The organism is Pseudoclavibacter sp. RFBJ3 (genome assembly GCF_002931375.1).
In the GTDB taxonomy this organism is placed as follows: domain Bacteria; phylum Actinomycetota; class Actinomycetes; order Actinomycetales; family Microbacteriaceae; genus Pseudoclavibacter.
Genome location: NZ_PSXZ01000003.1, coordinates 227,062 through 327,879, shown reverse-complemented (window position 1 = coordinate 327,879; position 100,818 = coordinate 227,062). Strand labels below are relative to the sequence as shown.

The 100,818-nt window shown below is 70.2% G+C and carries 86 protein-coding genes and 1 tRNA gene (1 of these 87 only partly in view); 34 read left to right on the top strand and 53 right to left on the bottom strand.

Features of this window, described 5'->3' with window-relative positions; genetic code table 11:
- Nucleotides 1–193 precede the first annotated feature (193 nt).
- From iolB to C5E07_RS03815, 8 genes are all read left to right on the top strand, one after another.
- Nucleotides 194–1,123: a 5-deoxy-glucuronate isomerase gene (gene iolB, locus C5E07_RS03850; protein ID WP_104298502.1), complete on the top strand. Its 930-nt coding sequence runs from the start codon at nt 194–196 to the stop codon at nt 1,121–1,123.
- A 50-nt stretch (nt 1,124–1,173) separates the two neighbouring features.
- Entirely contained in the window at nt 1,174–3,072 is a 1,899-nt protein-coding gene (iolD, locus tag C5E07_RS03845; protein WP_374953183.1) for a 3D-(3,5/4)-trihydroxycyclohexane-1,2-dione acylhydrolase (decyclizing), read from the top strand.
- Nucleotides 3,073–3,135: 63 nt separating this feature from the next.
- A complete protein-coding gene (locus C5E07_RS03840; protein WP_104240651.1) occupies nt 3,136–4,047 on the top strand; it encodes a sugar phosphate isomerase/epimerase in 912 nt (303 codons plus the stop codon).
- Nucleotides 4,048–4,072: 25 nt separating this feature from the next.
- Nucleotides 4,073–5,095 carry a Gfo/Idh/MocA family protein gene (locus C5E07_RS03835; RefSeq protein ID WP_104298500.1) on the top strand — a complete coding sequence of 341 codons (1,023 nt, stop codon included), beginning with the start codon at nt 4,073–4,075 and terminating at the stop codon, nt 5,093–5,095.
- A 9-nt stretch (nt 5,096–5,104) separates the two neighbouring features.
- Entirely contained in the window at nt 5,105–5,977 is an 873-nt protein-coding gene (locus C5E07_RS03830) for a sugar phosphate isomerase/epimerase (RefSeq protein ID WP_104298499.1), read from the top strand.
- Nucleotides 5,978–6,140: 163 nt separating this feature from the next.
- A complete protein-coding gene (locus C5E07_RS03825) occupies nt 6,141–7,613 on the top strand; it encodes a sugar porter family MFS transporter (protein ID WP_160071522.1) in 1,473 nt (490 codons plus the stop codon).
- Nucleotides 7,614–7,718: 105 nt separating this feature from the next.
- A complete protein-coding gene (locus tag C5E07_RS03820; protein WP_104298497.1) occupies nt 7,719–8,714 on the top strand; it encodes a DMT family transporter in 996 nt (331 codons plus the stop codon).
- On the top strand, nt 8,711–9,394 hold the full coding sequence (locus tag C5E07_RS03815) for a GntR family transcriptional regulator (protein WP_104298496.1): 684 nt from the start codon (nt 8,711–8,713) through the stop codon (nt 9,392–9,394). Before C5E07_RS03820 ends, C5E07_RS03815 begins: the two co-directional genes overlap by 4 nt.
- A 131-nt stretch (nt 9,395–9,525) precedes the next feature.
- On the opposite strand, the gene C5E07_RS03810 is transcribed toward C5E07_RS03815, so the two are convergent.
- Nucleotides 9,526–11,061 carry a DEAD/DEAH box helicase gene (locus tag C5E07_RS03810; RefSeq protein ID WP_104298495.1) on the bottom strand — a complete coding sequence of 512 codons (1,536 nt, stop codon included), beginning with the start codon at nt 11,059–11,061 and terminating at the stop codon, nt 9,526–9,528.
- 332 nt (nt 11,062–11,393) lie between these two features.
- Here C5E07_RS03810 and C5E07_RS03805 point away from each other — a divergent pair, with 332 nt between their 5' ends.
- On the top strand, nt 11,394–12,620 hold the full coding sequence (locus tag C5E07_RS03805) for a galactokinase family protein (protein ID WP_104298494.1): 1,227 nt from the start codon (nt 11,394–11,396) through the stop codon (nt 12,618–12,620).
- A gap of 54 nt (nt 12,621–12,674) precedes the next feature.
- Here the strand turns inward: C5E07_RS03805 and C5E07_RS03800 are convergent, their stop codons facing one another.
- Complete coding sequence (locus tag C5E07_RS03800; protein ID WP_104298493.1) at nt 12,675–13,730, bottom strand: LacI family DNA-binding transcriptional regulator; 1,056 nt, start codon at nt 13,728–13,730, stop codon at nt 12,675–12,677.
- Between the two features lie 130 nt (nt 13,731–13,860).
- Here C5E07_RS03800 and C5E07_RS03795 point away from each other — a divergent pair, with 130 nt between their 5' ends.
- The 3 genes from C5E07_RS03795 (at nt 13,861) to C5E07_RS03785 (ending at nt 16,692) form a co-directional block, all read left to right on the top strand.
- Nucleotides 13,861–15,069: a Gfo/Idh/MocA family protein gene (locus tag C5E07_RS03795; RefSeq protein WP_104240642.1), complete on the top strand. Its 1,209-nt coding sequence runs from the start codon at nt 13,861–13,863 to the stop codon at nt 15,067–15,069.
- A 1-nt stretch (nt 15,070) separates the two neighbouring features.
- The gene (locus tag C5E07_RS03790) at nt 15,071–16,075 is read left to right on the top strand and encodes a sugar phosphate isomerase/epimerase (protein ID WP_104298492.1); all 1,005 of its coding nucleotides are present in this window, start codon (nt 15,071–15,073) and stop codon (nt 16,073–16,075) included.
- Between the two features lie 209 nt (nt 16,076–16,284).
- Complete coding sequence (locus tag C5E07_RS03785; RefSeq protein WP_104298491.1) at nt 16,285–16,692, top strand: tautomerase family protein; 408 nt, start codon at nt 16,285–16,287, stop codon at nt 16,690–16,692.
- 72 nt (nt 16,693–16,764) lie between these two features.
- Here the strand turns inward: C5E07_RS03785 and C5E07_RS03780 are convergent, their stop codons facing one another.
- Nucleotides 16,765–17,541 (bottom strand): GntR family transcriptional regulator, encoded by a 777-nt coding sequence (locus C5E07_RS03780; protein ID WP_104240639.1) that lies wholly within the window; start codon nt 17,539–17,541, stop codon nt 16,765–16,767.
- Between the two features lie 107 nt (nt 17,542–17,648).
- The gene (ffh, locus tag C5E07_RS03775; RefSeq protein ID WP_104240638.1) at nt 17,649–19,220 is read right to left on the bottom strand and encodes a signal recognition particle protein; all 1,572 of its coding nucleotides are present in this window, start codon (nt 19,218–19,220) and stop codon (nt 17,649–17,651) included.
- Between the two features lie 79 nt (nt 19,221–19,299).
- On the opposite strand from ffh, the gene C5E07_RS03770 reads away from it, so the two are divergent.
- From C5E07_RS03770 to C5E07_RS03760, 3 genes are all read left to right on the top strand, one after another.
- On the top strand, nt 19,300–19,884 hold the full coding sequence (locus tag C5E07_RS03770; protein WP_104298490.1) for a gamma carbonic anhydrase family protein: 585 nt from the start codon (nt 19,300–19,302) through the stop codon (nt 19,882–19,884).
- 9 nt (nt 19,885–19,893) lie between these two features.
- Nucleotides 19,894–20,109 carry an SCO4848 family membrane protein gene (locus tag C5E07_RS03765; protein WP_104240636.1) on the top strand — a complete coding sequence of 72 codons (216 nt, stop codon included), beginning with the start codon at nt 19,894–19,896 and terminating at the stop codon, nt 20,107–20,109.
- A 140-nt stretch (nt 20,110–20,249) separates the two neighbouring features.
- Entirely contained in the window at nt 20,250–21,422 is a 1,173-nt protein-coding gene (locus tag C5E07_RS03760; protein WP_104298517.1) for a sorbosone dehydrogenase family protein, read from the top strand.
- A 23-nt stretch (nt 21,423–21,445) separates the two neighbouring features.
- Here C5E07_RS03760 and C5E07_RS03755 read toward each other — a convergent pair whose 3' ends face one another.
- The 4 genes from C5E07_RS03755 to ftsY form a co-directional block, all read right to left on the bottom strand.
- Nucleotides 21,446–22,813 (bottom strand): MFS transporter, encoded by a 1,368-nt coding sequence (locus C5E07_RS03755; RefSeq protein ID WP_104298489.1) that lies wholly within the window; start codon nt 22,811–22,813, stop codon nt 21,446–21,448.
- Between the two features lie 87 nt (nt 22,814–22,900).
- Nucleotides 22,901–23,296, bottom strand: a complete 396-nt coding sequence (locus tag C5E07_RS03750; RefSeq protein WP_104298488.1) for a hypothetical protein — start codon at nt 23,294–23,296, stop codon at nt 22,901–22,903.
- Nucleotides 23,297–23,406: 110 nt separating this feature from the next.
- Complete coding sequence (locus tag C5E07_RS03745; protein WP_146080498.1) at nt 23,407–23,838, bottom strand: hypothetical protein; 432 nt, start codon at nt 23,836–23,838, stop codon at nt 23,407–23,409.
- 68 nt (nt 23,839–23,906) lie between these two features.
- On the bottom strand, nt 23,907–24,782 hold the full coding sequence (ftsY, locus tag C5E07_RS03740) for a signal recognition particle-docking protein FtsY (RefSeq protein ID WP_104240632.1): 876 nt from the start codon (nt 24,780–24,782) through the stop codon (nt 23,907–23,909).
- A gap of 100 nt (nt 24,783–24,882) precedes the next feature.
- On the opposite strand from ftsY, the gene C5E07_RS03735 reads away from it, so the two are divergent.
- Together C5E07_RS03735 and C5E07_RS03730 are read left to right on the top strand one after the other, a co-directional pair.
- Entirely contained in the window at nt 24,883–25,449 is a 567-nt protein-coding gene (locus C5E07_RS03735; RefSeq protein WP_104240631.1) for a histidine phosphatase family protein, read from the top strand.
- 209 nt (nt 25,450–25,658) lie between these two features.
- Nucleotides 25,659–26,762 carry a TerC/Alx family metal homeostasis membrane protein gene (locus C5E07_RS03730; protein WP_104240630.1) on the top strand — a complete coding sequence of 368 codons (1,104 nt, stop codon included), beginning with the start codon at nt 25,659–25,661 and terminating at the stop codon, nt 26,760–26,762.
- Between the two features lie 873 nt (nt 26,763–27,635).
- Here C5E07_RS03730 and C5E07_RS03725 read toward each other — a convergent pair.
- Complete coding sequence (locus C5E07_RS03725) at nt 27,636–30,257, bottom strand: RNA helicase (protein WP_104298486.1); 2,622 nt, start codon at nt 30,255–30,257, stop codon at nt 27,636–27,638.
- Nucleotides 30,258–30,372: 115 nt separating this feature from the next.
- The gene (locus tag C5E07_RS03720; RefSeq protein ID WP_104298485.1) at nt 30,373–34,284 is read right to left on the bottom strand and encodes an AAA family ATPase; all 3,912 of its coding nucleotides are present in this window, start codon (nt 34,282–34,284) and stop codon (nt 30,373–30,375) included.
- 200 nt (nt 34,285–34,484) lie between these two features.
- Here C5E07_RS03720 and C5E07_RS03715 point away from each other — a divergent pair, with 200 nt between their 5' ends.
- The 3 genes from C5E07_RS03715 (at nt 34,485) to rnhA (ending at nt 36,890) form a co-directional block, all read left to right on the top strand.
- Nucleotides 34,485–35,588, top strand: coding sequence for a GNAT family N-acetyltransferase (locus C5E07_RS03715; protein WP_104298484.1), 1,104 nt, complete (start codon nt 34,485–34,487; stop codon nt 35,586–35,588).
- 106 nt (nt 35,589–35,694) lie between these two features.
- A complete protein-coding gene (locus tag C5E07_RS03710) occupies nt 35,695–36,387 on the top strand; it encodes a bifunctional 2-polyprenyl-6-hydroxyphenol methylase/3-demethylubiquinol 3-O-methyltransferase UbiG (RefSeq protein ID WP_104298483.1) in 693 nt (230 codons plus the stop codon).
- Nucleotides 36,388–36,455: 68 nt separating this feature from the next.
- On the top strand, nt 36,456–36,890 hold the full coding sequence (gene rnhA, locus C5E07_RS03705; protein ID WP_219820120.1) for a ribonuclease HI: 435 nt from the start codon (nt 36,456–36,458) through the stop codon (nt 36,888–36,890).
- 22 nt (nt 36,891–36,912) lie between these two features.
- On the opposite strand, the gene C5E07_RS19625 is transcribed toward rnhA, so the two are convergent.
- Both C5E07_RS19625 and C5E07_RS03695 read right to left on the bottom strand, forming a co-directional pair.
- Complete coding sequence (locus C5E07_RS19625) at nt 36,913–38,868, bottom strand: hypothetical protein (protein WP_219820119.1); 1,956 nt, start codon at nt 38,866–38,868, stop codon at nt 36,913–36,915.
- A 10-nt stretch (nt 38,869–38,878) separates the two neighbouring features.
- Nucleotides 38,879–39,421 (bottom strand): TetR/AcrR family transcriptional regulator, encoded by a 543-nt coding sequence (locus tag C5E07_RS03695; protein ID WP_104298481.1) that lies wholly within the window; start codon nt 39,419–39,421, stop codon nt 38,879–38,881.
- 53 nt (nt 39,422–39,474) lie between these two features.
- On the opposite strand from C5E07_RS03695, the gene C5E07_RS03690 reads away from it, so the two are divergent.
- Nucleotides 39,475–40,197: an MBL fold metallo-hydrolase gene (locus C5E07_RS03690; protein WP_104298480.1), complete on the top strand. Its 723-nt coding sequence runs from the start codon at nt 39,475–39,477 to the stop codon at nt 40,195–40,197.
- 53 nt (nt 40,198–40,250) lie between these two features.
- Here the strand turns inward: C5E07_RS03690 and mutM are convergent, their stop codons facing one another.
- The 10 genes from mutM to C5E07_RS03640 form a co-directional block, all read right to left on the bottom strand.
- Nucleotides 40,251–41,120 carry a bifunctional DNA-formamidopyrimidine glycosylase/DNA-(apurinic or apyrimidinic site) lyase gene (mutM, locus tag C5E07_RS03685; protein ID WP_104298479.1) on the bottom strand — a complete coding sequence of 290 codons (870 nt, stop codon included), beginning with the start codon at nt 41,118–41,120 and terminating at the stop codon, nt 40,251–40,253.
- 2 nt (nt 41,121–41,122) lie between these two features.
- On the bottom strand, nt 41,123–41,869 hold the full coding sequence (rnc, locus tag C5E07_RS03680) for a ribonuclease III (RefSeq protein WP_104240621.1): 747 nt from the start codon (nt 41,867–41,869) through the stop codon (nt 41,123–41,125).
- A gap of 10 nt (nt 41,870–41,879) precedes the next feature.
- The gene (gene rpmF / locus C5E07_RS03675; RefSeq protein ID WP_068484295.1) at nt 41,880–42,083 is read right to left on the bottom strand and encodes a 50S ribosomal protein L32; all 204 of its coding nucleotides are present in this window, start codon (nt 42,081–42,083) and stop codon (nt 41,880–41,882) included.
- A gap of 41 nt (nt 42,084–42,124) precedes the next feature.
- Complete coding sequence (locus C5E07_RS03670; RefSeq protein WP_258063767.1) at nt 42,125–42,745, bottom strand: DUF177 domain-containing protein; 621 nt, start codon at nt 42,743–42,745, stop codon at nt 42,125–42,127.
- Between the two features lie 43 nt (nt 42,746–42,788).
- Nucleotides 42,789–43,289, bottom strand: a complete 501-nt coding sequence (gene coaD, locus C5E07_RS03665) for a pantetheine-phosphate adenylyltransferase (RefSeq protein ID WP_104240619.1) — start codon at nt 43,287–43,289, stop codon at nt 42,789–42,791.
- A gap of 99 nt (nt 43,290–43,388) precedes the next feature.
- Nucleotides 43,389–44,120: a copper resistance CopC family protein gene (locus tag C5E07_RS03660; protein ID WP_104298477.1), complete on the bottom strand. Its 732-nt coding sequence runs from the start codon at nt 44,118–44,120 to the stop codon at nt 43,389–43,391.
- A 49-nt stretch (nt 44,121–44,169) separates the two neighbouring features.
- Complete coding sequence (locus C5E07_RS03655; protein ID WP_104298476.1) at nt 44,170–46,320, bottom strand: ATP-dependent DNA helicase RecG; 2,151 nt, start codon at nt 46,318–46,320, stop codon at nt 44,170–44,172.
- On the bottom strand, nt 46,320–48,764 hold the full coding sequence (locus C5E07_RS03650) for a DUF3488 and transglutaminase-like domain-containing protein (protein ID WP_104298475.1): 2,445 nt from the start codon (nt 48,762–48,764) through the stop codon (nt 46,320–46,322). Before C5E07_RS03650 ends, C5E07_RS03655 begins: the two co-directional genes overlap by 1 nt.
- Entirely contained in the window at nt 48,761–50,014 is a 1,254-nt protein-coding gene (locus tag C5E07_RS03645) for a DUF58 domain-containing protein (RefSeq protein WP_146081436.1), read from the bottom strand. Before C5E07_RS03645 ends, C5E07_RS03650 begins: the two co-directional genes overlap by 4 nt.
- Before the next feature lie 72 nt (nt 50,015–50,086).
- Nucleotides 50,087–51,130: a MoxR family ATPase gene (locus tag C5E07_RS03640; protein ID WP_104240614.1), complete on the bottom strand. Its 1,044-nt coding sequence runs from the start codon at nt 51,128–51,130 to the stop codon at nt 50,087–50,089.
- Between the two features lie 106 nt (nt 51,131–51,236).
- On the opposite strand from C5E07_RS03640, the gene rsmD reads away from it, so the two are divergent.
- Entirely contained in the window at nt 51,237–51,848 is a 612-nt protein-coding gene (gene rsmD / locus C5E07_RS03635) for a 16S rRNA (guanine(966)-N(2))-methyltransferase RsmD (RefSeq protein WP_181057774.1), read from the top strand.
- On the opposite strand, the gene thiL is transcribed toward rsmD, so the two are convergent.
- Nucleotides 51,797–52,930 carry a thiamine-phosphate kinase gene (gene thiL, locus C5E07_RS03630; RefSeq protein WP_258063766.1) on the bottom strand — a complete coding sequence of 378 codons (1,134 nt, stop codon included), beginning with the start codon at nt 52,928–52,930 and terminating at the stop codon, nt 51,797–51,799. The two genes, rsmD and thiL, sit on opposite strands and share 52 nt — an antisense overlap.
- A gap of 24 nt (nt 52,931–52,954) precedes the next feature.
- Between thiL and C5E07_RS03625 the strand changes: the two genes are divergently transcribed.
- On the top strand, nt 52,955–53,446 hold the full coding sequence (locus C5E07_RS03625; RefSeq protein ID WP_104240612.1) for a DUF3515 domain-containing protein: 492 nt from the start codon (nt 52,955–52,957) through the stop codon (nt 53,444–53,446).
- 79 nt (nt 53,447–53,525) lie between these two features.
- Here the strand turns inward: C5E07_RS03625 and C5E07_RS03620 are convergent, their stop codons facing one another.
- The 17 genes from C5E07_RS03620 to C5E07_RS03540 form a co-directional block, all read right to left on the bottom strand.
- A complete protein-coding gene (locus C5E07_RS03620; RefSeq protein ID WP_104240611.1) occupies nt 53,526–54,728 on the bottom strand; it encodes a D-alanine--D-alanine ligase family protein in 1,203 nt (400 codons plus the stop codon).
- A gap of 71 nt (nt 54,729–54,799) precedes the next feature.
- Nucleotides 54,800–55,807, bottom strand: coding sequence for an NAD(P)H-dependent glycerol-3-phosphate dehydrogenase (locus C5E07_RS03615; protein WP_104240610.1), 1,008 nt, complete (start codon nt 55,805–55,807; stop codon nt 54,800–54,802).
- On the bottom strand, nt 55,804–56,592 hold the full coding sequence (locus C5E07_RS03610) for a 1-acyl-sn-glycerol-3-phosphate acyltransferase (RefSeq protein ID WP_258063059.1): 789 nt from the start codon (nt 56,590–56,592) through the stop codon (nt 55,804–55,806). The genes C5E07_RS03615 and C5E07_RS03610 overlap by 4 nt, the downstream gene beginning before the upstream one ends.
- A 2-nt stretch (nt 56,593–56,594) precedes the next feature.
- The gene (murA, locus tag C5E07_RS03605; protein ID WP_104240609.1) at nt 56,595–57,965 is read right to left on the bottom strand and encodes a UDP-N-acetylglucosamine 1-carboxyvinyltransferase; all 1,371 of its coding nucleotides are present in this window, start codon (nt 57,963–57,965) and stop codon (nt 56,595–56,597) included.
- Nucleotides 57,962–58,591: a 3-isopropylmalate dehydratase small subunit gene (gene leuD, locus C5E07_RS03600; protein WP_104240608.1), complete on the bottom strand. Its 630-nt coding sequence runs from the start codon at nt 58,589–58,591 to the stop codon at nt 57,962–57,964. The genes murA and leuD overlap by 4 nt, the downstream gene beginning before the upstream one ends.
- Complete coding sequence (gene leuC / locus C5E07_RS03595; RefSeq protein WP_104298472.1) at nt 58,591–60,087, bottom strand: 3-isopropylmalate dehydratase large subunit; 1,497 nt, start codon at nt 60,085–60,087, stop codon at nt 58,591–58,593. The genes leuD and leuC overlap by 1 nt, the downstream gene beginning before the upstream one ends.
- Nucleotides 60,088–60,295: 208 nt before the next feature.
- Nucleotides 60,296–61,084, bottom strand: a complete 789-nt coding sequence (locus C5E07_RS03590) for an FHA domain-containing protein (protein WP_146080497.1) — start codon at nt 61,082–61,084, stop codon at nt 60,296–60,298.
- A complete protein-coding gene (locus C5E07_RS03585) occupies nt 61,020–63,317 on the bottom strand; it encodes a transglutaminaseTgpA domain-containing protein (protein ID WP_104298470.1) in 2,298 nt (765 codons plus the stop codon). The genes C5E07_RS03590 and C5E07_RS03585 overlap by 65 nt, the downstream gene beginning before the upstream one ends.
- A 179-nt stretch (nt 63,318–63,496) precedes the next feature.
- On the bottom strand, nt 63,497–64,726 hold the full coding sequence (locus tag C5E07_RS03580) for a DUF58 domain-containing protein (RefSeq protein WP_104240604.1): 1,230 nt from the start codon (nt 64,724–64,726) through the stop codon (nt 63,497–63,499).
- A complete protein-coding gene (locus C5E07_RS03575) occupies nt 64,726–65,694 on the bottom strand; it encodes a MoxR family ATPase (protein ID WP_181057772.1) in 969 nt (322 codons plus the stop codon). The genes C5E07_RS03580 and C5E07_RS03575 overlap by 1 nt, the downstream gene beginning before the upstream one ends.
- 70 nt (nt 65,695–65,764) lie before the next feature.
- Nucleotides 65,765–71,110 carry an Ig-like domain-containing protein gene (locus C5E07_RS03570; protein WP_146080496.1) on the bottom strand — a complete coding sequence of 1,782 codons (5,346 nt, stop codon included), beginning with the start codon at nt 71,108–71,110 and terminating at the stop codon, nt 65,765–65,767.
- A gap of 147 nt (nt 71,111–71,257) precedes the next feature.
- On the bottom strand, nt 71,258–72,049 hold the full coding sequence (locus C5E07_RS03565) for a hypothetical protein (RefSeq protein ID WP_228497128.1): 792 nt from the start codon (nt 72,047–72,049) through the stop codon (nt 71,258–71,260).
- Between the two features lie 26 nt (nt 72,050–72,075).
- Nucleotides 72,076–73,827 (bottom strand): serine/threonine-protein kinase, encoded by a 1,752-nt coding sequence (locus tag C5E07_RS03560; RefSeq protein ID WP_104298468.1) that lies wholly within the window; start codon nt 73,825–73,827, stop codon nt 72,076–72,078.
- A 2-nt stretch (nt 73,828–73,829) separates the two neighbouring features.
- On the bottom strand, nt 73,830–75,620 hold the full coding sequence (locus C5E07_RS19705) for an FHA domain-containing protein (RefSeq protein WP_258063765.1): 1,791 nt from the start codon (nt 75,618–75,620) through the stop codon (nt 73,830–73,832).
- Between the two features lie 2 nt (nt 75,621–75,622).
- Nucleotides 75,623–76,513: a PP2C family serine/threonine-protein phosphatase gene (locus C5E07_RS03550; RefSeq protein WP_258063054.1), complete on the bottom strand. Its 891-nt coding sequence runs from the start codon at nt 76,511–76,513 to the stop codon at nt 75,623–75,625.
- A 132-nt stretch (nt 76,514–76,645) separates the two neighbouring features.
- Nucleotides 76,646–78,412, bottom strand: a complete 1,767-nt coding sequence (locus C5E07_RS03545) for an ABC-F family ATP-binding cassette domain-containing protein (protein ID WP_104298467.1) — start codon at nt 78,410–78,412, stop codon at nt 76,646–76,648.
- Nucleotides 78,413–78,725: 313 nt separating this feature from the next.
- Nucleotides 78,726–78,801, bottom strand: a tRNA-Glu gene (locus C5E07_RS03540).
- A gap of 241 nt (nt 78,802–79,042) precedes the next feature.
- On the opposite strand from C5E07_RS03540, the gene C5E07_RS03535 reads away from it, so the two are divergent.
- On the top strand, nt 79,043–79,705 hold the full coding sequence (locus C5E07_RS03535) for an MBL fold metallo-hydrolase (protein WP_104298466.1): 663 nt from the start codon (nt 79,043–79,045) through the stop codon (nt 79,703–79,705).
- A gap of 52 nt (nt 79,706–79,757) precedes the next feature.
- On the opposite strand, the gene C5E07_RS03530 is transcribed toward C5E07_RS03535, so the two are convergent.
- The 4 genes from C5E07_RS03530 to C5E07_RS03515 form a co-directional block, all read right to left on the bottom strand.
- Nucleotides 79,758–80,039: a Rho termination factor N-terminal domain-containing protein gene (locus C5E07_RS03530; protein ID WP_104298465.1), complete on the bottom strand. Its 282-nt coding sequence runs from the start codon at nt 80,037–80,039 to the stop codon at nt 79,758–79,760.
- Between the two features lie 68 nt (nt 80,040–80,107).
- Nucleotides 80,108–80,989 (bottom strand): SDR family oxidoreductase, encoded by an 882-nt coding sequence (locus C5E07_RS03525; RefSeq protein ID WP_104298464.1) that lies wholly within the window; start codon nt 80,987–80,989, stop codon nt 80,108–80,110.
- A 175-nt stretch (nt 80,990–81,164) separates the two neighbouring features.
- Entirely contained in the window at nt 81,165–82,385 is a 1,221-nt protein-coding gene (locus tag C5E07_RS03520; protein ID WP_104298463.1) for an MFS transporter, read from the bottom strand.
- Nucleotides 82,382–82,816 (bottom strand): Lrp/AsnC family transcriptional regulator, encoded by a 435-nt coding sequence (locus C5E07_RS03515; protein WP_104298462.1) that lies wholly within the window; start codon nt 82,814–82,816, stop codon nt 82,382–82,384. Before C5E07_RS03515 ends, C5E07_RS03520 begins: the two co-directional genes overlap by 4 nt.
- Nucleotides 82,817–82,895: 79 nt before the next feature.
- Here C5E07_RS03515 and C5E07_RS03510 point away from each other — a divergent pair, with 79 nt between their 5' ends.
- Together C5E07_RS03510 and C5E07_RS03505 are read left to right on the top strand one after the other, a co-directional pair.
- Complete coding sequence (locus C5E07_RS03510; RefSeq protein WP_104298461.1) at nt 82,896–83,723, top strand: AzlC family ABC transporter permease; 828 nt, start codon at nt 82,896–82,898, stop codon at nt 83,721–83,723.
- Nucleotides 83,716–84,039 carry a branched-chain amino acid transporter permease gene (locus C5E07_RS03505; protein WP_104298460.1) on the top strand — a complete coding sequence of 108 codons (324 nt, stop codon included), beginning with the start codon at nt 83,716–83,718 and terminating at the stop codon, nt 84,037–84,039. Before C5E07_RS03510 ends, C5E07_RS03505 begins: the two co-directional genes overlap by 8 nt.
- 91 nt (nt 84,040–84,130) lie before the next feature.
- Here the strand turns inward: C5E07_RS03505 and C5E07_RS19400 are convergent, their stop codons facing one another.
- Nucleotides 84,131–84,277 (bottom strand): hypothetical protein, encoded by a 147-nt coding sequence (locus C5E07_RS19400; protein WP_181057770.1) that lies wholly within the window; start codon nt 84,275–84,277, stop codon nt 84,131–84,133.
- 98 nt (nt 84,278–84,375) lie between these two features.
- Here C5E07_RS19400 and C5E07_RS03500 point away from each other — a divergent pair, with 98 nt between their 5' ends.
- From C5E07_RS03500 to C5E07_RS19395, 3 genes are all read left to right on the top strand, one after another.
- On the top strand, nt 84,376–85,842 hold the full coding sequence (locus tag C5E07_RS03500) for a PLP-dependent aminotransferase family protein (RefSeq protein ID WP_104240593.1): 1,467 nt from the start codon (nt 84,376–84,378) through the stop codon (nt 85,840–85,842).
- Between the two features lie 3 nt (nt 85,843–85,845).
- The gene (locus tag C5E07_RS03495; RefSeq protein ID WP_104298459.1) at nt 85,846–86,655 is read left to right on the top strand and encodes a Cof-type HAD-IIB family hydrolase; all 810 of its coding nucleotides are present in this window, start codon (nt 85,846–85,848) and stop codon (nt 86,653–86,655) included.
- 107 nt (nt 86,656–86,762) lie between these two features.
- On the top strand, nt 86,763–86,900 hold the full coding sequence (locus C5E07_RS19395) for a hypothetical protein (RefSeq protein WP_160072589.1): 138 nt from the start codon (nt 86,763–86,765) through the stop codon (nt 86,898–86,900).
- A gap of 321 nt (nt 86,901–87,221) precedes the next feature.
- On the opposite strand, the gene C5E07_RS03490 is transcribed toward C5E07_RS19395, so the two are convergent.
- Nucleotides 87,222–88,820, bottom strand: coding sequence for an HNH endonuclease signature motif containing protein (locus C5E07_RS03490; protein ID WP_181057768.1), 1,599 nt, complete (start codon nt 88,818–88,820; stop codon nt 87,222–87,224).
- A 354-nt stretch (nt 88,821–89,174) separates the two neighbouring features.
- Between C5E07_RS03490 and C5E07_RS03485 the strand changes: the two genes are divergently transcribed.
- The gene (locus tag C5E07_RS03485) at nt 89,175–89,780 is read left to right on the top strand and encodes a GNAT family N-acetyltransferase (protein ID WP_104298457.1); all 606 of its coding nucleotides are present in this window, start codon (nt 89,175–89,177) and stop codon (nt 89,778–89,780) included.
- A 115-nt stretch (nt 89,781–89,895) separates the two neighbouring features.
- Here C5E07_RS03485 and C5E07_RS19390 read toward each other — a convergent pair whose 3' ends face one another.
- Both C5E07_RS19390 and C5E07_RS03480 read right to left on the bottom strand, forming a co-directional pair.
- Nucleotides 89,896–90,060 (bottom strand): hypothetical protein, encoded by a 165-nt coding sequence (locus C5E07_RS19390; protein ID WP_181057766.1) that lies wholly within the window; start codon nt 90,058–90,060, stop codon nt 89,896–89,898.
- 157 nt (nt 90,061–90,217) lie between these two features.
- Nucleotides 90,218–90,505, bottom strand: coding sequence for a hypothetical protein (locus tag C5E07_RS03480; protein WP_104240589.1), 288 nt, complete (start codon nt 90,503–90,505; stop codon nt 90,218–90,220).
- 106 nt (nt 90,506–90,611) lie between these two features.
- Between C5E07_RS03480 and C5E07_RS03475 the strand changes: the two genes are divergently transcribed.
- Nucleotides 90,612–91,883 (top strand): DUF445 domain-containing protein, encoded by a 1,272-nt coding sequence (locus C5E07_RS03475; protein ID WP_104240588.1) that lies wholly within the window; start codon nt 90,612–90,614, stop codon nt 91,881–91,883.
- A gap of 86 nt (nt 91,884–91,969) precedes the next feature.
- Here the strand turns inward: C5E07_RS03475 and C5E07_RS03470 are convergent, their stop codons facing one another.
- The 3 genes from C5E07_RS03470 to C5E07_RS03460 are packed head-to-tail and all read right to left on the bottom strand — an operon-like array spanning nt 91,970 to nt 95,066.
- Entirely contained in the window at nt 91,970–92,908 is a 939-nt protein-coding gene (locus tag C5E07_RS03470; RefSeq protein ID WP_104298456.1) for a TAXI family TRAP transporter solute-binding subunit, read from the bottom strand.
- Nucleotides 92,902–94,407, bottom strand: coding sequence for a HAMP domain-containing sensor histidine kinase (locus C5E07_RS03465; RefSeq protein ID WP_104298455.1), 1,506 nt, complete (start codon nt 94,405–94,407; stop codon nt 92,902–92,904). The genes C5E07_RS03470 and C5E07_RS03465 overlap by 7 nt, the downstream gene beginning before the upstream one ends.
- Nucleotides 94,404–95,066: a response regulator transcription factor gene (locus C5E07_RS03460; RefSeq protein ID WP_104240585.1), complete on the bottom strand. Its 663-nt coding sequence runs from the start codon at nt 95,064–95,066 to the stop codon at nt 94,404–94,406. The genes C5E07_RS03465 and C5E07_RS03460 overlap by 4 nt, the downstream gene beginning before the upstream one ends.
- Nucleotides 95,067–95,233: 167 nt before the next feature.
- Here C5E07_RS03460 and C5E07_RS03455 point away from each other — a divergent pair, with 167 nt between their 5' ends.
- Entirely contained in the window at nt 95,234–96,610 is a 1,377-nt protein-coding gene (locus C5E07_RS03455) for an MFS transporter (RefSeq protein ID WP_236558539.1), read from the top strand.
- Nucleotides 96,611–96,892: 282 nt separating this feature from the next.
- A complete protein-coding gene (locus C5E07_RS03450) occupies nt 96,893–97,696 on the top strand; it encodes an SDR family oxidoreductase (protein ID WP_258063764.1) in 804 nt (267 codons plus the stop codon).
- A gap of 20 nt (nt 97,697–97,716) precedes the next feature.
- Here the strand turns inward: C5E07_RS03450 and C5E07_RS03445 are convergent, their stop codons facing one another.
- Together C5E07_RS03445 and C5E07_RS03440 are read right to left on the bottom strand one after the other, a co-directional pair.
- Nucleotides 97,717–99,075, bottom strand: coding sequence for a 6-phospho-beta-glucosidase (locus tag C5E07_RS03445; protein WP_104298452.1), 1,359 nt, complete (start codon nt 99,073–99,075; stop codon nt 97,717–97,719).
- Nucleotides 99,072–99,821 (bottom strand): DeoR/GlpR family DNA-binding transcription regulator, encoded by a 750-nt coding sequence (locus tag C5E07_RS03440; protein WP_104240581.1) that lies wholly within the window; start codon nt 99,819–99,821, stop codon nt 99,072–99,074. Before C5E07_RS03440 ends, C5E07_RS03445 begins: the two co-directional genes overlap by 4 nt.
- 123 nt (nt 99,822–99,944) lie before the next feature.
- Between C5E07_RS03440 and C5E07_RS03435 the strand changes: the two genes are divergently transcribed.
- Nucleotides 99,945–100,818 carry the 5' portion of a PfkB family carbohydrate kinase gene (locus C5E07_RS03435; RefSeq protein WP_104298451.1) on the top strand. Its footprint extends 218 nt past the window's final position, so 874 of the gene's 1,092 nt are visible here — the first part of the coding sequence; the start codon lies at nt 99,945–99,947; its stop codon lies off the right edge, out of view.

Here is a 100,818-nt window from a genome sequence, read left to right as displayed (position 1 = left end):
GGCTTCCACTTCTACACTCGCGAGAAAGCCGTCACCAGCCGCTGGCTCGACCCCGCCAAGCACGGCGGCATCAACCTCGGCTTCCCCGAAAACGACTAGCCGACACAGCACCACGAGGCAGCGCAGCACGGCTGCCCGGCTCAGCACGACGAGCCGCCCCACCACGACCATTCACCAGAAAGACTCACGAGCAATGTCCTCACACACATCAGCACCCTCTCGGGACGCTGCGGAGAACACCTGGTTCAGGGCCCGCGGAGCCCTCTCGCGAGACGGCTGGGAGAGCGTTGTCGATGCGACGCTCCCCGGCTGGGAACACACGGGCATCCGAGTCGCAGACCTCTCCGATGGTGTGCGCCTCGAGCTGCCCGCAGGCGACATTGAGCGAATGGTCATCCCCCTCCGCGGAGACGCGTCCCTCGAGCTCGACGGCGCGGATGCGCCCGCGTCCGTCGAGCTCGAGGGCCGTGCCTCGGTCTTCGACGGGCCGGCGGACGTCGCCTACCTCCCCGTCGGCACCAGCGCCGTGGTCACGGGACACGGCAGGGTCGCCGTCGCAGAGGCGCCGACAGCCCAGGTCTTCCCGTTCCAGGTGCTCCGCAAGAGCGACGTGCCGGTGGAGCTGCGCGGTGCCGGTCGTTCGAGCCGTCAGGTGCAGAACTTCGGCATCCCCGGCTCCCTGCAGGCTGCCAAGCTCATCGTGTGCGAGGTCATCACGCCGGCCGAGAACTGGTCGTCGTACCCGCCCCACAAGCATGACGAGCACCACCCTGGCCACGAGAGCCGCCTTGAGGAGATCTACTACTTCGAGAGCGAGCCCACGAAGAACGCCACCGTGCCAGAGGGCGCTGACGCCTTCGGCATGTTCGCGACCTACACGTCGCCGGCCGGCGAGATCTCGATCAACGAGATCGTGCGCACCGGAGACATCGCCCTCGTCCCCTTCGGCTACCACGGCCCCGCCGTCGCGGCCCCCGGGTACGACCTGTACTACCTGAACGTCATGGCGGGCCCCGACGAGGCACGCGAATGGCTCATCAGCGACGACCCCGCCCACGGCTGGGTGCGCGAGCAGTGGGCCTCCCAGGAGTTCGACTCCCGCCTGCCGTACGGCACCGAGTAACCCGCCAGCCTTCTCCAAGCAACCAGCTCCACCAAAAGGAAATGACGCAGATGTCAACCAAGCGAATGACCGTCGGCCAGGCCCTCGTCGAGTTCCTCGGCAAGCAGTACACCGTCGACGGCGACGTGCGCGAGCGCACGATCCCGGGCATGTTCGGAATCTTCGGCCACGGCAATGTCGCCGGCATCGGCCAGGCGCTCAAGCAGGCCAACGTCGAGGACCCGAGCCTCATGCCGTACTTCCAGGCGCGCAACGAGCAGGCGATGGTGCACCAGTCGGTGGGCTACGCGCGCATGCGCCGGCGCCGCGCGACGTACGCGAGCGCAGCATCCGTCGGACCGGGCGCCGCCAACATGCTCACGGGCGCCGCACTCTCCACCGCGAACCGCCTGCCCGCGCTGCTCCTGCCGAGCGACACGTTCGCGACGCGCGTCGCCGACCCCGTCCTGCAGCAGCTCGAGTTCCCGCACGACACGGGCATCCAGGTGACGGATGCGTTCCGTCCCCTCTCCCGCTTCTTCGACCGCGTGCAGCGCCCCGAGCAGCTGTACTCGATCGCGCTCGCCGCCATGCGCGTCCTCACGGACCCCGCCGAGACCGGCGCCGTGACGATCGCGCTGCCCGAGGACGTGCAGGCGGAGCTCATCGACGTGCCGCTCGCCTTCCTCGAGGAGCGCGAGTGGCACATCCGTCGCCCCCTCCCGGAAGCCGGCCCGCTCGCGCGCGCCGTCGAGGCGATCAGGAACGCGAAGAACCCGATCATCGTCGCCGGCGGAGGCGTCATCTACTCGGGCGCCGAGAACGAGCTGCGCGCCTTCGTCGAGGCCACCGGCATCCCCGTCGGCACGAGCCAGGCCGGCGGCGGCGCCCTCGACTGGGACCACCCGCAGTACCTGGGCGGCATCGGCGCGACCGGAACGACCGCCGCGAACCGCCTCGCCGCGCAGGCCGACGTCGTCATCGGCATCGGCACGCGCTACAGCGACTTCACGACGGCCAGCCGCACGGTCTTCCAGAACGACGGCGTTCGCTTCGTCAACATCAACGTCGCCGCGTTCGACGCCTACAAGCACGGCTCGCAGCTGCCCGTCGTCGCGGATGCGCGCGAGACGCTCGTGAAGCTCATCGGGGCGCTCTCCGGCTTCCGCGTGAGCGACGACTACTCGCGTCAGATCGCGGCCCAGAAGACCGAGTGGGACGCGGCCGTCGACCTGGCGTTCGAGCCGAGCGGCCTCGAGCTGCCCGGCCAGTCCGAGATCATCGGCGCCGTGCAGGAGTCCAGCGACCCCCGCGACGTCATCGTCCAGGCGGCAGGATCGCTGCCGGGCGACCTCCACAAGCTGTGGCGTGTGCGCGACCCGCTCGGCTACCACGTCGAATACGCGTTCTCCTGCATGGGATACGAGATCGCGGGAGGCATGGGCGTGCGGCGCGCTGCCCCCGACCGCGACGTCATCGTCATGGTCGGCGACGGCTCGTACCTCATGCTCCACACGGAGCTCGTCACCGCAGTCGCCGAGGGCATCAAGATCATCGTCGTGCTCGTCCAGAACCACGGCTACGCCTCCATCGGACACCTCTCCGAGACGGTCGGCTCCGAGCGCTTCGGCACCTGGTACCGCGCGTTCGACGAGGCGGGGTCCAACTTCCAGGGCGAGCAGATCCTTCCGGTCGACCTCGCGGCGAACGCCCGCAGCTACGGGATCGACACGATCGAGATCGAGCCGAGCACGAACGCCATCGGCGAGCTGCGCGAGGCCATGGCGAAGGCCAAGGCGTCCGACACCTCCACGCTCATCCACATCAACAGCGACCCCCTCCTCTACGCCCCCGACGGCGAGGGATGGTGGGACGTGCCGGTCGCCGAGACCTCCACGCTCGACTCCACGAAGAGCGCGCGTGAGGACTACCTGGAGCAGAAGGCCGCACAGCGGCCGCTGCTCGGCTGACCGACCCGCCGCAAGCACTCCTCCAACCGCACACGAACGACCCTCTACAGAAAGCAGACGACGATGTCGCAGAGCATCCGAATCGGTACCGCACCTGACTCCTGGGGCATCTGGCTCCCCGACCACCCCGGCCAGATCCCGTGGCAGACGTTCCTCGACGAGGTCGTCAAGGCCGGCTACACGTGGATCGAGCTCGGCCCGTACGGCTACCTCCCCACCGACCCCGACCAGCTCTCCGACGAGCTCGAGTCGCGCGGCCTCAAGCTCTCCGCGGGAACCGTCTTCACGGGCTTCCACAACGAGGACGAGAGCCAGTGGCAGCGTGCCTGGGACCAGGCCATCGCCGTCGCGGGCCTCGCGTCGAAGCTCGGCGCAGAGCACCTCGTGACGATCCCCGACATGTGGCGCGACGACATCACGGGCCAGGCCAAGGAGGCACGCACGCTCGACGCCGAGCAGTGGAAGCGCCTCGCGGCCGGGCACGACCGCCTCGGCAAGGCGCTCCTCGAGGAGTACGGCGTCAAGCAGCAGTTCCACTCGCACGCGGACAGCCACGTGGGCACGTACCGCGAGGTCGAGCGGCTCCTGACCGAGACCGACGCCAGGTACACGAACCTCTGCCTCGACACGGGCCACTTCTCCTACTACGGCGGCGACAGCCTCCGCCTCATGAACGCGTACCCCGAGCGCATCGGCTACCTGCACCTCAAGCAGGTCGACCCGGACAAGCTCTTCGACGTGCTCAAGAACGACGTGTCGTGGGCGGAAGCGGCCGCCGACATGATCATGGTCGAGCCCCCGAACGGCATCCCGGAGCTCGGACCCATCGTCGCCCGCGCCGCCGAGATCGACCCGAACATCTTCGGCATCGTCGAGCAGGACATGTTCGGCTGCTCGGCCGACCGCCCGTACCCGATCGCCGAGCGCACGCTCAAGCACATCTGCGGCTCCACGCCCGCGGCCCGCGCCAAGTAGCACCTGAAGAAGAGGAACCATCACCATGACTTCAACTGACCTCCGCGTCGGCGTCGTCGGCGCCGGCCTCATGGGCGCCGACCACATCGCCCGCATCACGAAGCGCATCAGCGGCGCGATCGTCTCCGCCGTCATCGAGCCCGACGAAGGACGCGGCACCGCAGCCCTCGAGAACGCCCCGGGTGCGCAGTGGTTCACGAGCATCGAGGACGCCATCGCGGCGAACGCCGTCGACGCCGTCGTCATCGCGACGCCGGGCAAGTTCCACGAGCCCGTCCTTCTGCCCGCCCTCGCGGCAAAGCTCCCCATCCTCTGCGAGAAGCCCCTGACCGCCGACTCCGCGTCCTCGCTCCGGGTCGTCGAGGCCGAGATGGCCGCATCCGACCGGCCCCTCATCCAGCTCGGCTTCATGCGCCGATTCGACGCCGAGTACGCCCGCCTGCGCGAGATCATCGCCTCTGGCGAGGCCGGCGAGCTCCTCGCCCTCCGCGCGGTGCACCGCAACCCCGACGTGCCCGAGTCGTACACGCAGGACATGCTCATCAACGACTCGGTGGTGCACGAGCTCGACGTCATCCCCTGGCTCGCCGGCAGCGAGATCCGCAGCATCGAGATCAAGTACATGCGCCGCAACCCGAACTCGCCGGAGCGACTGCGGGAGCCGATCCTCGTGCTCCTGGAGCTCGAGAACGGCATCCTCGTCGACGTCGAGATGAACGTGAGCATCAAGTTCGGCTACCAGGTCGCGACCGAGGCCGTCTTCTCGAACGGCCTCGCGCGCATCGGCCAGGCCAACGGCGTGCAGACCTGGTCGGACGGTGCGTTCGCGAAGGAGGAGCACCGCTCGTTCGTGACCCGCTTCGCTGCGGCCTACGACGTGCAGATCCAGCGCTGGGTGGACGCGGTCGCCCGCGGCACCATCGACGGCCCTGACGCGTTCCACGGCTACCGCGTGGCCCTGGCCTGCGAGGCGGGCGTCAAGGCGTTCGGCGGGGGCATCGTCGAGGTCAAGCAGGTCGAGCGCCCCGCGTTCTACGACAAGGCATAAGGAGTCACCATGGTTCGCATCGCCCTGGACCCGACGCCGTTCCACCACGACGCCGGATTCCTCGACTTCCCGGATATCGCGGCCCGCCTGGGCTACGAGTACCTGCAGATCACGCCGCACCCCGACTTCTCGTGGTTCTTCCGCCATCCGTCGGCCGACGACGAGTACGCGCTGAAGTTCAAGAAGCGCGCAGCGGATGCCGGCGTCACGATCCCCGCCATCCTCCCGGTCCAGCGCATCTCGGGCCCAGAAGAGGCGGGTCGCCTCGCCGCGGTGCGCAACTTCACCCGCGTCATCGAGCTCGCCTCGATCCTGGACATCCCCGTGATCAACACGGAGTTCAGCGGTGAGCCTGCCCACTTCACCGAGTCGGAGGACGCCTTCCACCGTTCGATGGAGACGCTCCTGCCGATCCTCGAGCGCGAGGGCATCCAGCTCAACATCGACCCGCACCCCAACGACTTCGTCGAGGACGGGCTCGAGGGGTGGCGCGTCATCCGCGGGCTCAACAGCAAGAACGTGGGCTTCGTGTACGTCGCCTCGCACACCTTCCACTACGGCGACCGCGCGACGACGCTGCTCCCCGAGCTGGGCGAGCGCCTGGGCGCCGTCTACACGGCGGACACGTTCGACCATCACCGCTCGCACGGGCTGCGCTACATCTCGAACCCTCCGGGCAACGAGGCGCGCATCCACCAGCACCTGCGCATCGGCGACGGCGATGTCGACTTCGCGGAGCTGTTCACGACGCTGAAGCAGATCGGCTACCTCGACCGTGAGGACGCGCTCATCGTCTCGAACGTCTTCGCGGAAGACGAACGGGCCGACGAGGTCTCGAAGTTCCAGCTCGAGAAGATCCGGGAGCTTGTCGCCTCCTCCTGACACCGTGTGGCCCCGCAGCTCTGAGCTGCGGGGCCACACGCTCTCCTGGAATATTTGTCAGGACATATTCACATCACGTCATTCTTCGGTTACCATCAAGACACGCGTTCGCAGAAAACGCGCCCCCGCAGTACCCCCGCACAACCCCGCTCCACCTCGCAGCATCCATGACAAGGACGTCCAAATGGCCTCATCGCACCCGGCGGGCCCCACCGCCGAGAAATCACTTCCGCCCCTCACAGCTGGGCCGCACCGTTCGCGGCTCGGGCTGATCTCGATCGTCGCGTGCTTCGGCGGTCTCCTCTTCGGCTACGACACGGGTGTCATCAACGGCGCACTGAACCCGATGACCGAGGAGCTCGGCCTCACGCCACTCACCGAGGGCGTCGTCACCAGCTCCCTGGTCTTCGCAGCCGCCATCGGCGCCATCTTCTGCGGCCGCCTCTCCGATGGCTGGGGCCGCCGCAAGACGATCATCATGCTCGCCGTGCTCTTCTTCCTCGGCACCGTCGTCGTCGTCTTCACCCCGAACTTCGAAGTGCTCGTCGTCGGCCGCATCCTCCTCGGCCTCGCCGTCGGTGGCGCCTCGACGGTCGTGCCGGTCTTCCTCGCCGAGCTCGCCCCGTACGAGATCCGCGGGTCCATCTCGGGTCGCAACGAAGCAGCCATCGTCATCGGCCAGCTCTCCGCGTTCGTCATCAACGCCATCCTCGGCAACACCCTCGGGCACCTCGACGGCGTCTGGCGCATCATGTTCGCCATCTGCGCCATCCCGGCGATCTGCCTGTTCTTCGGCATGCTGCGTATGCCGGAGTCGCCGCGCTGGCTCGTCGAGAAGGGCCGCGACGCCGAGGCCCTCGAGGTCCTCAAGACCGTCCGCTCCCCCGAGCGCGCCGAGGCTGAGCTCGCTCAGGTCGAGAAGGTCGCCCTCGAAGAGGGTCAGGAGAAGCAGGTCGGATTCAAGGCCATCCTCGGCAACAAGTGGCTCCGCCGCATCCTGCTGGTCGGCATCGGGCTCGGTGTCGCGCAGCAGCTCACGGGCATCAACTCGATCATGTACTACGGCCAGATCGTGCTCATCGAGTCGGGCTTCGACTCGAGCGCGGCGCTCATCGCCAACATCGCCCCCGGCATCATCGCCGTCGTCGGTGCCTTCATCGCCCTCTCCTACATGGACAGGTTCGACCGCCGCAAGACGTTCATCATCGGCTTCTCGCTCACGACGGCCTGCCACCTGCTCATCGGCTTCTCGTCCATGATCCTCGAGCCGGGCAACCCGCTGCGCCCCTGGGTCATCCTGTTCCTCGTCGTCGCGTTCGTCGGCTCGATGCAGACGTTCCTCAACGTGGCCGTCTGGGTCTACCTCTCCGAGGTCTTCCCGCTGCACATGCGCGGCATCGGCATGGGTGTCTCGATCTTCGCCCTCTGGGTTGCGAACGGCTTCATCTCGCTGTACTTCCCCTCGGTGGTGGATGCGCTCGGCATCACGGGCACGTTCTTCGTGTTCGCGGGAGTCGGCGTGCTCGCACTCCTCTTCGTCGCGACGCAGATCCCCGAGACTCGTGGACGTACGCTCGAGGCACTGGATGAGGACGTCACGACCGGCGCGATCTTCCTCCCGACCGCCAAGAAGTAGCGTTCCCGCTGCACCAGCGAGCGATGGGCTCGGCCGATTCGGCCGAGCCCATCGCTCGTTCCGTCGCGTGCAACGCGAGGCCGACGATTGTGTAACAATCAGCCCATGACACCGCTCCTACTTGTCCTCTTCGCCGCGGTCTGCTTCGGCACGACCGGGACGGCGCAGGCACTGGGCGCGCCCGAGGTGAGCGCGTTCTCGCTGGGCTCCGCTCGCCTCGCGCTCGGCGGCACGCTCCTCGGCGCCTGGGCGCTGTTCGCCAGGTTGCGCCGCCGAGCTGCCCTCGGAGGCTCCCTGCAGCTCCGGCCCGACTCCGCCCGGATCCACCAAACGAATCGTGCCCAGCTCGGCCTCATCGCCCTTGGCGCGCTCGGCGTGCTCCTCTACCAGCCGCTGTTCTTCGCTGGGACGGCGGGCAGCGGCGTCGCCGTCGGCACCGTCCTCGCGCTCGGATCGGCCCCGGTCATCACCGGCCTCCTGCAGTGGGGGCTCGAGCGCCGCTTCCCCGGCCTGAGCTGGGGCGTCGCGACCGCGATCGCCATCCTCGGCGTCGCCCTCATCGCGGCCGCAGGGACAGGCGATGCCGGCGGCGCGAACCTCGGCGGCATCGCGGCGTCGGTCGGCGCCGGCGCGAGCTACAGCATCTACACCCTCTCGGCGAAGGCCCTCATGAACCGCGGCTGGAGTGCCGACGGCACCATGGGCATCGTCTTCGGCGCCGCTGGCGTGCTGAGCATCCCCCTGCTCCTCGCGAGCGGTGCCGAGTGGATGCTCACGCCGGCCGGCCTCGCGACCGCGGCGTGGCTGGGCGTCATCACCACCACCGTCGCCTACCTGTGCTTCGGCGCCGGGCTCGCGAAGCTGCAGGCCGCGACCGTCTCGACGCTGACGCTCGCGGAACCACTGACCGCGAGCATCCTCGGGCTGGTCGTGCTGCGAGAGCAGCTCGCTGGCCTCGAGGCCCTCGGCCTCATCGTGCTCGCGGCGGGGATCGTGGTCCTCGTTTTCGGCGCGACTCGTGCTCGCACACGCAGCGGCAGGCCGCTCACCGCACGCGCAGCGGACGCGAGCCAGGCCCCGGCGGGCCGAGGCGCGCGATGATCCACCAGAAGCCCCGCCCCGAGCCCGCCGCGCTCACGCCCCGGCCGACCGCGTCGGCGAAGCTCGCGGCGACCCTCCGCGACCGGATCCTCGAGGGGAGCTACGTCCGCGGCCAGTCGCTGCGCGAGGAGCACCTCGCCGCCGAGTTCGGGCTCTCGCGGCACACGGTGCGGACGGCGCTGGCCACCCTCGCGTCCGAGCGCCTCGTCCACGCAGCTCCCTACAAGGGGGTCGAGGTCACGAACCTCGACGACGCCGAGATCCGCGCCATGCAGGATCTGCGCTGCGCGCTCGAATCCGAGGCCGTGCGCATCCTGAACTCCCGGCACCCGGACGGCTGGCCGGACGAGGTGCGGGCGCCGATCCTGGCTCAGATCGCCCAGCTGCGGGAGCTCGAGGTGACCGACGCACATTCGTGGCGGCAGCTTGAAGCAGCTCACGCGGCCGTGCACCAGGCGATCATCGATGCGGCCGGGAGCCCGCGGATCAGCGAGACTGCACGCTCGCTCGAGAGCGAGGTGAGGCTCCTGCTGGCGGGAGCTCACGAGCACTACGGCGCCAAGGGGCTCGCCGAGGACCACGAGCGCTACCTCACCCTGCTCGAGCACGATGGCCCGACGGCGGTGCGCGCCCACCTCGACGCCCTCACGGCACACCTGCTTGCCAGCTCCCCCACCTGAGGCACCCTCCAGCGCCGCATCCCCACGTGAAGGCGCGCGGGATGCACACGAGGGACGCACGCGAGAGACGCCGAACGGGCGGGCCGATTGCTCGGACCGCCCGTTCGGGGATGCTGCGTGTGAGGCGCTGACTACTGGCCGGAGGACCAGCTGGCGCGACGCGAACCGCCGCGCTCGCCACCGCGTGAAGGCGCGGCCGGCGAGGAGGTGCCAGCACGACGCGGACGAGATTCTCCGCGACGCTGGCCCTGAGCTGCGCCTTCGCCCGCCTGTCCGCGCGCCGGACGCGACGCGGACGAGCCCTGCGAGGACGACGAGGCCGCGCGACCGCGGCCGCCGCCGTTGCCGGAGCCGCCACGAGCTGCGCCGCCGCGAGCTGGTGCAGCGTCGCGCTTGCGACGAGCGTTCGCGCCCTGCGACGTGCCACGGCCCTGGCTGACCTCGACGTTGCCGGATCCCGGTCCGCCCGGAACGGGGCGCACGGTCGGGGCGACTTCGCCGATGAGCTCGTTCACGAACGGCGAGTTGACGTTCGCACGCTGCGGGGTGACGCCGATCTTGGCGCGACGCAGCAGCATCTCGGTGTCCTTGCGCTGGCTCGGGAGCATGAGCGTGACGACGTCACCCTCGGAGCCCGCGCGGGCCGTGCGGCCGGAGCGGTGCAGGTATGCCTTGTGCTCGGCGGGCGGGTCGACGTGGACGACGAGCTCGATGGCGTCGACGTGCACACCGCGGGCGGCGACGTCGGTTGCGACGAGCACGTTGACCTCGCCACCGGAGAAGGCCGCGAGGTTGCGGTCGCGGGCGTTCTGCGACAGGTTGCCGTGCAGGTCGACGGCGGGGATGCCGGACGCGGTCAGCTGCTTGGCGAGCTTCTTCGCCTGGTGCTTGGTGCGCATGAACATGATGCGACGGCCCTTGCCGCTCGCCAGCGCGTGGACGAGGGCGGTCTTCGCCTCGGGCGTCTCCGCCTCGTACACGTGGTGCGTCATGGCCGCGACGTGCGAGTTCGACTCGTCGACCGAGTGGAGGATCGGGTCGCTCAGGAACTTCTTCACGAGCTTGTCCACGCCGTTGTCGAGCGTGGCGGAGAAGAGGAGACGCTGGCCGGACTGCGGCGTCGCGTTCATGATGCGGGTGACGACGGGCAGGAAGCCGAGGTCGGCCATGTGGTCGGCCTCGTCGAGCACGGTGACCTCGACGGCGTCGAGGTTCACGATGCGCTGCTTCATGAGGTCGTCGAGGCGGCCGGGGCAGGCCACGACGATGTCGACGCCGTTGCGGAACGCGGTCTCCTGGGGGCGCTGCGAGACGCCACCGAAGACGGTCGTCACGGTGAGGCCGGCAGCCTTCGCGAGCGGCTCGATGACCGCGGCGACCTGGGTTGCGAGCTCGCGGGTCGGGAGCAGCACGAGGCCGAGCGGGCGGCCCGGGCGGCGCTTGCCACCGGAGACGGCACCGGCGAGGCGCGCGACGAGCGGGATGGCGAACGCGAGCGTCTTGCCGGAGCCCGTCTTTCCACGGCCGAGGACGTCGCGACCCGCGAGGGTGCTCGGAAGCGTCGACTGCTGGATGGGGAAGGCTTCGTGCTTGCCGGCTGCGTCGAGCACGGTCACGAGCGACTTGGGGACGCCGAGTTCGGCGAAAGTTGAGGTGGTTTCCGTCATATGGAGGTCATGCCTTTCAATCGGCACGCAGAGAACGCACAACACTCGTGTGCTGCGCTCTTGCGGCGATGATGCGGGCGAATGTGCCCGTTCGCCGCAACTCGTGAAATCGTGCCGAGGCAGAAAGAGTGCCCTCGAACAACAAACGGTACGACGATCGTGGGAAATGGGACCCACAAGCTGTCGACCCTAGCACGCCGAACGCCTCCCGACCAGGGGGACGGCCCACGCACGGGGGTTTCGGCGCTCGTCCAGGACGCATTTATTAGAATCACCGTGCGCATGCACAGGGGCGGACGCCCATTCGCCCATGCCTGAGAAACGGTGACGAGATGAGCAGAGACCTGACGACGATCGTGTGCGACGGCTTCCGAGCCGCGTTCGAGCGAGAGCCCCTCGGAGTCTGGTCGGCACCCGGCCGGGTCAGCATCATGGGCGACCACACCGATCTGCAGGATGGCGTCGGGTACGCCTGCGCGATCCCCCTGCGCTCCAGCGCGGCGATCGCGCCCCGCGACGACGGGCGCATCCGCATCGTCACCGACCTCTCCCCCGACGAGGCGGTGACCGACCTGCGGTCGATCGCCTCGGAGATCCCCGCACGCGACTGGCGTGCCTACCCGCTCGGTGCGGTCGCGAGCATGCTCCGCTTCGCTCGCGAGAACCCGCCGGAGGGCACGCGCGGCGACGGCGACGAGACCGACCCTGGAGTCCCGTTCTTCCTGGGAACGGGCCTCGACATCTTCCTCACGACGGACGTGCCGGTCGGCGCCGGGCTCGCCTCCTCGGCATCCGTCTGCGCGACCATCAGCACGGCGCTCAACGACTTCTGGGGCCTCGGGATGAACGTCGAGGAGCTCGCCGAGATCGGGCGCCAGACGGAGGCGGAGATCGTCGGCGCGCCCAGCGGCCTGAGCGACCACATCGCCGTGCACGCCGCGCGGAGCAACGAGGACGTGTTCTTCGATGCTCGCGGCTCCGACGTCTCGATCCTGCCTGCGCCGAGCTCCGCCGATTCCGGCTTCGTGCGCGTGCTCATCGACACCAAGGAAGCCCACCGCAACTGGTCGGCCGAGTTCGCGCAGCGGGCCGATGACTGTGCACGAGCGGCGGAGACCCTCGGCTTCCAGACGCTTCGCGAGGTGCGGCCGGCGGAGCTGGACGCAGCGGCCGAGCGGCTCGACGACACCGTGTTCCGGCGCGCACGGCACGTGGTCTCCGAGATCGCCCGCACGCTCGAGTTCACGAAGCTCATGCGCACCGGAGAGGCGCCCGAATCCCGGAACCATCTCCTCGCGGAGTCGCAGGTGTCGCTGCGTGAGGACTTCGAGGTCTCGACGGCGCGCATCGACTTCACGGTCGAGCTGGCCACCTACCTGGGCGCGGCGAGCGCCCGCATGACCGGCACGGGCCTCGGCGGCTCGGTGTTCGTCATGCATCCCGCAGACAAGTTCGACGAGCTGCGCGAGAGCGTCTTGGGAGCGTACGCCGAGCAGGGGTGGGAAGAGCCGCTCGTGCTGGCCTTCGAACCCGCTGCTGGGGCGCGGCGCGACCGCTGAGCCGCAGTCGACTGGCACCCGTGCTGGCCTGTCCCTGGAGAACCGGTGGCGGCCTCAGGCGGTCGTGGCGTTCGCCGCGGTCGCCGTCGAGCCGCGCACGGTGAGCGTTGGCTGGATGACCCTCCGCGTCGCTCCGGACGGAACCCCTGCCGCCCCGTCGCGGGCTGCCGCCCGCACCCCCTCGATGCGGGCGAGGAGAAGCTCGGCCGCGGCGCGACCGACCTCGGCGCTTCGGTCATCGACCGAGGTGAGCGAGAGGTGGTCGAAGCCCGCGAGGTGCGAGTCGTCGTAGCCCACGATCGACACGTCCGCGGGAACGCGCAAGCCGAGCTCATCGAGCGTTCCCAGCACGCCGAGCGCCATGACGTCGTTCGCCGCGAAGACGGCGGTCGTGGCCGGCCAACGCTCGAAGAGGTCTCGTGATGCGCGACGCCCCTCGCTCTGGTCGGTCGCTCCCGAGCCGCCGATGACACGCGGCTCGAGCCCCGCGTCGCGCATGGCGCGCTCGTAGGAGCGCCGCCGGAGCTCGGCGGCGCGGCCGGTTCCCGTGACATGGCCGATCTGCGTGTGCCCGAGGTCGCGGAGATGCTCGACCGCGAGCCGCGCGCCGGCCTCGTCGTCGTTCGCGACGAGGTCGGCGCCCGCCGGCACGATCGCACGGTTGCCGGCGACGACCGTCGGCACGGGGAACCCCTCGGCAGGGACCGCGTCGACGTCGCCGCCGATGACGAGCCCCTCGACGCCCGCTGCCAGGAAGCCGCTGATGGGCGACTGCTCGAGGTGCGCGTTGAGATTCGCGTCGGCGACGGTGACGTGGAAGCCCGGCGCGTTGAGCACCGCCTGCATCCCCTCGAGCAGGTCGACGAACCAGGGGTTCCGGAAGTCGTCGATCATGACGCCGATGGCGCGGGTGCGGTTCCCGGCAAGCGCCGTGGCGGCCCGGCTCGGCAGGTACCCGAGCTCCTGGATGGCCGCGCGCACCGCTGCCCGCTTCTCGTCACTGACGCGGGTCGAGTTCTGCAGCACGAGCGAGACGAGGGATTTCGAGACCCCGGCGCGTTCGGCGACGTCGTAGATCGTCGGGCGCTTCTGACGCGGGGAAGGGGGCATTCGACACTCCGGACGACGATTGTTTGACAGGACATTGTTTCATGACCTACCTTCCAGTGTAGCGCTCCAACACCGTCGGCGGTCGCCTGCGCTCACCCAACACAGCTCTCGCAGAAACACAGGAGAACCAATGACAAAGCCACTCGGCGTCGCCGTCATCGGCGCAGGCATGGCCGGCCGCGCGCACGCCGCCGCCTACCGCGTCGCATCCACCCTCTACAGCCCCACGCTGCCCGAGATCCGCCTCGTCTCGATCGGAGACGTCAACCCGGAGTTCGGCGCACTCGCCGCCAAGCGCTTCGGCTATGAGCGCACCGACTCCTCCTGGCAGGCCATCGCGGCGGCCGACGACATCGACGTCGTCAGCGTCGTCATCGCGAACTCGCTGCACCGCGAGGTCGTCGAGGGCCTCCTCGCCGCCGGCAAGCACGTGCTCTGCGAGAAGCCGCTCAGCGACTCGATCGAGGACGCCCACGCCATGGCGGCAGCCGCCGAGCGCGCGGACTCCATCGCCCGCGTCGGCTTCACCTACCGCCGCTCCCCCGGCATCGCGTACATCCGCCAGCTCATCCAGGACGGAACACTCGGCAAGCTCCTGCACTTCAGCGGTCGCTACTGGACCGACTACGCGTGCAGCCCGACGGCCCCCATGAGCTGGCGCTTCAAGGGCGGCCCCGGCAGCGGCGCCCTCGCCGACGTCGGAAGTCACATGACCTACATCGCGGAGTTCCTCGGCGGCGAGATCCAGGAAGTCAGCGGAGGCACCCTCAGCACGGTCATCCACGAGCGGCCACTCCCGCTCGGCGCGGTGCTCGGGCACGACCACGCAGCGGTCAGCGACACGTTCGAACCCGTCGAGAACGACGACTACGCGGCGTTCTCGCTCAAGTTCGCCCAGGGCGCAGGAGCCATCGAGGTCTCCCGAGTCGCCAGAGGCCACGCGAACAGCCTCATCTTCGAGGTGTTCTGCGAGAACGGCGCCGCCCGCTACGACCAGCGCCGCCCCTCCGAGATCGAGCTCTTCCTCAACGACGCCCCATCCGCCCAGAACGGGTACCGCCAGATCATCCTCGGCCCGGAGCACCCCTACATCGCCGGCGGTCTCGCGATGGATGCCCCCAGCGTCGGCTTCGGCCAGAACGAGGCCTTCTCCTACCAGGCACGCTCCTTCCTCGAGGAGGTGGCGGGGATCTCGGAAGAGGACTCGCTCCCCCGCTGCGCGAGCTTCGAGGAGGGAATCCACAACATGGAGCTCCTCCACGCCGTCGCCGAGTCGGCCGCGGCGGACGGCGCAGCCGTCCGCATCTCCCCCACCAGCGCACAGAAGAACGGAGCCTGACATGCGTCTCGGCGTCTACAACGCGATCCTCCACGACCGCTCGCTCCCCGAGGCGATCCAGGTCGTCTCCGAGCTGGGCCTCACCGGCATCGAGCTCAACTCCGGCGGGTTCCTTCCCGCCACGCACATCCCGAACTTCGACGAGATCCTTGAGAGCGACGAGGCCAGGGACGCGTTCCTCGCGCAGTTCGAGGGCACCGGCGTCTCGATCGCCGGCCTCAACTGCAACGGCAACCCGCTGCACCCCGACCGTGCGATCGGCGAGCAGCACGCCGAGGACATCCGACGCTCGATCCGCCTCGCCGCTCGCCTCGGACAGGACCGGGTCGTCACGATGTCGGGACTGCCCGGCGGCGAGCCCAGCGCGACCACCGTGAACTGGGTCGTCAACGCCTGGAACTCGGCGGCGCTCGACGTCATCGACTACCAGCTGGACGTGGCGGCGGAGTTCTGGACTGAGATCGACGAGCTCGCTCGCGAGCACGGCGTGAAGGTCGCGCTTGAGCTGCACCCGCAGAACGTGGTGTTCAACCCCGCGAACTTCCGCGAGCTGATCAAGCGCGCTGGCACGACGAACATCGGCGTCGAGCTCGACGCCTCGCACCTCTTCTGGCAGCAGATGGACCCGGTGGCAGTCGTCCGCGACCTCGGCGAGTGGGTCTTCCATGCGGCAGCGAAGGACGTGCGCGTCAACCCGGCGGCTGCGATCTACGGCGTGCTCGACAACCAGTTCCGCAAACTCTCGGCGGACGAGCCGCGCACCAATCTGGGCGGCGACGAGTGGGCGAACGAGTGGCCGAAGAACTCCGCGTGGGACTTCGTCGCGCTCGGGCGCGGCCACGACACGGCGTTCTGGACGGAGTTCCTTCGCGCGCTGCACGAGGTCGACCCGGAGATGTGGGTCAACATCGAGCACGAGGACACCTCGCTCGGCCGCATCGAGGGCCTCGAGGTCGCCGCGAAGGTGCTCACCGACGCGGATGCAGCTCTCGAGACCTCGCTCTGACCCCACTCTGATCCCGCTCCGACCTCAGACTCGGGTGCGACTCTTCTGCGAGAGCCCCGCGCCTGACCACAAGGGCCGCATCCGCACGGATGTGGCCCTTCGTGGTCTCGGTGCGTTCCGAATTTGTTAGGACATTAGGACTTTTACCACTAGAATCGGAGCGCAGACAACACACGTCACCTCGCCCTCGACCTCAAGGACACCGCACCATGCCTCTCGTACGCATCGACGTCAACGCCGGCCGCAGCCCCGAGCAGATCTCGTCCATCGCCGACGCCATCCACGACGCCATCGTCGCCGAGTACGGGATTCCCGCTCGCGACCGGTTCCAGATCATCACCGAGCACCAGAACGGGCAGATCATCGCCCAGGATGCCGGCCTCGGCTTCGAGCGCTCGTCAGGTGTCGTCATGATCCAGATCTTCACGCAGCGCGGACGCACGCCCGAGGCGAAGCAGTCGCTCTACGCCCGCATCGCCGAGGCGCTCGGCGAGCGCGGCGTCGAAGGCAACGACGTCTTCATCGGCTACGTCGAGAACGGGCCGGAGGACTGGACCTTCGGCTTCGGCCGCGCCCAGTACCTCACGGGCGAGCTCGCGGTGCCCAACCGCGCATAGCGCTCTCCCCCGAGGCTCAACGCAGAACGCCCACGGCTCAGCCGTGGGCGTTCCTCGTGCAGCAGAGTCGGGTCAGCGCTCGACGAGCGTGATCTCGAACGTGTAGAGGTCTGGACGATAGCAGTGGCGGCCGTACTCGACCGCGCGGCCCGTCGCGTCGAAGGCGACGCGCGACATCGTGAGCACCGCGGCACCGCCGGAGAGGTCCAGCAGGCGCTCCTCTTCACGCGAAGCCGTGCGCGCACCGATGCGCTGCTTGGCGATGCGCATCGTCACGCCGCGGGCCCGGAGGAGCTGGTAGAGCCCATGCTGGACGAGCTCGTCCTCCGTCAGCTCGACGAACGGCTCCGGCAGCACGTTGTCGAGGATCGCCAGCGGGACCCCATCCGCGCTCCGAAGGCGCGAGATGTGCAGCGTCGGGCTCCCCACCTCGATGCCGAGGGTCTCGGCGAGCTCTGGGGTCGCGTCCTCCACCCGCCGCGAGAGGAGCGTCGTGGTGGGCTTCTGCGCCGAGCGCTCGAGGTCCTCGAAGAGGCTCGTCAGCTCGACGTTGCGGGTCACCGGGCCGTGCACGACCTGCGTGCCGACGCCCCGGCGGCGGACGAGCAGGCCCTTGTCGACGAGTTCCTGGATGGCGCGCCGGACGGTCGGGCGGGAGAGACCGAGGCGATGTCCGAGCGAGATCTCGTTCTCGAGCTTGGATCCGGCCGGAAGCGTGTCGTCCCTGATGGCCTTCTCGATGCGCTCCGACACCTGGTGGTACAGGGGCACAGGGCTCGAACGGTCGATGCCGACGAACAGCCCGAGTGGGAGTCGGGCCTCGCCTGTTGCTGCAGCTTCATTGCTCAATGGCGCACTCCTCGGACGACTTGATGACGTGACAATGCTACTCGGGCGACGGAGAGTTCTCTCCGTCGCCCGCGGCGAGGCGGACACGCCGCCCCGAGAGCTTGTCGCTAGCCGCGCCCCAGGTACTTCTGGAGCTGCTCGAGCTCGGCCTCGTTCGGCTGACCATCACCGGCCGCCTGGCGCCCGAAGCCCGCTCCACCGAACGCGCCGCCGGGACGCTTCGGAGCCGACGCCTCCTCGATGGCCTGCTGGGCGCGCTTTGCCGGGTTGCCACTGCGCTTGCCCTGCTGCTTCTTCTTCCCGCCCTTCGCGGGAGCCTTGCGTCCGCCGTGCTGGCCCGGGATGGGACCCATGCCCGGGATCTGCGGGGTGCCGCCGCGGGCGACGGTCTTCATCATCTTCGCCGCCTGCTCGAAGCGCTTGACGAGTTCGTTGACGTCGGTGACCGTGCGACCGGAACCGCGGGCGATGCGAGCACGGCGCGAGCCGTTCAGCAGCTTCGGGGTCTGGCGCTCGGCCTTGGTCATCGACTGGATGATCGCCTCGGTGCGGACCAGCTCGCGCTCGTCGAAGTTCTCGAGCGCCTCCTTCATCTGGCCCATGCCCGGGAGCATGCCCATCATCTTCTTGAAGTTGCCGGCCTTGCGCAGCTGCTGCATCTGCTTCAGGAAGTCGTCGAGCGTGAAGTTCTCGGTCGCGAGCTTCCCGGCGATCTCCATCGCCTCGTCCTCGTCGAAGGCCTTCTGCGCCTGCTCGATGAGGCTGAGGATGTCACCCATGTCGAGGATGCGCTTCGCCATGCGGTCGGGGTGGAAGACCTCGAAGTCGTCGAGTCCCTCACCGGTCGACGCGTACATGATGGGGCGCCCGGTGAGCTGCGCAACCGAAAGGGCGGCACCGCCGCGGGCGTCGCCGTCGAGCTTCGAGAGCACGACACCCGTGAAGTCGACGCCCTCCTGGAAGGCCTTGGCCGTGGCGACTGCGTCCTGGCCGATCATGGCGTCGATGACGAAGAGCACCTCGTCGGGGCTCGTGGCGCGGCGGATGTCGGCCGCCTGCTTCATGAGCTCCTGGTCGACGCCGAGGCGTCCGGCCGTGTCGATGATGACGACGTCGTGCAGCTTGTCCTTCGCGAAGCGGACGGCATCCGTCGCGACGCGAACCGGGTCGCCGACGCCGTTGCCCGGCTCGGGGGCGTAGACCTGCACGCCGGCCTGCTGGCCGACGACCTGCAGCTGCGTGACGGCGTTCGGGCGCTGCAGGTCGGCGGCGACGAGCAGCGGCGTGTGCTTCTCGCCCGCGAGTCGCTTCGCGAGCTTGCCCGCGAGCGTCGTCTTGCCCGCACCCTGCAGACCGGCGAGCATGATGACCGTCGGCGGCTGCTTCGCGTACTCGATCTGGCGGGTGTCGCCGCCGAGGATGCGCACGAGCTCCTCGTTGACGATCTGCACGACCTGCTGCGCGGGGTTGAGGGCGCGATTGACCTCGTCGCCGAGGGCGCGCTCGCGCACGTGCGCGGCGAAGTCCTTGACCACGGGAAGCGCGACGTCGGCTTCGAGCAGGGCGCGACGGATCTCGCGCACGGTGCCGTCGACGTCGGCGGGCGTGAGCTTGCCCTTGGAGCGGAGGCCGGCGAGCGTCTGCGTCAGCCGGTCAGAGAGGTTCCCGAAAATGGCCATAGTCCGCCCATTTTAGCTGAGGCCGGGGAGTCTGGTGTGCGGGGTGGCCTGAGAGAAGCACAACTGGGATCATCGGAGCATGACCAGCGCTGCTCCCCTGATCCTCCCCTTCGAGGGCAAGACCCCCCGCATCCACGAGACCGCCTGGATCGCGCCTGGCGCCGTCATCATCGGCGACGTCGAGATCGGCCCCGATTCCTCGGTCTGGTACGGCTGCGTCCTGCGAGCGGATGTGGGCGGCCGCATCGTCATCGGCGCACGCTCGAACCTGCAGGACGGCACGGTGGTGCACGTCGAACACGACGTCGACACGATCATCGGGGACGACGTGACGGCGGGCCACCAAGCGCTCCTCCACGGCACGACGATCGCGAACGGATCCCTCATCGGCATGAGGGCGGCGTGCCTGTCCCGCTCCGTGATCGGCACCGGGGCGCTCGTGGCTGCCGGCGCCGTCGTCCTCGAGGGTGCGAGCATCCCCGACCGCGTGCTCGCCGCCGGCGTGCCCGCGAAGGTGCGACGCGAGCTCACACCGGAGGAGAGCCAGGCGTTCATCCCGCACGCCGCCGGCTATGTCGCCCTCGCGAAGCGCCAGAGTCCCGCGAGCGCGGCCGTGACGCTCGGCGAGGCGCGTGGCGGCGAGGAGACGTCGACGCGCCAATAGGCTGGGGGCATGGTCTTCCTCGCAAGCATCGCGCTGCTCGTCGGCGCCGTCTTCAACGTCGTCGTCTGGCCCTCGTTCTACCGGCGAGTCTCGAATGACCCGCGGGCTCGCGACGAGAACGGACGCCCGACGCGGTTCCTCACGGTCCACGCCGTCCTGGTGCTCGCGGCTCTTGTCATCGGCATCGCCCAGGCACTGCTCGGCATCCTCCTGCTGACGAACTGACGAACTGACGAGGCGAGCGGAGACCGGAGACCGCTGACCCGCCTCGCCGCTCACGGACCGGGGCCCGACGGGCACGGAGCGCCAGTACAGGCTGCTCGGCTTGACTGGTGGCATCCCTCGTCGACCGATTGGCCACCGTCATGACCAAGCGCACCGCTCCCCTGCTCGCCCTCGCCGCCGTCGCAGCGCTGACGCTCGCCGGATGCGCGCCGACGCCGGAGCAAGCCGAGCCGAGCGCCTCCGCGTCGGCGAGCCCGCCGCCAGCGTCCACGACCCAGGCACCCACGACACCCGAGGCGTCCGGCGAAGAAGCCGGCCCCGTCGCCCCCGTCGGCGACCCACGGGTGGTCACGACCGGGCTCCAGGCGCCCTGGTCGGTCGTCGAGCTCGAGACGGGCGACTTCCTCGTGAGCGAACGCGACACGGGGCAGATCGTCGAGGTGTCCGCCGACGGCTCGAACCCCAACCGCGTCGTCACGACCATCGCCGACGTCGAGCCCGGCGGCGAGGGCGGCCTGCTCGGCCTCGCCATCGCCGGCACGAGCGACGACGAGGCGCAGTGGCTCTACGCGTTCTACACGGCGGCCTCGGACAACCGCATCGTGCGCTTCCCCATCACCTGGGAAGGCGGCGTCGGCGTCGGCAGCCCGGAGGTCGTCGTGGACGGCATCGCGAAGGCTGGCAACCACAACGGGGGCAGGCTGGCCATCGGGCCGGACGGCTACCTGTACGCGGCGACCGGCGACGCATCCCAGACGGAGCTGGCGCAGGACCAGAACTCGCTCAACGGCAAGATCCTGCGCATGGAGCTCGACGGCTCCCCCGTCGCCGACAACCCCTTCGGCAACCGCGTCTACTCGATGGGCCACCGCAACCCGCAGGGCCTCGCGTTCGATGGCTCCGGGGCGCTGTGGGCGAGCGAGTTCGGGCAGAACACCTGGGACGAGCTGAACAGGATCACGGCGGGCGGCAACTACGGCTGGCCCGTCGTCGAGGGGCAGGGCGACGACGCCACGTTCGTGAACCCCGTGCTGCAGTGGTCGACGAACGAGGCAAGCCCGAGCGGCCTCGCCTACTCGCGCGACACCCTCTTCATGGCGGGGCTCGGCGGCGAGCGGCTCTGGAAGATCGCCATCCCGGAGGCGTCGGAGGCGAGCGACGAAGCGCTCTACGTCGACGAGTTCGGCCGGCTCCGCGACGCGGTCGTGACCTCCTCCGGAAGCCTGCTCGTGCTCACGAACAACACCGACGGGCGCGGGTCACCGCGCGACGGTGACGACACGCTCCTGGAGTTCACGCTCGACGCATCCTGACCCGCTCCGCGCCGGAGACACGCTCAGTTCGCCGCGGGCGCTGGCCCCGCCTTCGGGTTGCGCACGCCGAGCCACGAACTGAGCGCGCCGGCGAACAGCAGACCCGCCGTGACGAACATGAGCGGCTGGAAGCTGTCCACGTCGATCGTGCCCCCGGCGATGACGCCGATCATGGCGATCGCCACGAGCCCGGCCACGCGGGAGATGGCGTTGTTCGTCGCCGAGCCGATGCCCGACTGCGCCGTCGGCACGGAGCCGAGGATGGCGGACGTGAGCGGCGCAACCGTCATCGAGAGGCCGAGCGAGAAGACGAGCACGCCGGGCAGCACCTGAGTCCAGTAGTTCACCTCGGCGCCGAGCCCCGAGTACAGGAGGGTGCCGACACCCGCCAGGATCGGCCCGACCGTCATGAAGAGGCGCGGCCCGAAGCGCCCGCTCAGCGAGCCGAACCACGACGAGAGGGCAACGTTCGCGATCGAGGTCGGCAGCGTCGCCAGCGCCGCGAAGGTCGCGCTGAACCCGGCGACTTGCTGCAGGAAGATGGCGAGCACGAACCCGCCGAGCGACAGCGCCGCGTAGACGAAGACCGTGGCGATGTTGCCGGCCCAGAAGTTGCGGATGCGGAACAGCCCGAGCGGCAGCATCGGATGGGGCGCGCGGGCCTGCCAGACGAGGAACGCCGCGAAGCTCAGCAGGCCGAGGACCAGCGGCAGGAGCACCACGGGACTCCCCCACCCGTAGTTGCCCTGCTCGATGAGCGCGAACACCGGCCCGCCGAGGCCCAGGAATCCGAGCACCGCGCCGAGCACGTCGATGCGGCCACCCGAAGGCGCGTCGAAGCCGGCGCCGAGGCGGGTGAGCATCCACAGCGTCACGAGGATCGGGATGACGTTGATGCCGAACACGAGCCGCCACGTCAGGTAGTCGGCGGCGAGGCCGCCCAGGAACGGGCCGGCGAGGAAGGCCGCGCCCGTCCACGCCGTCCAGGTGCCGATCGCCTTCGCCTGGGCCGCGTCCCGGAACGCCGAGATGATGAGCGCCAGCGAGCTCGGCACGAGCAGCGCCCCTGCGACCCCCTGCAGCGCCCGCGCGACGATGACGAACTCGGGAGTCGGCGACAGCGCGATGGCGACGCTCGTCACCCCGAAGCCGATGAGCCCGAACCGCAGGACCGAGATGCGCCCGAACACGTCGGACAGCGAGCCCGCGAGCAGGATGAGCGAGCCGAGGGTGATGAGGTACGCGTCCACGATCCACTGCTGCGTGCCGAGACCGCCACCGAGCTCCGAGACCATCGCGGGAAGCGCGACGTTCGTCACCGACCCGTCGAGGAAGGCGACGAAGGACGAGAGGATCGCGATGACGAGGATCTGGCGCTGCTGGCGGGTCACGAGGCAGGCAACCCGTCGCGGCCGCCATTCCTTCCGAGATCCCGCGAATTCGAGGATTTGTCTCGCGGCATGGGAAAACCGAGCGCGTTACACGCTTCGGGCGTCTTCGGGATGCCCCGCACCGTCTGAGTCCCGCTGTGCATCCGCTGCCATGCGGCGCAGGATCGACGGCCGCAGCAGCTCGAAGCGCAGCAGCTCCGGCAACGGCTCGTCGCGGAACACCGGGAGGCTCTTCCACCGCAGCGCGCTGGCGACGGCGTTGGCCGCGACCGCGACGACGACGTAGATGGCGCCAATCCAGGTGAGCGACGGGAAGGCGAAGGACACCAGGAGCCCAGCACCGATGAGACTCGCCATGGCGAAGGCCTTCACCGGCCACGAGGTCACGGGCACCCTCCCGAGCGCGAGGAACACGCCGCCGCCGCCCGCGAGCACCACCGCGAGCGCGTAGGCAAGGAACACGAACAGCCCATCCGTCATCATGAGCGACCTCCTCGGCACGTGGCCTGAAGCGTACTCCGAGACGCCGACAAGCCGGTGAGCGTCTGTGCCGCCCAGCTCGCGGTGAGCCGCGGTGCGGAAGTGGAGCTGCGCTAGCGCCTCGGACCCCGCTGTCGCCTGGCGCCGGGGTCGGTACCGCGCCCGCCCTGCCTGCGGCGCCGGCCCTCCTCCAGCTGCACCGCATCCGCGGCCATCCGCCGCAGGATGTCCGGGCGCAGCAGGACAAGCCGGAACAGCTCAGGCAGCCGGGCCCCGCTGAGCTGCGGGAGCCTCCGCCACCGGAGCGCGCTTGTCACCGCGTTCGCGCCGACGACGACCAGCGCGAAGACCACGCCGATCCACGGCGGCGAACCCAGGTCGGACAAGATCAGCAGCACCCCGCCGAGCAGGCTCGCCATCGCGATCACCGTCACCAGCCACGACCGGACCGGCACCCCGCCGACTCCGAGCAGGACCCCGCCGGCTCCCGCGAGGGCCACCGCGAGCGCGGACGAGAGGACAGCGATCATTCCGTCGGGTTCCACAGCAGGCTCCTCCTTCTCCTCCGCGGAGGGAGTCCACCAGACTCCCTCCCCTCATCGATCAGCGACGGTCAGCCGACGAGCTTCTCCGCGAACACGTGAGGTGTGAAGCCGGCGAGGTCGTTGATGCCCTCACCCTGGCCGATGAGCTTGATGGGCAGGCCCGTGCGCTCCTGCACGGCCAGCACGAAGCCGCCCTTGGCGGATCCGTCGAGCTTCGTCACGACGAGGCCCGTCACGCCGGCATGCTGGATGAACGCCTCGGCCTGCGCGACACCGTTCTGCCCCGTCGTCGCGTCCAGGACGAGCAGGACCTCCGAGATGGGGGCGAGCTTCTCGACCACGCGGCGGATCTTCGACAGCTCGTCCATGAGGCCGCTCTTCGTCTGCAGTCGGCCAGCCGTATCGATGACCACCATCTCGAGCCCCTCGCGCATGGCGATCTCCACCGCCTGATAGGCGACGGAGGCCGGATCCTGGCCGTGCTGCTGCGGGCGCACGATGCCCGCGCCGGCGCGCTGCGCCCACGTCGCGAGCTGGTCCACGGCGGCCGCGCGGAACGTGTCGGCCGCCGCGACGACCACCGTGCGGCCGTTGATGCGCAGGAAGTTCGCGAACTTGCCGATCGTCGTCGTCTTGCCGACGCCGTTCACCCCGACCACGAGCGTCACCGCGGGACGCTCCCGGAGGTTCAGCGTCGTGTCGAACTTCGACAGACGCTCCTCGATGAGCTCGCGGAGCATCCGCTTCAGGTCCTTGGGGTCCTCCGTGTGGAACCGATCGACCTGGTCGCGCAGCTGCTCGACGATCTCGTCGGTGATGTCGGGCCCGAAATCGGCCGTGATCAGCGCCTCCTCGAGGTCGTCCCACGTCGTCTCATCGATCTTCTGCCTGCCGAACATGCCGCGCAGAGCGCCGGACAGTGACCAGGGAGTGCGTTCAGCCATGTGCCAAGCGTAGTCAGCGCTCTGACACCATGGGAGTTCGCCCCTCAGCCAACGGCAGAATCCTGAACAGGCAGCGGGCGGAATCCTCGAACGGAGCACTATGCGCATCGGCCTCATCCGCCACGGCGAAACCGACTGGAACGCGACCGGACTCCTGCAGGGAGCCACCGACATCCCGCTGAACTCCCGGGGCCTCGACCAGGCGAACGACGCGGCTGGGCTGCTCGTCGGCCAGGGCTGGAGCCACCTCTACAGCTCCCCGCTGTCGCGTGCGCGAACCACGGCCGAGATCATCGGCCAGGGCACTGGCCTCGGAGCCCCCACGCTGCTGCCCGGCATCATCGAGCGCAGCTTCGGGGAGCTCGAGGGGCAGAAGTACTGGATGCCGGACGGCACGCGTCGTCCGCTCGATCACCCGAGCATCGAGCCGACCGGCGTCGTCGTCGAGCGGTCGCTGGCCGCCATCGCGCAAGTCGCCGCAGCGCACCCCGACGAGGACTCGCTCATCGTCTGCCACGGCAGCGTCATCCGCCTCGTGCTCACCTCGATCCTGGGCGCCCAGGCTCCCCACATCGGAAACCTGGCCCTCAGCATCCTGCGCCCAGGCGCCGATGGGGCCCTCGTCGTGACCCTCCTGAACGGCTACCCGCTCGTCCCGACCCCGTAGCCGCCCCTCGCCTTCGCTCACAGCTTCGATCCCGCCCCTGGTGCCGCCCCTCTCGCGGTGTACTATGAGCTTCGTTGAAGGGGAGTATTCCTCCTGCGGCGCGCTCGTCATCACGGCGACTGTCATCAGTCACCCGGGCGCGTCGGTCGGTTTCTGCCGACGGAAGAGACCTTCGGCCGATTCGCCGAACTCACCCCTCCGGAGGACCCGTGGACGTTCCCATTTGGATCTGGGCGGTGACCATTGCCGTGGTCATCGGCTTCTTCGTATTCGACTTCTTCACGCACGTGAAGACGCCGCACGAACCGAGCCTCAAGGAAGCCGGCTGGTGGTCGATCTTCTACATCGCGCTCGCCGTCGTCTTCATGGTCGCGCTCGGCTTCGTGTGGGACTGGCAGCACGCGGGCGAGTTCATCGCCGGCTACACCACTGAGAAGGCGCTGTCCGTCGACAACCTCTTTATCTTCCTCATCATCATGACGAGCTTCAAGGTGCCGAAGATCGCGCAGCAGAAGGCGCTGCTCATCGGCATCGCCATCGCGCTCGTCATGCGCTTCGCCTTCATCATCGCGGGCGCCGCGATTCTCGAAGCCTGGGTCTCCGTCTTCTACATCTTCGCCGCCTGGCTGCTCTACATGGCCGTCAAGCAGGCCATCGACTCCTTCAAGGACGAAGAGCCCGAGATGCCCAAGTGGGTCGGCCTCGTGCGCAAGATCATCCCCGCAAGCGAGCACTACGACGGCGACAAGTGGAAGATCCTCGAGAACGGCAAGAAGGTCTGGACGCCGCTCATCCTGGTCATCGTGGCCCTCGGCTTCACCGACCTGCTCTTCGCGCTCGACTCCATCCCCGCCATCTTCGGCATCACGCAGGAGCCGTACCTCGTCTTCATGGCGAACGCGTTCGCGCTCATGGGCCTTCGCCAGCTGTACTTCCTCATCGGCGGACTCCTCGAGCGTCTGGTCTTCCTTGACCTCGGCCTCGCGTTCATCCTCGGCTTCATCGGCGTGAAGCTCATGTTCCACGCCCTCCACGAGAACGAGCTGCCGTTCATCAACGGCGGAGAGCCGCTCCTCTGGATCCCCGAAATTCCGATCTGGCTGTCGCTCACGTTCATCTTCGGCGTGCTCATCGTCGCCACGATCGCGAGCATCATCTACACCCGCGCCAAGGGTGACGACGCACCGAGCACCGTCGGCTCGGCGGCTGGCGGCCCGGAGGCCGCTGCTGCAGGCGTCGAGGGCACCACGCCGGACGCTGCGGAGGCCACGGACGCGGCCCCCGTCGCGAGCAGCGAGCCCGATCGCCGCTAGTCGGGGCCCGACAGACACCAGCAACGCCGAAACCGGATGCACGCGCCAGTCGCGCGCATCCGGTTTCGGCGTCTGTGCTGAGGGGACGTCTGTGCTGATGGGAGCGGTCTGTGCTGATGGGAGCGGTCTGTGCTGAAGGGAGCGAGGGAGCCGCGAGAGCGGGGACCTGTGCGCCCTCCGGTGCCCCGCTGCACACCTGGGTTCCGCGCATGGCTCCCGCGCAGACCTGGGGCACAAGCACCCGAGCTCAGCCAGGCGCGTGCGCAAGCCCCAGGTCTGCAGACGCGCGGGCACAGACCTGTGGCACAAGCACCCGGCCCCGGCCAGGCACGTGCACAAGCCCCAGGTCTGCGGAAGGCAAAAGCACAGACCTGTGGCACAGGCACCTGACGCAGACCGGAAGTCTGCGCAAGCCCCAGGTCTGCAGACGCGCGAGCACAGACCTATGGCACAAGCACCCGGCCTCGGCCAGCCGCCTGCACAAGCCCCAGGTCTACGGACGCACTGGCACAGACCTGTGGCACATGCACCGGGCCCCGGCCAGGCACGTGCGCAAGCCCCAGGTCTACGGACGCGCCGGCACAGACCTGTGGCACACGCACCTGAGCTCAGCCAGCCGCCTGCACAAGCGCCAGGTCTGCAGAAGGCAACAGCACAGACCTGTGGCACACGCACCGGAACTCGGTCAAGCGGGTGCACAAGCCCCAGGTCTGCGGAACGTCCCGGAGGACACCCCTGGCGTGTGGCCGGAGTGCCGCCGCGCTTGGCACGCGGCGCGCAGTAGGCAGCGCCCGGCAGGCAGCGCCCGGCAGTCGGCGCCCAGCAGGCAGCGCCCAGCAGGCAGCGCCCAGCAGGCAGCGCGCGGCGCGCGGCTTAGAGCCGCGTGACCTCGGTGACGCGCACGATGGCATCGCCCGCCTCGTGCGACTCGGTGAGGTCCACCTCGGCGCGGATGCGCCAGTCGTGGTCGCCCGACGGGTCGTCGATGATCTGCTCCACACGCCACACGCCGCTCCAGAGTCCGCCGGACTGGCGCCCCTCGGAGTCGTCGATCGTGAGGAGCTTCGGCGACCTGGCGGCCGCATCCACCCCCATCGTGTCGTGGTCGGCGAAGTAGTCGTCGAGGGCCTTCGACCAGTCGACGTCGGGGTCGAGCTCGCTGAGCGCCTCGTCTCGCTCGAGGGCCGCGAGCTGCACGCGGCGGAACATCTCGTTGCGCACGAGCACCGTGAAGGCGCGGCGGTTGCCGACGACACTGGGGGGCGCGGGAGGCACGACCGGTTCGTCGCTCGCGGCCTGCTGCTCCGGGTCGACGAGGGAGGCCCACTCGTCGATGAGGCTCGAGTCGACCTGGCGGACGAGCTCGCCGAGCCACTCGATGATGTCGAGCAGCTCCTCGGTCTTCGCTTCGTCCGGCACCGTCTGGCGGATCGCCTTGTACGCGTCGCTCAGGTAGCGGAGCACGAGCCCCTCGCTGCGCATGAGCTGGTAGAAGTTCACGTACTCCGCGAAGCTCATGGCCCGCTCGAACATGTCGCGCACCACGGACTTCGGCGAGAGCTCGAAGTCGCGCACCCACGGCTCGTGCTGCGCGAACAGCTCGAACGACTGGGCGAGCAGGCCCTCGAGCGGCTTCGGGTGCGTGATCTCCTCGAGTCGCTCCATGCGCTCGTCGTACTCGATGCCGTCGGCCTTCATCTGCGCGACCGCCTCGCCTCGCGCCTTGAACTGCTGCTGCGAGAGCACGGGTCGCGGGTCGTCGAGCGTCGACTCGATGATGCTGACCACGTCGAGCGCGTAGTGGCCGGATCCGACGGCGCCCTCGCCGCTCGTGTTCTCCTCGGAGCCGCGGTCGCCGGGGGCAGCCTCCGCCTCCGGGTCGAGCAGCTCGATGGCGGCGAGCGCAAACGGCGACAGGGGCTGGTTGAGGGCGAAGTTCGCCTGCAGGTCGACGGTCAGCGTGATGCGACCCTGCCGGCCGATCTCGACGATGCCGGCCGTCACGAGCGTGCGGAAGATGCCGATCGCGCGCAACGCCAGCTCCCGCTGGCGGGCAGGCTTCTCGTGGTTGTCGTAGACGAGTCTCTTGGCGTTGCCGAAGACGTCTCCCCCACGAGCGATGACGTTGATGATCATCGACGCCGTGATGTGCATGTGCGAGGTGAGCGGCTCAGGCTCGGCCGACACGAGCTTCTCGAACGACTTCTCACCCCACGAGACGAAGCCCTGCGGCGCCTTCTTCTTGACGATGCGCTTGCGCTTCTTCTCGTCGTCTCCGGCCTTGCGAACGGCTGCGGCGTTCTCGATCTCGTGCTCGGGCGCCTCGACGACGACCGTGCCTGCCGTGTCGTAGCCCGCGCGTCCGGCACGCCCCGCGATCTGGTGGAACTCACGCGCCGAGAGGTGCCGCATCCGCTGCCCGTCGAACTTCGCGAGCGCTGTGATGAGCACCGTGCGGATGGGCACGTTGATGCCGACACCGAGGGTGTCGGTTCCGCAGATGACCCGGAGGAGCCCCTTCTGCGCGAGCGTCTCGACGAGGCGTCGATAGCGGGGCAGCATGCCGGCGTGATGCACGCCGATACCGGCGCGCACGTACCGGGACAGCACCTTGCCGAACGCGGTCGTGAAGCGGAAACCGCCGATCGCATCGGCGATGGCATCGCGTCCGGCCCGGTCGACGACCTTCAGGCTCGACAGCGCCTGGGCGCGTTCGATGGCAGCCGCCTGCGAGAAGTGCACGATGTAGATGGGCGTCTTGCGCTCCTCCACGAGCTTCTCGACGGTCTCGTGCGTCGGCGCGACCACGTACGAGAAGTCGAGGGGCACGGGGCGCTCGACGCCCGTCACGAGGGACACGTCGCGCTGCGTGCGCCGCTCGAGGTCCTCGACGATCTCGGTGACGTCGCCGAGGGTCGCCGACATGAGCAGGAACTGCACGTCGGGCAGCATGAGCAGCGGCAGCTGCCACGCCCACCCGCGGTCGGGGTCGCCGTAGTAGTGGAACTCGTCCATGACGACCTGGTCGACGTCGGCGTCGGAGCCCTGGCGCAGGGCGAGGTTCGCGAGGATCTCGGCGGTGCAGCAGATGATGGGCGCGTCCGGGTTCACGGAGCTGTCGCCCGTGACCATGCCCACGTTCGCGGCGCCGAAGATCTCGACGAGGGCGAAGAACTTCTCGCTCACGAGCGCCTTGATCGGCGCCGTGTAGTAGCTGCGGCCGCCCTGCGCGAGGCAGGCGGCATGGGCCGCGATCGCGACCAGCGACTTGCCCGTGCCCGTCGGCGTCGAGAGGATCACGTGCGCCTCGGAGACCAGCTCCATCACGGCTTCCTCCTGCGCCGGGTACATCGTGATGCCGCGGCTCGTCGTCCACAGCTCGAACGCCTCGAACATGGAGTCCGCGTCGTACGGGTCGGGCAGGAGCGTCACGAGGCCCAGCTTGGGCTCGGGGATGGCGGGGGCTGGGGCGGAGGTGCCGTCGACGGAAGTCATTGCCTCCATCGTCCCACGCCGGGCGCGCCGCGGGCTGCGGGGGCGCAGGCGCGGGCGCGGGCGGCAAGAGGCAGGCAGACAGGCAGACAGGCAGACCGCGGCCGCGGGGCGGCGCTCAGGCGGCGGGCTGGTCCTCGCTGCGGTGGATGCGCTGGCCCACGACGGCAGACACGCCGTCCTGCCGCATCGAGACGCCGTAGAGGGCGTCGGCGATCTCCATCGTGCGCTTCTGGTGGGTGATGACGATGAGCTGGCTCGACGCGCGGAGCTCCTCGAAGACCGCGAGGAGTCGACCGAGGTTGGCGTCGTCGAGGGCGGCCTCGACCTCATCCATGATGTAGAACGGGCTGGGCCTGGCCTTGAAGATGGACACGAGGATCGCGACCGCCGCGAGCGAGCGCTCGCCGCCGGAGAGCAGCGAGAGGCGCTCGATCTTCTTGCCGGCCGGCCGCACCGAGACCTCGATGCCCGTCGTGAGCATGTCGTCGGGCGCGGTGAGCGTGATGTCGCCGGAGCCGCCGGGGAAGAGGATCGGGAAGACCGTGTGGAACGCGGCCCGGGTGTCTTCGAAGGCGGCCTCGAAGACGGTGCGCATGCGCTCGTCGATGTCGCCCACGATGCGCAGCAGGTCGGCCTTCGTCGCGGCGAGGTCGTCGAGCTGGTCGGCGAGGAACGCGTGCCGCTGCTCGAGCGCCGCGAACTCCTCGAGCGCCAGCGGGTTGATGCGGCCGAGCGTGGACATCTTGCGCTCTGCCGCCGCGAGGCGCGCCTGCTGCTCCGCGCGAACGAACGGCACGCCCACGAACTCCTCCTCGGCGTCCCCCTCGAGGGTTGCGGCGAGGTCGTCGTCGAGCTGCTCGGCGAGCGCGGGGACGGCCCCGGCCGAGATCGCTGCCGCGGCCTGGGCAGCGGTGCTGCTCTCGACCTGCTCGGTGGTGGCGTCGGAGTGCTCGGCGCTGTCGGTTTCTGCGGCGCTGGCGGCCCTGGACGCACTCGGCTGGCCGGCCGCGTCAGCGGCCTCGCCCTCCCCCACGGCCTCGACTACGCCGCTCGCCGCCGCCGAGTCCTCGGCTTCTGCGGCCGCCTCGCCCTCGCCCGCAACCTCGTGCCTGGCTCGCTGCTCGGCGAGCGCGGAGGCGATGCGCTCGGCCTTGGCGCGCAGCGCGTCGTCGTCCGCCGGCACGAGCTGGTCGGGACCGTACTCGGCGACGAGGACCGCCTCGGCGAGGCGCAGCTCGCTCGCTGCCCGCTCGAGGGTGGAGCGCAGGGAGCTCTTCTTCTCGTAGATCTGCAGCTCGATCGAGTGCACGTCCTCGGTGATCTCGCTGAGGCGCGCTCGCAGCTGCTGCTCCGTCTGGCGGAGCTGGCCGAGCTCCTCGTGCTGGGCGGCGCGCTCGCGCTCGGCTTCGGCGAGCTGCTGCTGGGCTTCGGTGAGCGACGCCTGGACGGCTGCGGTGAGGCTCGGGATGGCGGCGAGCACGCGCTCGGTCTGGGCGAGTTCGGCGCGGCGCACGACCGTCTCCCTGGCGGCCTTGTCGGCAGCCTGGCGGTCGGCGTCGAGCTGACGGACGAGGGATTCGGCGCGAAGCCGCTCGCTTCGGGACCGCTCGCGCAGGGTCTCGAGCTGCAGCCGGGCCTCGACCTCGGCTTCGCGCGCACGTTCGACGGCGGCGTTGGCGTCGACGCGCGCCGAGGAGTCGAGCTCGGGGCGCGGGAGGGCTTCGTGCTCGGCGAGCGCCGCCTTCGCCGCGAGCGCCGCCTGCTCTGCGGCTTCGACGCCGCTCGAGGCGAGGTCGAAGGCCTTCGCGGCGCGCGCGAGCTCGGCGCTGCCCGCATCCACTCGCGCGCTGGCCCGGTTGAGCTGCTCTCGCTCGGCGGCGAGGGCGCCGTCGAAGGCGCGGAGGGCGTCGAGCGTGCGCTTCGCCTCGGCCTTCGCCGCCTGCGACGCGGCCCGGTGCTCGGCGAGCGCGAGCGCGGCCTGGTCGAGTTCGTCCGTGACCACGGTGAGACGTGCGGATGCTCGGTCGCGGGCGGCGAGCAGCTCGAGGCGGCTGGTGCCCTCCTCCGCGAACCCGCCGCGGAGCGAGGTGCTCGTGACGACCTCGCCTGCTCTGGTGACGACGGTGAGTCCCGCGCCTGCGGGGGCCGCGGCATCCGAGGACACCAGCGCGGCCATCGCCGCGCGTGCCTCGTCGAGCGTCTCGCTGACGTGCACGTGGGCGAGCAGGGCGGTGATGGCGGGTGGCCCCTGCACCAGAGCTGCCGCGGGGCGGAGGCCCTCCGGCAGCGTCGGGTTCGTGGAACCCGCCTGGATGGGCCCGCCCTCGCCGAGTTCGGCGACGATCTCGACGAGCCCGAGCTTCTCCCCCGTGGCGTGGGCGAGCACTCGGAACGCGGCATCGGCGTCGCTCGCGAGGACCGCATCGGCCGTCGAGCCGAGGGCGGCGGCGATGGCGGCCTCGTAGCCCTCGTCGATGCGGAGGTGCTCGGCGACGGGGCCTTCGACCCCCTCGAGGCGTGCGGCGAGGAGCGCGGCGGTGCCGTCTTTCGCGGCTGTCGCGAGGGTGAGCGCCTGCACGCGCGCCTGGAGGGCGTCGCGCTCTCGCTCGAGCTCGTGCGCGCGGGTGCGTCCGGCGTCGAGAGCCTGCTCTGCTTCACGCTGTGCCGCCTCGGCTCGCTTGTAGGCGGCGTCGAGCTCGCTCGAGTCGGAGGCGCTCTGGACTGCGGTCGCGTCGAGCTCCTCCTTCGCCTTCGTCGCCTGCGCGAGGCGGTCGCTTGCGGCGTCGCGCGCGTTGCGCTGCCTGAGCACCTCGCCCCGCACGGACGCCAGCTTCGAGGCGGCAGTGTCGGCGGCGCCGCGCAGCTCGCTGCGGCTGAGGTCGTAGGCGGAGATCCGGGTCGCCTGGGCCTGGATCTCGACGTCGATGCGGTCGAGGGCGGCACGCGCATCCTGCGTGGCGAGCTTCGTCGCCTCCCAGAGCGCCTCGGCCTCGGCGGCACGCCCCGCGAGCGCCTCCGTCTCCCGGCGCGCTGCGTCCACCGCCTCGAGGGTCACGGTCGGCACGAACGCCGGCGACTCGAGGCGCGAGACGAGGAGCCCCTTGCGCTGCGAGGCGAGCGCGTTGAGGTTCTGGATGCGTTCGCGCACGCTCTCGAGGTCGAACACGACGCGGCGCGCACCGTCGGCAGCGTCTCCGCGATTCTCGGCGGCGAGCAGCTCGGCCCGGTTGAGCGCGGCCGTGAGCTTCTCCTGCAGCACGACCCGCTCCTCGGAGCGCTCCTGCTCGATGCCGGTCGCGAGCCGCAGGGCCGCGCGCAGCTGCACGACGTCGTCGGCGAGCAGGCGAGCCTTCGCGTCGCGGGCGATGGCCTGGATGCCCTGCGCTCGCCTCGCGATGTCGGCCTGCCGGGAGAGGGGCTTCAGCTGTCGGCGGACCTCGTTCGTGAGGTCACGCAGGCGCGTGAGGTTGGCCTCCATGGCCTCGAGCTTGCGCACCGTCTTCTCCTTGCGGCGGCGATGCTTGAGGATCCCGGCTGCCTCCTCGATGAAGCCTCGGCGCTCCTCCGGCGTCGCGCGGAGCACGGCGTCGAGGCGTCCCTGCCCCACGATGACGTGCATCTCCTTGCCGAGACCGGTGTCGCTCAGCAGCTCCTGCACGTCGAGGAGCCGAACGCCGTCGCCGTTGATGGCGTACTCGGAACCGCCGTTGCGGAACAGGGTGCGACGGATCGTCACCTCGCTGTACTCGATGGGGAGCATCCCGTCGGCGTTGTCGATCGTGAGCGTCACCTCGGCGCGGCCCAGCGGCCCGCGGGTCGCGGTTCCGGCGAAGATGACGTCCTCCATCTTGCCGCCGCGGAGGCTCTTCGCGCCCTGCTCGCCCATCACCCAGGCGAGCGCATCCACGACGTTCGACTTGCCTGAGCCGTTCGGCCCGACGACGCACGTGACCCCGGGCTCGAGCGCGAGCGTCGTCGGCTGCGCGAACGACTTGAAGCCCTTCATCGTGAGGCTCTTCAGATGCATGCGCGCTCGCTGGCCTCTCGCTGGTGGTCGGACATCGCTCGTGGGTCGGTCGGGCTGAGTTGGTGGTCGGGGTTGACTGGGTCGGTCGGGATGGGCTGGTCGGGCGGGACGGGCTGGTCGCTCACTCCGGCGCGAGTGCGCCTTTGATCGTCGCGCTGGCGGGGCTGTCGACGCCTTGACCTGACAGCTACGGTACCGGAGTGGACTACTTCATTCGGGAGCTCACGCCTCCAGATCCAGCGTCGGACCGAGACGCTGAGGCCTGGGGCCTGCTCGAGCGCTTCGCCGACATCGTCAACCGCGGCTCTGCGGGCACCTACGGTGAGGGGCGGTTGCTCGAGACGAGCCAGCGGGTCCTCGCCGACTGGACCATGCCAGGACAGGTCACCACGCGCCTCTTCCTCGCGTTCCAGCGCGGCGCGAGCGACCTCGAGGCCGAGCGCCCCGTCGCCGCTGCGAAGCTCATGGTCTCGCCCCGCGACTCCCCCTCGCTGGCCTATCCTCACGTCGTTGTGGATGCACCCCACCGGCGACGCGGTATCGGCACCTTCGTCGCGGCCCACCTCGAGGACCTCGCTCGGGCCGACGGGCGCACCTCCCTGCAGGCCTGGGTGGAGCATCCGACGGGCGGCGGGGAGCGGGTGCTCGCGCCAACGGGACATGGCAGCGTCTCGGCGGCGGACCCGGCGGCGCGCTTCCTCTGGACGCACGGGTGGGAGCTGGGGCAGGTCGAGCGCATCAGCGAGCTGCGCCTGCCCGTGTCGGCGGGACGTCTGCGTGCGCACGTCGAAGCCGCGGCGGCCCGGGCTGGTGCGGCCTACCGTCTGCTGAGCTGGGAGGGCGAGAGCGACCCCGAGTACCTCGACGACCTGGCGCGGCTCAACGGCGACATGTCGATCGACGCACCGGCTGGCGACCTCGAGGCCGATGAGGAGCACTGGGACGCCGAGCGCGTCTCGCAGATGGAGCGCCGAGTGCTCGCCGCCGGCTCCACGTTCCTCAACGCCGCCGTGCTGCATATCCCGAGCGGCACCCTCGTGGCCCAGTCCATGCTGCAGCTCGACCTCGACGACACGACGCGTCCGGCGCAGCAGGACAACACGCTGGTCACGTCGACGCATCGCGGCAGGCGACTCGGGATGCTCGTGAAGGCCGCGAACCTCGTGCAGCTCGCCGAGCGCTACCCGGAGTGCACCGGAGTGTTCACGTGGAATGCTGAAGAGAACGCCCACATGCTGCGGGTCAACGAGGCGCTCGGCTTCGTTCCCCTCGCGCCGGAAGGCGGCTGGCAGAAGCGGCTGTGAGGCTGCGTGGCTGCGTGAGAGACGAAACCCAGGAGCCGAACACCCGGCGCTTGCGGTTCTCGCAAACCAGGTTGCAGATGTTCGATCTGGTGCGCATGCTGAGCGCATGACCTCGCACAACCACCACGCCACCACAAGCTCGAGCCCCGACGAGCCTGGCGCCGGAGCGACGGCCCAGCCGCCGCTCGAGTTCTGGGACGAGCTCTACAAGGCGAAGCCCGCCGTCTGGTCCGGTCGCGTGAACGCGAACCTCGCGAGTGTCGCCGGCACGCTCACACCGGGCCGTGCGCTCGACCTCGGATGCGGCGAGGGTGGCGACGCGATCTGGCTCGCCCAGCAGGGCTGGCGGGTCACCGGCATCGACATCTCGACCGTCGCCATCGAGCGCGCACGCGCCGCAGCCATCGACGCTGGCGTCGACGCCGCGCTGCTCGACTTCGCGACGGGCGACCTCGAGACCTGGTCCCCGGACGATGGGCTCGACCTCATCACGGCGAGCTTCTTCCAGTCGCCCGTCCACCTGCCTCGGGCGGAGATCCTGCGCAAGGCCGCCCTCATGCTCGCACCCGGCGGGCACCTCCTGACCGTCGCGCACGCCGGAGTGCCGTCGTGGGTGCAGGACTCGGAGCATCCCGCGCACCTCTTCGTGCAGCCGGACCGGGAGATCGCCGAGCTGGCGCTGCCCGCCGGGGAGTGGGAGACGGTGATCGCCGAGTCGCGGACCCGCGACGTCGCCTCCCCAGAAGGCGCTCCCGGCACGCTCGAGGACAGCGTGGTGCTCCTGCGCCGAATGGGCTGAGCCTCGGCACCCGACTACTCTTGCGTGGTCGGCGACGGAGATGAGGGACGCACGTGAATGATGTTGTGATGTACACGGATGGCGCCTGCAAGGGCAACCCCGGCCCCGGCGGCTGGGGAGTCTGGCTGCGGTCGGGCGACCACGAGCGGGAGCTGTTCGGCGGCGAGCTGAACACCACCAACAACCGCATGGAGCTCAAAGCCGTCATCGAGGGGCTCAGCGCGCTCAAGAAGCCCTGCAGCGTCGCCCTCTACCTGGACAGCCAGTACGTTCGCAAGGGCATCACGGAGTGGATCACGGGGTGGAAGGCGAAGGGGTGGAAGACCGCCTCGAAGCAGCCCGTCAAGAACGCGGAGCTCTGGAAGGAGCTCGACACGCTCGTCGAGGACAGCGGACACACCATCGAGTGGCGGTGGGTGAAGGGCCACTCGGGTGATGTCGGCAACGAGCGCGCCGACATGCTCGCGAACAAGGGCGTCGACCAGGCGCTGGGTCGCGGCTAGCAGTACAGCGAGCGACGCTCGGTCAGAGGCGATAGGCGACGTCGCCGAGCGGGATGAGCTGCGGGTTCTGCGCCACCCAGGTGACGGCCACTGACCGCATCAGCTCATCCCACGAGGCGTCCTCGAACCCGCGACGCGTGGCGAGATGCTCCTGGATCTCGAGGACGCAGTCCCACCCAGGGCCGCTGATGCCGTTGTCGAGTCCGGTCTCGAGGTAGCCGTGCCAGGCGCGTGCGAGATCGACGTGCGCCTCGGTGAAGTCCAGGCCGTCGTTGCCGCGGATCTCGGCGAGGATGACGTCGACGATGCGGACGACCTCACCCTGCACGGTCGTTGCTCGGCCGACCTCGGGAACCAGCTGGCCACGCAGGTTCGCGAAGCGCTCCGCGTCCGTGTCCCCGATCGCGCGGGCCAGGGAGGCGCTCGGCGCGGTGATCCGCTCGGCTGGCTGGGCGCCCGTGAGCTCGGAGAGGCGTGCAAGCGCGGCATCCTGAGTCGCGGCGTCTTCCTCCGAGAGCAGGATGCGCCTCGCCTCGCCTGAACGCGCCGCGAGCGTGATGTCGGCGCGCACCGCATCGGTGACGGGCGAGCCTGCCGCGACGAGGAGCTCGACGAGCTGCGTGAGGGTGAGGAGATCGTCGAGGCCGTCGCCGACGACGCCTCGGCTCGCGGCCAGCTCGAGCGGCAGCAGCGGCGTCGGCGCCTGGCTCGTGCCGGTGCCCGCCGAACCGGTGCGGGCACCGGGCAGCACGCGTTGCGCGCTCACCTCGGCACCGGCCCGCAGGAGGAGGCGGACGTTCTCGACGTGGAGCCCGTTGGCTGCGTGGTGGAGCGGCCGGTAGCCCTTGCTGTCGGTGCGCTCGGGGTCGGCGCCGAGGCCCAGGATGACGGCGATCGGGTGACCGACGCGGGCGTGGTTGCCGAGCACCGTGAAGCGGCTGGCCGTCTCGGTCTCCTCGAGGTCGAGGCCCGCCGCGACCAGCTGCAGGATCTCCTGCTGCGTGGTCCTGAGCTTGTCGGCGACCGTTCCCTCTGCGGCGCGCGGCAGCACCACCGGTCTCGTCGAGAGGTGAGGCTGCTCGGCGTAGGTCTCGACCAGGCCTCGCAGCCAGGCGGCGTCGAGACTCGCATCGTCGAGCCCACGGTCGAGCACCACCCGAAGCACTCCCCCGTGATCGATCTCGTCGGCTACCTGCTGGAGCGTCGCCGTGACGAAGCGCGGCGCCGGTCCGGGCGTGCCGAGCGAGGCTCGCCTGGACGTCGTGAACGCGAACAGGGTCGGCACTCCGTCGTCCTCGGAGATCTCGAGCCGGGACGTGCTGGGGTCGAGCGCCACCACCCAGGTGCCGCGCACCATGGCTCGTGCCCAGTAGCCGTGGAAGGCGGCGGAGTCCGCCGGATGCTCGCGGTACTGCTGCGCGAGCAGCGACAGGGTTGCGAGCTCCCGCGGGCTGGGCTGCTCAGCACGCTGCCGGCTGCGCTCCCGCGCGGCGAGCGTCTCCGACACCGGGCGCGACAGGACGAGGTCGCGGAACCGGACGAAGTCGGAGAAGCTGCCGGAGAGGGCCTGCCGGAGCTCGGCGGCGTTGCCGACCCAGGCCGTGTCCTCGGGGTCATCGAGCGCCTGTGGCGGGTGGTTCTCCGCGGGGACGATGTACGTCGGGCTTCCCTGCGGGTTGACGATGAGGAAGCCTGCCGCGACGCAGAGCTCGAAGATGAAGCCAAGCTCAGCCTCTGAGAGCGTGGCGTGGAAGATGCCGCCGGCGAGCGGTGCCTCCTGCTCGGGCGGGTCGAGGTAGAGATCGGACCAGTTCCCGTCGAAGGCGAGCGGCTGCCCTCCGGCGTCGAAGAGTGCCCCCGTGCTCTCGTCGGGGACGACGTGCAGCCCCCGGGCGGCGAGGAACGCCGCGAGTTCGTGCCGGTCCGCATCGACGTGCTCGCCACCCTCGATGCGCATGAAGTTCAGCGAGTAGCCCATGACAACGACCCTAGCCGCGCGCGCCGATGGCGCGGACGATGCCCGCGAGTCCGTAGCGCCAGGCCTCGTCGATGTCTCCGCCGAGGTTGAAGCCTCGGTTCAGCTCCATGCTGACGAAGCCGGCAGCCCACGCGGTCAGGGTGCGGGCCGCCTCGAGCGCTCGCTCCTGACCGGCGAGCTCGCCCGCGAGGCGCAGGATGCTCGCGCTCGCGTCCGCACCGAATTCCGGCCGTGCAGCGGGTGTTCCGGCCCCCGGCGTCATCACGAGCTGGAACGCGGCCGGGCGCTCGTGCCCGAAGGCCCGGAACGCATCCGCGAGCTGCTCGAGATCGCCGGCGGCGTCCAGCCGCTCTCCGAGCTCGACGAGGGTCGCCTCGGCAACGAGCTGGATGAGCTCCTCACGATTCGCGACCCGCTTGTAGAGCGAGGGCGCACGGACTCCCACCCGGACGGCGACCGCCTGCATGCTCAGCTTGGGGAGCCCCTCGCTTTCGAGGAGGTCGCGGGCGGCGAGCACGATCGCGTCGAGGGAGGTCCTGTCCGGAGTAGGCATGCCCCCACTATAGCTATTGACAGTAGCCATGATGGCTACGTACCATAGCCTTCATGAGACTCGACGCTTCCCTCCACCGCATCGGCAACGACATCGTCGCGGCCTACCTCGTCACCACCCCGGAGGGCGTGACCGTCATCGACGCCGGCCTCGCCGGCCACTGGCGCGAGCTCATCGCCGAGCTCGCATCCATCGGACGCTCGGTCGACGACATCAAGGGCGTGATCCTCACCCACGGCGACTCCGATCACGTCGGCTTCGCCGAGCGGCTGCGACGCGACCACGGCATTCCCGTCTACGTGCATGCGGATGACGCCGCCCGTGCGAAGGGCGGGTCGAAGCCCTCGAACGCCAAGCAGTCGATGAAGCTCGGGCCCCTCCTCACCTTCGCCGCCTACACGCTGCGCAAGGGCGGAGCGCGAACCACGTGGCTCACCGAGGTCGTCGAGGTGCAGCACGGAGCGACGCTCGACCTCCCGGGCTCGCCGCAGATCATCGGCATGCCTGGCCACTCGCCGGGCAGCATCGCGGTCTTCGTCCCCGCCGCCGACGCCGTCTTCGTCGGGGATGCACTCACGACCCGCCACGTGCTCACCGGGCAGGAGGGCCCACAAGCGGCCCCGTTCACCGACGAGCCAGCACAGGCCATGACGTCGCTCCGCGCCATCATCGACACGAAGGCGAAGTGGGTGCTGCCAGGACACGGAGCGCCCTGGAGCTCAGGAGTGGCTGCGGCGGTCGCGGCGGTCGAGTCGGCCTCCAGCAGCACTCACTGAGCTCACCGCTCGTCGCCACGGAGCACAGCGCAGGGCGACGCTGGCCCTGTGGCCTACCGCTCTCGCTGGCACTTCTCGCAGAAGTGCGAGCCCCGGTTCTGGAACTTCTCGCGAACGATCGGCCGCCCGCATCTCGGGCACGGCTTCCCCTGGCGCCCGTACACGTTGAGCGAATGCGCGAAGTAGCCGGCCTGCCCGTTGACGTTCACGTACTGCGCATCGAAGGAGGTGCCACCCTCGGCGAGCGCCTTCGCGAACACCTCCCGCACGTGCAGCAGCAGCTCCCTCGCCTTCGACGGCGACAGCCCGGAGGTGACGCGCCCGTAGTGCAGCCTCGCCCGCCAGAGCGCTTCGTCGGCGTAGATGTTGCCGATGCCCGAGATGAGCGTCTGGTCGAGGAGTGCGGACTTGACACCCGTCTTGCGGCGCAGCAGCGCCGCCACCCACGCATCGTCGTCGAAGTTCGGATCGAGCGGGTCGCGTGCGATGTGCGCCACCTGCGACGGCACCCGCTCACCCTCGACGTCCGCCGTCGGCACGAGGCGATCGACGGCCAGTGAGCCGAAGACGCGCTGGTCGGCGAAGGCCACGACAAGATCGCCAGCGGGACCATCGACGCGGATGCGCGCTCGCAGGTGCCGGTCGTCGGGCGCGTCCGAGGTGCGGAGCAGCATCTGACCGCTCATACCGAGGTGCGCCGTCAGCGCCTCTTCGCGGCCCGCGAGCGGCAGCCACAGGAACTTCCCGCGCCGCGACACGCTCGAGATCCTCGCCCCTTCGAGCGCACCGACGAACTCGGCCGAGTCGCCAACGTGTCGACGCAGCGAGCGCTCGTCGAGCACCTCGACGGCCGACACGACGGCACCCGTGACCGCGGGTTCAAGGCCGAGGCGCACGACCTCGACTTCAGGCAGCTCCGGCACGACTAGGAGCCCGCAGGGGCGCCGTCGCCGCCGTCGTTCAGCTGATGCCATGCGGCAAGCGCCCCAGCGACCTCCGCCTGCTTCTTGCTCGTGCCGACGCCCTGCGCCTGCGCGAGGATGCGCTTCTTCTTCAGCACCGTGACCGTCGCCGTGAAGCTGCGGTCGTGCTCGAGGCCAGACCCCTCCACCTCGTAGCGCGGCGGCTCGGCGCCCCGCGTGTCCGCAAGCTCCTGCAGTGCGGTCTTCGGGTCCTGCTCGGCCCCGAGACGCCACACCACAGCCAGCTTCGGCTCGACGAGGCGCAGGACGAGCTCCGTCGCGACCTCGACCCCGGCGGAGAGGTACGCGGCGCCGATGACCGCCTCCACCGTGTCCGCCAGGACGGAATCCTTCTTGTTGCCGCCCGTCAGGTGCTCGCCACGACCGAGGTGCAGGTAGGCGCCGAGGCCGAGGCCCCGCGCGATCTCCGCCAACGCCACCGTCGAGACGAGGGATGCGCGCAGACGCGACAGCTGCCCCTCCGAGTAATCGGGGTACGTCCGGTACAGCATGACGGTGACGGCCTGCCCGAGGATCGAGTCGCCGAGGAACTCGAGGCGCTGATTGTCGGGGATGCCACCGTTCTCGACCGCGTACGACCGGTGGGTCAACGCGAGCTCGAGGAGCGAGGGAACGAAGTCGACCCCGAGGCCGCGTGCCAGCTCAGCTGACGGTGCGGCGTCGGGGTCGATGATCTTCACGTCGTGCATGACGCGAGGATCAGACGTCTGCGACCTTGCGGCCCTTGTACTCGAAGAACAGCGGAGTGCCGGCTGCGTCCTCGACAACCTTCGCGCGGTGCGGGAGGCTGTAGGTGACCTTGCCGTTCTCGACGGTCTTGACGAGGGTCGGCACGGAGGCCTTCCACTGCGAACGGCGCGAACGCGTGTTCGAGCGGCTCATCTTGCGCTTGGGGAGAGCCATCGGCGTCTACCTTTCATCTTTCATCGTGCAGGGAGGCGGGCTCAGTACTGGCCCGGCTCCCCCTTGTAATCATGGTTGCGCGCATCCTCAGGAGATTCTGTCTCACGAGGACCCGCGGCTTCCTCGGAACCCGTTGCTGGTTCCTCGGGTGCTTCTGTTGAAGCGCCAAACCCTGCCAACGCCGCCCAACGCGGGTCAACCGCTGGTGCCTGCTCTTCGAGCGGCTCCACCAGCTTCTCGCCGGTTTCAGGATCTAGGCCGAGGCAGTCCGGCCGACAAACCGGCTGGAATGGCAGTGCGAGCACTACCGCATCGCGAACGGGCGGTTCAAGGTCGACAATGTCGTCGTGAACCTCGTACTCGAGGGCTTCGTCGCGAGCATACGCGAAAAGCTCTGCGAAATCGACCCGGAGCGGCTCGTCCAGCGGTGTCAGGCACCTGCTGCACTCCCCGGCCATCCTCGATTCGAGGCCGACCGTCGCGAGGATGCCGTCATGCAGCACCTCGAGACGAACGTCGAGTTCGACCGGCGTGCCCTTCTCGATGTAGCCGAGCCCCTCGCCGATGCGCTCAGGCGCATCGAAGTCGAGTTCGAGCTCGCGCATCGTGCCGGGCTTGCCCACGATGGTCGCAATGTTCACGAAGTACGGAGAGGAAGTCACCGGGAGATTGTACGCCCTCGTCGCGGAGTGCATCCCGAGCCACCTACTCGATGGAGGTGTCGGTGTCGCCCTGCAGGTACTCGTAGACGACACGAGGCACGTACGGCGACACGTCTCCACCGAGCGAGGCGACCTGACGGACCAGCGAGCTCGAGACGTGCGCGTGGCTCGGGTCTGGCAGCATGAACATCGTCTCGACTCGGGCGAGGTTGCGATTCACGATCGCCATCGGAGTCTCGTAGGTCACATCGGCCTGTGACCGGATGCCCTTCACGATGACCTTCGCGCCGACGTCGGTGCAGTAGTCGACGAGCAGGCCCACGCTCCACGACGCGACGCGAACGTTGCCGCGGATGCCGGTCGCCGAGACCGCCTGCTCGATGAGCTCGACGCGGCGCGAGATGGGCAGGAGCGCGTGCTTGTCGGGATTGTGCACAACCACGACGTGCACTTCCTCGAAGACCGTTGCGGCACGCTGGATGACGTCGAGGTGGCCAAGGGTAACCGGATCGAACGAGCCGGGAACGACAGCGATTCTGCTCATGCCCACAAGACTACGGGGCGGTCCCTGCACGTCGCGCCCATGGAGCGCTCATCGCGTGATCGGGACGCATGGAGCAGGCGTGACAGGGTCAGATGCGAGCTAGACGCGGGTGGGCGTGTCGTCGTCCCCATCGGCCAGCGGCTCCTCGGGCTTCGGCGTGCTGCTCGCCTCGAGGTCCGCGGCCTTGCGCCGGAAGAGGATGAACGAGACGAAGACCACGGCCACACCGGCGAGCCCCATGAGCACCCAGGCCCACGGCGGGATCCCGGAGGCCGCGGCCGTCGACTGGGACGCCTCGTCCGACGTTCCCGCGTCGCTGTTCGTGATCGCGGCGCCCTCGGTGTTCTCGGCGGCACCGAAACCGGCGGAGGCGGACGCTGACGGTGCGGCGACCTCGGCGGGCGCCACGCCAACGGACACCGTGAACGGGATCGTGCCGGAGATCGGGTGGCCGTCGGAGGAGACGACCTGCCAGTTCAGGGCGTAGTCCCCCGCAGCGAGCTGCGGGAGCGCCTGCGTCACGACCGAGCCGTCGGCCGTGGCCGCCGACTCCAGCTCGAGGGCCGTCTGCTCCACGGCGGTCACCGCGAACAGCTCGACCTGCGGGCCGAGCGTGCCCTCCGACTGCACCTCAGCGGAGAACGTCAGGGTCGCGCTCTCCGGAGCCACGTCGACCGACTCGTCGGCGGCCGGGCTCGACTCGATCAGCTGGTCGTGCGCGGAAGCGAACTGCGATCCGAGACCGAGCGCGAGGGCCAGGAACGCCAGCATGGCGGCCAGCATGAGGCGGGAGGCGACGCGGAGGGCGTGTGCGGAGGAGGAAGAGGTCACCCGCCCATCGTAGGCCAGGGGACGCTCGCCGACCGAGGGGCTCGAGCCGTCAGGACTTGCCGAGGAACTCACGTTCCTCGAAGCTGTGCCGGCCGATGGCCGCCTTAAGGTCGGGCCACCTCTTGAGGCTCCAGTCGTCGTTGATGAGCAGCGCCGCCTCGTCCCTGGCGGAGCGGATCAGCTCGGTGTCCTCGATGACGCGCAGGAGCTTGAGGGACGTGCGTCCCCCTGACTGCGCCGTGCCGAGCACGTCGCCCTCGCGTCGCAGCTCCAGGTCGCGCTCGGCGAGCTCGAACCCGTCGAGCGTCTCGGCGACCGCGTTGATCCGCTCCCGAGCGGTGGACTCCTCCTCGGTGTTCGAGACGAGCAGGCACAGTCCGGCGTGCTCTCCTCGTCCGACGCGGCCCCGCAGCTGGTGGAGCTGGGACACCCCGAACCGGTCGGCATCCATGACGATCATGACCGAGGCGTTCGGCACGTTCACGCCGACCTCGATGACGGTCGTCGCGACCAGCACATCGATCTTGCCCTCGGCGAAGGCCCGCATGGCGGCATCCTTCTCATCGCTCGGCATCGCCCCGTGCACGGCGGCGACGCGCTTGCCCGCGAAGAGCGGATGCACGGCGAGCGTCGGCGCGAGCTCCATGACGGCGGTCACGGGCTGGGCCGGCTCCTCGCCATCGACCGGCTCTGCGGGTTCGGCTGGCTCGATGGCGGGGCACACGACAAACGCCTGCCGCCCCCGGTCGACTTCCTCCGCGACGCGCTGCCAGGCACGCTCCAGCCAGTGCGGATGCTCGCGGGTGGCGACGACGAACGTCTCGATCTTCTGCCGCCCCTTCGGCATGGTCACGATGCTCGAGATATCGAGGTCGCCGAAGACCGTCATGGCGACCGTGCGCGGAATGGGAGTGGCCGTCAGGACCAGCAGGTGCGGAGGCTGAGCGCCCTTCGCGCGCAGCGACTCGCGCTGCTCCACCCCGAAGCGGTGCTGCTCGTCGACGATGACGAGGCCGAGGTCGTCGAACATCACGTCGTCGCTCAGAAGCGCGTGGGTGCCCACCACGATCTTGGCCTCGCCGGCGACGACGCGCAGCGCTGCGCGCTTGCGCTCCGTCTTCGTCATGCTGCCGGTGATGAGGGTCGGCATGAGCTGCGCGGAAAGCTCCGGACCGAGGGAGTCGATGATCGATCGGTGGTGCTGGGACGCGAGGACCTCGGTCGGCGCGAGCATGGCCGACTGCCCGCCCGCGTCGGCGACCTGCAGCATCGCGCGCAGGGCCACGAGGGTCTTGCCCGAGCCCACCTCGCCCTGGACGAGACGGTGCATGGGCACGCCGCGGGCGAGGTCCTTCGCGATCTGCCGCCCGACCGTCTTCTGGTCGGGCGTGAGCTCGAACGGCACGAGTCGGTCGAAGGCCTCGAGCATCGGCCCGACCGTGTCGGTCCTCGCTCTCGCCGCGACGAGCTCGGAGATCGCCCGGCGTTGGAGGAGCGCCGCCTGGAGCACGTACGCCTCGGTGAAGCGCAGCGATTCCCGCGCCCGCTCGAGCAGCTTGAACGTCTCGGGCTGGTGGATGGCGCGCATCGCCTCGTCGTAGCTGTACATCCCGAACATGGCGCGCGTCTCCACCGGCACGGGGTCGCGGAGGAACGGCACGGCGTCGAGGACCGCCTGGACGGCCGCCGCCACCTTCCAGGTCGGCAGGCTGGCGGTGGCCGGGTAGATCGGGATGGGCTCCTTGAGCCACTGGTCGCGTCGTTCCGAGAGGGCCTCGAGTGGCGCGTTCTCGAAGAGCTCGTACTCGGGGTGGGCGAGCTGGATGGCTCCCCGGTACGCGGAGGCCTTGCCAGAGAAGATGCCGGTCACTCCCGGCTGCAGCTGCTTGGCACGCCAGCTCTGGTTGAAGAACGTCAGCGAGACGATGCCCTTCTCGTCGGTGATCTCCACTTCGACGATCGAGCCTCGTCGTGCGCGCATCTGCCGCTCGTTGACGCGCAGCACCCGCGCGACGAGGGTGACGTGCTCGCCGAGCGGCAGCGACTCGATGGCGGTCATCTCGCCTCGACGCGCGTAGCGTCGCGGGTAATGCTCGAGCATGCCCGCGACGGTGGTCACGTCGAGCTGCTTCGCGAGCTGCTGCGCGTCGCGCTTGCCGAGGACGTCCTCGAGCGGGGTATCGAGACCGATGTCGTCCATCAGCGCCTTCCTGACAGGGATGCGGGCGCGAGCACCGCCCGGCGTCGCGCTGCGGACGAGGCGGATGCGCGAAGCGCGGACCGGACCAGGAGGACGTCGTTCCAGATACCTTCCCGCTCGTGCTGGCTCAGCGCGTGCGACGCGCCGGGGTCCGAGAATGCGGCGTGCTCGTGCTCGATCCGGAGGCGCTCGAGCGCGCTCCGCGCGTCAGCGACGCGCTGGGCGGTGGCGGCTGGGACCCCGGCGCCGTCGCCCGTCGCGCGCTCGGGGGCTTCGAAGCCGGCGGCGATGGCCACGACGACGGCTGCCGGCGTGAGGCCGGTGCCGAGCGGCACCCCGTAGTCGACGGCGCTCTCGGACACCTCCTGCCAGGCGGCGTTGCCGGGACTCGGATGCTGAGGCGGCGAGCCTGCCAGGACCGCGACGCGACGCGCGCGGCGCCTGGCGCCCCGCAGGAAGGCGGGGATGAGCAGGAGCGCGACCAGGGCGAGCACGCCGCCGATGACGGCGAGGGTGATGAAGAGGGCCGTGAGGTCGACGGCTTCGCTCTCGCCAGCCTGCTCGCCTGCTCCTTCGGCGCCCTGCGTGGGCGTCGGCGTCGGCGTCTCGCTCTCAGGCGGCACGGTCGGCGCGGCGGTGCTCTCGGTCTCGACCGGCGCAGGCGAGGCCGATGGGGCGACCTCTGGCGTCATCGTCGGCGCCGTCGTCTCGCCGGGGCCGGGGGCGACGAGGTTGCCGAGCGCGCCGGCCGGCGTCGTCTCGAACATGACCCAGCCGTGGCCGGGCAGGTAGAGCTCGGCCCACGCGTGGAGCTGGTTGCTCGTCACGGTGTAGACGGGCTGGCCCTCCGCGTTCAGCTCGCCGGCGGAGCCGGGAGTGAAGCCGACCCCGATCCGGGACGGGATGCCGATCATGCGCGCCATGACGGCCATCGACGATGCGTAGTGCACGCAGTAGCCGGCCCGCGCTTCCAGGAATTGGGCGATGACGTCGAGGCTCGTGCCGTCGTACCCCTGCTGGACGGGCGCGGTCTCCGAGTAGGCGAACCCGTCGGCGAAGAACGACTGGAGCTGCAGGGCCTGTGTCCCGGCGGGCGCGTCCTCGTCGACGATCTCGCCGACCACGTCGCGGATGCGGTCGGTGCTCGGCCCCTCAGGCACCTCGGTGAGCGCCTCGAGGCCCGCCGGCACCTCGGCGTCGAGCTGCGAGATCGCCTCGAAGCTGGGGGTCGGCACCACGGTCTGGATCTCGTAGTTCTGCGCGAGCGCCTCGTCACCGGCGCTGCGGACGTCGCCCGTCTGCTCGTCGAGGAGGAAGTCTCCCTGCAGGTCGATGATGTTGGCCGCGAACCCCGGGCGCGGGAGGAAGGAGCTGACGCCGTCGTTGAGCACGATGCGCGTCGTGAACTCGCTCGACTCAGCCCCGGCCGAGACGCCGTCGGGCAGCGGCAGGTCGCCGCCGTCGACGCTCAGGTTGCCGTCGAAGTCGCCGGGCATCCAGTCGTCCTCGCCGCTGAGGTCGCTGAGGGTCTGGAGCGTGAGGTACGGGAGCGAGCCCTGGTCGGTGGTCGTGGCGTAGCGCAGCACCTCGACCGGGTTGTTGCGCCGCAGGTCCTCGCCCAGGTCGATGATGGGGTTCGCGCGGTTGGTGGAGAGGCCGGAGGTCGAGGTCTGCCGGATGGCGTCGATGCCGGTCGGCGCTGGAACGACCGTGGAGGCCACGAGCACGGCGACGAGGGACACGGCGGTGACCGCGAGGGCCCCGCCGAGGCCGGCCACGCCTCGACTGTCGACCAGGAACCCCTGATAGGAGAGCTCCTCGTCGTGCACGCGCTGGTGCCAGCTCGAGACGGCGTAGAGGAACACCGCGAGCGCCAGCGCCGCGAAGACGTACGACCAGCCGTTGAAGGCATCGATGCCGAGCGCCATCGGGATGAGGGGGAAGGCGAGCAGGGGCAGCGTCGCAAGCGAGCGGCCCCTGATGCCGAACACGAAGAAGTCGCAGAGCACGACGATGACGGCGACGCCGATGAGCACGAGCATGGTCATCGCCTCGGTCTCGCGAAGCGGGGCGGCGTCCGAGCGGAGCTGCTCGACGAGCTGCTCGGCGAGCACTCCCCACCCTTCGACCGTGGCGCGCGGCGATCCCCGCCCGGTGAATCCGACGAGGACAACAGCGCCGCCCACCATCGAGGCGACGAGCGCCCACAGCTGCGAGCCCGTGAAGGTGCGCACGAGGGCGGCGACCCCGAGCATGATCGTGACGAGCACGATCGCCTTCGCCGACCACGTGTTCGTGTCGAAGATCGGCCACAGGAGGTTCGTCGCGCTGAAGATCAGCACCGCGAGGGAGACGGTGACGACCCAGGAGCCGTTGGCTCCCGGAGTGCCCTTCCAGCCCTGCCGACGACGCATCTGCGCGGTCGTGGTCGCGTGCGAGCTCATGCGGTGGCCTCCAGTTCGAGCAGCGGCGTGAAGGGCTTGGCTCTGGCGGGCGAGTAGACGGCGACGTTCCAGCCCGCATCGGTGAACGATGTCAGGGTGGCGCGCGGCACCGGCTTCGCGGAGACGATGAGTGCGAGGGCCGGGGCGGCCACCGCCGACAGCGAGCGGATCGCGGTCAGTCCGTCGCCGGCCAGGTTCCGATGCACGTACACGACCGGCGTGCGCGCGATACGCGAGATGTCGTCGACGACCTCGGCGCAGGCCTCTCGCCGCTCCCCCGCCGCCGAGTCCGGCTGCGTCAGCATGAGCCTGCGCATGACCGACTCGAGCGCTTCCTCGGAGGGGGTACGTGTGCTCTCCGTGTCGCCGTCGAGGCCCGCGTGCGTCTCGAACAGCTCGGTCTCGTAGCCGAAGCGGTGGAAGCGAGCGAGCACGGAGGCGGCGAGCGAGACGGCGAGCTCGAACTCCGCGTCGATGGCCGTCGCCGGTGCCGACTGCTCGTTCATGAGGTCGACGAGAGTCAGCGGCGCCTTCGGTTCCTCGGCGGCGGCCGTCGCGCTCGTGTCGAGGATGACCACCGAGGTGTCTTCCGCGTGGTGCTCTTCCTGTCGCACGCGCAGCTCGCCCGCGTGCGCCGTCGCACGCCAATGGATGCGCCTGAGCGGGTCGCCGCGACGGTAGTCGCGGGTGAGGACGTCGTCGGAGTCCCCGGATTGCGCGACCCCGGCTTCGACTTCGCCCCCGCTCTTGCCGCTCGGCACGGACATGGCGGGCAGCTCTGCCACTCGAGGCCAGACCTCGACCTCGGTGGCCTCGCCGATCTTGAGGACTCGCCTCGTGAGACCGAGCCCGTCGGCATTGTCGAAGAAGAGCGGGCCGACTTCGTGGACGCCGCGGCGCATCGAGTCGACGCCGTAGGCGACGCGACGTCGCCGCTTGTCCTCGTTGCGGTGGAGTCGCGAGCCGATAGCGGGCAGCACCCCGCCGATGCTGGACGGCTCCGCACCGGGCAGGAGATCGAGGTAGGAGCTCGGCTCGAGCGCGATGAGCGAACGGTTGCGCACCTCGGTGACGACCCGCATCCGGTCGCCGACGGCAAGGGTGGTCGGGTAGATCGTGCGCACCGCGTCGAGCCGTGGTCGCCAGATGAGGCGCAGCACGAAGGCGACGAGCGGCAGGGCGATGAGGAACCCGCCGAGCGCGAGCAGCTCACCCCGGCCGAACACCACGGCGGCTGCGGCCAGCAGCACGCCGACCACCACCAGGCCGATGGCTCGGCTGGTGGGTCGCAGCCGCCTCTCGATGCGCCTCGTCGCCACGCGCTACGCGGTCGCCGCGCTCGTTGGGACGGCGATCTGCTGGCAGATCTGGTCGATGATGCGGGCGGCTGACGCCGACGCCGCCGTTCCCCGAGAGCCGCGGGCGCTGAGCACGAGCCGGTGCGCGAAGACCGGGCCGACGAGCTTCGAGACGTCGTCCGGCACCACGAAGTCGCGACCGGCGACCGCGGCGGCCGCCCTCGAGGCACGCACGAGGTGCAGGGTCGCGCGCGGGCTCACGCCGACACGGACGTCGGCGTGCTCGCGGGTGGCACGGGCGAGGTCGACGATGTACTGCTTGATGGCGGGCGCGACGTAGATGCGCGAGGTCTGCTCGATCATGCTGGAGACGTCGCTCGCGCTGAGCGAGGCGCGGACGCTCGACAAGGGGTCGCTCGAGTCGCGCCGGTCGACCATCGCGAGCTCGTCGTCGCGCTCGGGGTACCCCATCGACATGCGCGCCATGAAGCGGTCGCGCTGCGCCTCCGGCAGCGCGTAGGTGCCCTCCATCTCGGAGGGGTTCTGCGTCGCGAAGACGGTGAAGGGCACTGGCAGTCGGTGCGTGACGCCGTCGACCGTGACCTGCCCCTCCTCCATGCACTCCAGCAGCGCCGACTGCGTCTTCGGGGAGGCGCGGTTGATCTCATCGCCGATGACGACGTTCGCGAACACCGGGCCCTGCTGGAACTCGAAGCGCCGCTCGACCTGGTCGTAGATCGCGACGCCCGTGACATCCGAGGGCAGGAGGTCTGGCGTGAACTGGATGCGGCTCACGCTCGAGTCCATGGCCGCCGCCAGCGTCTTGGCGAGGACCGTCTTGCCGACCCCGGGGACGTCCTCCACAAGGAGGTGACCGCCGGCGAGGAGCACGACGACCGCGAGGTGCACCTGCTCGTCTTTGCCTGAGATGACCGATGCGACGCTCTCGCGGATCTGCCGCGCGCCGTCCTGCAGTGCGACCGCCGTGCTCGATGCGCGCTCGCGCCCAGCCGGCTCTGCGGGCAGAGCCCTCGCCGCCGCGGTTTCCGCGCCGTTGCCGTATTCCATGGCCACCTCCGAATTCAAGTGCCCATCATTCCACGCACCCCCGACAAGTTCGGCCAGCTTCTCCAGGCGGTGGATGGGTCGACGCAGTCGCGGCTACGATCGCAGCGTGACACGCATCATCGCCGGAGCCGCCAAGGGCCACTCGCTCGCCGTCCCGAAGAGCGGCACGCGTCCGACGAGCGACCGAGTCCGCGAGGCCATGTTCTCCTCGCTCGAATCGCTGCTCGACCTCGGCGGCATCGCCGTGCTCGACCTCTACGCGGGCTCCGGTGCGCTCGCGTTCGAGGCGCTCAGCCGGGGCGCATCCAGCGCCGTACTCGTCGAGCAGTCCAAGTCGGCCGCCAACGTGCTGCGCGCGAACGCCGAGCTGCTGGCGCGCGTGACCCGAGAGCAGGGTCGCCGGGCCGTCGCCTCCCGCGTCGCGCAGAACTCCGTCGACAGCTTCCTGCGGACAGCTCCTGGTCAGCCCTTCGAGCTCGTCTTCGTCGACCCGCCATACGAGCTCGGCGAAGCGGAGCTCACCGGGGCGCTCGAGGCCCTGGTGCCGCACCTGGCACCGGAGGCGGTCGTCGTCGTCGAGCGGGGGTCGCGCTCCCCAGCTCCCACGGTGCCAGAGTCCTTCGAGCTGCTGCGCCGGAAGTCCTACGGCGAGACCATCGTCTTCAGCTACGAGGTGAGCCCCGTCGACGAGCCGGGGGCCGAGAAGTCCCAGGCGTAGGGGTCCCACCCGCGGGCGGCCCGGCCAGCGCCGTCGACGAGCACGGGGGGAACCTGTCCGTCCTCATGCGGGTGCACGCGGCCGATCACCCGGAACCCCTCCGGCAGCGGCGTCCCAGCCGGGAAGGTGGCGAGCAGGCCGTGATCCTCCCCGCCGACCACCACGAGGTCCACGGCTCGTGCGTGCAGCTCGGCGGTCCCGACCCCGGGCAGGGCGGCTCGCAGCGCCGCCTCGACCGCGGCGATGTCGACGGCGAGGGACGACGTCTCGACCTCGACGCGGACGCCGCTGGCCCTCGCCAGGCGCGAGGCGTCGAGGAGCAGGCCGTCGGACACATCCATCATGGCCGTCGCCCCGGCAGCTCGCGCGGCGAGGCCGAGGGAGGCGTCGATCGTCGGCGCGAGGTGCCAGTCGACGACTGAGCGCACGGCGTCGCCACTCGACCGCAGGGCCTCGATTCCCTCGGCGAGCGCCTCCCCGCGCGCGTCCCTCGCGAGGGAGTAGAGCAGGGAGAGGCCCGCACCGCTGCGCCCCGCGGGGCCGCTGAGCGCCAGCACGTCGCCCGCCTTGGCACCCGATCGCCGCACCGGGTCGCCCCCGCGCAGGTCGCCGAAGGCGGTGATCGCGATCGTCAGCTGCTCGCTCGTCGACAGGTCGCCGCCGACCACGCCGCAGCCAGGGGCCATGTCGGCGAGGGCCGCCGCGAAGCCGTCCGCGAGCTCCTCGACCCAGGAGACCGGCGTCGAGGACGGCAGCGCGAGCGCCACCGTGATCGCCGTCGGGGCAGCGCCCATCGCGGCGACATCCGCGAGGTTGGATGCGCACGCCTTGCGCGCCACATCGCGCGCCGTCGACCAGGCCGAGCGGAAGTCGGGGCCCTCGATCATGAGATCCGTCGTGATGACGACCCGCCCATCGCCCGCCGTCAGCACCGCGGCGTCATCGCCGGCCCCGAGCACCGCGTCATCGGCTGCCGGGACCCGCGCGAGGATGCGCTGGAGCAGATCGGCCTCGCCGCACGCGCCGACCGTGAGCACGTCAGCGGGGGTTCGGCGGATGGCGTCGTCGGGAAGAGCAGGCACCCGCTCACGATAGCCTGGGAGCAAATGTCTCGAACCTTCCGCTCCGCCTCGCGCATCGGCTCCGCCGTGATCGCGACCGCCGCATCCGTCGTCCTGCTCACCGCCTGCAACAGCGCGAGCGTTCCCATGGAACCGGCTCCCGACGCGGCCGCCCCGGAGTGCGCCGAGGTCTCGGTCCGCCTGCCCTCGACGGTCGACGGGCTCGAGCTGCGCCTCACCAACGCGCAGGCGACGGGAGCCTGGGGCACCCCGGCCGGCGTGCTGCTCCGCTGCGGCGTTCCGACACCGGGGCCGACCTCCGAGCAGTGCGTCAGCCTGAGCGGTATCGACTGGATCGTCGACGACAGCCAGGCGCCCACCTACCGGTTCACGAGCTACGGCCGCACACCCGCCGTCGAGGTCGTCGTCGATTCGGACGTCGCATCGGGCACCACCGTGCTCGTCGACCTCGACGATGCCGTCTCGAGGCTGCCGAAGACCGGTGCCTGCGTCGGCGCCGACGACGTCCTCGGCTAGCACCACCCCGGAGAGCGCCGCCGAGCTGACTGCGGCCCCAGTGCCCCGGAGCACGACCAGCTCCCGCACGGCGGGCCTCCTAGCGCGTGAGGCGCGCCTCGCGGGCTGCGGCGTGCGCGCTCGCGACCTCGATGAGCTCGGTGATGAGCTGCGGGTAGCTCATGCCGCTCGCCTGCCAGCACTTCGGGAACATCGAGATGGGCGTGAAGCCCGGCATCGTGTTGATCTCGTTCACGACGAACCCGTCGTCCGTCAGGAAGAAGTCGACGCGGGCCAGGCCGGAGGCGCCGAGCGCCTCGAAGGCACGCACCCCGAGCTCCGCCATCTCCGCGAGCAGCTCGTCGCTCAGCTCGGCGGGGCACCGCAGCTCCACCCCGGAGTCATCGAGGTACTTCGCCTCGAAGTCGTAGAATTCCGCCTTCGTCATGACGATCTCGCCGGCGACCGAGGCGCGAGCCCGCTCCCCCGGCCGCGACTCGAGCACGGCGATCTCGACCTCGCGGCCCACGACCGCCGCCTCGACGAGCACGTGGTCGTCCTCCGCGAGGGCCGTCGTCATGGCGGCTGCGAACTCGTCGAGCGCGGCGACCTTGCTGACGCCGACGCTCGAGCCAGCGCGGGCGGGCTTGACGAACACCGGCAGCCCGAGCCGGTCGACGGTCTCCGCGGCCAGCGACGCACCCCGCGTGTCCCACTGGTGCTGCGAGATCGTGACGCCGTCGGCGACCTGCAGGCCCGCGTCCCTGAGCACGATCTTCGTGTAGTGCTTGTCCATGCCGACGCTCGCGGCGAGCACCGACGAGCCGACGAACGGCAGGCCGACGAGCTCGAGCATGCCCTGCACGGTGCCGTCCTCGCCGAAGGGGCCGTGGAGGATCGGGAACACCAGGTCGACCTCGCCGAGCGACGTGCGCTCGGTTCGCTCGGCTCCCGCCTCGGCACCGTGAGCGTCGCCCTCGACACGCGAGACCGTCACCTCGCGGTGCTTGGCCGAATCGGGCAGGTGGATGCGCGTGCCGTTGTCGACGACCTCCGGCAGGTTCTCGGGGTCGAGCGCGAACTTGTCGGCGTCGTCGTCCTCGAGCACCCAGGCGCCGTCGCGCGTGATGCCGATGGGCAGCACCCGGTACTTCTCACGGTCGATAGCTCCGAGGACACCGCTCGCCGTCGCGCACGAGATGGCGTGCTCGCTCGAACGGCCGCCGAAGACGACGGCGATGAGCGGCCGCGCATCCCCAGCGGGGGTTGAGCTGGCGGAGGCGTTCAGCTGAGCTGTCGACATGAGGTTTCCTTCCACGAGCGACTCTTCGCTCACCGCACAAGGGTACGGGGTCGCCCAAGCCGCACCGGGCGCTACTCGCCGCTCGGGCCCTCGTCGGTCGCGAGGTGGGGGGCGAGGTCGGCGGGGCTCATCCGGCCGTGGAGCACGTCGTCGATCTGCGTCGCGATGGGCATCTCCACGCCGTGGCGCTCGGCCAGCTCGAGGATCGCGCCGACGGAGCGAAGCCCCTCGGCGGTCTGCTGCATCTGGGCGACGACGTCGTCGTAGACGTAGCCCTGCCCGAGGAGGCGCCCGGCCGTGAAGTTGCGGGACAGGGGCGACTCGCAGGTCGCGATGAGGTCTCCCAGGCCCGCCAAGCCGATCATGGTGGACGCCTGCGCACCCATCGCGACGGCGAAGTCGGAGATCTCGGCGAGCCCGCGCGTCATCACGGACGCCTTCGTGTTCTCGCCGTAGCCGACGCCGTCGACGATGCCGACGGCGATGGCGATGAGGTTCTTGAGGACCCCACCGAACTCGGTGCCGACGACGTCCACGTTGACGAACGACCGGAGGTAGTCGTTGCGCGCGAGCTTCGCGACGCTGACGGCGGTGGCCTCGCTCGCCGATGCCACGACGATCGCCGTTGGCTGCTCCTTCGCGATCTCGAGCGCGATGTTGGGCCCGCTCGCGACAGCCACCCGCTCGGCCGGGATCTGCAGGACGCCCTCGAGCACCTCGCTCATGCGAAGCCCGCTCGCCCGCTCGACGCCCTTCATGAGGCTCACGACGACCGCGTCGCCCTCGATGTGGGGGGCCAGCTGGGCGGAGAGCTCACGGGCGGTCTGCGCCGGCACCGACACGAAGACGAACTGCTGCCCGCGGACCGCCTCGACCAGGTCGGGCGTCGCGTGCAGGTTCCTCGGCAGGTCGATGCCGGGGAGGTAGCCCGTGTTCCGGTGCGACTCGTTGATCTCGTTCGCGACCTCGGTTCGGCGCGCCCAGAGGGTCACGTCGTGGCCCGCATCCGCGAGCACCTTCGCGAAGGTCGTGCCCCAGCTGCCGCTGCCGAGGACGACGGCACGCTGCGCCGAGCTCACGCTCCCCCCGCCTCTCGGGACGAGCCGCCCCGGTCCTGGGGGAACTTGCCGTGCTCGCTCTGGCCGTGCTTCGCGGGGTCGTACAGCTCAGCCGGAGCCTCTTCACCTCTGATGCCCTCGAGGAGACGGGTCACGTCGTGCATGACGAGCTCCGTGGCGCCCTTCATGGCGCTCGCGCTGTGCATACGTCCGGTGAACTCCGTGAGGCTCACCGGTTCGCCGACGTGCACCGTGATCTTCGTCCGCCATCCGAGCGTCGGCTTCTTCGCGTACCGCGGCAGGATGTTCTGCGCACCCCAGATCGCGGTCGGGTAGACGGGGATGTCGGCGCTCAGCGCGACCCTCGCCGCGCCGTTCTTGCCGCGCATCGGCCACAGGTTCGGCTCGCGGGTGAGGGTGCCCTCCGGGTAGATGATGACACCCTGCCCGAGCCTCGCGAGCTGCTGGGCGGACGCGATCGCGGCCTGGTTGGCGCCGCGCGCGTCGCGCGAGACGGGGATCTGCCCGCTCTTGCGGAGGATCCAGCCGAGTCCCTTGACGCGGAAGAGCCGGTCGGCGGCCATGAAGCGCGGCGCGCGGCCGAGCTTCCACACGGCCATCCCCATGAGGAGCGGATCGACCTCGCTGGTGTGGTTCGGGGCGACGATGAACGCGCCCCGCTCCGGCAGCGTGCCCTTGATCTCCCAGCGCATGATCGGCCAGCTCAGCGGAAAGGCGATCGCCGCGAGGAACCAGAAGATCGAGGGCTTGGTCTTCTCAGGCGATCCGCGCTTCCCAGCGGACACTCCTACGCCTCAACCGTGAAGTCGGCTCCGAGGGTCTCGAGCTTCGCGATGAAGTTCTCGTAGCCGCGCGCGATGATGCCGACGTTCGAGACCCGCGAGGTGCCCTCTGCCGCGAGCGCCGCGATGAGGTGGCTGAAGCCGCCGCGGAGGTCGGGGACCTCGATGTCGGCGGCCTTGAGCTTCGTCGGGCCGGAGATCACAGCCGAGTGCTGGAAGTTGCGCTGGCCGAAGCGGCACTCCTGGCTGCCGAGGCACTCGCGGTGCAGCTGGATGTCGCTGCCCATCTCGACGAGCGCGTCGACGAAGCCGAAGCGCTGCTCGTACACCGTCTCGTGCACGATCGAGACGCCGTGCGCCTGCGTCAGGGCGACGACGAGCGGCTGCTGCCAGTCGGTCATGAAGCCGGGGTGCACGTCGGTCTCGATGACGACGGGGCGCAGCTCGCCGCCCGGGTGGTAGAAGCGGATGCCGTCGTCGTGGATCTCGAACGCTCCGCCTGCCTTGCGGAACACGTTGAGGAACGTGAGCATCTCGGGCTGCTTGGCACCGCCGACGAAGATGTCGCCGTGCGTGACGAGTGCCGCGGAGGCCCAGCTGGCTGCCTCGTTGCGGTCGAAGAGCGCCTTGTGGCTGTAGCCGCCGAGACGCTCGACACCCTCGATGCGGATGACGCGGTCGGCATCCACCGAGATGATGGCGCCCATCTTCTGCAGGATGTTGATGAGGTCCATGATCTCGGGCTCGATGGCCGCGTTGCGCAGCTCCGTGCGGCCGTCCGCGCGGACGGCGGTGAGCAGGACCTGCTCGGTGGCGCCCACCGAGGGGTACGGGAGCGTGACCTTGGCACCGTGGAGGCCCTCGGGGGCGCTCATGCGGATGCCGCTCGGGAGCTTCTCGATGACGGCGCCGAAGTTGCGGAGCACCTCGAGGTGGAAGTCGATGGGCCGGTCGCCGATGCGGCAGCCGCCGAGGTCGGGGATGAAGGCCTCGCCGAGGCGGTGCAGCAGCGGGCCGCAGAAGAGGATCGGGATGCGGCTGGAGCCGGCGTGCGCGTTGATCTCGGCCATGTGGGCCGTCTCGACGTTCGTCGGGTCGAGGCGAAGGTCGCCGGAGACCTCGTTGCGGTCGATCTTCACGCCGTGCAGCGTGAGGAGACCGGCGACGACGCGCACGTCGGAGATGTCCGGCACGTCGCGGAGGACGCTGACCTCCTCGCCGAGCAGCGCCGCGACCATGGCCTTGGTGACGAGGTTCTTCGCGCCACGCACCTCGATGCGACCCGAGAGCGGGCGTCCGCCGTTGAAGACGATGGTGTCGCCGGTCAGACCGACTGATGCGCCGGCGCGAGCCGAGTCGTTGGTGATCGTGTTCACTGAGTTGCACTCCCTGCGGTGGTGGACCTGCGGATCGGAAGAGTCCGCGGACGCCACGCCTCTCGGCGTGACTCAAAGGTGGAGATCGCGTGTTCGTCACGCAACGTCAACGAGATGTCGTCGAGCCCCTCGAGCAGACGCCATCTCGTGTAGTCGTCGATCTCGAACGTCGCCGTCATGTCTCCGACAGTAACGGTGTTCGTGGTGAGATCAACGACCGCAGTCGCACCCGGGGCTGCCTCGGCGGCGTCCCAGAGCTGTTCTACGAGGTGCTCGGCCAGCGTGGCGACAAGCAGTCCTTGCTTGCCGGCGTTGCCGAGGAAGATGTCGCCGAAGCGGGATCCGATGACGGCGCGGAAGCCGTAGTCCTTGAGCGCCCACACGGCGTGCTCCCGGGAGGAGCCGGTTCCGAAGTCCGGTCCGACGAGCAGGATGCGCGGGTCGTCCTGGTACTCGGGCCGGTTGAGCACGAAGTCAGGGTCCTGCCGCCAGCCGTTGAACAGCGCGTCCTCGTAGCCCGTCTTCGTGACGCGCTTGAGGTAGACGGCGGGCAGGATCTGGTCGGTGTCGACGTTGGAGCGGCGCAGCGGCACGGCGGCTCCCTCGATGCGGGTGATCTTCTCCATCAGACGGCCACCTCCTGCGGCGTTCGGGTGTCGGTGCTCGCGGCGGGCGCGGTGGGCTCGTCGAGATCAGACGGACTGGAGAGCGTACCCCGAACCGCGGTCGCAGCGGCGACGAGGGGCGACACGAGGTGCGTGCGTCCGCCCTTGCCCTGCCTGCCTTCGAAGTTGCGGTTGGAGGTGGACGCGCAGCGCTGCCCGGGCTCGAGCTGGTCCGGGTTCATGCCGAGGCACATCGAGCAGCCGGCGAAGCGCCATTCTGCGCCGAACTCGGTGATGATCTTGTCGAGGCCCTCGGCTTCCGCCTCGAGGCGCACGCGTGCCGAGCCTGGCACGACCATGACGCGGACGCCGTCGGCCTTCTGGCGGCCGCGGATGACGGAGGTGAAGGCACGGAGGTCTTCGATGCGGCTGTTGGTGCAGGAGCCCATGAAGACGACGTCCACGGGGATGCTCTTCATGGGTCGTCCGGCCTCGAGCGCCATGTACTCGAGCGCGCGCTCGGCGGCCTGGCGGTCGTTGGGGTCCGCGAAGTCGGACGGCTCCGGGACGACCCCGCTGAGGGAGATGCCCTGGCCCGGGTTGGTTCCCCACGTGACGAACGGCTCGAGGGTGTCGGCGTCGATGAAGACCTCGGCATCGAAGCTCGCGTCGTCGTCGGTCCTGAGGGTCCGCCAGTAGTCGACGGCAGCGTCCCAGTCGTCGCCGACCGGGGCGTGGTCGCGGCCTTCCAGGTAGGCGAAGGTCTTGTCGTCCGGGGCCACCATGCCGGCGCGAGCGCCCGCCTCGATGGACATGTTGCAGACGGTCATGCGGCCCTCCATGGAGAGCGCCTCGATGGCCGAGCCACGGTACTCGAGCACGTAGCCGGCTCCGCCGCCCGTGCCGATCTTGGCGATGACGGCGAGGATGATGTCCTTCGCCGTGACGCCCTCCTTGAGCGTGCCGTCGACGTTGATGGCCATCGTCTTGAACGGCTTGATGGCGAGCGTCTGCGTGGCCAGCACATGCTCGACCTCGCTCGTGCCGATGCCGAACGCGATGGCTCCGAAGGCGCCGTGCGTCGACGTGTGGGAGTCGCCGCAGACGACCGTGATGCCCGGCTGCGTCAGCCCGAGCTGCGGCCCGACGACGTGCACGATGCCCTGCTCGGCGTCGCCCAGGGGGTGGAGCCGGATGCCGAACTCCTTGGCGTTGCGGCGCAGCGTCTCGATCTGGGTGCGGCTCGTCGTGTCCGCGATGCGGTTGAGGATGTCGACCGTCGGCGTGTTGTGGTCTTCCGTCGCGATGGTGAGGTCGGGGCGCCGCACCGGGCGGCCCGCGACTCGGAGACCGTCGAAGGCCTGCGGGCTGGTGACCTCGTGCATGATGTGCAGGTCGATGTAGATGAGGTCGGGCGAGCCGTCTTCACCCTTCGCGACGAGGTGGTCTTCCCAGACCTTCTGGGCCAAGGTCCTCGGCTGCGACTGTGCCTCGTTCGTGCTGTCTTCCGTCTTCATGTTGCTTGCGTCTCCTCGCATCTGCTCAGGCGCCATCGACACCGCGACGGGATGCACCTGCGAAGTTAGGCCCCGTCGCGGCAGCAAAGGAGAAGCAGACCGGCAGACATGCGAACCATGCTAACACTGCGCCTTTCAGCGGGTTCTGGGCCGTGAGCTGCATCCGTTCGGGCACGCGGCTCCTGACTGGGCGAAGGCGAGGCGGCAGCTAGCTCCGGCGTATCGAGAGCCGGTATTCGCCCAGCTGCACGACGTCGCCTGAGCGGAGTTCCGCTGGGACTCCAGGCTCAACCGCGAGCGCACCGTGCGCATTCCCGCCGGGGAAGAGGGCGACGCCGTTCGTGGAGTTCAGGTCGTCGACGTAGAGGCGCTCGCCGTCGGCCCAGAAGCGAGCGTGCGTCTTCGACATGGTCTGCGTGATGTCGGGGACCGCGGAGACGGAGGCGTCGGGGAATCGATCCTGCGAGGGGTTTCGACCGATGACGACGGGCCCGTAGATGGGGACGCTGACGCCGTCGGCGAGGACGACCACCCACTCGGGCAGAGGCTGCTCGGCGCCGGCGCCAGGGGCGTCGTGGCCCGGCTGCTCGAGCCTCGCCTCGGAAGCAGGCGCCGCGCCGGTGAGCCCGGCCGGCGACTCGGGCGAGAGACCCGGCTGCGGGGTGCCGCCGAACGGGGCCGCGCTGGGGGCCGCGGACGGCACCGCGAGCTGGTCGCTCGTCGAGGGCGCTGCTGGCAGATGCGCCGCTCGCGCGTGGTCGGGAAGCGAGGGCTGCTGCGGGGAGAGCCTCGGCCGTGGCGCCGGCATCGGAGGAAGCGGGTACTCGTCGTCGAGCTCAGCGCGCAGCCAGTCGCCGGCTGGGGCTTCCTGCGCCCCGCCGTTCGCTGCCGACGGCGGCGACCATTCGGGCCGCCCCGACGTGTTCGCTGCCTCAGGCACGATCGCGCCCTGCCCGATCAGCCCGGGCGGCACCCCGATGAACCCAGAATGTTCCACGGGGCCATGATACGGGGCGCGGGGCGCGGCGGAACGTGAATCGTCCACGCAGACGGCGCCAGAATCCGACGGAGCCCCTCGCCTCGGCGACGGCGGCGTCCGCGTCAGCCCACAGCGAGGCCAGGTCCGTGTCGCTCACGCGGTCGCCCCCGAACACGGCCCGGTCGCTTCGGTCGGCGAGCGGGACGAGCGAGGGATGCACGGCACCAGCGGTCTGGACCCGGGTCGCTCGGCGCGGAATCGGGTAGCCGAGCTCGGCGAAGCGGTCGATGCTGTCGCTCCACGCCCCCGCCGCCCGCTGGTCGGGGCTGCCCTCGCGCAGCCGCCGGCTGCGCCGCCTGCGCTTGAGGAGGGCGACGGCGAGCAGCGGGACGAGGAACAGCGCGAGCGGGACCGCGAGGGAGATCCCGAGCGTGACCGCCCAAGCCGGCCACGTCTCCTCGTCGTCGGGTTCCTCCTCCTGTCGTCGCTCGTCGGCGCTCGTGAGGAGCTCGTCTGGCTTCTCCTGCGTCTGCGGGGGCTGGCGGACCTGCGCCTTCGGCTTGGACTGCGGGTCGGTGGTCGTGTTGACGGGCACGTCGGTCTGCTCCGGCGTCGGGTCGAACGCGACCCAGCCGAAGCCCTCGAACGGCACCTCGACCCAGGCGGTGACATCGGACCCGCGCACCTCGGTGGTGCCGTCTGCCGAGATCTGCTCCGGCGCGTAGCCCATGACCACCCGGGCGGGGAACCCGAGCTGGCGCGCCATGATCGCCATCGCGGACGCGTACTGCTCCTGGTCGCCCACGAGGTAGCGGAGGTCGAAGAGCTCCTGCATGCGGTCGAGCCCGTGCCCGGCGCGCGATGGCACGGAGTCGCTCGCCGTGCCGTGGCTGAAGAAGCCCTCGGCGATGAGCGCGTTCTCGATGGCCTTGAGCTGCAGGTACGGGGAGGTCTCTCCCGCGATGTAGCTCTGCATCCGCTCGACGAGGGCGGCGGGCGGCGACGGCATCGCGGGATAGTCGAGGTCGAGGACTGCCGCATTGTCGAGCTGCCCCTCGATGGGGAGGTCCTGGACGAGCGCGGAGACCTGGTAGCTGTCGCCCTCGCGGAGCCCCGAGGTGATGAGCCCTCCCCCGGTTCTGGCGTTGTAGCGGAAGTCGCCGCTGCGGTCCGGCAGGCTGCCGCCTGCGAGGTTCACGTCGGTGGGGACGCCGACGCTCGGCAGCCAGATGTCGGAGTAGTCGCGGATCGTGACGTCGATCGATCGCTCGGAGGATGAGGTCACCAGGGGGTCGCTCGGGACGACTCGACCGGAGAGGTTGTAGCTGCCGGTCGAGGCGAGCGTCGCGGCGGGGTCGGCGATCTGCCAGGACTTGCCCGAGTAGCTCTCGAGCGTCGCGAGGCGCAGCCGGTCTCCCCCTTCGAGGCCGGTCACGTCGAACAGCGTCGAGTCAGGTCTGAGCTTCGAGTACTCGCGAAATCCGGCGAGCGGGCTCGTGTGCGAGAGCGGATCGAACGGCGGCGTCACCTGCTCGCGCGCCACCACGCGCTGCTCGGCGACGGTCGCGGAGGCGACGTAGCCGCCCGCGGTCGTGATGACGGCGGCGACGAGGACGATCACGGCGGTGCCGAGCGCACGGGAGCGCGCGAGGGCCCGCCTCGCCTCGGTCGATGCGATGTTGCCGAGGCCGCGGCGCCAGCTGAGCCAGACGAGCGCGACGACGGCGAAGGCACCGCCGCGCAGCACGCCGGCGACGCTGTCCTCGGTGCCGACGAAGATGGCGCTCGCGAGGACCGCCAGGGGGCCGAGGAGCGCGAGGCTCGGAGGCCAGATCGCCCCAGGCCGCTTCGGGGCGACCCACAGCAGCAGCATCATGGCGACGAGGGAGGTGACGGCCGCCGCGAAGTACGGGAGCACCGCGAGGTACGCGGGGGCGAGGAGCGGGGTGGAGAGCGTCACGGCGTCGCGCCAGGCGAAGACCGGGGCGCGGGCGAGGTCGGCGAGGGTCGAGAAGCTCGGCAGCACTCCTGCGAAGGCCGCCTCCGGCAACGCGAAGGCGGTGCCGAGCAGGAAGTAGGCAGCGGTGGCGACGAGGAGGGCGTTGAGCCGTGTCAGGTCGAGCCAGCGCGCGAGGACCGCTGATCCGATGCCGACGATCAGGCCGCCCGCGACCGCGAGCAGGAACCAGGCGCCGCCGAAGGCCGGAGCGAAGCCGAGCGAGGCGAGCAGCGTCAGGACCGCGATGACCACGGCGTCGATGAGGGTCCGCGAGTCCAGGCCAGGGCGGAGGTGTCCACGTGCCTCCTTGGCGCGTCCTGCCCGGCCCGGCCGTGGCCTGCCAGGCCGCGTCCTGCCCGGCCGCGTCCTGCCCCGTTCGGCCGGCCGTGGACCGGTCTCCCCGTCCAGGGTCCCGTCTGCCGCGGCCGCCGTCACGTGCGCACCCGCGTCTCGCGGACCAGGCGCGGCAGGTCGTCGAGCTCCGGCACCGTGCAGACGACGGTCTCGCGCAGCCGCGTGCGACTCGCGGGGTGCCCGATGGCGCAGCGGAAGACGACGAGGGTCACGTCCGCCGCGTACACGGACTGCAGTTGCCCGAGCTGGGCGTCCGTCGTGGCGCTTCCGCAGACGAGGAACACGATGCTCGCCTGCGGGAGGCGCCTGACGCTGAGCGCGATGAAGTCGCGGAGGGAGGGTGAGCTCGCCGTCCACGCCTCGAGCCTGCTGCTCCCGTCGAGCATCGACGAGACCGCTCGGGTGGGCAGACGACCGCTCTGCGTGAGGGCGCTCACGGCGACGCCCGAGCGGATGAGCTCCTGCGTCAGGGACGCGAGCACCTCGACGCCGAGTTCGAACTCGTCTTCCGAGGCGTAGGCGGCGGCCTCGAGGGTCTGCAGCACGTTGGCCTGCGAGCGACGCGTCTCCTGGAACTGCCGGACCATGAGGAGACCCGTGCGTGCGCTGGTCCGCCAGTGGATGTTCCTCCGGTCGTCGCCGGACTCGTAGGGCCGCAGCGCGTGGAACGCGAGGTCGTCGTCGGTGATGCGCTCCCCCGTCACGCCCTCGAGGTCGCGGAGCAGCCCGGCGACCTGGGCGGTGAGGCGAACCGTCCGGGGATGCACGAACAGCTCGAGCACCCCGGTCCACCTGGTCGACCGCTCGAGGAGCCCGAGCGGGTCTCCGCGCAGCGACCTGGCAGGTCCGGCCTCGATGACGGCCCTGCGGCTGGTCGGCACGGCGAAGAGGTCCTCGTGCGTCTCGTCGGGCGCGAGCTGCGGGATGCTGAACTCGGCCGTCGCGTGCCCGACCGGCAGCGCGAGGCGGGTGGGCAGCACGCGGCGCTCGCCGAGGTTCGTGACCTGGAGCCGGCCGAGGGCCCGGTCGCCGACGCGCACTCGCCTGGGCTCGAGCTCGACCTGCACGCCGAAGCTCTCGCGTCCGATCGTGAAGGGCACCGCGGCGGCGAAGACCCCGACGAGGACGCCCCCGATGCCGATCAGCTCGAGCCAGCCGAAGGCGGTTCCGGCGACGAGGAGCACGACGCCGGCGACGAGCACGATCCACCCGAGCGGCGTGACGCACCTGATGGCGTCGCCGATCGTGAGGCGGTCGCGCTCGGCGGACTCGGCCTCAGCTTCGGTGGAGACGTGCCCCTCGGTCATCAGGCGGCTCGGTGCTGGGGAGGCTCGACCTCGATGAGGCAGCGGTCGATGACCTGATCCGGGGTCGTGCCGGAGAACTCCGCCTCGGGGTCGAGGATGAGCCGGTGCGCGAGCACGGGGTGCGCGAGGTCGCGCACATCGTCGGGCACGACGTAGCGGCGACCGTGTGCGAGCGCCCAGGCCTTGACGGCGCGCGCGAGCGCGAGCGCGCCGCGGACGGAGACGCCGACGAGCACGTCGCGGTCGGCGCGCGTGGCGGTGACGATCTCAGAGACGTACGCCATGATCGACTCGTCGACGTGCACCTCGGCGGCGAGCTCCTGCATGACGACGACGTTCTCGGCGTGGAGGATGGCGGGCACGCTGTCGGCGCGCTGCCGGTTGCCCGCATCCATGAGCAGCCGCACGGTGCTCGCGTGGTCGGGGTAGCCGAGGGACGTCTTCATGAGGAAGCGGTCGAGCTGGGCCTCAGGGAGCTTGTAGGTGCCCGCCTGCTCGACGGGGTTCTGCGTGGCGATGACGAGGAACGGCACGGGAACGGGATGCGGGGTGCCGTCGACCGTGACCCGCCCCTCCTCCATGACCTCGAGGAGGGCGGACTGGGTCTTCGGCGAGGCGCGGTTGATCTCGTCGGCGAGCACGATCGAGGCGAAGATCGGGCCGGGGTGGAACTCGAAGGCGCGCGTGCCCTGATCGAAGATCGTGACGCCCGTGACGTCGGAGGGCAGCAGGTCGGGGGTGAACTGCACGCGGCTGTTGCTGCCGTCGATGGTCTTCGCGAGCGCCTTGGCGAGCACCGTCTTGCCGGTGCCAGGCACGTCCTCGAGGAGGAGGTGGCCCTGGCTGAAGAGGGTCGTGAGCGTGAGCTCGACGACGTGTCGCTTGCCGACGACCGCCTGCTCGATGTTGGTCGTCAGGCGCTCGAAGGCGTCCTTGAACCAGGCGGCCTGCTCTTCGGTCACGGTCATGCTGGCTCCTCTTCGCGACGCTCGTGCGCGCCGGTTCTCTCGATTGTCTGCTCGACCACCGACATCGTTGCTACCACGAGTCGAGGGGCGTCTGGCTTCTGGCGACTTCCGCACCGTTCAGGTACACGACCACCGTGTACCCGCCGAGGCTGCCCCGGCACTTCTCGAGCACAGTGCCCGACTCGCCGTTGATCGCGGCCCCGCTCACGTTCGTCTGCGTGCCGACGAGCTTGTCCTCGCCGGACTTCGCCGTGCTGTAGCACTCGACGGTGTAGGGCACGTCGGAGAAGTCCTGGCCCTTGATGACGAAGCTGCGGACCTCGTCGGGCTTGCCAGGCACCTTCTTGCCGCCGATGACCTCGACGCTCATGCGCGCCGTGTAGTTCAGGTAGCCGGTGACCTGGTCTGTCGAGGTGGAGACGCCGGCCTCGTTCTTCGCGGCGACCGAGACCTTCACGGGCGTGGAGGAGGACTTCGGCACCTGGATGCCCGTGATGGCGAACGAGAGCTGCGTCGCGGGCACGCTCGTGGTGGTCGGCGACTGCGTGCCGACCTGCACGGTCACGTCGTAGCCGCTGAGACCGCCACCGCTCGCGGTCGGTGCCGACCACTCCGCCGTGAGGGTGCCGGTGAGCTCCCCCGGCGGAGTCTGGCCGTCGGCGACCTTCAGATTCTGCGGGGCCTGCGGGAGGGTGATGGGCTTGGCGCTGGTCGAGCTCGCGGGGAGCCCGTAGCCGAGGGAGTTCAGGGCCCGGACCGTCGCCGTGTAGTCATTGCCAGGGACGAGGCCGTCGTCTTCCGTGAACGTGACGCTGTAGACGTCGCCGGCCGTCGTCTTGGTGAAGACCGCACCGCCGCCCGCGAGCGTCACCTCGTATTCGGTGATCTCCGGCCCGTTGGAGACGGCGCCAGACCAGTTCACGGCGAGCGTCCCCAGGGCGCCGCCCTTCTCGAGCGACACGTCGCCCGGGGCGCCTGGGACGTCCTGGACCTCGACGGTCGCGAGCCCGGTCGTCTCGCGCAGCGGGTCGCCCGTCTGGTCTCCGATGCGGTAGCTGATGGTGATGGTGCCGATGAAGTTCGTCGCCGGCACCACTCGCACCTGCCCGTCGACGAGGGAGACAGCCGATCCGGTGGCGGAGCCCGCGACCTCGCTCGCGGACATGAGCGTGAGCGGGGACTCGGGAAACGGGTTGAAGTCGTTGGCGGTGACGTCGACCAGGACGGGCCCGTTGCGGCGGGCCAGCTGCTCATCCGGCACGGCGCGCGGCAGCGGCTTGGAGGTGGAGACGACGGTCACCGTGACGGTTCCGGTCTGCACGAAGTCGCGGAAGGTGTAGGTGACCGTGTACTTGACGACGGTGCCGACCTTCGTGTCCACCCCAGCGGCGACCTTGACGGTGCTGCCGTCGAGACTCGACTGCAGCTCCCCCGTGCCGCCGGTGAGCTTCGAGAACTCCACCTGGGGGACGACGTCCTTGTTCGGGTGGCCGGTGGCGGTGCGGAGGTCGAAGCTCTGCTCGGTGCCCTGCTCGACGGTGAGCTGGGGCGCGACGAAGGTCGGTGCGACGTCGTAGAAGTCGGGGTCGCCCACCGTGATCGGGACGCGGATGGTCGCGATGCCGGCGTTCTGATCGTCGGCGCTCTCCGCATCGCTCACCTGGAAGGTGATGGATGCCGGCCCGCGGAAGCCGGGCTTCGGGGTGAACTTCAGCCTGGTGTCGCTCTCCACGAGCGGGCTGCCGTCGGCCTGCTCAGCCCACACCTGCTCGGGGTTGATGAGCGAGACGCGGTTGCCGGACGGGGCGCGCACGAGGTCGTTGACGTCCCACGAGATCGACTCCCCGACCTTCGCATTCTGGGCGGGCAGGTCAGGGATGAGGAACGGGGACTGGCGCTTGGACTCCTCCGTGATGAGGGCTGGCACCATGATGAAGCCCGCCGCGGTGAGCCCCGTGTCCTCGGCAGTGAGCCGGTAGACGACGATCTGCCTGGCGTCGCTGAGGGAGACCGTGACCCGTCCGTCCTCCTCGACCGTCGCGGCTCCCGCGCCGGCCCCCGCCAGATCGACCGCGAGCTCGCTGACTCTCCCGCCAGGGTTGGTGGCGCCGTCTCGCACGTTGATGCTGAGCGTCTCGGCGCCGGCGAAGTCGTCGAGGCGCACCACGTGGTCGACCGCAGTCGGGGGAAGCGTGGGCGCATCCGCATTGATCGTGACGTGGATGAACGCGGCATCCTGCCCACCCTGGCCGTTGATGATCGTGTACGGCACGGAGATGAACTCGCCATCGCTCGGCACCGTGATGATGACCGAGTCGCCGTCGATCTCCGCCTCGAGGCTCGGGTCGACGCCGACGAGCTCTGGCACGACCTCGAGCGTGTAGCCGTTCGGATCGGAGTCGTTCTTCAGCACGGGGACCGCGATGCGCAGGCCCGGCTTGGCGCGCACGTTGTCGTCGACCGCGATCGGGGGCGCTGTCGCGGCGGGACGGGCGACGACGCCGACCCTGATCGTGCCCTCGGCGCGCTGGCCGTACCCGTCGACGACCTCGTACCGCAGCACGTCGGTGCCCGTGGCTCCAGGGAACGCCTCGTAGACGAAGGAAGTCTGTGTGAACTCGCTCACGGAGCCGAGCGTCGGAACGTCGACGAGCTGCGTGAGCTCGACCGAGTCGCCGTCCGGGTCGATGCCGTCGAGCGGCACCTCGATGCGCACGCTCGCGCCCTCGAAGACCCTGGCGGTGTCGACGCCGGGGGCCGGGGGCCGGTTGCTCGACTCGTCGGGCGCCGTCACCTGGAAGGACACGGTCGCCCCCGCCTGCTCGCCGTGCTCGTCGACGACGGTGTAGCCGAGCGAGTAGGTGCCGGGCTCGGACGGGGCCTGGAGGCGGACGTCGTCGCCGGAGACGAACGCGTAGCCGTCTCCGACCTGCACGGTGCTGAGGGCGGGCGAGAGGGACATCTGCGCCTCGTCGGGGTGGGAGTCGTTCTCGAGCACGGAGACGCTCGTGTAGTCACCGGCGCGCACGCGCCTCGTGTCGTCGACGGCGACGGGCGGCTCGTGCGTCACGGCGGGCTCGACCGGGACGACGACGATGTAGCCGACCGACGTCGATGCGCCGTCGGTGATCGTGTACGGGAGCTCGATGGTCTGCTGGATCGCGGACTGCGAGGAGAGGCGCACGATCGTGTTGTCGATGAGCTCGACGGCGAGGCCTGCCGTGCGGGCCTTGTCGGTGGTCTCCACGCTCTGCACGGACAGCACGCCCGTTCCGGTTGACACGTCGTTGCCGAGCACGTCCACGACGTTCGACTGGCCAGGGCGGAGGTAGGCGAGGTCGCGCACCGCGGTCACCTGCGCCACGCCCTCGACGGGCTCCTCGACGTCGAAGCGGATGATGCCGACCGACGTGGCCGCCCCCGCTGAGACCGTGTACTGCACGTATGCGGTCATGGCGCTCGCCGAGGTGAAGGTGACGGTGCCGAGGTCGGGGTTGAAGCTCGCGCCTCCCGTGCTGGTGCCGAGCTCGGCGATCTCGACGAGCTCGAGCGCCTGACCGTTGGGCGAGAGGTCGTTCACGAGCGGCTGTGCCGTGATGGAGTCGCCGACCACTCCGCGCGCGAAGTCCGGTGTGCCGATCGGCCCGAGCGTGCCGGGCGCCTCGACGCGGATGCGCAGCTCGCCGGCCACCTGCGCGGTGCCGTCCGAGACGAGGTACGGCACGACCCGCTCCCCCAGCTCTGCGCTGACGGCGGTGAAGGTGAGGCGTCCGTCCGGTGTGAAGCTGACGGTGTCGCCCACGGGAGCGGTGGCCCCCTGGAGGAAGACGGGGTCGCCCTCCGGGTCCGTCCAGTCGGGCATCACGTTGTAGGAGATCTTCTGGCCAGCCTCGACCGCCACGGCGCTCGCGCGGTTCGTCGTCGGGGCCTGGTTCTCCGCGTCGGCCGGCTGGATGCGGATCGTGACCCGTGCCTCCGCCACACCGCCGGGCCTGCCGTCCGAGGCCGTGTACGTGAGCGTCTGCTCGCCGGACGCGCCCTCCGTGGCGCGGAACTGCAGGGCCCGGCCGTCGTCGATGACGCGCAGCTCGCCGAACGATGGCGGCGGGTCGGCGGAGAGGCCGGTGATCGTGAGGATGTCGCCGTCGACGTCCGAGTCGTTGTCGAGGACCGTGAGGTAGGCGGTCGATCCGGCGCGGACCCCGTAGGAGTCGTCGACGAGCTCCGGCGGGGTGTTCTCCTCGCCTCGCTCGGCGAGGGTCGCCTCGAACGATTCCTCGGTGGCCTCGTTCTCGCCCTCCGTGCCGTCGGTGTCCTCCGGCGGGACGAGCTCGTTCCAGTTCTCGACCAGGCGCATGTTCTCCTGCGGCAGCCACACCTGGCCCGTGGCGACGTCGTTGAGTGCGACGACGTTGCGGTTGACGCGGTAGAGGAGCTCGCCGAGGGACGGCGCCGACATGGACTGCACGCTCGGCTGCTCGTCACCGCACGCGACCATCGTGACGGCCGCCTGCGCCCAGGCAGCGTGCGCGCAGCCCGCGACCACGGCGGGGCGCGCCGTGCCCTGGGCGCTCGCCAGCGAGCCGTCGATGCCCGCCGGGAGCGCAACGGCCTCGCCACCGCCGAGCGGCACGCGCAGGATCCCGTCACCGGTCGCGAACACCACATCGGGGGATGCCGGGCCCTGGAGCTGCACGCGCAGCGCGCTCTCCGGCACCTCACGGGCCTGCCCGTCGACGAGGAGCGCACGTGCGGCGGTGTCGAACACCACCGGCTGCTCGCCGACGGCAGTGAACTCGTAGTCGGCGGGGGCTCCCGCGAGCGGCTCCCAGAGCTGCTCGCCGCCGATGCCCTCCATGCGCAGGATCTGCTGCTGCTCCGGTGCGACGGCGAGCACCGTGCCGAGCGAGGTCACGAGGACCTGGGCGTCGGCGCCGAGCTCCGCCACGGGCTCCGCGGTCGCGGCGTCGAACGCGAGCGGCTGCGTGGCGTCGACGAGCCAGAGCCGTCCCGTCGCCGGGTCGAGGAGCGCCAGGACGCCGCCGCCGTAGGAGCTCCGACTGCCCGCGGGCGTCAGGATGCTCTCGCGCAGGTCGGTGAGCGCGGGGTCGACGCGGCCGAGCGAGCCGCTGGTCTGGTCGTGCAGGAAGACGGTGTCGCCGTCCTGCAGGATGCCGACATCCGCCGTCACGAGGCTCACGCTCGCGTCGAGCTCCTGGATCTGCGCGTTGAGGCGGCCCGCTCGGAGGTCCGAGCTGTTCGACACCCAGACGTCGCTGCTCTCCAGTTCGACCTCGGCCGCGGGAAATCCCTCGTGCAGGAGGGCGAAGAGCAGGGGCGTGCCGATGAGGAGCGCCATGACCAGCGCCATCGCCAGCTGTCGGCGGCTTCGCGGGGTCGGCGCTGTTCGGCGCATGCGTACCCACCCCCAGCAGAGCTCGTCAGTGCCTCACCTCGGAGCGCACGAGACTTCATTGTGCACGAGGACCCGATGCCAGCGCGACAGGGAGTGCTGCCCGTGGCCCGGCGAGTGCGGCGCCGTGCGCCTGTCCGCCGAGTGCCGTCAGCGGCGGTCGAGCGTGTCCAGGTCGTCCGGCGTCACCAGGCGAGTCGAGATGGCGTACTCGACGAGACGTGCTCGCCGGTTCGAGGCGAGCTTGCTGCGGCCGCCGCGCAGCCCCGAGACGCCGAACTTGTCGAGCTTGTCGCACACGTTGTCGAGCTTGCGGTTGAACGTCGGGAGCGTCCAGCCGAGGCGAGCCGCGGCATCCGCCGAACTCGGGATGACCCCGCGACCCGGGACGGCGTTGCGCAGGACGTCTTCCGCGAGGGCGAGGATCAGCTCGCGCTGCGACTCGGTGAGGTGGATGACCGCCTGCGTCGTGTTGCCGGACGGCGACATGTTCACGTGGGAGGTGTTGTAGAAGTCGGACGCGGAGTGGATCGCGAAGTCGTAGGTCGTCGATCCCGCCGTGAACATGACCTGCATGTGCTGGAACACGACCGGGAGCTTGGCGCCAGGCGAGAGCCACGACTGCACCTGGCCGGAGTCGTCCGTGACCGTCGCGGAGAGCACGGAGCCGACGTTCGAGAGCCACCACATGCCGAATTCCGCCTGCAGCACCAGGAACTGGCGGTGCAGGTACGGGTTCTCGTCGATCACGAGGTCGGCGTCTCGGCCGATCGTGAAGGGCTCAGCCGGGTTCAGCTCGTACCACTCGCCGACGAACTCGACGCGGAGCGGCCCGAGCGGGGGCACCTGGCTCACGATTCGCTCATCCGAATCCGGAATCTCGATGGACTCTTCCGGAGCCTCGTTCGCTTCCGCGGCCGAGGTGTACTTGCTCTCACTCATGACACCATCATGGCGGATCGGCGAGGTCATTGCGGATAGCAGACTTCGAGCGGCTCGGAGCTGACCTTCCCGCCGCGGCGGATCTCGACCTCGATGCACGTCACGGCGCCGTCCTGCACGTTGGGGATGACGACCGAGGTCTCACTTGTCGTCGCCCCTTCCTTGCCGCCCTCGCCGAGCCTCCAGTAGTAGACGTCGCCCGGCTGCGGGTCGGGGTTCGACCAGGAGAAGGTGACGGATCCGTCGGGGCTCCGGACGGCGACGGGGGCGACGAGCACCGGGGGGAAGCCGCCGGACTGAATGGAGACGGGGGTCGTCGTCGCACGTCCGATCTCCTCGTCTGCGGGGGCGAGCATCCAGGAGATCGCCGCGACGATGCCGATCGCGAGCACGAGTCCTCCGGCGATGACGCCGACGAGCCCGTTCCTGGAGAGCTTCCTCGACGAGGCGGCGGCGTTCGCCGCGCGCTCGCGCGCCAGCTCGTCTGCCCTCGACGCGGGCGCGTCGATCGTGCTCCCGGATGCCTCTCCGAACGTGCGAGCGGGCGCGGCGGCCACGGCGGCCGCACGAGCGGGGGTCGTGATGGGGCGAGCCGTCGTCGGACCCGAGTCGTCGCTCGGTGCTCCCCCGGTGTGCTCCGTCCCGCGGGGCCGCCTGCCGGTTCGGGGTCCGCTGGCCGTCTCGTACCTCGCGGCGAACCCGCCCCGGGACTGCTGAGCCGCGACCCTGACCACGGCGCGCGCCGAGGTCAGCTCGGCCTTGCTGGCGCGGGCCCCCTCGTGCACCTGGGCGTTGATGAGGGAGACGGGCCGCAGGCTCGTGGCGTCCGCATCGCCACCGCCGGTCGCGGCCGTCGCCGAGATCGTCATGTTGGGCACGTCGATCGCCGTCGGGGCGTAGTTGAGCTCCAGCTCGACGCGCTGCAGCGCGTAGGCGAACTCGACCGCGCTCTGGTACCGGTGGGCTGGGTTGCGGGCCATGGCCTTGTGGAGCACGCTCACGAGCGACCGGGGCACGTCGCCGCGGAGGATCGGCGAGATGGCGCCGCGCTCGATGCGGGAGATGAGGTCGAGCGTCGTGTTGCGCTCACCGGGGCGCTCGAAGGGAGTGTGGCCGGCGACGAGCGAGTAGACGGTCGCGCCCAGCGAGAACACCTCGCTGCGCACGTCGGGCTTGGGCTCGTCCTCGAACATCTCCGGCGGCGACCATGGCACGGACAGTCCGCCACCACCAGTGGGGGGCGCCTCGACGAGGTCGTCCGCCTCTGCGAGCTCGTCGTCGACGGCGGACGAGATGCCGAAATCGGTGAGGGCGGGCCAGCCGAAGTCGTTCGTGAGGATGTTCGCCGGCTTCACGTCACGGTGCAGGATGCCGACGGTGTGCGCCGTCGCGACGGCGCTGGAGATGCGCACGCCCGTGCGCAGCGCCTCCTCGACGGGGATCTGCTCGCGCTTGTAGCGATCCGAGAGGCTGAGCCCGGACGCGTACTCCATGACGAAGTAGGGACGCCCGTCGCCGGCCACATCCGCCTGGAAGATCGTGACGATGTACGGGTGCGACGACATCTGCGCCATCAGGTTGGCCTCGCCGATGAACGCCTGCCTGCTGGTCTCTCCGAGGTCGTCGCCACCGAGGAGCACCTTGACGGCGACGAGGCGCCTCGGGAACTGCTGCTCATACAGGAAGACGTCGGAGAACCCGCCGGAACCTAAGTGCTTTCGGTAGAGGTAGCCAGGGATCTCGGGCGGCTCGGCTGGGGATCGTCGCTGCCCTGCCATGGCTAGCGCCTCGCCGTCATGGCGAGGTTCCGCACGGTGAGGAAGACCCCGCTTCCGAGGTCGATGACCGTGTCCGGCATGACCGCGGTCGGCTCCCCCGCTCGCAGGCGCTGCGGGCCGCGTCCGGGCATGACGACGTCGGTGCCGTTGCGGGAGTGGAGGTCGGTGACGACGATGACGCCGCCCTCGACGGTGAGGAGCACGTGGTTGCGTGAGATGTCGGTGGCGCCGGTCAGCTTGACGTGGCGAGGCAGGACGCCGCCCGTCTGCTCCGCGCCCATGCTGGGCGCCCTTCCGAGCACGAGCGGACCCGCCAGATCGACGGTGGCACCCGTGGACAGCTCGACGATGTACGACGCCTCTCCCCCGCTGGCGCGCTGCTCTGGCGGGTTCTGCGCAGGCGGGTTCTGCTCAGGCGGGTTCTGCTCAGCTGACGAGTCCGGTGAGACGTCGACGGCGCGCTGCTGCCGCCGCTGGTCGGCGGCGTGGGCCGTGAGGGAGGCGAGGTCCGCCTCCGGGCGCGTCTCGGAGGAGAACGCCTGGACGAGCACGGTGTCGGCGAGGTCTCCGCCACGCGGGGCGGACTCGTGGCGGTGGGCGTCGTCGACGCGGAGGTCTCGGAGGGAGCCGCCGACGATCGTGAGGCCGTCGTGCTCCCCGACCTCGTCGAGCGCCGCCGGGGCCTCGAGCACCTCGGAGGCCGGAGGGGTCGCGTGAGCCGCAGGCTGCTGGGCGCTGCCGTCCCGGAACTCCTGGCGTGCGGCCCTGCGCGCTGAGGCCTCCTGGCGGATGCGGCTCGCCTCGGCGCTCAGGATCGTGCGACCATCGTGCTCCCCGACCTGATCCGCAGTGACCTCCGGGTCGAGGATCGGCACGGGGAAGGTCTGGACGTCACGGATCGGTGACTGGTCGAGGATCGGCAGCTCGTCGCGGTCGAGTCGCGGCGCATCGACGCCGTCGTCGGAGCCGGAGCCGGAGCCGGAGTCGGAGTCGGAGCCGGGTGTCGTCGTGGCCTCGGGCGGCAGGTCGAGGATGGTCGCCTCGGAGATGGCGTCGCTGCTGTGCCCGCTGTCGCCGATGTGCCCACTGTCTTCGCCATCGAGGCTTGAAGCCGCGTCCGTGTCCGGGCTGTCCGGACCGTCGGTGCCGCGCGAGTCGAGGGCCCGCGAGTGCAGGTTCGGCGTGTCGATATCCGGGTCTGGGGCGACGACCGTCTCCGGTCCCACGCCCACGGGGGCGCGCGTCTCGGAGATCTCCTCGTCGCAGGCGGCGAAGAGCAGCTGGATCGGGACCTGGTCGAGTCCCCGCCGATCGTTCTCCACCGTGACCTCGACGCCTCGCGCCGACGGCAGGAGCACCTCGACCCACGTCGATGCCTCCCCCGCGCTGATGACGGCCGGTCGGATGCCGACGTGCGGTGCGCTCGGCAGCTCCTCGACGCGCAGGGGGCCTCGCGCGAAGACACGCAGCCCGTTGCCCTCGCGCGTCAGGTAGACGAACGGGGCGACCTCGCTGAGCGGTCCTGCGCCGATGATGGCGGCGAAGACCTTGTCGAGCGAGAGGGCACCGTCGGCGAACGCGAGGCGTGCGGCCCCGATGGTCCCGGTCCCCTCGCGGGCGTCACGAGACTCGGGGCTCGACTCCGCGGGGGTCGACTCCGCAGGATGCGACGGGGCGGATTGCGATGGCGCAGATTGCGCCGGGGCAGACGGGCGCACCAGAAGAAGGGCATGCCGACGCTGGCGGAAGACCACCGGGGCTTCTGCCTCGACCTCGTGGGGTGCCTCGGTCATGGTTACCTCGGCGTCGTGTCTTCGAAGGTGTCGTCTGCGGCCGGGGCTGCGATCGGCCCCGTCGTGACGGGCGGGGTCGCCGATGCCTGATCGGCGTTCGCGTACTCGGAGTCGATGACGACGACGCTCACGTTGTCTCGTCCGCCGACCTCGACGGCCGTCTGCACGAGCGTCTCCGCGAGGGTCAGCTCCGGTTCCGGATCGGAGTGGTACTCGAGCATGACCTGCGAGATCTGCTCGTCGCTGAGCTCCTTCGTGAGTCCGTCGGAGCAGACGAGGAAGACCTGATGGCCGTGCACGGGCATGAGCCAGATGTCGGCCTCGACGTCGCTCTCTGATCCGACCGCCCGCGTGATGACGTTCCGGTCGGGGTGGATGAGCGCATCCGCTGCCGAGATGAGGCCCATGGCCACCATCTCCTGCACGGCGGAGTGGTCGACGGTCACCTGCACGAGCGCGCGACCGTTCCAGCCGTACACGCGGGAGTCGCCGACGTTGAAGATCATCCAGTGCAGCAGCTCGGCGCCGAGGTCGGCGAGGTCGACGAGGGCGATGCCGGACAGCGTGGTTCCCGCCACGGCGCCTGGCCCGTCGGCTTCGGTCACGAGGTCCTGCACGGCACGGTTGGCGCGGTCGATGGTGCGCAGCACGCGGTCCGGGGTTGCCGGCTCCTCGACCTGGAACTCCTCGTCGAAGGTCGCGACGACGGTCTGGCTCGCGCGGTCGCCGTAGGCGTGACCGCCCATTCCATCTGCGACGAAGAAGACGGGCATGCGCGCCAGCACGGAGTCCTCGTTCACCTGGCGCACGCTTCCGACGTCGCTGGCGGCGCTCACGCGCAGCGCGACGGCTTCCTCCGCGCGTGCGTACGACGAAGCCAGTTCAGTATTCACAAATAGCACCTCTGGAACTCTGCCCGGGTGGCCTGCCCCGAAGGCACACCTTGTACGCGTAGATCGCGCGTGCGTCCATTGTGGCATTGCGGCGGCGCTGCTGCGAGACCGGCCCGCGACACCGTCGGACTCTCACACCCCGTCCAGGATCGTGCCGAGCCGGTCGAGGCGGACGCGGCGCGTCACGCCGAGCCGTCCCAGGAAGCGCTCATCGTGGCTCACGACGAGCAGCGCGCCACGGTAGTCGCGCAGCGCGTCGACGAGCTGCGCCGTCGACTCCCGGTCGAGGTTGTTCGTGGGCTCGTCGAACAGCAGGAGCTGCGCGGGCGGGGTGGCGAGCAGCAGACGCACGAGGGAGACCCGGAAGCGCTCGCCGCCCGAGAGCGAGGAGACGGGCCGCTCGACGACGGCGCCTCGCAGCAGGAACCGCGCGAGCTGGGCGCGGAGCTCCTGGGCGGCGGTCTCGGGGGCGGAGCGCTGCACGTTCTCGAGGACGCTCGCGTCGTCGTCCAGCCCGTCGAGGCGCTGGCGCAGGTACCCGACTCGGCTCGTGGACGCCGTGACCCAGGCTCCCCCTCGGGTCTCGATGCGCTCGCCGCCGGCAGCGGCACCGGATCCGTTCACCCCGAGCGACTGCGCCGACGCGGCGATCGCGTCGAGGAGCGTCGTCTTGCCGGAGCCGTTCGGTCCCGTCAGCGCGATGCGCTCCGGGCCCATGATGACCAGCCGCCCGGCGGCCTCGGGCCGCGCGGGTTCGGGCCGGGCAGGCTCGGGCCGGGCAGGATCAGCGTGCGCCGGGCCGGGCTGCGTCGGTTCGGCGCGCGCGGGGTCAGCGCGTGCCGCTGCCAGCTCGAGCGTCACGAGGCGACGGGAGGTCGCGACATCCGGGTCCGGGAGGTGGATGCGGATGCTCGCGTCGTCGCGAACTCGCCCCTCGGCGAGTTCCACCGCCGCCTCGGCCCCCGCGAGGCGGGCGTCATGCTGGCTCCGGAGCCTGCCGGCGGAGACCTGGGCTCGCGCCTTCTGCCCGTTGAGGAGGATCTTGGGCGCGCGCTTGTTGGCCTGCGCCTTCTTCCCCGCGCGCAGGCTGCTCGCGATCTTCACCTCGGCTTCGCGCCGATCGCGCTGCTCTGACCTCAGGGCGCTCTCCGCGGATCGGAGCGCCTGCGCGGCCGCCGCCTGCTCGCGCTCGAGCTGCAGCAGGTAGGCGCTGTACCCGCCGCCGGTCACCGCCAGCTCACCGCCCCTCACCTCGGCGATCTGGTCGACGTGCTCGAGCAGCTCCTCGTCGTGGCTCGTGATGACCAGCGTGCCTCGCCACGATTCGACGAGCGCCGCGAGGCGGTGTCGCGCATCCCGGTCGAGATTGTTGCTCGGCTCGTCCAGCAGCACGATGGGCGCCCTGCCGAGGCGGAGCCCGGCGATGGCGACGAGCATCGCCTCGCCGCCGGAGAGGCCGCCGAGGGTGCGCGTGAGCATCTCCTCGTCGAGCCCTATGGCGCGCAGCTCGGCCGCGGCGAGCGTCTCGATGTCCCAGTCGTCGCCGAGCACGTCGTAGTCGGCGGGGTCGACGGAGCCGCCCTCGATGGCGCGGAGGGCGGCGATCTTGCGATCGACGCCGAGGAGCGCGGCGACGGGAAGCTCCGTGTCGAGGGTCAGCTGCTGCGGCAGGTAGGCCACGTCCGCATCAGCTCGGACCGCGCCTCCCGTCGGCGCCAGCTCCCCCGCGAGCAGGCGCAGCAGCGTCGACTTGCCGCTGCCGTTTCGGCCCACGAGGCCGGTTCGCCCGGGCGGGAAGGCCCCGGTGAGCGCATCGATGGCCGGGGACCCGTCCGGCCAGCTCAGGCTGAGGCGGTCGAACGAGAGTGGGTGGTTGTTCTTCGGTGTCGTCTGAGACACGGTGCTCCCTGAAGGTTCAGTGCGCGCACTGACACCGGAAGCCTCAGGAGGTGGGTTCGACGGGCGTCAGCGCACAGCGTGCGGTGCGGGGGCGTCGAGAGTCTTCACCGGCCTGCCGATCTTCGGGAACAAGAACGCGAAGACTTTAGCACTGGACGCCGAGAACCGTTCGAATTCCCGAGAGCACAGCCGGGGCGCACAGACCCGGTGAAGCACAGAGCCCGGCGCAGCAGACAGAGCCCGGCGCAGCACACAGAGCCCAGCCGGAATGCACGAAGCCCGGTGCGAGAGAATTCTCGAACCGGGCTTGTGTTGGTGATCCCAGCGGGATTCGAACCCGCGCTGCCGCCGTGAGAGGGCGGTGTCCTAGGCCGCTAAACGATGGGACCGTTTTGGCAACTCGGATATTCTGGCACACCGAGGAACGGCAAAGCAAATCGGGTTTTCGGAGTCGGCGCGTCGCCCGCCATTCCGGGCCACGACTCGGGCCATGCGCCAGCCGCACCGCAGGGCGCGCTGCCGGTCGATGATCCGTGGAACGGGCCACCCGTCGAGGAGTCCGTCAGTCACGAGTTGCTAGCGTTGCACTTCATCTGGGCCTGCACGGGGCCGCCGCCACCAAGGGGGAACATGCGCCTCACCAAGCTCGAGCACGCCGCACTCTCGATCGAGAAGAGCGGCTCGCGTCTCTTCATCGATCCGGGCAAGTTCACGACCCCGATCACGGAGGCCGCCGGGACGGTCGCCATCGTCATCACGCACGAGCACGACGACCACTGGACGCCGGAGCAGCTGACGCGCATACTGTCCCGGAATCCGAGGACGCCCATCTTCACGACGCCGTCCGCGGCGGAGAAGATCATCGCTGCAGACCTCCCCGACATCGGCGAGGTCATCGATGTCGCTGCCGGGGAATCGGTGCTGGTCGGGGGCTTCGACCTGCAGTTCTTCGGCGGCGAGCACGCCCTCATCCACAGCTCGATCCCCCGCATCGAGAACATCGGCGTGCTCGTGGAACGCGGCGCGCTCTACTACGGCGGCGATGCCTACGTCGCGCCGGAGGGGGTCGACATCGACGTGCTCGCGGTCTGCGCGAACGCGCCGTGGATGCGCCTCGCCGAGTCCATGGACTACGTCGAGCGGGTGCGCCCCAAGCGAGTGCTGCCCGTGCACGAGATGCTGCTGGCCAAGGTCGGCAAGACGCTCGCGGTCACGCGTCTTCGGGAATCCGCGGACCGGGTCGGCGCGAACCTCATCGACCTGCAGCCCTTCGAGACACTCGAGCTCGACTGACGCCCGGCCCCGATGAGCTGATGCTCTCCGGCCCGCACCGGTCGGCCCGGCGTCAGTGATCGCGGAGCAGGTCGATGAGCTCGCTCTTGCGCTTGCCGGAGTATCCGGTCAGCTCGAGCTCCTTGGCCCGCTTCCGCAGCTCATCGACGGTCCAATCCTCGTAGGAGCCGGCTTCCCCGCCCTTCTTGCCGACCTCGCTTCGCCCCTTCCGGGCGGCGGCGTTCGAGATCCTGGCGGCTTTCTCCTTCGAGTTGCCCTCGTCGCGCAGCTTCTCGTAGAGCTCTTCGTCCTTCAGGCTCGGCTGGTTGTCGGCGCCCGACTTCTTCTTGGCCATCGACTGTTCCTCTCGCTCGTGAGCTGACGCTCGCCCTGTGCTCGTGCCCGCTCGCTCGCGGTGCCCGCTCAGAGGTTCTTGCCGCCCGTGACGGCGATGATGGCGCCCGTCGTGTAGCTGGCGTCGTCGGACGCGAGGTAGACGTAGGCGCCAGCGAGCTCGGCGGGCTGGCCGGCGCGCCCGAGTGGCGTGTCCTGCCCGAAGCTCGCGAGCTTCTCCTCGTCCCACCCAGTGGCGGGGATGAGCGGCGTCCAGACAGGGCCGGGGGCGACGGCGTTCACGCGCACGCCCTTCGGCCCGAACTCCTTCGCCATGGACTCGGTGAGCGAGACGAGGGCCGCCTTCGTCATGGCGTAGTCGAAGAGCCCATCGCTCGGCTCGTAGCCCTGCACCGACGAGGAGAAGATGACGGATGCGCCGGGTGGGAGGTGCGACTCCGCTGCTCGGAGCGTGTAGATGGGCGCCTCGAGGTTCGTCGCGATCACGCGTCTGATCTCGTCGGTCGGGGTGTCGCCGATGCTCGTGCGGTCTCGCTGGTAGGCGGCGTTGAGGACCAGCAGGTCGATGCCCCCGAAGGCGGCGACGGTCGCATGGACGATCTCGGCGCAGTACTGCTCGTTGCGCAGGTCGCCCGGCAGGAGGAGCCCGGTCTCGCCCGCCTCGTTGATGAGGCGCGCCGTCTCCTGCGCATCGGCTTCCTCCTCGGGCAGGTACGAGATCGCGACCTTGGCGCCCTCTCTGGCGTAGGCGATGGCGACGGCGCGGCCGATCCCGGAGTCTCCCCCGGTGATGAGCGCGCGGCGGCCCTTGAGCCTGCCGTGGCCGGTGTAGCTCCGCTCGCCGTGATCGGGGGCCGGGGTGGTCTCGCCCGTGAGTCCGGGCTGCTGCTGCCCCTGGCCGGGGAATCCGCTCTCGCGGAACAGGGTGCGGGGGTCGGTGAGTGCGGTCATCGTGCGCCTCCGTGGGGTCGGTCGTGCGTCGTGACTGGCGGGAGGCTCTCGTGACGAGGTGTGCCCCCGGCCGGGACGGAATCAACGCTAGGGACCGAACGTGGGCATTCACTGACCAGCGGGTGCATGCGCTCCCAGCTTCTTGCGCGGCACGCGCCCCGACCTTCCCGCGCGGCTACCGCGTGCGCCGCACCCCGAACGCGACGATCGCCGCGCATCCGATTGCCAGGACCGCAACCGCGACGAGCAGCGGGAGCATGCCGAAGGTCGGGGCGAGGGCGGAGAGGATGGCGGGCAGCGCGAAGCCGATGTAGGTGAGCGCGTAGTACAGGCCGGTGAGTCCCGCGAGGTTGCGACCGCCGGCCATCGCCTGCACCTCGACGAGCCCCGTGAGCATGCAGACGCCGTAGGAGCCGCCGAGGAGCACCCCGGCGGCGCAGGCGACGAGCGGAGACTGGACGGCGACGTTGGCGGCGACGAGGAGGGTCCCGACGGCCAGGAGCCCGAGCCCCACCGAACCGGAGGCTCCGCCGACGCGGGCGGCGATGCGCGGCACGCTCGGCTGGATGAGGAAGCCGACGGTGAGCGACACGAGCGTGAGGAGCGCCGCGAAGGCGATCTCGAGGCCCCCGAGCCGCTCGACGACGATGGCGGGCGACACGGCGAAGGCCAGCGCCGGGGCGGCGAACACCCACGGCGCCATGGGCACCACGACGGTGAAGAAGCGCCGACGATGCTCGGGCGCGATGACCACATCCACGAGCGGGCGACGCTCACGTCCCCTTCCCTTCGGGCCAGATCGATCGCCGGCGGTCTCGACGCCGCGAGCCAGCGCGACGGCTGCGGCGCTCGTCAGGACGAGCTGCACGACGTAGGGCGTGATGGTCGGCCACGGGGCCCACTGGGCGAGCACTCCGGCGGCGACCGCGCCGAGCAGAAAGCCCGCCGTGATGGTGAGGGATGCGCGTCTGGCGGTGACGGCTGGCGGCACGGTGCCGGTCGAGAGCTCGCGGATCCACGTGGTTCCGACGACCATCGCGACGGCCACGGAGAGGCCGGAGAGGAGGCGCCCGATCATCATGGCGGTGGGGCTCGCGCTGCCGAGAGCGAGCACGACCGCGGCGACCACGCTCAGGACCACGGAGACCGCCATGAGGGGCTTCCGCCCGAAGCGGTCGGAGAGGGAGCCGGCGATGAGGAACCCGGGAATCAGCCCGATGATGTACGCGCCGAAGAAGAGGTCGACCTGCAGGGCGGAGTAGCCCTCGACCTTCCGGTAGAGCAGCAGGAGCGGGGTGAACTGGTTGCCACCCCACGCCATCATGAGCACGGCCGGCGCGGCGGCGAGCCACGAGCGCTTGCCGCGCGCGGCAGACGCCGCCGTCGGCTGGGTCATCCCTTGAGCACCTTCATCGTGAAATGCGAGGTCACCCGGTGGACGCCGGGGAGTCGCCACATCTGCTCGCGGAGCAGCTTCTCGAAGCTCTCGAGGTCGGCCACCTCGACGCGGATCGCGTAGTCGGGCGAGCCGAACATGCGGCGAACCTCGGTGACCTCGTCGAGCTCGACGGCCTGCGATTCGAACGCCTCCACCGTGGCGTGCGCCTGGCTCGTGAGGTCGACGTCGATGAGCACCTTGAAGGCGCGTCCGACCCTGTCTGGGTTCACCTCGGCGTGGTAGCCGAGAAGGACCCCGTCCTCCTCGAGGCGGCGAACTCGGCGCAGGCAGGGCGCCGGGGTGAGCCCCACGCGCTGCGCGAGTTCGGCGTTCGTCAGTCTGGCGTTTCCCTGCAGTTCGCGCACGATTGCGCGATCGATGGTGTCCACACTTGATTATTGCCGAATGTGGCGCCTGGAGGCACGCATCCGCTCTCGGAATGCGAGGCTTCCGTGCCAAGATCTCCGCATGACCACCGCAGATCCAGAAGCGCGCGGCGCCCGCCCGCCGGGATCCGCGGCGCCCCAGACGGACCCTGCCGCGGGTCCAACCGCGGGAGCGCTCTTGGGGGTACCCGCCGAGATCCCGGCGACTCGCGGGGAGCGCATCCGGGCCGGACTGCGCGACTCGCTCGCCGCGGGGCTCGGAGTGGTGCCGCTTGGCGTGGCGTTCGGCGTGCTGGTCCAGCAGGCAGGCCTGCCCTGGTGGGTAGCCCCGTCCCTGTCGGTGTTCGTGTATGCGGGTTCGATCGAGCTGCTGCTCGTCGGGCTCATCGCCGCGGGCACGCCCATCGCGACGATGGCCCTCACCACGTTCTTCGTCAACTTCCGCCACGTGTTCTACGCGTTCTCGTTCCCCCTGCACCTCGTTCGGGGCCGGCTCGCGCGCCTCTACTCGATCTGGGCGATGACCGACGAGGCCTACGCGATCGTCACGCCCATCCCCCGCGAGCAGCGGTCCGCGACGCGACTGCTCACCCTGCAGCTCGCCCTGCAGACGTACTGGGTCGGCGGGGGCCTGCTCGGGGTGGCACTCGCGAGCGTCCTCCCCGGCGAGATCAAGGGCCTCGAGTTCTCGCTGTGCGCGCTCTTCACGGTGCTCGCCCTCGACGCGATCCGCTCCCGTGACGACGTGCCGTCGCTCCTCATCGCCGGCCTGAGCGTCTCTTTCGGGCTGCTCTTCGTGCCAGGGGCGCCCCTCTTCGCGGCGCTCATCCTCTTCGCCGTCGCGCTCGCGGTGCGCGCGCTCTTCGCCGCGAGACGAGACCGCACGGAGGCACCGGTGAGCGATGTTTGACGCCTGGTGGTTCGTGGGCGCACTCGCGGTGTGCGGCGGCATCACGTTCGGGCTCCGCGCCCTGCCGTTCGTCGCCCTCAAGCCGCTTCGCGACTCCAAGACGGTCCAGCGACTCTCGGTCTGGATGCCCGCGGGAATCCTCGCGATCCTCGCCGCCGTCACCTTCAGCGACTTCGCGAGCGAGCCGCGCACGGCACTCTGGGCGGCGCTCGCGCTCGCCGTGACGGTGGGCGTGCACCTGGGCTTGGGGCGCAGGACGCTGCTCAGCGTCGGACTCGGCACGGCGACCTTCGTCGTGCTCGTCAACCTCTTCTAACGCCTTCCAGCTCTGAGCGTCTTCCAGCTTTTCCGGACCCCTTCCCGTTTCTCCGAGCGGGGTCGAGCGAACACCCCGAGGCCGGGGTTCGCTACCTTGGCTGGCGAGTGTCGTAACTGGACTGGAACGCGCGGTGCCCGTAGCCGTCGCGCAGCATGACGACGAGGGTCGCGGTCACTCCGGCAACGGCGATGGCCGCGACGACGATTCCTGTGATGATGAGCGTGATGAGTTCCATGGGGCCACCTCCGTGACGGTCGACGAGTACTGCAGATAGGCACATCCAATCGCCACATTGGCCTGGCCGTCGCGGTCCACTTGGCGCATACTGGACCCATGGAGTCGACATCTGGTTCTCGCATATCCGCACGCACGCTGCTCTCCTTGGCGGGCGAGCTGCGTGACGACTCGTCCGCCTACGAGGCCCTCGCGGAGCGCATCCGCCTGTTGATCGTCGATGGGCGCATCCCGGTGGGGACACGCCTGCCCTCGGAGCGCGAGCTGGCTGTGCAGTCCGGGCGCAGTCGCACGACGATCGTGGCCGCCTACCAGTCGCTGCGCGACAGCGGGCATGTGCTGAGCCGGCAGGGTTCGGGGAGCCGGGTGACGCTCCCCCGCCTCGGCAGGCAGGATTACCGCCCGAGTGGCGAGGGAGAGAACTTCGGGGTCGATTTCGCTCGCGCGGTGCCGCCGCCCGTCGAGGGGCTGGCCGAGATCATCGCGGACGCCGCGAGCTCGATGCCGCTTGCGCTCGGCGCCCCCGGTTTCGACCTCCTCGGCACCCTGTCGCTGCGCTCGGCGATCGCCGAGCGCTACACGGCGCGCGGGCTGCCGACGACGCCCGAGCAGATCATCGTGACGATGGGCGCCCAGCACGCGATCTCGCTGACGGCCCACACGCTCCTCACGCGCTCGGATCTCGTCCTGGTGGAGTCGCCCACGTATCCGCACGCCTACGAGGCGATGCGCCGCGCGGGCGCTCGACTCATCGCGACGCCGGTGACCACTGGCGGCTGGGAGATCGAGCACGTCATCGAGACGATCGAGCGGATGCGCCCCGCGCTCGCGTACCTCATCCCCGATTTCCACAACCCGACGGGCGCGTCGATGCGGCCGGAAGACCGGGTGCGCGTGACGGAGGCGGCTCGGGCGGCCGGCACGATCCTCGTCGTGGACGAGACGACCGCGGACCTGTCGATCGACCGGCCGTGGGATGACGGCCCGTTCGCTCGTCACGCGCGCGGCGCGTCCCCGTTCTCCGGCTCGGGGGTCGTGACGGTCGGCTCTCTGAGCAAGGCGGCCTGGGCCGGTCTGCGCATCGGGTGGATCCGCGCCGATGCCGCCCTGATCCGCCGCTTCGTGCAGGCGCGTCCGGCCGGCGATCTGGGGACGCCGCAGATCGAGCAGCTCCTCGCGGAGCGTGTCGTGCGGGCGCTTCCGGAGCTGCTGCCCCGGCGGCGCGAGCAGATGCGCCTGCACCGTGACGCCCTGCACGCCGCGTTGAGCCTCCACCTGCCGGAGTGGCACGTGCCGTGGCCAGACGGTGGGCTGTCGATGTGGGTGCACCTGGCACAGCCGGCGAGCTCCGCGATGACGTCTCTGTCGGAGGCGCGCGGCCTGGCCCTGGTCGCTGGTCCGAAGTTCTCCATCGACGGAAGCCTCGAGCGGTTCCTTCGGGTGCCGTTCACGGCACCCGTCGCCGATCTCGAAGCTGGCACGCGGATCCTCGCCGAATCCTGGGCGCAACTCTCGGCGCGCGACGTGCGATCGATGGCGGATACGCGTCTGCCTGAGATGGTGTAGTCCATGGTTCTCTTCCTCAGCGACATCGACGGCACGCTGCTCAGCGCTCAGCGCACGCTCTCTCCACGGACGATCGCGGCGATCGAGGCGGTGCGAGCGGCCGGCCATCACTTCGTGCTGTGCTCGTCCCGGCCCCCGGAGTCGATGCGGGTGCTCGAGCGCCTGTACGGCGGCATCGGCTCGCCGCTCGTTGCCTTCAACGGCGGACTGGTGCTGTCCGGCGACGGCGAGGTGCGGCACGACGTTGCCATCTCGGCCGCTGATGCGCGCTTCATCGCCGATCACTGCGAGGCGAGCGGCTTGCACGCGAGCTTCTTCGCCGGCGAGCACTGGTATGCGTGGGGTGAGGACGAGTGGACGGACCGGGAGCGCACCCACACGTGGGTGTTCCCGGAGCCCGCCTCGACGTTGGAATTCGTCGCCTCTGGCGGCGTGGATGTGACGCCGCCGCACAAGGTGATGTGCATGGGTGACCCTGCCTTGGTCGATGCGCTGGAGGCGGCCCTCGCCGACCGTTCGGGCGTCGTGACGTACCGGTCGAAGGACACGTACCTGGAGATCGCGAACGCAGCGTGCTCGAAGGGCACGGGCCTGCTCGCGGTCGCTGACCTGCTGGGGGTGGCGCGGGAGGACCTCTACTACTTCGGCGACAACTTCAACGACCTGCCGGCCTTCGAGGTCGTCGGCCACCCGATCGCCGTTGCGAACGCCCGCCCGGAGGCGCTCGCGGTGGTGGAGTCGGTGATTCCGAGCAACACCGACGACGGTGTCGCGGTGTTCCTCGAAGATTGGCTCGCCGGAAGCGCGGGTTGACCCGGCGCGACCAGTCCACTGACCTTCGGGTGGACCGCGACACGCCCGGGCGTCTCCGATTGGATTGCAGTATCCGGTGTTTACCGGCAGATCACGGAGGTGGACTCATGGAACTTCTCGCTCTTGGTATCGGGGTTGTGGCGGTTGTCGCCTTCGCGGCGGAGACTGTTCGCGCCGTCCGCAAGGATGGGTACGCGCAGCGCCCCACGCGCTTCGGCTACAACACTCGTCAGCCGCAGCTCTAACAGCAGCTCTCCTCGCAGCACTCATCGCAGCACTTCATCGCGCTGCTGCGCTCTCTCGATTGAGAGGGCTTGGGAGGGTCTTGGTGAGCAAACGGTGCCGCCCTGGTCTTCGTGACCACGGCGGCGCTTTCGCGTTTGCGCGCCATAGCGGGGCCCTCTGAGCCGCGCCACTCCCCTCCGAGCCAGGCGGTGTCTTCCCGATTCAGACTGTGCCTCTCCGGGCCAAGCGGTGCCTCTCCGGGCCAAACTGCGCCTCTCCGGGCCAAACTGTGCCTCTCCGGGCCAAACTGTGCCTCTCCGGGCCAGGCCGTCGTGGCGGTCTCAGGGTCTTCGGTTGACCTGTGAGCGGGTGGCCGCCGGGGAGTTGGCGGCGCGCGAGTTGGCAGCCCGGGAGTTGGCTGCCCGGGAGTTGGCTGCCGGTGGCGGATATCCGCGGCGGCGGCTGGCTCTGGGCGGGACGTGCCGCCCGAGCGCGGGTACGACGTGCCAGCGTCCGTTGCTGCTGCGAGTGAGGGTGAGTCTTTCGCGGTGGACTTCGTGGTGGTGGAAGGAGCACAGCAGGATGCCGTCTTTCGCGTCGGTTGGTCCGCCTTCGCTCCAGGGGATCGCGTGGTGCACTTCGCACCAGCGGACTGGTGCGCTGCATCCGGGTGCGCGGCATTGTCGGTCGCGGGTTGCGATCGCCCGGCGTTGGGCTGTGGTGAAGAGGCGTTGTTTGCGGCCGAGGTCGAGGATCTCGCCGTTGGTGTCGGTGATCGCGATGCGGATGAGTCCGTCGCACATGATCTGCGCGGCGACGCTGGGTGGGACTGGTTCGCCGGTGCGCTCGAGGTGGGGCAGGTCTTCGGGTCGGGTGGCGGTGCCGTCTTGTCCGGCGGTGGTGGTGACGATGATGACCGTGGGTGCCTCGCCGCCGGTGCGGGGCGCGTCGGGTGACTCGGCGTAGGCGCGGAGGATCATCGTGAGCGCGTCGATGCGCTGCTGCTCGATCGAGCGCGGGTCAACCAGTGGGACGTCAACGATCTCGTCCTCACCGACGTCGCTGTGGTTGTCACCGTCGTCGCCATCGGCAAGGCCGCGAGCACAGCCGGCACCGTCATCACTGTCGTCGTTGTTGTCACCACCTGGAGCATCGTCGTGAGCCGCGCAAGTACCGTCGCTGCGGCCGGCACCGAACGGGAGCTCGTCGGCACCGAGTGCTGGAGCGAGTGGCTCCCCGCACTCGGACGCGGCCGGGAACTCCACGGCACGGCGCGGAGAGAGGAGAGCGTCGAACACCGAGAGCAGCTGCTCGCCCTGCTCGGGCGTCGCGACGAACTTCCCTGACACCGCACCGTCGGCGCGACGCGTAAACCAGAGGCCGCGCTCTTCGGCGATCTTGTCGGCGCGCGGCTCGTCGCCGTCGGGGTCGAGGTAGGAAACCCAGGTCGCGGCCTGCACCTCGAGCACCTTCGGCACCGCGGGCTGTTCATCTTCCGGATTCAGGCCGCACGCGGACGCCACGAGCTCGATCTCGCCGCGCGCGAGCTCGTCGACGTCCACCCGGTTGCCGGTGCGGTCGAGGCCCTTCGTGATCGCGGCTGCCTGCGCCACCGACATGACCCCGGAGCCCACCGCCTTCGACACCTCCGCGTACCTCGGGAGGATCGACTCGCCTGTAGCGCTCATCCGCTCCCTCGTCGCCTCTGCAAGCTGCACGAGGGTCTTCGCCTCGAAAGGCTTCACCGCGAGCACCTGCTCGACCATCGCCGCAAGGTTCCGAAACCCGGACTTCCGAGCGACCGTCTCCGCTCGAGGAGACTCGTCTTCGCGGCGCAAGAGTTCGCCAGCTACCTCAACGAGCGCGGCGTCCAGGACGCGTCGGCGAGCCGCGAGCTCACGGAGCACGACGACGATCTCCGCGTCCGGAAGGCTTGCCATCTGGCACCGCGCCTCGAGAAGCGCGTCCACGACAGCCGTCTCCATTGACGACCGCGCCGATGACTGTCCTGGCTGCGCCGACGACTGTCGACCCGATTCTTGCTCCGCCTGCGATGCCACGACAACCTCCCCCAAGATCACCATCAGACTAGCACTGGACCGAACCAAAATCTATATCAGGATCAGGTTTTCTCCAAGAAAATAGGAGCTACCTTCGAACGGAAGATCTGCCCCGGAATACCCCAGGTGAGCAGAGGAAATCCACCCGCACTTCGCCACGGGCCCCGCCCGAGCGAGCGGGAGCCGCGCCGCTGCCGAACGAGGAGGAGCACAGCAGCGTCCTACGCTGACGTGATGACCTACCTCCCCAGAGTGGTCGAGCACTCGGCCCTCACACCGGCCGAGCTCACGGCCCTGCGTGCACTCTTCGATCGCGAGTACCGCTCAGTGCACGGCGAGTGGGATCCCGAGCAGCCCTACGGCTACGCCCCGGCCTCCACGCACGCGATCGTCTTCGACGCAGCAGGTTCGGCCGTGGCGCACGTCGGGTTCCAGCGACGCGAGATCACGGTCGGCCGCGCCCAGGTCGTCGTGGCCGGCACGGGTGGCGTGCTCGTCGATGACGGGCTCCGAGGCCAAGGCCTTGGCGAGCTCGCGATGTCGCTCGCTCGAGGTGCGATGCGAGCCACCCACGACCTCGAGTACGGCTATCTGGGATGCCGGGAAGACGTCGTGCCCTTCTACGAGCGGACCGGGTGGCATCGCATCCGCGTCGTCGAGCGAAGCACTCCGCGCTCGCTCCCACCCGAGACGATGATGCCACCCGAGACAGTGATGCGAGCGGAGACGAGTGTCGAGGCAGTCGTCGAAGCGGGGTCTCCGGTGCTCATCTCGCCGATCCGGCAGAGCGTCGATTCCTGGCCTCCGGGTGTCGTCGACCTCCGGGGCAGACCCTGGTAGCGCGGGGCGCGTAGCCGGCAACGACCAGCGGCAGCAAGCAACAGGTAGCCGCGTCGGGCAGCCAGCAACGCGCGACGGACAGTCGGCAGCGAGTAGGAGGCAGCGACCGGCGGCGCTAGAGAGCTGGGGTCGGCCCCTCGCCGGCTCCCCCTGACTCGGGCCGGCCTGCGGCGTACCGCGCCTCGAGCTCGCGGAGGCGCTTGAGTCGCGCCCACGGGACGAATCCGATCCACATGACGGATGCCACTGCCGCTCCCATGATCATCGACGAGATATCCATGCGGCCCACGGTACGAGATCCGCCCCAGCCGGCGCATCGGCTGCACGACGGAGATCGCGGACGCCGACCGCCGGGCCGTGCCCGCGCGTCTGCCCGTCCGGGCCCCTGCGCCCTTGCCCCCTGCCCGTGCGCTGTGCCTGTGCCCCTGCCCCTGCCCCTACTCCCCGCTCCAGCGCCGGTCGCTGCGGTCGAGCAGCACGTAGATCGTGCGGATGAAGGCGACCAGGGCACCGATCGCGCAGATGCCGCTCACGACGAGGGACACCCAGAAGATCATCGTGAGCGCCTCCTGCTGCTGGGTGCCGACCGCGAGCTGAGCGGACGCCAGCGACGACACGACTCCGCTGAGCGCGCCGACGAGCACGAACACCATCCACCACATGAACGAGGTCGTGGACGCCCCGTCGGCCGCCGACCGGAACGAGCCCCTGGAGTGCGAAGTCATGCGTCCAGTCTGTCGATCTCGGCCCGTCGGGGAATCCCCGGAGACCCGAGGCAGACCTGGGGCACCCCGCAGTCGCCGTCCGGCTCAGGCGTGCAAAGATGACCGCATGTCGCGCACCCCGACCGAGCTTCTGAGCCCCGCAGACCAGGAGCGCCGGCGCAGCCTGCGAGTCATGAAGGCGGTGGCGTTGGGGGCCCTCCTCTTCATGGCGGTGGTGTTCGTGGTCGCGTTCGCGCTGCAACGAGATGTGCCAGCGTTCGCGTACGTTCGCGCAGCCGCGGAGGGCGGCATGGTCGGCGCGCTCGCCGACTGGTTCGCCGTGACGGCGCTCTTCCGGCACCCGCTGGGCATCCCGATCCCGCACACGGCGATCATCCCGAAGCGGAAGGACGAGATCGGCCGCACGCTCGGCGAGTTCGTGGAGACCGAGTTCCTGCGCGGCGACGTGGTGCGGACGAAGCTGCAGGCCACCTCGATCGCGGCCCGCCTCGGCGAATGGATCGAGCAGCCGGAGCACGCGGAGCGGATCGCCTCCGAGGCCTCCATCATGGCGACGGGGGTGCTCGAGGCGCTCAGCGACGACGACGTCCAGGGCCTCATCGAGGACCTGGCTCGCGAGCACCTCGTGGAGCCGCAGTGGGCTCCCCCGTTGGGCGAGTGGATGTCGCGCGTCGTCGCGACCGGCGCGCATCGGGGCGCCGTGGACCTGGCGGCCGACAGCGCCGCCGCGTGGCTCGCCGCCAACCAGAGCGCCTTCGATGGCCTCGTGTCGAGGCGTCTCCCCTCGTGGGTTCCGTCGGTCGCGACCAAGCTCGTCGACAACACCGCGTACAACGAGGCGGTCAAGTTCGTCGCGGCGGTGCGAGCGGACGACGCGCATCCCGCCAGGGCCGCCATCGACGGCTACCTGGCTCGCCTCTCGGACCAGTTGCAGCACGACCCGGAGCTCATCGCCCGCTTCGAGGGCGCCAAGGGCAACATCTTCGACAGCCCCCGCATGCGCGAGCTCGCCGCGGAGGCCTGGAACGCCGCGAAGACGGGCCTCCTGCGCTCGCTCGCCGACCCGGAGAGCGCGCTCCGCACCCGCGCCACGGCGGCGCTCGTCGACATCGGTCAGCGACTGACGACGGATGCGCAGCTCCAGCAGCGGGTGAACACGTGGGTCATCGACGCGGCGGTGTTCCTCGTCGACCGGTATCGGCACGAGATCTCGTCGATCATCTCGGACACCGTCGCCAGCTGGGACGCCGATGAGACGAGCGAGAAGATCGAGCTCATGGTGGGCCGCGACCTGCAGTACATCCGCCTGAACGGAACGATCGTGGGCGCCCTCGCGGGCGTGACGATCTTCACGGTCGCCCACGCCTTCCTCGGCTGAGGTCCCGCGGCCAGCATCTCGCACCCGCATCCCGCATCCCGCGTCCCGCGTCCCGCGTCCCGCATCCCGCACTGTCTCGAGGCCGGTCAGCCGTAGAGCTCCCGGTAGCGTCTCTGGGCGGCGGGGTGCAGCGCGATGGGGAGGGTGTCGATGAGGTTCGACGCGGTCAGGTACTGCACGCCGAGCGACCCTTCCGGCACGAGCTGCGCGGCGTCTCGGATGAGGACGTCGACGAGCGCCCTCGCCACCTGGTCCGGGAGGTCGGGCCTGGCGAGCAGGTAGTTGGAGACCCCGATCGCGGGAACCGCTTCGGCGCTCCCGTAGGTGCTGGCAGGAACCGCCGTGAGCGTGTAGACGCCGGGATGCTCGAGCTCGAGGGCCGGGAGCGCATCGGTGAGGTCGACGAGCTCCACCGCGGTGTCGAGGTCCTGCACGGCGGGGAGCGGCAGTCCGCCCGACCAGAAGATCGCGTCGACGGTGCCGGCCTCGAGGGCGGAGACGGCCCCGTCGAGGTACAGCTCGGAGATGACGCTCGCGCCCGGGCCCTCGAGGAGGCCCAGCGTGCCGAGGAGCCGCCTGGCGGTGAGCGCCGCGCCTGATTGGGGCGCCCCGACCGAGACGCGCCGCCCGGCGAGGTCGCCGATGGCGCTGACGGGCCCGTCTGAGCGCACGAAGCACTGCAGGTAGTTCTGGTAGACGCGCCCGATCGCGACCTTGTTCTGCGCGTCGGTCGCCGCCGCGTCGGCGAGCACGATGGCGAGCTCGGCGTCGCGGGCCTGCAGCATGGCCAGGTTCTCGACGCTGCCACCCGTCGTGACCACGTCGAGCCCCGCAGTGCCGTCTCGGCGGAGCGCTTCGCGGAGCAGCTCGCCGAACTGCACGTAGGTGCCGCCCTGCTCGCCGCAGGCCATGCGGATGCGCGGGGACGGCTGCCCGAGGGAGCACCCGGCGAGCGCGAAGGTCGCGGCGGCGGCCGAGGCCGCACCGGCGCCGAACAGCAGGCCGCGCCTCGTGAGGGTCACCACGTCCGCACCAAGCTGATGCGGGCGCGGAGCCCTCCTTCTGGGGCGCGGTCGTAGTCGACGGTGGCGCGGTTGGCGCGTGCCAGCTCCCCGACGATCGCGAGGCCGAGCCCGGTCCCCGGCAGGGATCGGTGGCTCGGCGAGCGCCAGAACCGCGTGCCGAGCTGGGCGAGCTCGTCCTCGTCGACGCCTGGTCCGTCATCGCTGATCTCGAGCACCGCGCGTGGGCCGTCGATCTCGAACTCCGCGAACGCCTCGAACGCCTCAGGCGGTTGGCTGCGGCCGTCGAGCGGGCCGTCAGGCTCTCCTTCGCCGGGCACCGCCGCGGACCACCCGGAGCTGGGCGCCGCGGCGAACCGGATCGTGACGCTCGCCCCCTCGCCCGCGTACTTCCGCGCGTTGTCGAGCATGGTCTCGACGATCTCCTCCAGGTCGCTCTTGCGGCACGCGACCCTGATCTCCTCGTCGCCGTCGAACCGCAGACGCATGCCCTCCTCGCGGAAGCGCTCCTCGTGGGGCGCCGTGAGCATGGCCGCCGAGGTGAGGTGCTCTCGCGCGGCGCCGTCGGCGAAGCCCGTGCGCCTGCCGCTCGCCTCTGCCGTGGCGCGGTGCTCGGCGTCGGCGAGCACCAGCATCCGGTCGACGACGTGCTCGAGACGGTCGAGGTCGCCGCCGACGGCCTCCAGCGCCGCCTCCTCCGCCTCGTCGCGCGGGAGGGCGTCGATGCGCAGGCGGATCGCGGCGAGCGGGTTGCGCAGCTGATGCGACGCCTCGGCGACGAACCCCCGCTGCTGCTCGAGCGCGTCCTCGACTCCCCTCGACATGCGCGCGAACGAGGAGGAGAGGCGCCTGAGCTCAAGGGGCCCGGTCGCGGCCGCGAGGTCGGGCTCCCGCTGCTCGGCGAGGGCGTTCGCGGCCGCGTCCAGGGCACGAACGGGACGCAGCACCCAGCTGGTCCAGAACTGCGACGCGGCGAAGAGCAGCAGCAGGAGCAGCAGGCCCGCGAGCGCGACGAGCGCCCACCAGCCGGTGATCTGCGCTTTCGCCTCCGTCTGGTTCACCTCGAGGACGACCGCCCCGGATGCGGCGCTCGCGCCGTTCGCGAACGGCTCGGCCACGAGGTGGGTGTCGTCGCTCCACGGGTAGATCGTCGAGATGGAGCGCTGCGGCACCGTGCGCGACGCGGCGAGCACGAGCGACGCGACCTGCGGGTCCAGCTCGATGCCGCCGACGGCGGACACGACCTGGCCCTCGCTGTCGACGACCATCGCCGCTTCGCCGTACGTCTCGGCGAAGCGCTCGAGGTAGCGTTCGAGCCCGGACGCGTCGTCGGCGGCCACCGCCGTCTCCGCGCGCTGCACGATCTGGTCCATCGAGGTGGCGCGCTGCAGGGTGAGCTGCTGGGTGCGGTTCACGGCGATGCCCTCGCTGGCCGGGACGATGATGGCGATGACCGTGAGCAGTCCGAAGAGCATGAGGGGCAGCAGCACCTGCAGCTTCATCGCGCCGGCTTCGTCTCGAGCCGGTAGCCGAAGCCGCGGATCGTGGTGATGGCGACGGCGGGCAGCTTCTGGCGCAGCTGCGCGAGGTGCACGTCGAAGGAGCGCGAGGTGGCGGCGTAGGCGTCGCCCCACACCTGGTCGAGGAGCTCCTGCCTGCTCACGGCCCTGCCGAGCCGTTTCGCGAGAATCGCGAGCAGCTCGAACTCGGTCGGCGTGAGCGAGACCTCGGCGCCGCCGACGACGACCCGCCGCGAGAGCAGCTCGATCCTCGCGTCGCCGAGCTGCACCACCTCGGGCTCGGCCGCGGGCGCGCGACGCCTGGCGACGGCGTCGATGCGGGCGAGCAGCTCGTGCATGCGAACGGGCTTCACGAGGTAGTCGTCGGCGCCGAGGCCGAGCGCTCGCACCGTCGAGCGCTCGTCGCCGCGGGCCGTGACGACGATGACGGGCACCTGGCTCACCTGGCGGAGCCGCCTGAGCACCTCCAGGCCGTCCATGTCCTCGAGTCCCAGGTCGAGGAGCACGAGCTCGGCGTCTCGGTGCTGGAGCAGCACGTCGCTGCCGCGGGCGACCTGCACGCAGGCGTGATCGGCGCGGCCGAGCACGGCCGCGAGGGCGGCGGAGACGGACGCGTCATCCTCGGCGACGAGCACACGCATACCCCCAATGGTAGGCGCGGGCAGAGATGCGAGGTCCACGTAAAGGGAATGTAAGGATCCGCCCGCGCCCCTTGCCCGGTGCAGAGAGTTGTCCAGTACACCCACACCGAGGTGGGGCCAGGGCTCCGCCTGCTGGCAGATGAAGATCAACGACGATGGAGAAGTCAATGACGACGACACAAGTGCCGGGCAGCCTGCGCCGCTCGGTTTCCAACACCCTGAAGGGCTCGGCCGGCAACCTCGTCGAGTGGTACGACGTCTACGTCTACTCGGTCTTTGCCTCGTACTTCGAGTTCCAGTTCTTCGACTCCGAGGACAAGAACTCGCAGATCTACATCTGGGCGATCTTCGCCGTCACGTTCCTGATGCGCCCCATCGGGGCCTGGTTCTTCGGCCGCTTCGCGGACCGCCACGGGCGTCGCCTCGCCCTCACCGTGTCGGTGTCGATCATGGCCGGATGCTCGTTTGTCATCGCCCTCACCCCCTCCGCTGCCGTCATCGGCGCCGGAGCAGCCATCATCCTCATCGTCTGCCGCCTCGTGCAGGGCTTTGCGACGGGCGGCGAGTACGGCACGAGCGCGACCTACATGTCGGAGGCGGCCATCCGCGGCCGCCGCGGCTTCCTCTCGTCGTTCCACTACGTGACCCTCGTCGGCGGCCACGTGCTCGCGCAGGCGACGCTCCTCATCATGGTGCTGGCCATGCCGACCGAGGCGATCTCCGAGTGGGGCTGGCGCATCGCGTTCGCGATCGGCGGCGTCGCCGCGATCGTCGTCTTCTACCTGCGACGCACCATGGACGAGTCGCTCAGCGAGTCGGCGCTCGAGTCGGTGAAGGACGGCAAGTCCCGCTCCTCCGGCTCGATGAAGGAGCTCATCCTGCACCAGTGGCGCCCGCTGCTGCTCTGCTTCCTCATCACGATGGGCGGCACCGTCGCCTTCTACACGTACTCGGTCACGGGCCCCGGCATCGTGAAGAAGGCGTTCGCGGGCGACGACGTCGTGTCCGGCACGATCCTGAACCTCATCGCGCTCACCGTGCTCATGCTGCTGCAGCCCATCGGCGGCTGGCTGTCCGACATCGTGGGCCGCAAGACGCTGCTCGTGTTCTTCGGCGCGGGCGGCGTGCTCTACACGTGGTTCCTGCTCACCTACCTGCCGCAGCAGACCAACGAGTTCGCGGCGTTCGGCATCCTCGTGGGCGGCTTCGTGATCCTCACCGGCTACACGTCGATCAACGCCGTCGTGAAGGCCGAGCTGTTCCCGACGCACATCCGCGCCCTCGGCGTCGGCTTCGGCTACGCCATGGCGAACTCCATCTTCGGCGGCACGGCGCCGCTCCTCTACACGGCCGCCGGCGAAGCGCAGCAGGTGCCGCTGTTCATCGTCTACGTCACCATCGCGATCGCCGCGTCGCTCGTCGTCTACGTCTTCTTCCTCCACAACAAGGGCGCGAACTGGCTCGACGACGAGAAGGCGATGCGGGCGAGGGACACGGATCGGGACGAGAAGCGCGAGGCGCGTCAGACCGCCGGCGCACGCTGACCCGCGCTGACTCCGCTGCCCCCGCAGTCCGTCGCTGACCGCCGCTGACCGCCGCTGAGGCGGAACGCATCCCCACGGCGAATGCAGGCTCGTTTCCGAACGGGCCTGCATTCCTCGTCTGGCTGCGCGACGGCGGAGAACCGGCCGCGCCGCGGCGGAGGTGGAACGGAGGCGGAGCGGGGCGTGCCCGGGCGGGCAACCCCCGAACCGCGTCCCGGCAGCTGCGGGGACGGCAGGGCCCACGCGCAGGCTTCCACCGTCACGCACCCGTACATTGACGGCATGACTTCCCGGATGCTCCCCCTTCGTTTCGGATCCCAGACAGTGCTCATCACGGGCGCGAGCTCTGGGCTCGGGGCGGAGTTCGCCCGCCAGCTCGCCTCTCGCGGCAGCGACCTCGTGCTCGTGGCCCGGCGCGAATCGAAGCTGGAGAGCCTCGCCGCCGAGCTGCGCGACCGGTTCGGCGTGACGGTGACGACGATCGCCGCCGACCTCGGTGAGCCGGGCGCCGCGTCCGCACTCGGGACCGAGCTCGAGGGCCGCGGAGTGAGCGTGACGAGCCTCATCAACAACGCGGGGTTCGGCACGAGCGGCGGCTTCCACGAGGAGGACCCCGAGCGGGTGCGCGCCGAGATCGCGCTCAACGTCGCGGCGCTCGTCGACCTCACGCACACCTTCATCGCGCAGCTGCGCGCGGGCGACGGCTTCCTCGTCAACGTCGCGAGCGTCGCCGGCTACCAGCCCACGCCGGGCTTCGCCGTCTACGGCGCGACCAAGGCGTTCGTCCGCAGCTTCACCGAGGCACTGTGGGCCGAGTCGGCAGGCACCGGGCTGCGCGTTCTCGCGCTCTCCCCCGGCCCCACCGCAACCGAGTTCTTCGAGGTCGCCGGCAAGGACATCGGCTCCGGCCTGCCGAAGATGACGGCCCGCAAGGTCGTCGGCCTGACGCTCCGCGAACTCAAGAAGCCGAACCCTGGACCCTCCGTCGTCCCCGGCCCGATCAACACGTCCCTGACGATCGCCTCGAAACTCGTCCCGCGGAAGCTGCTGCTGCGCGCCATGAGCCGGGCCTCGCGCTCACGCTGACGACACGCGCCACGCTCGGCTTACCGCAGCAGCGCACCGATCCCGGCGAAGTGCTGGCTGTACCTGTCGACGAGCTTCCGGGCCACCCCGACCGAGTCGACGAGCGGATGCGCCGCGAAGCCGCGCCAGGCGAGCTCGCGGGAGCCGCGCGTCGCGGCCTCGATGACCAGCCGCTCGGCGGACTTCACCTGCACCATCAACCCGAGCATCTCGCCCTCGAGGGGCGCGACCGGCCACGGATGCACGCCATCGGCGTCGACGACGCAGCCGACCTCGACAACCGCGTCGTCGGGGAGCGCGGGCACGAGGGAGCCGTTGCGCACGTTCAGGATCATGGTGGCTGGCCGCCCGGAGGAGAGAGCCGCCATGAGGTCGAGCGCGACGCTCTCGTAGCCGCCGCCCGCGACGTCCTCGACCTCGCGCTCCTCCCCCTCCTCGCGGCTCTCGGCCATGTAGCTCGCCTCGCGCTCGTGGCGGGTGCGCATCCACGACTCGAAGGGGTCGGCGCCCGGGTTCGCGAAGAACTCGCCCTGCTGCGCGTCGAGGTACTCGCCCCTGGTCGCGTCCGCGGCACGGATGCTGGCGTTGGCCTCCCGCGTGAACGAGTAGTAGTACAGGTACTCGTTGGGCAGGGCGCCGAGCGCCCGCACCCAGTCGAAGCCGAGCAGGCGCGCCTCCTCGATGCGCTGCAGGGACGTGTCGGACGCGAGCAGCTCCGGCAGGCGCTCGACGCCGTCGACCCGCAGCGAGCGCAGCCAGCCGAGGTGGTTCAAGCCGACGTAGTCGAAGGCGATATCCGAGGGCTCTCCCCGACCCTCGAGGCCGGCGGAGACGCGGGCCCCCGCAACCGCCGCCGCTCGGCGCATGAGCCCGATCGGAGTGTCGCAGATGCCGACGACACGGTCGCCGAGCACGCCCCGCATCGCCTCGGTGACGATTCCGGCGGGGTTCGTGAAGTTGATCACCCAGGCATCGGGAGCGACCCGCTTGATGGTCTCGGCGAGCGAGACCATGAACGGGATCGTGCGCAGCGCATACGCGAGCCCGCCAGGCCCGACCGTCTCCTGGCCGAGCACCCCCAGCTCGAGGGCGATGCGCTCATCCGCGATCCTGCCGGCCGTGCCGCCCACGCGGACGGCGCTGAACACGAAGTCCGTCCCGCGCAGCGCCTCCTCGAGGTCGGTCGTGACGCTGATGCGCGGCGCGAAGCGCTTCTCGCTCGCGATGCGCTCGACGATGACGCGGATGATCGCCAGCCGCTCCGGCGAGACGTCGTAGAGGCTCAGCTCGTCGATGCGCACGGGCGCCTCGTCGGAGGCCACCGCCTCGAACACCTGGGGGACGCGGAACCCTCCGCCTCCGATGATCGTGAGCTTCACGAGAACATCACCTCGACTTTCGCTGTCCGCAGCACGGCGAGCGTCGCCGGGTCCGCATGGTCTTCCGTGACGATCGCGGAGATGGCGGATGCGCCGCACACGCTCAGCAGACCGACTCCAGGGAACTTCGTGGCATCCGCCAGCACGACCGTGCGCTGCGAGGAGGCGATCATCGCGAGCTTCACGGGTACCTCGGTGCCGGTCGTATCGGAGATCGTGCCGTCTGCTCTGATGCCGCTCGTGCCGAGGAAGCACACGGTCGCGCGGATCTGCGCGAGCGCCTGCTCGGTCAGCACCCCAACCATTGAGCTGTAGTTCTTCCGCACGACCCCGCCGAGCACGATGAGCTCGACGGCGTCGTCGTCGCGGAGCGCGTCCACCACGGCGAGGCTCGAGGTGATGACGGTGATGCGTCGCCCCCGCAGCTGCCTGGCGAGCAGCGCCGTCGTGGTGCCGATGTCGATGAGGACGACGTCGCCGTCCCGGACGAGCGTGGCGGCCCGCGCCGCGATGGCGGTCTTCTGCGCGCTCTGGTGGGTCGCGACCTCGGCGAACGGCACCCGGTCGGGCTCGACGCCGCCACCACCTCGGACGCGGCGAAGCAGCCCCTCGGCGCTGAGGGCGTTGAGGTCCCGCCGGACCGTCGACGGCGACACCCCGAACTCGACGGCGAGCTCCTCGACCGTGACCTGACCGTCCGCGCGCAGCGACTGCAGGATGCGAGCCTGACGCGTCGTGGTGAGCATGCGAGGCATCGTAGCAGTCACCAACGAGCACGTCGCAAGCACGAACGAGCGGGACTTGACGCACGAACGATCACCGCGCAGGATGTGTGAGCAACACCGCTGTTGCTACCGAGAGGAGCCGCGATGGCTTCGGCCCATCACGACACACCCCCGACCGACTCGGTCGATGGTGCGCGATTCGATGTGGTCCTCGCGGGCTCCGTCTTCTTCGACATCGTCTTCACCGACCTCCACGGCTCGCCGAGCGCGGGCACGGAGGTGTGGGCAGAGGGCATGGGGTCGACGCCGGGCGGCATCGCCAACCTCGCCGTCGCGGCCAGCCGCCTCGGGCTCACCACCTCGCTCGCCTCCGTCTTCGGCGACGACGTCTACGGGCGCTGGTGCTGGGAGCTGCTGGAGGAGCACGAGGGCATCGACCTCAGCCGTTCGCGGCGCTTCGAGAACTGGCATACCGCGGTCACGGTCTCCGTGGCGCAGGACGGCGACCGCAGCATGATCACGCACGGGCACCCGAGCCCCATCTCGAGCGACGCGCTCCTCAGCGACGGCGTCTCGAGCCGCACCGCGCTCGCCGAGCTCGGCGCCATGACGAGCCTCGAGCAGGAGCCGTGGTGGCTGCGCGCGGCGGCCGACGGCACCCGGATCTTCGCCGACGTGGGCTGGGACGACACGGGCGTGTGGGACCGAGCTGTGCTCGAGCCCCTGTCGTCCTGCTACGCCTTCATGCCGAACGAGCGGGAGGCCGTCGAGTACACGCGCACCAGCTCACCCCTCGCCGCGGCCCGCGCCCTCGCCGAGCACGTGCCCATCGTCGTCGTGACCTGCGGCAAGGACGGCGCGATCGGCATCGACTCCGCGACGGGGCAAGAGGTCCAGGTTCCCGCCGTGCCCGTCCGCGCCCTCGACGCGACCGGCGCCGGGGACGTGTTCGGCGCATCCTTCGTGCTCGGCTCGCTGCGCGACTGGCCGCTCGAGCAGCGCCTCCAGTTCTCGGCGC

Coding starts and splice junctions, on each gene's coding strand:
- iolB (WP_104298502.1), top strand. CDS start 194: ATGTCCTCACACACATCAGCACCCTCTCGGGACGCTGCGGAGAACACC.
- iolD (WP_374953183.1), top strand. CDS start 1,174: ATGTCAACCAAGCGAATGACCGTCGGCCAGGCCCTCGTCGAGTTCCTC.
- C5E07_RS03840 (WP_104240651.1), top strand. CDS start 3,136: ATGTCGCAGAGCATCCGAATCGGTACCGCACCTGACTCCTGGGGCATC.
- C5E07_RS03835 (WP_104298500.1), top strand. CDS start 4,073: ATGACTTCAACTGACCTCCGCGTCGGCGTCGTCGGCGCCGGCCTCATG.
- C5E07_RS03830 (WP_104298499.1), top strand. CDS start 5,105: ATGGTTCGCATCGCCCTGGACCCGACGCCGTTCCACCACGACGCCGGA.
- C5E07_RS03820 (WP_104298497.1), top strand. CDS start 7,719: ATGACACCGCTCCTACTTGTCCTCTTCGCCGCGGTCTGCTTCGGCACG.
- C5E07_RS03815 (WP_104298496.1), top strand. CDS start 8,711: ATGATCCACCAGAAGCCCCGCCCCGAGCCCGCCGCGCTCACGCCCCGG.
- C5E07_RS03810 (WP_104298495.1), bottom strand. CDS start 11,061: ATGACGGAAACCACCTCAACTTTCGCCGAACTCGGCGTCCCCAAGTCG.
- C5E07_RS03805 (WP_104298494.1), top strand. CDS start 11,394: ATGAGCAGAGACCTGACGACGATCGTGTGCGACGGCTTCCGAGCCGCG.
- C5E07_RS03800 (WP_104298493.1), bottom strand. CDS start 13,730: ATGCCCCCTTCCCCGCGTCAGAAGCGCCCGACGATCTACGACGTCGCC.
- C5E07_RS03795 (WP_104240642.1), top strand. CDS start 13,861: ATGACAAAGCCACTCGGCGTCGCCGTCATCGGCGCAGGCATGGCCGGC.
- C5E07_RS03790 (WP_104298492.1), top strand. CDS start 15,071: ATGCGTCTCGGCGTCTACAACGCGATCCTCCACGACCGCTCGCTCCCC.
- C5E07_RS03785 (WP_104298491.1), top strand. CDS start 16,285: ATGCCTCTCGTACGCATCGACGTCAACGCCGGCCGCAGCCCCGAGCAG.
- ffh (WP_104240638.1), bottom strand. CDS start 19,220: ATGGCCATTTTCGGGAACCTCTCTGACCGGCTGACGCAGACGCTCGCC.
- C5E07_RS03770 (WP_104298490.1), top strand. CDS start 19,300: ATGACCAGCGCTGCTCCCCTGATCCTCCCCTTCGAGGGCAAGACCCCC.
- C5E07_RS03765 (WP_104240636.1), top strand. CDS start 19,894: ATGGTCTTCCTCGCAAGCATCGCGCTGCTCGTCGGCGCCGTCTTCAAC.
- C5E07_RS03760 (WP_104298517.1), top strand. CDS start 20,250: ATGACCAAGCGCACCGCTCCCCTGCTCGCCCTCGCCGCCGTCGCAGCG.
- C5E07_RS03750 (WP_104298488.1), bottom strand. CDS start 23,296: ATGATGACGGATGGGCTGTTCGTGTTCCTTGCCTACGCGCTCGCGGTG.
- ftsY (WP_104240632.1), bottom strand. CDS start 24,782: ATGGCTGAACGCACTCCCTGGTCACTGTCCGGCGCTCTGCGCGGCATG.
- C5E07_RS03735 (WP_104240631.1), top strand. CDS start 24,883: ATGCGCATCGGCCTCATCCGCCACGGCGAAACCGACTGGAACGCGACC.
- C5E07_RS03725 (WP_104298486.1), bottom strand. CDS start 30,257: ATGACTTCCGTCGACGGCACCTCCGCCCCAGCCCCCGCCATCCCCGAG.
- C5E07_RS03720 (WP_104298485.1), bottom strand. CDS start 34,284: ATGCATCTGAAGAGCCTCACGATGAAGGGCTTCAAGTCGTTCGCGCAG.
- C5E07_RS03710 (WP_104298483.1), top strand. CDS start 35,695: ATGACCTCGCACAACCACCACGCCACCACAAGCTCGAGCCCCGACGAG.
- rnhA (WP_219820120.1), top strand. CDS start 36,456: ATGTACACGGATGGCGCCTGCAAGGGCAACCCCGGCCCCGGCGGCTGG.
- C5E07_RS19625 (WP_219820119.1), bottom strand. CDS start 38,868: ATGGGCTACTCGCTGAACTTCATGCGCATCGAGGGTGGCGAGCACGTC.
- C5E07_RS03695 (WP_104298481.1), bottom strand. CDS start 39,421: ATGCCTACTCCGGACAGGACCTCCCTCGACGCGATCGTGCTCGCCGCC.
- C5E07_RS03690 (WP_104298480.1), top strand. CDS start 39,475: ATGAGACTCGACGCTTCCCTCCACCGCATCGGCAACGACATCGTCGCG.
- rnc (WP_104240621.1), bottom strand. CDS start 41,869: ATGCACGACGTGAAGATCATCGACCCCGACGCCGCACCGTCAGCTGAG.
- rpmF (WP_068484295.1), bottom strand. CDS start 42,083: ATGGCTCTCCCCAAGCGCAAGATGAGCCGCTCGAACACGCGTTCGCGC.
- coaD (WP_104240619.1), bottom strand. CDS start 43,289: ATGAGCAGAATCGCTGTCGTTCCCGGCTCGTTCGATCCGGTTACCCTT.
- C5E07_RS03655 (WP_104298476.1), bottom strand. CDS start 46,320: ATGGACGACATCGGTCTCGATACCCCGCTCGAGGACGTCCTCGGCAAG.
- C5E07_RS03650 (WP_104298475.1), bottom strand. CDS start 48,764: ATGAGCTCGCACGCGACCACGACCGCGCAGATGCGTCGTCGGCAGGGC.
- C5E07_RS03640 (WP_104240614.1), bottom strand. CDS start 51,130: ATGGAATACGGCAACGGCGCGGAAACCGCGGCGGCGAGGGCTCTGCCC.
- C5E07_RS03625 (WP_104240612.1), top strand. CDS start 52,955: ATGTCTCGAACCTTCCGCTCCGCCTCGCGCATCGGCTCCGCCGTGATC.
- C5E07_RS03620 (WP_104240611.1), bottom strand. CDS start 54,728: ATGTCGACAGCTCAGCTGAACGCCTCCGCCAGCTCAACCCCCGCTGGG.
- leuD (WP_104240608.1), bottom strand. CDS start 58,591: ATGGAGAAGATCACCCGCATCGAGGGAGCCGCCGTGCCGCTGCGCCGC.
- leuC (WP_104298472.1), bottom strand. CDS start 60,087: ATGAAGACGGAAGACAGCACGAACGAGGCACAGTCGCAGCCGAGGACC.
- C5E07_RS03580 (WP_104240604.1), bottom strand. CDS start 64,726: ATGACCGAGGGGCACGTCTCCACCGAAGCTGAGGCCGAGTCCGCCGAG.
- C5E07_RS03575 (WP_181057772.1), bottom strand. CDS start 65,694: ATGACCGTGACCGAAGAGCAGGCCGCCTGGTTCAAGGACGCCTTCGAG.
- C5E07_RS03570 (WP_146080496.1), bottom strand. CDS start 71,110: ATGCGCCGAACAGCGCCGACCCCGCGAAGCCGCCGACAGCTGGCGATG.
- C5E07_RS03565 (WP_228497128.1), bottom strand. CDS start 72,049: ATGAGTGAGAGCAAGTACACCTCGGCCGCGGAAGCGAACGAGGCTCCG.
- C5E07_RS03560 (WP_104298468.1), bottom strand. CDS start 73,827: ATGGCAGGGCAGCGACGATCCCCAGCCGAGCCGCCCGAGATCCCTGGC.
- C5E07_RS19705 (WP_258063765.1), bottom strand. CDS start 75,620: ATGACCGAGGCACCCCACGAGGTCGAGGCAGAAGCCCCGGTGGTCTTC.
- C5E07_RS03535 (WP_104298466.1), top strand. CDS start 79,043: ATGCGCCTCACCAAGCTCGAGCACGCCGCACTCTCGATCGAGAAGAGC.
- C5E07_RS03530 (WP_104298465.1), bottom strand. CDS start 80,039: ATGGCCAAGAAGAAGTCGGGCGCCGACAACCAGCCGAGCCTGAAGGAC.
- C5E07_RS03525 (WP_104298464.1), bottom strand. CDS start 80,989: ATGACCGCACTCACCGACCCCCGCACCCTGTTCCGCGAGAGCGGATTC.
- C5E07_RS03520 (WP_104298463.1), bottom strand. CDS start 82,385: ATGACCCAGCCGACGGCGGCGTCTGCCGCGCGCGGCAAGCGCTCGTGG.
- C5E07_RS03510 (WP_104298461.1), top strand. CDS start 82,896: ATGACCACCGCAGATCCAGAAGCGCGCGGCGCCCGCCCGCCGGGATCC.
- C5E07_RS03505 (WP_104298460.1), top strand. CDS start 83,716: ATGTTTGACGCCTGGTGGTTCGTGGGCGCACTCGCGGTGTGCGGCGGC.
- C5E07_RS19400 (WP_181057770.1), bottom strand. CDS start 84,277: ATGGAACTCATCACGCTCATCATCACAGGAATCGTCGTCGCGGCCATC.
- C5E07_RS03500 (WP_104240593.1), top strand. CDS start 84,376: ATGGAGTCGACATCTGGTTCTCGCATATCCGCACGCACGCTGCTCTCC.
- C5E07_RS03495 (WP_104298459.1), top strand. CDS start 85,846: ATGGTTCTCTTCCTCAGCGACATCGACGGCACGCTGCTCAGCGCTCAG.
- C5E07_RS19395 (WP_160072589.1), top strand. CDS start 86,763: ATGGAACTTCTCGCTCTTGGTATCGGGGTTGTGGCGGTTGTCGCCTTC.
- C5E07_RS03490 (WP_181057768.1), bottom strand. CDS start 88,820: ATGGCAAGCCTTCCGGACGCGGAGATCGTCGTCGTGCTCCGTGAGCTC.
- C5E07_RS03485 (WP_104298457.1), top strand. CDS start 89,175: ATGACCTACCTCCCCAGAGTGGTCGAGCACTCGGCCCTCACACCGGCC.
- C5E07_RS19390 (WP_181057766.1), bottom strand. CDS start 90,060: ATGGATATCTCGTCGATGATCATGGGAGCGGCAGTGGCATCCGTCATG.
- C5E07_RS03480 (WP_104240589.1), bottom strand. CDS start 90,505: ATGACTTCGCACTCCAGGGGCTCGTTCCGGTCGGCGGCCGACGGGGCG.
- C5E07_RS03475 (WP_104240588.1), top strand. CDS start 90,612: ATGTCGCGCACCCCGACCGAGCTTCTGAGCCCCGCAGACCAGGAGCGC.
- C5E07_RS03465 (WP_104298455.1), bottom strand. CDS start 94,407: ATGAAGCTGCAGGTGCTGCTGCCCCTCATGCTCTTCGGACTGCTCACG.
- C5E07_RS03460 (WP_104240585.1), bottom strand. CDS start 95,066: ATGCGTGTGCTCGTCGCCGAGGATGACGCGTCCGTCTCCGCCGCCCTC.
- C5E07_RS03455 (WP_236558539.1), top strand. CDS start 95,234: ATGACGACGACACAAGTGCCGGGCAGCCTGCGCCGCTCGGTTTCCAAC.
- C5E07_RS03450 (WP_258063764.1), top strand. CDS start 96,893: ATGACTTCCCGGATGCTCCCCCTTCGTTTCGGATCCCAGACAGTGCTC.
- C5E07_RS03440 (WP_104240581.1), bottom strand. CDS start 99,821: ATGCTCACCACGACGCGTCAGGCTCGCATCCTGCAGTCGCTGCGCGCG.